This is a genomic window from Streptomyces sp. NPDC048734, from assembly GCF_043198675.1.
GTDB lineage: Bacteria > Actinomycetota > Actinomycetes > Streptomycetales > Streptomycetaceae > Streptomyces.
Genome location: NZ_JBICUZ010000015.1, coordinates 14,291 through 129,633, shown reverse-complemented (window position 1 = coordinate 129,633; position 115,343 = coordinate 14,291). Strand labels below are relative to the sequence as shown.

77 protein-coding genes and 5 pseudogenes (1 of these 82 cut by a window edge) are annotated in these 115,343 nt (G+C 73.7%); 40 read left to right on the top strand and 42 right to left on the bottom strand.

What is annotated here, in order from left to right; translation table 11 throughout:
• Positions 1 to 361, bottom strand: the start of a protein-coding gene (locus ACGFQC_RS30225) for an AMP-binding protein (RefSeq protein ID WP_363091549.1). It extends 1,310 nt beyond the left edge of the window; 361 of the gene's 1,671 nt are visible here — the first part of the coding sequence; its start codon is at positions 359 to 361; its stop codon lies off the left edge, out of view.
• A 156-nt stretch (positions 362 to 517) separates the two neighbouring features.
• On the opposite strand from ACGFQC_RS30225, the gene ACGFQC_RS30220 reads away from it, so the two are divergent.
• The 3 genes from ACGFQC_RS30220 to ACGFQC_RS30210 all read left to right on the top strand — a co-directional run bounded on the left by ACGFQC_RS30220 (position 518) and on the right by ACGFQC_RS30210 (position 5,389).
• Positions 518 to 1,315, top strand: a complete 798-nt coding sequence (locus ACGFQC_RS30220; protein ID WP_363091562.1) for a helix-turn-helix transcriptional regulator — start codon at positions 518 to 520, stop codon at positions 1,313 to 1,315.
• 187 nt (positions 1,316 to 1,502) lie between these two features.
• Positions 1,503 to 4,319, top strand: coding sequence for an AAA family ATPase (locus tag ACGFQC_RS30215; protein WP_363091548.1), 2,817 nt, complete (start codon positions 1,503 to 1,505; stop codon positions 4,317 to 4,319).
• A gap of 278 nt (positions 4,320 to 4,597) precedes the next feature.
• Positions 4,598 to 5,389, top strand: a complete 792-nt coding sequence (locus ACGFQC_RS30210) for a serine protease (protein ID WP_363091547.1) — start codon at positions 4,598 to 4,600, stop codon at positions 5,387 to 5,389.
• A 132-nt stretch (positions 5,390 to 5,521) separates the two neighbouring features.
• Here the strand turns inward: ACGFQC_RS30210 and ACGFQC_RS30205 are convergent, their stop codons facing one another.
• The 4 genes and pseudogenes from ACGFQC_RS30205 to ACGFQC_RS30190 all read right to left on the bottom strand — a co-directional run bounded on the left by ACGFQC_RS30205 (position 5,522) and on the right by ACGFQC_RS30190 (position 17,816).
• Entirely contained in the window at positions 5,522 to 6,199 is a 678-nt protein-coding gene (locus ACGFQC_RS30205; protein ID WP_363091546.1) for a DNA glycosylase AlkZ-like family protein, read from the bottom strand.
• Positions 6,184 to 6,987: an enoyl-CoA-hydratase DpgD gene (gene dpgD / locus ACGFQC_RS30200; protein WP_363091545.1), complete on the bottom strand. Its 804-nt coding sequence runs from the start codon at positions 6,985 to 6,987 to the stop codon at positions 6,184 to 6,186. The genes ACGFQC_RS30205 and dpgD overlap by 16 nt, the downstream gene beginning before the upstream one ends.
• Positions 6,988 to 7,150: 163 nt before the next feature.
• A pseudogene (locus ACGFQC_RS30195) lies at positions 7,151 to 11,065 on the bottom strand (type I polyketide synthase); the annotation flags it as partial.
• 13 nt (positions 11,066 to 11,078) lie between these two features.
• Complete coding sequence (locus ACGFQC_RS30190; protein ID WP_363091543.1) at positions 11,079 to 17,816, bottom strand: beta-ketoacyl synthase N-terminal-like domain-containing protein; 6,738 nt, start codon at positions 17,814 to 17,816, stop codon at positions 11,079 to 11,081.
• A 268-nt stretch (positions 17,817 to 18,084) separates the two neighbouring features.
• On the opposite strand from ACGFQC_RS30190, the gene ACGFQC_RS30185 reads away from it, so the two are divergent.
• The 11 genes from ACGFQC_RS30185 (at position 18,085) to ACGFQC_RS30135 (ending at position 34,040) form a co-directional block, all read left to right on the top strand.
• Positions 18,085 to 19,362: a tryptophan 7-halogenase gene (locus ACGFQC_RS30185; RefSeq protein ID WP_363091542.1), complete on the top strand. Its 1,278-nt coding sequence runs from the start codon at positions 18,085 to 18,087 to the stop codon at positions 19,360 to 19,362.
• Positions 19,363 to 19,397: 35 nt separating this feature from the next.
• A complete protein-coding gene (locus ACGFQC_RS30180; protein WP_363091541.1) occupies positions 19,398 to 21,077 on the top strand; it encodes a tryptophan 7-halogenase in 1,680 nt (559 codons plus the stop codon).
• A 174-nt stretch (positions 21,078 to 21,251) separates the two neighbouring features.
• Complete coding sequence (locus ACGFQC_RS30175) at positions 21,252 to 21,779, top strand: flavin reductase family protein (protein WP_363091540.1); 528 nt, start codon at positions 21,252 to 21,254, stop codon at positions 21,777 to 21,779.
• 27 nt (positions 21,780 to 21,806) lie between these two features.
• Complete coding sequence (locus ACGFQC_RS30170; protein WP_363091539.1) at positions 21,807 to 22,466, top strand: isochorismatase family protein; 660 nt, start codon at positions 21,807 to 21,809, stop codon at positions 22,464 to 22,466.
• Between the two features lie 146 nt (positions 22,467 to 22,612).
• Positions 22,613 to 24,064 carry an MFS transporter gene (locus ACGFQC_RS30165; protein ID WP_363091538.1) on the top strand — a complete coding sequence of 484 codons (1,452 nt, stop codon included), beginning with the start codon at positions 22,613 to 22,615 and terminating at the stop codon, positions 24,062 to 24,064.
• 479 nt (positions 24,065 to 24,543) lie between these two features.
• Positions 24,544 to 27,336 carry an AAA family ATPase gene (locus tag ACGFQC_RS30160; protein WP_363091537.1) on the top strand — a complete coding sequence of 931 codons (2,793 nt, stop codon included), beginning with the start codon at positions 24,544 to 24,546 and terminating at the stop codon, positions 27,334 to 27,336.
• Positions 27,337 to 27,465: 129 nt separating this feature from the next.
• Positions 27,466 to 28,551, top strand: a complete 1,086-nt coding sequence (dpgA, locus tag ACGFQC_RS30155; RefSeq protein ID WP_363091536.1) for a 3,5-dihydroxyphenylacetyl-CoA synthase DpgA — start codon at positions 27,466 to 27,468, stop codon at positions 28,549 to 28,551.
• A 155-nt stretch (positions 28,552 to 28,706) separates the two neighbouring features.
• Positions 28,707 to 29,411 carry an enoyl-CoA-hydratase DpgB gene (dpgB, locus tag ACGFQC_RS30150; protein WP_363091535.1) on the top strand — a complete coding sequence of 235 codons (705 nt, stop codon included), beginning with the start codon at positions 28,707 to 28,709 and terminating at the stop codon, positions 29,409 to 29,411.
• 26 nt (positions 29,412 to 29,437) lie between these two features.
• Positions 29,438 to 30,805, top strand: coding sequence for a (3,5-dihydroxyphenyl)acetyl-CoA 1,2-dioxygenase DpgC (gene dpgC / locus ACGFQC_RS30145; protein ID WP_363091533.1), 1,368 nt, complete (start codon positions 29,438 to 29,440; stop codon positions 30,803 to 30,805).
• Complete coding sequence (locus ACGFQC_RS30140; protein WP_363091532.1) at positions 30,802 to 32,535, top strand: thiamine pyrophosphate-binding protein; 1,734 nt, start codon at positions 30,802 to 30,804, stop codon at positions 32,533 to 32,535. Before dpgC ends, ACGFQC_RS30140 begins: the two co-directional genes overlap by 4 nt.
• Before the next feature lie 50 nt (positions 32,536 to 32,585).
• A complete protein-coding gene (locus ACGFQC_RS30135; protein WP_363091531.1) occupies positions 32,586 to 34,040 on the top strand; it encodes a benzaldehyde dehydrogenase in 1,455 nt (484 codons plus the stop codon).
• A 56-nt stretch (positions 34,041 to 34,096) separates the two neighbouring features.
• Here the strand turns inward: ACGFQC_RS30135 and ACGFQC_RS30130 are convergent, their stop codons facing one another.
• From ACGFQC_RS30130 to ACGFQC_RS30115, 4 genes are all read right to left on the bottom strand, one after another.
• The gene (locus ACGFQC_RS30130) at positions 34,097 to 35,413 is read right to left on the bottom strand and encodes an AMP-binding protein (protein ID WP_363091530.1); all 1,317 of its coding nucleotides are present in this window, start codon (positions 35,411 to 35,413) and stop codon (positions 34,097 to 34,099) included.
• 35 nt (positions 35,414 to 35,448) lie between these two features.
• The gene (locus ACGFQC_RS30125; RefSeq protein WP_363091529.1) at positions 35,449 to 36,711 is read right to left on the bottom strand and encodes a cation:proton antiporter; all 1,263 of its coding nucleotides are present in this window, start codon (positions 36,709 to 36,711) and stop codon (positions 35,449 to 35,451) included.
• 310 nt (positions 36,712 to 37,021) lie between these two features.
• Complete coding sequence (locus ACGFQC_RS30120; protein WP_363091528.1) at positions 37,022 to 38,953, bottom strand: BTAD domain-containing putative transcriptional regulator; 1,932 nt, start codon at positions 38,951 to 38,953, stop codon at positions 37,022 to 37,024.
• 78 nt (positions 38,954 to 39,031) lie between these two features.
• On the bottom strand, positions 39,032 to 40,399 hold the full coding sequence (locus tag ACGFQC_RS30115; protein ID WP_363091527.1) for a salicylate synthase: 1,368 nt from the start codon (positions 40,397 to 40,399) through the stop codon (positions 39,032 to 39,034).
• An 800-nt stretch (positions 40,400 to 41,199) separates the two neighbouring features.
• On the opposite strand from ACGFQC_RS30115, the gene ACGFQC_RS30110 reads away from it, so the two are divergent.
• The 3 genes from ACGFQC_RS30110 to ACGFQC_RS30100 all read left to right on the top strand — a co-directional run bounded on the left by ACGFQC_RS30110 (position 41,200) and on the right by ACGFQC_RS30100 (position 43,854).
• Positions 41,200 to 41,889 carry a TetR/AcrR family transcriptional regulator C-terminal domain-containing protein gene (locus ACGFQC_RS30110; protein WP_363091526.1) on the top strand — a complete coding sequence of 230 codons (690 nt, stop codon included), beginning with the start codon at positions 41,200 to 41,202 and terminating at the stop codon, positions 41,887 to 41,889.
• Positions 41,886 to 43,052, top strand: a complete 1,167-nt coding sequence (locus ACGFQC_RS30105; RefSeq protein ID WP_363091525.1) for a saccharopine dehydrogenase NADP-binding domain-containing protein — start codon at positions 41,886 to 41,888, stop codon at positions 43,050 to 43,052. The genes ACGFQC_RS30110 and ACGFQC_RS30105 overlap by 4 nt, the downstream gene beginning before the upstream one ends.
• A gap of 115 nt (positions 43,053 to 43,167) precedes the next feature.
• Positions 43,168 to 43,854, top strand: a complete 687-nt coding sequence (locus ACGFQC_RS30100; RefSeq protein ID WP_363091524.1) for a TetR/AcrR family transcriptional regulator — start codon at positions 43,168 to 43,170, stop codon at positions 43,852 to 43,854.
• Positions 43,855 to 43,921: 67 nt separating this feature from the next.
• Here the strand turns inward: ACGFQC_RS30100 and ACGFQC_RS30095 are convergent, their stop codons facing one another.
• From ACGFQC_RS30095 to ACGFQC_RS30075, 5 genes are all read right to left on the bottom strand, one after another.
• Positions 43,922 to 45,520, bottom strand: a complete 1,599-nt coding sequence (locus tag ACGFQC_RS30095; RefSeq protein ID WP_363091523.1) for an AMP-binding protein — start codon at positions 45,518 to 45,520, stop codon at positions 43,922 to 43,924.
• Between the two features lie 74 nt (positions 45,521 to 45,594).
• Positions 45,595 to 46,395, bottom strand: a complete 801-nt coding sequence (locus ACGFQC_RS30090; protein ID WP_363091521.1) for an alpha/beta fold hydrolase — start codon at positions 46,393 to 46,395, stop codon at positions 45,595 to 45,597.
• Positions 46,392 to 50,906 carry an amino acid adenylation domain-containing protein gene (locus ACGFQC_RS30085; protein ID WP_363091520.1) on the bottom strand — a complete coding sequence of 1,505 codons (4,515 nt, stop codon included), beginning with the start codon at positions 50,904 to 50,906 and terminating at the stop codon, positions 46,392 to 46,394. The genes ACGFQC_RS30090 and ACGFQC_RS30085 overlap by 4 nt, the downstream gene beginning before the upstream one ends.
• Before the next feature lie 56 nt (positions 50,907 to 50,962).
• Positions 50,963 to 52,672 (bottom strand): ABC transporter ATP-binding protein, encoded by a 1,710-nt coding sequence (locus tag ACGFQC_RS30080; RefSeq protein ID WP_363091519.1) that lies wholly within the window; start codon positions 52,670 to 52,672, stop codon positions 50,963 to 50,965.
• Positions 52,669 to 54,510: an ABC transporter ATP-binding protein gene (locus tag ACGFQC_RS30075; RefSeq protein WP_363091518.1), complete on the bottom strand. Its 1,842-nt coding sequence runs from the start codon at positions 54,508 to 54,510 to the stop codon at positions 52,669 to 52,671. Before ACGFQC_RS30075 ends, ACGFQC_RS30080 begins: the two co-directional genes overlap by 4 nt.
• 391 nt (positions 54,511 to 54,901) lie before the next feature.
• On the opposite strand from ACGFQC_RS30075, the gene ACGFQC_RS30070 reads away from it, so the two are divergent.
• Positions 54,902 to 56,404, top strand: a complete 1,503-nt coding sequence (locus tag ACGFQC_RS30070; RefSeq protein ID WP_363091517.1) for a radical SAM protein — start codon at positions 54,902 to 54,904, stop codon at positions 56,402 to 56,404.
• Positions 56,405 to 56,474: 70 nt separating this feature from the next.
• Here the strand turns inward: ACGFQC_RS30070 and ACGFQC_RS30065 are convergent, their stop codons facing one another.
• From ACGFQC_RS30065 to ACGFQC_RS30045, 5 genes are all read right to left on the bottom strand, one after another.
• Positions 56,475 to 57,662 carry a saccharopine dehydrogenase NADP-binding domain-containing protein gene (locus ACGFQC_RS30065; RefSeq protein WP_363091516.1) on the bottom strand — a complete coding sequence of 396 codons (1,188 nt, stop codon included), beginning with the start codon at positions 57,660 to 57,662 and terminating at the stop codon, positions 56,475 to 56,477.
• Complete coding sequence (locus ACGFQC_RS30060; protein WP_363091515.1) at positions 57,659 to 63,160, bottom strand: amino acid adenylation domain-containing protein; 5,502 nt, start codon at positions 63,158 to 63,160, stop codon at positions 57,659 to 57,661. The genes ACGFQC_RS30065 and ACGFQC_RS30060 overlap by 4 nt, the downstream gene beginning before the upstream one ends.
• A gap of 318 nt (positions 63,161 to 63,478) precedes the next feature.
• A complete protein-coding gene (locus ACGFQC_RS30055) occupies positions 63,479 to 64,564 on the bottom strand; it encodes a GNAT family N-acetyltransferase (protein ID WP_363091514.1) in 1,086 nt (361 codons plus the stop codon).
• A gap of 332 nt (positions 64,565 to 64,896) precedes the next feature.
• Positions 64,897 to 65,076, bottom strand: coding sequence for a hypothetical protein (locus ACGFQC_RS30050; RefSeq protein ID WP_363091513.1), 180 nt, complete (start codon positions 65,074 to 65,076; stop codon positions 64,897 to 64,899).
• Positions 65,077 to 65,297: 221 nt separating this feature from the next.
• Positions 65,298 to 65,576, bottom strand: coding sequence for a hypothetical protein (locus tag ACGFQC_RS30045; RefSeq protein WP_363091512.1), 279 nt, complete (start codon positions 65,574 to 65,576; stop codon positions 65,298 to 65,300).
• A 106-nt stretch (positions 65,577 to 65,682) separates the two neighbouring features.
• Between ACGFQC_RS30045 and ACGFQC_RS30040 the strand changes: the two genes are divergently transcribed.
• The 5 genes from ACGFQC_RS30040 to ACGFQC_RS30020 all read left to right on the top strand — a co-directional run bounded on the left by ACGFQC_RS30040 (position 65,683) and on the right by ACGFQC_RS30020 (position 69,336).
• A complete protein-coding gene (locus tag ACGFQC_RS30040; RefSeq protein ID WP_363091511.1) occupies positions 65,683 to 67,146 on the top strand; it encodes a family 43 glycosylhydrolase in 1,464 nt (487 codons plus the stop codon).
• Between the two features lie 162 nt (positions 67,147 to 67,308).
• A complete protein-coding gene (locus ACGFQC_RS30035) occupies positions 67,309 to 68,076 on the top strand; it encodes a polysaccharide deacetylase family protein (protein ID WP_363091561.1) in 768 nt (255 codons plus the stop codon).
• 122 nt (positions 68,077 to 68,198) lie between these two features.
• Positions 68,199 to 68,639, top strand: coding sequence for an SRPBCC family protein (locus ACGFQC_RS30030; RefSeq protein ID WP_363091510.1), 441 nt, complete (start codon positions 68,199 to 68,201; stop codon positions 68,637 to 68,639).
• Between the two features lie 235 nt (positions 68,640 to 68,874).
• Positions 68,875 to 69,093: a hypothetical protein gene (locus ACGFQC_RS30025; protein ID WP_363091509.1), complete on the top strand. Its 219-nt coding sequence runs from the start codon at positions 68,875 to 68,877 to the stop codon at positions 69,091 to 69,093.
• Positions 69,094 to 69,105: 12 nt separating this feature from the next.
• Positions 69,106 to 69,336 (top strand): hypothetical protein, encoded by a 231-nt coding sequence (locus ACGFQC_RS30020; protein WP_363091508.1) that lies wholly within the window; start codon positions 69,106 to 69,108, stop codon positions 69,334 to 69,336.
• A gap of 103 nt (positions 69,337 to 69,439) precedes the next feature.
• On the opposite strand, the gene ACGFQC_RS30015 is transcribed toward ACGFQC_RS30020, so the two are convergent.
• The 4 genes from ACGFQC_RS30015 to ACGFQC_RS30000 form a co-directional block, all read right to left on the bottom strand.
• Positions 69,440 to 70,591: an XdhC/CoxI family protein gene (locus tag ACGFQC_RS30015; RefSeq protein WP_363091507.1), complete on the bottom strand. Its 1,152-nt coding sequence runs from the start codon at positions 70,589 to 70,591 to the stop codon at positions 69,440 to 69,442.
• Positions 70,592 to 70,780: 189 nt separating this feature from the next.
• On the bottom strand, positions 70,781 to 73,255 hold the full coding sequence (locus ACGFQC_RS30010) for a molybdopterin cofactor-binding domain-containing protein (protein ID WP_363091506.1): 2,475 nt from the start codon (positions 73,253 to 73,255) through the stop codon (positions 70,781 to 70,783).
• Positions 73,256 to 73,257: 2 nt separating this feature from the next.
• On the bottom strand, positions 73,258 to 73,833 hold the full coding sequence (locus tag ACGFQC_RS30005) for a (2Fe-2S)-binding protein (protein WP_363091505.1): 576 nt from the start codon (positions 73,831 to 73,833) through the stop codon (positions 73,258 to 73,260).
• On the bottom strand, positions 73,833 to 74,732 hold the full coding sequence (locus tag ACGFQC_RS30000; RefSeq protein ID WP_363091504.1) for an FAD binding domain-containing protein: 900 nt from the start codon (positions 74,730 to 74,732) through the stop codon (positions 73,833 to 73,835). The genes ACGFQC_RS30005 and ACGFQC_RS30000 overlap by 1 nt, the downstream gene beginning before the upstream one ends.
• Before the next feature lie 428 nt (positions 74,733 to 75,160).
• Here ACGFQC_RS30000 and ACGFQC_RS29995 point away from each other — a divergent pair, with 428 nt between their 5' ends.
• Entirely contained in the window at positions 75,161 to 76,843 is a 1,683-nt protein-coding gene (locus tag ACGFQC_RS29995) for a PucR family transcriptional regulator ligand-binding domain-containing protein (protein WP_363091503.1), read from the top strand.
• Positions 76,844 to 77,168: 325 nt separating this feature from the next.
• On the top strand, positions 77,169 to 77,927 hold the full coding sequence (locus ACGFQC_RS29990) for a hypothetical protein (RefSeq protein WP_363091560.1): 759 nt from the start codon (positions 77,169 to 77,171) through the stop codon (positions 77,925 to 77,927).
• Between the two features lie 53 nt (positions 77,928 to 77,980).
• Here the strand turns inward: ACGFQC_RS29990 and ACGFQC_RS29985 are convergent, their stop codons facing one another.
• The gene (locus ACGFQC_RS29985; RefSeq protein ID WP_363091502.1) at positions 77,981 to 78,844 is read right to left on the bottom strand and encodes a GntR family transcriptional regulator; all 864 of its coding nucleotides are present in this window, start codon (positions 78,842 to 78,844) and stop codon (positions 77,981 to 77,983) included.
• Between the two features lie 158 nt (positions 78,845 to 79,002).
• Between ACGFQC_RS29985 and ACGFQC_RS29980 the strand changes: the two genes are divergently transcribed.
• Together ACGFQC_RS29980 and ACGFQC_RS29975 are read left to right on the top strand one after the other, a co-directional pair.
• Positions 79,003 to 79,851, top strand: coding sequence for a (2Fe-2S)-binding protein (locus ACGFQC_RS29980; RefSeq protein ID WP_363091501.1), 849 nt, complete (start codon positions 79,003 to 79,005; stop codon positions 79,849 to 79,851).
• Positions 79,852 to 80,153: 302 nt separating this feature from the next.
• A complete protein-coding gene (locus ACGFQC_RS29975; protein ID WP_363091500.1) occupies positions 80,154 to 81,200 on the top strand; it encodes a DUF2637 domain-containing protein in 1,047 nt (348 codons plus the stop codon).
• A gap of 155 nt (positions 81,201 to 81,355) precedes the next feature.
• Here the strand turns inward: ACGFQC_RS29975 and ACGFQC_RS29970 are convergent, their stop codons facing one another.
• The 3 genes from ACGFQC_RS29970 to ACGFQC_RS29960 all read right to left on the bottom strand — a co-directional run bounded on the left by ACGFQC_RS29970 (position 81,356) and on the right by ACGFQC_RS29960 (position 85,636).
• On the bottom strand, positions 81,356 to 81,844 hold the full coding sequence (locus ACGFQC_RS29970; RefSeq protein ID WP_363091499.1) for an ATP-binding protein: 489 nt from the start codon (positions 81,842 to 81,844) through the stop codon (positions 81,356 to 81,358).
• A gap of 276 nt (positions 81,845 to 82,120) precedes the next feature.
• A complete protein-coding gene (locus ACGFQC_RS29965) occupies positions 82,121 to 83,863 on the bottom strand; it encodes a pyruvate dehydrogenase (RefSeq protein ID WP_363091498.1) in 1,743 nt (580 codons plus the stop codon).
• A 75-nt stretch (positions 83,864 to 83,938) separates the two neighbouring features.
• Entirely contained in the window at positions 83,939 to 85,636 is a 1,698-nt protein-coding gene (locus tag ACGFQC_RS29960) for a protein phosphatase 2C domain-containing protein (RefSeq protein ID WP_363091497.1), read from the bottom strand.
• Between the two features lie 142 nt (positions 85,637 to 85,778).
• Between ACGFQC_RS29960 and ACGFQC_RS29955 the strand changes: the two genes are divergently transcribed.
• Complete coding sequence (locus tag ACGFQC_RS29955; RefSeq protein WP_363091496.1) at positions 85,779 to 86,261, top strand: DUF456 domain-containing protein; 483 nt, start codon at positions 85,779 to 85,781, stop codon at positions 86,259 to 86,261.
• Here ACGFQC_RS29955 and ACGFQC_RS29950 read toward each other — a convergent pair.
• The 3 genes from ACGFQC_RS29950 to rsgA form a co-directional block, all read right to left on the bottom strand.
• Positions 86,224 to 86,814, bottom strand: coding sequence for a methylated-DNA--[protein]-cysteine S-methyltransferase (locus ACGFQC_RS29950; RefSeq protein ID WP_363091495.1), 591 nt, complete (start codon positions 86,812 to 86,814; stop codon positions 86,224 to 86,226). The genes ACGFQC_RS29955 and ACGFQC_RS29950 overlap by 38 nt on opposite strands.
• On the bottom strand, positions 86,783 to 88,168 hold the full coding sequence (locus ACGFQC_RS29945; RefSeq protein ID WP_363091559.1) for an AlkA N-terminal domain-containing protein: 1,386 nt from the start codon (positions 88,166 to 88,168) through the stop codon (positions 86,783 to 86,785). Before ACGFQC_RS29945 ends, ACGFQC_RS29950 begins: the two co-directional genes overlap by 32 nt.
• A gap of 311 nt (positions 88,169 to 88,479) precedes the next feature.
• A complete protein-coding gene (rsgA, locus tag ACGFQC_RS29940) occupies positions 88,480 to 89,580 on the bottom strand; it encodes a ribosome small subunit-dependent GTPase A (protein WP_363091494.1) in 1,101 nt (366 codons plus the stop codon).
• A gap of 431 nt (positions 89,581 to 90,011) precedes the next feature.
• On the opposite strand from rsgA, the gene ACGFQC_RS29935 reads away from it, so the two are divergent.
• The 4 genes from ACGFQC_RS29935 (at position 90,012) to ACGFQC_RS29920 (ending at position 93,595) form a co-directional block, all read left to right on the top strand.
• Positions 90,012 to 90,224: a DUF4287 domain-containing protein gene (locus tag ACGFQC_RS29935; protein WP_363091493.1), complete on the top strand. Its 213-nt coding sequence runs from the start codon at positions 90,012 to 90,014 to the stop codon at positions 90,222 to 90,224.
• Between the two features lie 195 nt (positions 90,225 to 90,419).
• Positions 90,420 to 90,773: an STAS domain-containing protein gene (locus ACGFQC_RS29930; protein ID WP_363091492.1), complete on the top strand. Its 354-nt coding sequence runs from the start codon at positions 90,420 to 90,422 to the stop codon at positions 90,771 to 90,773.
• Entirely contained in the window at positions 90,770 to 91,696 is a 927-nt protein-coding gene (locus ACGFQC_RS29925) for an anti-sigma factor RsbA family regulatory protein (protein ID WP_363091491.1), read from the top strand. The genes ACGFQC_RS29930 and ACGFQC_RS29925 overlap by 4 nt, the downstream gene beginning before the upstream one ends.
• A 219-nt stretch (positions 91,697 to 91,915) precedes the next feature.
• A complete protein-coding gene (locus ACGFQC_RS29920) occupies positions 91,916 to 93,595 on the top strand; it encodes an alkaline phosphatase D family protein (protein ID WP_363091490.1) in 1,680 nt (559 codons plus the stop codon).
• Positions 93,596 to 93,620: 25 nt separating this feature from the next.
• Here ACGFQC_RS29920 and ACGFQC_RS29915 read toward each other — a convergent pair whose 3' ends face one another.
• Positions 93,621 to 95,099: a cellulose-binding domain-containing protein gene (locus tag ACGFQC_RS29915; RefSeq protein ID WP_363091489.1), complete on the bottom strand. Its 1,479-nt coding sequence runs from the start codon at positions 95,097 to 95,099 to the stop codon at positions 93,621 to 93,623.
• A 304-nt stretch (positions 95,100 to 95,403) separates the two neighbouring features.
• The gene (locus ACGFQC_RS29910; protein WP_363091488.1) at positions 95,404 to 96,744 is read right to left on the bottom strand and encodes a radical SAM protein; all 1,341 of its coding nucleotides are present in this window, start codon (positions 96,742 to 96,744) and stop codon (positions 95,404 to 95,406) included.
• Positions 96,745 to 96,889: 145 nt separating this feature from the next.
• Between ACGFQC_RS29910 and ACGFQC_RS29905 the strand changes: the two genes are divergently transcribed.
• The 3 genes from ACGFQC_RS29905 (at position 96,890) to ACGFQC_RS29895 (ending at position 100,379) form a co-directional block, all read left to right on the top strand.
• Positions 96,890 to 98,134 carry an FAD-binding protein gene (locus ACGFQC_RS29905; RefSeq protein WP_363091487.1) on the top strand — a complete coding sequence of 415 codons (1,245 nt, stop codon included), beginning with the start codon at positions 96,890 to 96,892 and terminating at the stop codon, positions 98,132 to 98,134.
• 222 nt (positions 98,135 to 98,356) lie between these two features.
• Complete coding sequence (locus tag ACGFQC_RS29900) at positions 98,357 to 99,631, top strand: ROK family protein (RefSeq protein ID WP_363091486.1); 1,275 nt, start codon at positions 98,357 to 98,359, stop codon at positions 99,629 to 99,631.
• A gap of 256 nt (positions 99,632 to 99,887) precedes the next feature.
• A complete protein-coding gene (locus tag ACGFQC_RS29895) occupies positions 99,888 to 100,379 on the top strand; it encodes a hypothetical protein (protein ID WP_363091485.1) in 492 nt (163 codons plus the stop codon).
• Positions 100,380 to 100,381: 2 nt separating this feature from the next.
• Here ACGFQC_RS29895 and ACGFQC_RS29890 read toward each other — a convergent pair whose 3' ends face one another.
• Together ACGFQC_RS29890 and ACGFQC_RS29885 are read right to left on the bottom strand one after the other, a co-directional pair.
• Positions 100,382 to 100,924, bottom strand: a complete 543-nt coding sequence (locus ACGFQC_RS29890) for a hypothetical protein (RefSeq protein WP_363091484.1) — start codon at positions 100,922 to 100,924, stop codon at positions 100,382 to 100,384.
• Positions 100,921 to 102,651, bottom strand: coding sequence for a PHP domain-containing protein (locus ACGFQC_RS29885; RefSeq protein ID WP_363091483.1), 1,731 nt, complete (start codon positions 102,649 to 102,651; stop codon positions 100,921 to 100,923). The genes ACGFQC_RS29890 and ACGFQC_RS29885 overlap by 4 nt, the downstream gene beginning before the upstream one ends.
• A gap of 256 nt (positions 102,652 to 102,907) precedes the next feature.
• On the opposite strand from ACGFQC_RS29885, the pseudogene ACGFQC_RS29880 reads away from it, so the two are divergent.
• Positions 102,908 to 104,259: pseudogene (locus ACGFQC_RS29880) on the top strand (jacalin-like lectin).
• 156 nt (positions 104,260 to 104,415) lie between these two features.
• Here the strand turns inward: ACGFQC_RS29880 and ACGFQC_RS29875 are convergent.
• Positions 104,416 to 105,546, bottom strand: a complete 1,131-nt coding sequence (locus tag ACGFQC_RS29875) for a hypothetical protein (protein WP_393288928.1) — start codon at positions 105,544 to 105,546, stop codon at positions 104,416 to 104,418.
• A 193-nt stretch (positions 105,547 to 105,739) separates the two neighbouring features.
• On the opposite strand from ACGFQC_RS29875, the gene ACGFQC_RS29870 reads away from it, so the two are divergent.
• Positions 105,740 to 106,312, top strand: coding sequence for a WHG domain-containing protein (locus ACGFQC_RS29870; protein WP_363091482.1), 573 nt, complete (start codon positions 105,740 to 105,742; stop codon positions 106,310 to 106,312).
• Positions 106,313 to 106,458: 146 nt separating this feature from the next.
• On the opposite strand, the gene ACGFQC_RS29865 is transcribed toward ACGFQC_RS29870, so the two are convergent.
• The 4 genes and pseudogenes from ACGFQC_RS29865 to ACGFQC_RS29850 all read right to left on the bottom strand — a co-directional run bounded on the left by ACGFQC_RS29865 (position 106,459) and on the right by ACGFQC_RS29850 (position 108,678).
• Positions 106,459 to 106,827: a VOC family protein gene (locus ACGFQC_RS29865; RefSeq protein ID WP_363091481.1), complete on the bottom strand. Its 369-nt coding sequence runs from the start codon at positions 106,825 to 106,827 to the stop codon at positions 106,459 to 106,461.
• 152 nt (positions 106,828 to 106,979) lie between these two features.
• Complete coding sequence (locus ACGFQC_RS29860; RefSeq protein WP_363091480.1) at positions 106,980 to 107,309, bottom strand: hypothetical protein; 330 nt, start codon at positions 107,307 to 107,309, stop codon at positions 106,980 to 106,982.
• A pseudogene (locus ACGFQC_RS29855) lies at positions 107,251 to 107,451 on the bottom strand (hypothetical protein); the annotation flags it as partial. The pseudogene ACGFQC_RS29855 and the gene ACGFQC_RS29860, both read right to left, overlap by 59 nt.
• Positions 107,452 to 107,628: 177 nt before the next feature.
• Complete coding sequence (locus tag ACGFQC_RS29850; protein ID WP_363091479.1) at positions 107,629 to 108,678, bottom strand: rhamnogalacturonan acetylesterase; 1,050 nt, start codon at positions 108,676 to 108,678, stop codon at positions 107,629 to 107,631.
• A 191-nt stretch (positions 108,679 to 108,869) separates the two neighbouring features.
• Here ACGFQC_RS29850 and ACGFQC_RS29845 point away from each other — a divergent pair, with 191 nt between their 5' ends.
• A complete protein-coding gene (locus tag ACGFQC_RS29845) occupies positions 108,870 to 110,552 on the top strand; it encodes a rhamnogalacturonan lyase B N-terminal domain-containing protein (protein ID WP_363091478.1) in 1,683 nt (560 codons plus the stop codon).
• Positions 110,553 to 110,567: 15 nt separating this feature from the next.
• Here ACGFQC_RS29845 and ACGFQC_RS29840 read toward each other — a convergent pair.
• The 3 genes and pseudogenes from ACGFQC_RS29840 to ACGFQC_RS29830 all read right to left on the bottom strand — a co-directional run.
• Positions 110,568 to 110,945: pseudogene (locus ACGFQC_RS29840) on the bottom strand (RICIN domain-containing protein); the annotation flags it as partial.
• Between the two features lie 10 nt (positions 110,946 to 110,955).
• Entirely contained in the window at positions 110,956 to 112,095 is a 1,140-nt protein-coding gene (locus tag ACGFQC_RS29835) for an aminoglycoside phosphotransferase (RefSeq protein ID WP_363091477.1), read from the bottom strand.
• A 39-nt stretch (positions 112,096 to 112,134) separates the two neighbouring features.
• A complete protein-coding gene (locus ACGFQC_RS29830) occupies positions 112,135 to 113,562 on the bottom strand; it encodes an amino acid permease (protein ID WP_363091476.1) in 1,428 nt (475 codons plus the stop codon).
• Positions 113,563 to 113,691: 129 nt separating this feature from the next.
• Between ACGFQC_RS29830 and mmuM the strand changes: the two genes are divergently transcribed.
• Both mmuM and ACGFQC_RS29820 read left to right on the top strand, forming a co-directional pair.
• Positions 113,692 to 114,690 carry a homocysteine S-methyltransferase gene (mmuM, locus tag ACGFQC_RS29825; protein WP_363091475.1) on the top strand — a complete coding sequence of 333 codons (999 nt, stop codon included), beginning with the start codon at positions 113,692 to 113,694 and terminating at the stop codon, positions 114,688 to 114,690.
• Positions 114,691 to 114,932: 242 nt separating this feature from the next.
• Positions 114,933 to 115,193, top strand: a pseudogene (locus tag ACGFQC_RS29820) (winged helix-turn-helix transcriptional regulator); the annotation flags it as partial.
• Between the last annotated feature and the right edge of the window lie 150 nt (positions 115,194 to 115,343).

Below are 115,343 nucleotides of genomic sequence, written 5' to 3'. Positions count from 1 at the left end.
GGACGACCACCGCGCGCAGCTTCATCGCGGCGAGCGCCGTCTCCCACAGTTCGGCCTGGTTGCCGAGCATGACGAGGATCCGGTCCTCGGCGCCGACCCCGCGCTCGCGCAGCAGGTTGGCGACGCGGTCGGACCGCTCGGACAGCTCGGCGAAGGAGAGGCGGACCTCGGAGCCGTCCTCCTCGACGATGTGCAGCGCGGTGCGGTCGTTGCCGTCCGCGATGACGTCGAACCAGTCCAGGGCCCAGTTGAAGTGCTCGGGCCGGGGCCAGTCGAAGCCCTCGTACGCGGTCTCGTAGTCCTCTCGGTGTTCCAGCAGGAAGTCCCGTGCCCCGCGGAACTGCTCCGTCGCCGTCGTCATCTGTCCTCCTGGTTGCCGGACCATTGCCGGGCGGCTCTCTGCCATCGTGTAATCCGTGATACAGGTCTCACCACCCCCGAACGGGGGGCACCGCGGCGAACCGCCGCGGAGAAGGGCGGGCAGGTGACAGCGGCGGACACGGCCGGAGCGGTGGAGATGCGCGGCGCGCTGGCGCGACTGCGGCGGGCGACGGGGCTGCCGGTCGCCTTCGGCGGGCTCGTCGATCCGGGGCGCCCGCGGATGCGCATCAGCGAGCTGAGCGGGGCGGCCACCCCGGCACTGCGCGGGCTCGCGGTGACCTCGGGCAACGGGCTCGGCGGAAAGGCGGTCGCCCTGGGCCGTCCGTGCGCCGTGACCGACTACTCCCTCTCCCGGCAGATCAGCCACGAGTACGACACGGCGGTCGCCGAGGAGGGCCTGCGCTCGGTCCTCGCGGTCCCGGTGGTCGTACGCCGCCGGGTGCGCGGTGTCCTGTACGGCGCGCTGCGCACGGCCCAGCCGCTGGGCGACCGCACGCTGGACGCGGCCGTCGACGTGGCGCGGGACGTCGAGCAGACCCTGGCGGTCGGGGACGAGGTCCGGGATCTGCTGGCGGCGGCCCGCCCGGAGCCGCGGGCCGGGTCGGCGGCGGGCTGGGAGCAGGTGCGGGAGGCGCACGCCTGCCTGCGCGCCCTCGCCCCGCGCATCGCCGACCCGGTGCTGCGCGCGGAGCTCCTGGAGGCCTGCGGGCTGCTCACCCGGGGCGTGCCGTCGCCGACGGTGGCCCTGGCGCCCCGCGAGCTGGACGTGCTGGCGTGCGTGGCGGCGGGCGTGACCAACCGGGTGGCCGCCGAGCGGCTGGGCCTGCGCCCGGAGACGGTCAAGGGCTACCTCGGATCCGCGATGCGGAAGCTGGGCGCCCACACCCGCGGGGAGGCGGTGGTCGCGGCACGGAGGGCGGGGTTGCTGCCGTAGCGGGGCGGGGCCGTGCGGGAGCGTAGGGATCAAGCCAGGGAGGGGCCGGGACGATGAGTGTTCATTCAAACGTCACCTCGATGAATTTCCGTATGCTCCCGTTGTTATCTCCCTCACGACGCCGTCCTTCCGGATTTCAAAGAGACGTTGCCTAGAATTCGGTCGGACACGACACTCGGAGGGAGCGGTGACCGTGCGACGGGACTTCAAGGAGCCTGCCAGATGCCGCCCCGACCTGGTCATCGGCAGGGACGAGCTGTTCACCTCCGCCCACGAGCAGCTGGCCCGCGGCGGCAGTGTGCTGCTGCACGGCCCGGCCGGAATAGGAAAGTCGACCGTGCTGCGGGCATTGGCCGCGGATTACGGCGACGCGGCCCGCACCGTCCTGCGCTGCTCGGCCACCGAGTCCGAAAGCCACCTCCCCTTCCTGGCGCTGGCCGACCTGTTCGGCCTGGTCCTGGACGAGGTGGCCGACAAGCTGCCCTCCGCCCAGCGCACCGCCCTGGAATCGGCGCTGACCGGCCGGGGCGAGTCGACGCTGCAACGCGACGGCCTCGCCCTGCGCCTGGCCGTGCTCTCGGCGCTGCGCGCCCTCGCCGCCGCCGGGCCCGTGCTGCTCGTCGCCGACGACATGCAGTGGCTCGACTCCGCGAGCTCCGAACTCCTCGGCTTCGCCGCCCGCCGACTCGGCGACACCCCCGTCCAGCTGCTCTGCGCGGTCCGGACCGAGGGACAGGAGTACGACCGCCATCTACGCGCGTCTCCGCCCGACACCCTCGCCGTCCGCCTGAACCCCCTCTCGCGTGCCCAGGTCTCCGCGCTGCTCGACCACCGCGGCTACACCGACCTGCCCCGTTCGACGGTCCGCGAGATCCACCGCACCAGCGGCGGCAACCCCCTGTTCGCCCTGGAGCTGGGCCGCGCCCTCGGCGAGAACCCGACCCCGCCGCGCCCCGGCGAGCCGCTGCCCGTGCCGACCTCGCTGCGCGCCCTGGTGCTCAGCCGGCTCGACATGCTCTCCGACGAGGCGCGCCGCACCCTGCTGGTGGCCAGCGCGGGCGCCCGTCCCACACTGGCGCTGCTGCACGCGGCCGGCCGCGAGAACGCCGAGGCGGAGACCGCGCAGGCCGCCGCGCTCGGCCTGCTGGCGACGGATCCGGAGGGGCCGGCCGTACGCTTCGCGCATCCGCTGATCTCGGCGGCGCTGTACGCGGAGGCGCCCGTGCGGGAGCGGCGGGCCGCGCACACCGCGCTGTCCACGGCCGCCTCCGACCCGATCGAGCGGGCCCGGCACCTGGCGCTGTCGGCCACCGGCACCGATCCCGAGGTGGCCGCCCGGCTCTCGGAGGCCGCCGCGCTGGCCCGGGACCGGGGGGCGCCCTCGGTGGCGGCCTCGCTCGGGCTGCTCGCGGCCCGGCACACCCCCGCGGACGGCGGGCCGGCCCCGGACGAGCGGCGGCTGGAGGCCGCCGAGGACGCGATCATCGCCGGCGAGGTGGACCTCGCCCGGGACATCGCCCGCGAGGTGCTGACGCGGGCGACGGCGCCCGCCGAGCGGGTACGGGCCTGGATGGTGGTGATCGAGGCGGCCGGGCAGGCCCTCGGTGACGTCGACGCCGTCTATCCGCAGGTGCTCGCCGACGCGGGCGACGACCCCGTGCTCCTCGCGCAGGTCCACTACCAGCTGGCCTGGCGCGGGCTGGTGGTGCAGGGGGACTTCGCGGAGGCCCGGGAGCAGGCGGCGCACGCCGCGGAGCTGGCCGCGCGCGGCGCCGACCGGCGCAGCGAGCTGATGGCGCTGGCCCTCCAGGCGTCGACGGAGACGCTCATGGGGCATCCGGACGCGCCCGTGACGATCAAGCGGACGCTGAAGGAGCCTCAGGACCCGTACGTGGCGTGCCATCACAACGGGCCGGGCGCGGCCAGGTTCCGCTGGCTGCTGATGAGCGATCAGCTGTCCGAGGCCCGCTCGACGATCACGGCGTTGCTGCGCGAGGTGCGCCGGCGCGGCATGGTCGAGAGCGAGGTGCACTTCCAGCGTTTCCTCGCGGAGACCGAACTGCGTTCCGGGCACTGCGGGCGCGCCCTGGACCTGGCCCGCGAGAGCCTGCGGCTGGCCCGCGACTCGGGGATCGGCCTGGGCGCCTCCGCGATGCTGGCCTCCCTCGCCGAGGCGTCCGGCGGTGAGGTGAGCCGTGCGCTGGAGCTGGCCCGGGAGGCCGCGGGCCGCGCCGAGGAGGACGGCGACCAGATGTACCTGTCGCGGGCCCTGGCCGCCCTGGGACACGCCCAGTTGGTCGCCGGGGACGCCGCGGGCGCGGTGGCCTCGCTGCGCCGGGTGCGGGAGCTGGAGGTGGGCCTCGGCATCAACGATCCGGCCCGCGGCCGCTGGCAGGGCGACCTCGCCGAGGCGCTGGTGCGGGTGGGTGAGCCGGGTGAGGCGCAGGAAGTCGTCGACGTCACGCGCGAGGACGCGCTGCGGCTGGGCCGCGAGAGCATCCTGGCGACGCTGGACCGGGCGGAGGCGCTGGTGCGGGCCGCGCGGGGCGACCAGGAGGGCGCCCTGGCCCGTCTGACGTCCGTTCAGGACCGGTTCGCCAAGCTCGGGTACGGGCTGGAGGAGGCACGGGCGGCGTTCGCCGTGGCCCGGCTGCGCACCCGGCGGCCGGGTCCGACGTCGTACGACGAGGCGGCGCGGCTGTTCCGGCGGTGCCGGGCGCTGCCATGGCTGCGGCAGGTGGAGGCGGCGGCCTCCGAGGAGCCGGCCGGACCGGCCGTCGTACCGGCGCCGGTGCCCGCGTCCGACGCGCTGGAGGGGCTCGCGTCGATGGAGCGTCAGGTGGCGGCGCTGGTGATGGAGGGCGCCACCAACCGGGAGATAGCCGCGCGGCTGTTCATCAGCGTCAAGACGGTGGAGGCGACGCTGACCCGGGTCTACCGCAAGCTGGGGATCCGCTCGCGGGTGGACATCGTCCGGCTGGCGGCGGGGCACCACGCGAAGTGAGGGCCGGGCGGATTCACCGACTGCGCGGGTCCGGTGTGCCCGGGTTCGCGGAGCGCGGGTTCCCGGTCCCGGGACCTGAGCGCGGGTTCCCGGTGCGACCGAGGGTTTTCCCTCCCCAACTCCCTTAGGGCGTTCCCTCATTGGGTCCGGGACGCACCCGGTCCTAGCGTAGGGGACGTGCCGCTCGCCGGGCACACGGGGGTCGGTCCCGAGACCTCCGTGCAGTCCCCCCACACCCGCGCGACCCCCCACCGGCAACTCCCCCAGCAAGGAGATCGATGTTCGGGCTCACCCGTGCCAAGAAGGCCGCGGCCCTCGCGACGGCCTCGGCCGCCGCGGTCGCGACCGCCCTGCTCAGCGCCCCCACCGCTGTCGCAGCCCCCCAGCCGATCGTCGGCGGCACCACGACCACGACGACCGCGTACCCGTTCATGATGCAGATCACGGACGCCTCGCAGAACCAGTTCTGCGGCGGCACCCTCGTGTCGGCGACCAAGGTGGTCACCGCGGCCCACTGCATGGTCGGTGAGACGACCAGCAGCGTGCGGGTGGTCGGCGGCCGCACCTACCTCAGCGGCACGAACGGCACGGTCAGCCGGGTCAGCAAGATCTGGATCAACCCGGACTACACCGACGCCACCAACGGCGACGACGTGGCCGTCCTGACCCTGTCGACGGCGATGCCGTACACCACGGCGTCGTACGTCACCTCCTCCCAGACCGGCGTGTACGCGGCCGGCACCACGGCCCGCGTCCTGGGCTGGGGCACGACCTCGGCGAACGGCAGCTCCTCCAACCAGCTGCGCACCGCCACCGTGCCGATCGTGTCCGACTCCAGCTGCGCGAGCAGCTACGGCTCCGACTTCGTCGCGAGCGACATGGTGTGCGCCGGATACACCTCCGGCGGCGTAGACACCTGCCAGGGCGACAGCGGCGGTCCCCTGCTCATCGGGGGCGTCCTGGCAGGCATCACTTCATGGGGCGAGGGTTGCGCGCAGGCCGGTTACCCGGGTGTCTACACCCGGCTGACCACCTTCTCCAACCTCGTGACCGCGCAGGTGAACTCGTAAGTCACCGCGCGGCCCGGAAGGACCCCTGAGCATCCCTCAGGTGAATGACCGGGGGGCGCTGCGAGCCTCCACGAGCGGCCCGCAGCGCCCCCTCTCCACGCGCCGGATTCCGGCGGAAGGTGTGCCCGGCCCCTACTGGATCACCGTGCCGAACCGGATGCCGCGGGACGACTCCCCGTACCTCACCCGCAGCAGCCGCTCCCCCTCGGCCGTCACCTCCCGCCGCCGCTCCTCGCCGAGCCGGCCGAACGGCTCGACGACGAGGGCGTCCGGCTCCAGCTTCCGCACCCCGGCGAGGAAACCGTCGACGAGGAGGGTGGCAAAGGCCTGGCTGCCCCGCCAGGAACGGCCCCGGTGCTCGGGCGGGACGACCCGGCGACGGTCGGCTTGGGACAGCAGCAGGTTGTCGAACTCGGGCAGGAAACGCGGCGGGGCCGGGGTGTCCGGGTCCGGGTCCGGTCGCGGGGCGTCGGGGAGGTCGAAGAGGTCGACGCCGTCGCCGTCGCGGAAGGTGACGAGCCGCGGGCGGAGCCGTTCGAAGGCCTCGCGCAGCCGGGTCAGCCCGGCCCAGGTCTGCATGTCCTTGACGGAGGCCAACCCGGCAGGGAGTCGAGGGACATGGGAGGGGACCTTTCGTCGGGCGACACGGACGCGCCGCCGATCGCGTCGCTCGGCTCGGTCCCGGCGCGGCTCGGTCTCGGCGCGGCTCGGTCTCGGCTCAACTCGGCTCGGTCTCGGCTCAACTCGGTCTCGGTCCCGGCTCAACTCGGTCCCGGTCCCGGTCCCGGTCCCGGTCAGGTTCCGGTCCACTTCGGGGGGCGCTTCTCGACGAAGGCACGTGGGCCTTCCAGCGCGTCCCTGCTGAGGGCCCGCCGTTCCTCCCACGGGTACCGAGTGGCGAACGCCCGGTCCAGCGGCAGGGTGGCCGAGACCGTCGCGGCTTCCTTGGCGGCGCGGAGGGACAGCGGTGCACAGCTCAGGACGTCCTCCAGCCAGCCCTCCACACAGGCGTCCAGACCACCGCCCGGCACCACCTCGTTGACCAGGCCCAGTTCGTACGCGCGGGCGGCGGTCATGCGGCGGCCGGTCAGCAGGTGCCCCATCGCGACACGGAAGGGCGCCTGCCGGGTGAGCCGGAACACCCCTCCGGCACCCGCGACGAGACCGAGCCTCGCCTCGGTCAGCGCGAACTCGGCGTGCTCCGCGGCGATCACGATGTCGCAGGCCAGGGCCAGCTCGAAGCCACCGCCCAGGGCGTACCCGTTCACTCGGGCGATGAGCGGTTTGGACATCGAGAACCGCTCGGTCAGCCGGGGCCAGCCCGGTTGACCGCGACTGCCGAACGTCGAGGGGGCGGTGCCCTCGTCGATCCGGCGGACCAGTTCCCCGAGGTCCTGTCCGACGGAGAAGGACCGCTCTCCGGCACCGGAGAGGACACCCACCCGGATGTCGTCGTCGGACTCGAAGTCGTCCCAGACCTCGGCCAGTTCGGCGTGCATCCGCAGATTCATGGCGTTCAGCACCCGCGGACGGTCCAGGGTGATGCGGGCGACGTGGCCGCGCTTGTCGTAGCGGACGCATTCCAGGCTGTCGAGCATCCTTCGTCTCCCGTTCGTCGAGTGGATCCCGCTCGTCGGTGCGGGCCGGCCGGCGTGACCGGGGGGGGGACCACCGGGTTCGCCCCGCCGCGCGAGCGGCGCGGGCGGCGCGGGCGGCGCGGGCGGCGGCGTTCACGGGGGGCCGGGCGCCAAGAGGCCCGTCTCACGAGCCGTCGCCGTGTCGGGACAGGGTCCGCAACCACCTCTCCACCGCTTCCGCGGTCGTCACGGAGTGCTCCTCCAGCATCGTGAAGTGATCCCCGCGCACCTCGGCGGCGTCATGGGGCAGGTGCCAGGAGGCGATCCGTGTTCCGTCGGCCCCGTACGGTGTGGCCGCGTGCACCAGCAGGGTGGGGGCGGCGATCGGTTCGGGCTTCCAGTCCCTGAAGAGCCGCGTGTACGCCCCCATCGCGGTCAGCCGGTGGTCGTCGATCGAGACGAGCCGGCTGTCGCGCTCCAGCATTCCGCCGACCATCAGCGCGTACCCGCGCGGGTCGCCCCCGCTCGCCGGGGTGTCGAGCAGCACGACGCCGTCGGGAGTCCTGCCCCCGCGCTCCAGAGCGGCCGCCACCTCGTGGGCCAGCCAGCCGCCGGCCGAGCGGCCGACGAGCAGCAGGGGGACCTCCCCCACCGCCTCGGTGATGGTCCTGGCGTGCGTCTCCGCCAGGACCTCCACCGAGTCCGGCAGCGGTTCGCCCGGGAGGAAGCCCGGGTGGACGAGGGCCGCCGCCCTCCAGGCGTCGCTGAAGCCGTCCGCGAAACGGACGTACACGTGCGTGCCGGCGATCGCGCTGAAGGAGGGCAGGCACACGACGGTCGGGCGGGCCGGTCCGCTGCCGAACCAGACCGGGGCGCGCCGGACGGCCGGGTCCGCGGGATCGGTGAAGGTCCTGCGCATCCGTGCGGCGGTTTCGGCGAGGGCGACGGCATCGTCGACGCGCCCCGCCGCGGCCGCCTCCCGGAACAGCTCCGTGAGCAGGCCGGCGTCACCGTGCTCACCGGACCGCCCCTCCCCCGTGGGCCGCCCGCGGGAGGCGTCCTCCAGGCGGGCGTCGACGAAGGCCGCGACCGAGGCCAGGTCCTCGCAGTCGAGGACGAGCGTGGCGGGCAGGCGAAGACCGAGCGCGCGGCTGAGCCGGTTGCGCAGCTCGATCGCGGTCAGCGAGTCGAAGCCCAGCTCCCGACGGGTGCGGTTCGCGGTGAGCGGCGTACCGGTGTGACCGAGGGTCCGCGAGGCCTCGGTCCGTACCAGCTCCGTCACGGCGGCCAGCCGCCCGGCCCCGGTCAGACCGGCGAACGGCCCGCCCGCCGGACCCGATCCGTCCGCTCCGCTCACGGCGGCCTCGCCGTCCCCGCGGTCGGGGGAGGGGACGGCCGGTGCCGGCGGCGTGGCGGGCGTGGTCGTGGGAAGGGGCTGGTCCTCGATCCAGTACGGCCGGTGCTGGAAGGGGTACGTGGGCAGGTCCACCAGCCTGCCGTGGGCGTCCGGCAGTCGGCTCCAGTCGACCGTGCCTCCGTCGACGTGCACGTGGGCCAGGGCCACGAGGAGCGATTCGGTCTCCGGGCGGTCGGCGCGCAGCGCGGCGGCGAAGACCTGGTCCTCGGCGTCGGGCACGATCCGCTGCGCGAGCGCGGTCAGGACGCCGCCCGGACCCACCTCCAGCCAGCGTACGGCGCCGGCTTCGCGGGCCCGTGCCACGGCGTCGGCGAAGCGCACCGGGCGGCGCACGTGCCGTACCCAGTACTCGGGGTCCACGACCTCGGGGGGCAGCCCGGCCACCGTGGGGGCGCGGAGTTCCAGCCCGGCCACGACGTCACGGAACTCCTCCAGCATCGGGTCCATCAGCGGCGAGTGAAAGGCGTGACTGACCGTCAGCCAGCTTGTCCGCAGGCCCTGTTCGCGCCACCCCTCCACCAGCTTGCGGACCGCGCTCTCCTCGCCGGAGAGCACGACGGACGTCGGACCGTTGACAGCGGCCAGGGCCACCCGGTCCTCCAGGCCGGCCAGGGACGCCGTGGCCTCGGCCTCGGAGACCTCCACGGCCGCCATGGCGCCACCGGGCGGCAACGCCTGCATCAGACGGCCCCGCGCCTCCACCAGGCGGCAGGCGTCCTCCAGGGACATCACGCCCGCCGCGTGGGCCGCGGCCACCTCGCCCACCGAGTGCCCGACCACGGCCCCGACGTCGACGCCCAGACCGCGGACCAGCCGGTACAGGGACACCTCCACCGCGAACAGGGCGACCTGCGCGTAGCGCGTCCGGTCCAGGAGCCCGTCCCGTGCCCCGCCGAGGACCACCTCCTTCAGGGGCAGTCCGGTGTGCTCCGCGACGGCGTCGAACGACTCCGCGAAAACGGGGTGGGCCTCGTACAGTTCCCGCCCCATGCCGGGGCGCTGGCTGCCCTGGCCGGAGAACAGCAGCGCGGTGCCGCCCGGCCGTGCCGCGCCGCTGATCTCGCGGGTGCCGGTGCCGTCCCGCAGGAGGACCGCCCGGTGCCGGAAGACCGAGCGCCGGGCGAGGGTGAAGCCCACGTCCACGGGGTCGGCCTTCGACCCCTCGACGTAGGTCCGCAGCCGCGCGATCTGGTCCCGCAGCGCGTCGGCGTCCCGCCCGGAGAGCGGCCAGGGCACCAAGGACGGTACGGCGTCCCGCGAAACGTCGCCGGTGGGGCCGGTGGGGCCGGTGGGGGTCCGCCGCCCGGGCTCCTCGGGCGGGGCCTCCAGGATCACATGGGCGTTCGTGCCGCTGATCCCGAACGAGGAAACCGCCGCCCGGCGCGGCCGGCCCGTCTCGGGCCAGCCGCGCCGGCTCGTCAGCAGCTCCACCGCTCCCGCCGACCAGTCGACGTGGGGTGTCGCCTCGTCCGCGTGCAGGGTCCGGGGCAGGACGCCGTGCCGCATCGCCTCGATCATCTTGATCACGCCGCCGACGCCGGCCGCGGCCTGCGTATGGCCCATGTTCGACTTCATCGACCCCAGGTGGAGAGGGTGGCCGGCGTCGCGTTCCCGGCCGTACGTGGCGAGGAGCGCCTGCGCCTCGATGGGGTCGCCGAGCTTCGTGCCGGTGCCGTGTCCCTCGACGACGTCGACGTCCCGCGCCGTGAGGCCCGCGTGGGCCAGGGCCTTGCGGATCACCCGCTGCTGGGACGGGCCGTTGGGGGCCGAGAGTCCGTTGGAGGCACCGTCCTGGTTCACCGCCGACCCGCGGAGGACCGCGAGCACCGGGTGACCGTTGCGCCGGGCGTCCGACAGCCGCTCGACGAGCAGCATTCCCGCGCCCTCGGCCCAGCCGGTGCCGTCGGCCCCGGCGCCGAACGCCCGGCACCGCCCGTCGGGTGAGAGGCCCCGCTGCCGGCTGAAGGACAGGAAGGCGCGCGGTGTCGCCATGACCGTCACTCCGCCGGCCAGCGCGAGGCCGCACTCGCCGGAGCGCAGCGCGTGCGCCGCCTGGTGCAGGGCGACCAGCGACGACGAGCACGCCGTGTCCACCGTCACCGCCGGCCCTTCGAAACCGAACGTGTACGAGATGCGGCCCGAGGCCACGCCTCCGGAGAGGCCGGTGACGAGGTAGGGCTCCAGGGCGTCCGGCACCGGCCCGGTCGCGTAGTCGTGGTGGACGACACCGGTGAACACGCCCGTGTCGCTGCCGCGCAGCGAGGCCGGGTCGATCCCGGCACGCTCGCAGGCCTCCCAGGCGGTCTCCAGGAGCAACCGCTGCTGCGGGTCCATCGCCCGCGCCTCACGGGGGGAGATCCCGAAGAACTCCGCGTCGAACAGGGCGGCGTCGTGCAGGAAGCCTCCCTCGCGGGCGTTGCATCTGCCGGGCCGGTCGGGATCGGGGTCGTAGATGCCGTCGATGTCCCAGCCCCGGTTCGTGGGGAATCCGGAGATGACGTCCCGCTCCTCCAGGACCAGCCGCCACAGGTCCTCGGGCGAACGCACGCCGCCGGGGTAGCGGCACGCCATGCCCACGACGGCGATCGGCTCACGGCTCGCCGCCGTGGCGCCCCTCAGCTGCCGACGGGTCTCGTGCAGCTCGGCGGTGACCTTCTTGAGGTAGGCGACCAGCTTCTCCTCGGTGCCCGTCACGTCAGGGTCCCTTCAGTTCGTCGTCGATGAGGTCGAAGAGCTGGTCGACCGTCGTGACCTCGGCGATCCGGTCGCCGAGCGAGGTCTCCTCCGCGCTCTCGGGTCGCCCCGGCGAGCCGTCGGTGAGCCGCGCGGCCAGGGCGTGCAGCCGTTCGACGAGCCGGTGGCGCGCGGTGGCGTCGGGGCGGTCCCGTTCGACGGAGGCCTCCAGCCTGGCCAGTTCGCCGAAGACCGTTCCCTCCGGTGCGCGGTCCGCGCCGCCTTCCCGGTCCAGGCCGAAGGCGGGGAGCAGGGTGAGCAGGTGGCGTGCGATGGCCGTCGACGTCGGGTGGTCGAAGGCCAGGGAGGCGGGCAGGTCGAGTCCGGTCCGTGCGCCCAGGCGGGTGCTCAGGTCCACGGCGGAGACGGAGTCGAGTCCGAGGTCGGTCATGCTGCGACGGGCCTCGATCTCGTGCGGGCCGTCGAAGCCGGCGACGGCGGCGACCTCCGCTCGCACCAGCTCGGTCAGCGCCCGTTCCCGCGGCTCCTCGGAAAGGCTCCCCAGATCGGCGCGGAGCCGTTCCGCGGCCGAGGGCTCGTCCGGCGGGACCACGGGGGCCGGCACCGGTGCCCGAGCGGGGAGGCCGGCGTCAGCCGGTCCGGAGGCGAGCCAGTACCGCCGGTGTTCGAAGGGGTAGACGGGCACGTCGACCAGGTGCGCGGGACGTCCGGCGAAGAAGCGCGGCCAGTCGACGGGGACACCGTGCACATGGGCCAGGGCCACCGCTTCGAGGAGCGAACGCACTTCGGACCGTCCGCGGCGCAGGCCTCCGCACAGCGCCAGTGCGGAGCCGGGCACGCAGTCGCCTGCCATGGTGGTGAGCGCGCGGTCGGGGCCGAGTTCGAGGAAGGCGGTGATCCCCTCACCGGGCAGGGCGCGTACGGCGTCCGCGAAACGGACGGTCTCCCGGACGTGGCCGACCCAGTAGTCGGGCGAGCAGAGCCGGGCCGTCTCGGCGGGCCGGCCGGTGAGGTCGGAGATCACGGGGATGGCGGGCGGCCGGTAGGTGACTCCCCGCGCCGCCGCCCCGAACTCCTCCAGCACGGGATCCATGAGCGGCGAGTGGAAGGCGTGGCTGACCCGCAGCGCGCTCACCCGGCGCCGCCGTGCCCGGAACGCCTCGCCGACGGCCCGTACCGCCCGCTCGTCGCCGGACACCACGACCGAGCGCGGGCCGTTCACCGCGGCGACGGCCGCGGTGGCGGGCGTGGCGGCGGGCGTGGTCGCGAGCACGGTGCGGACCTCGTCCTCGGTCGCCTCGATCGCGGTCATGGCGCCACCGGGCGGTAACGCGGCCATCAGCCGGCCGCGGGCCGCGACGAGCGAGGCGGCGTCCTGGAGGGACAGCACTCCGGCCGCGTGCACGGCGGCCAGCGCGCCGACGGAGTGCCCCGTGACGAGGTCGGGGACGACGCCCCAGGACTCGACGAGCCGGAAGAGGGCGCTCTCCAGGGCGAACAGTGCGGCCTGCGTGAAGTCGGTACGGTCGAGGAGCGCGGCCCCCGGTGTGCCCCCGGGAGCCCACATGACGTCGCGCAACGGCCGGTCGAGGTAGGGGTCGAGGGCGGCGCAGGCGGCGTCGAGCGCCTCGGCGAAGACGGGGTAGGCGGCGTACAGCTCCTTTCCCGTCCCCGGGCGTTGGCTGCCCTGGCCGGTGAACCCGATGGCCAGGGACGCTTCCGCGGACGGGCCGTTCGGCTCGACGCCGGTGTGCCGGCCGGCGGCGACGGCCGCGAGTCGGTGCTCCAGTTCCGCGGCGCCGTCCACGACGAACGCGGTGCGTCGGGGGAAGGCCGTGCGGGTGGTGGCCAGGGCGGCCGCGAGGTCGGGGACGTCGAGCTCCGGGTCGGCGCGGACCAGGTCCAGCAGGTGCTCGGCCCGGCGGCGCAGTGCGGGTCCGCTGCGGGCCGACAGCACGACCGGCACGGTGCCGGGGAGTGCGGGCGGGGCGGTGGCGGGCAGGGGATCGGGGGCCTGTTCCAGGATGAGGTGGGCGTTCGTGCCGCTGACGCCGAAGGAGGACACGGCGGCGCGGCGGCGGTCCGCGGTCCGGGGCCACGCGGTCCGTTCCTGCAGCAGGCGGACCGCGCCGGAGTCCCAGTCAACGGCCGGGGTCGGCTTGTCGACGTGCAGCGTGCGGGGCAGTTCGCCGTGCCGGAGGGCCTCCACCATCTTGATGACGGCGCCGACACCGGCGGCGGACTGGGCGTGGCCGATGTTGGACTTGAGCGAGCCGAGCAGCAGCGGGCGTTCCGGGTCCCGTTCCTGTCCGTAGGTGGCGAGGAGCGCGTTGGCCTCGATGGGGTCGCCGAGCACAGTCCCGGTGCCGTGTGCCTCGACGGCGTCCACGTCGGCGGGCGTGAGGCCGGCGTCGGCCAGGGCCCGGCGGATGACCTGCTGCTGGGCCGGTCCGCTGGGCGCGGTCAGGCCGTTGCTGGCGCCGTCCTGGTTGACCGCGCTGCCCCGGATCACGGCGAGCACGGGCCGGCCGGCGCGGCGTGCGTCGGACAGGCGTTCCAGGACGACCACGCCGACGCCTTCGGACCAGCCGGTGCCGTCGGCGTCCGCGGAGAAGGCCTTGCACCGGCCGTCGGGGGCGAGGCCGTGCTGGCGGCTGAACTCCACGAAGGTGCTCGGGGTGGCCATGACGGCGACGCCGCCGGCCAGGGCGAGCGAGCACTCACCGCGGCGCAGGGCCTGCGCGGCCAGGTGGATGGCGACGAGCGAGGAGGAGCAGGCGGTGTCGACCGTGAGGGCCGGGCCGTTGAGGCCCAGTGTGTAGGCGAGGCGCCCGGAGGCGACACTGCCCGCGGTGCCGGTGCCGAGAAGCCGTTCCAGGTCCTCGGGCAGGGGGCCGGGGTTCTCCGCGTAGTCGTGGAACATCAGTCCGACGTACACGCCGGTGTCCGTCTGCCGCAGGGCGGTCGGGTCGATGCCGGCGCGTTCGACCGCCTCCCAGCCGACCTCCAGAAGCAGTCGCTGCTGCGGGTCCATGGCGAGGGCCTCGCGTGGGCTGATGCCGAAGAACGCGGCGTCGAAGTCACCGGGCGCGTCGAGGAATCCGCCGGATCCGGTGACCGAGGTGCCGGGCTCCGTGCCGTCGCCGCGCAGCAGCCGCTCCAGGTCCCAGCCGCGGTCGGTGGGGAACGCGCCGACCGCGTCGCGGCCTTCGGCGACGAGCCGCCACAGGTCCTCGGGGGATGCGACGCCGCCGGGGTAGCGGCAGCTCATGCCGACGACGACCACGGGGTCGTGGTCGTCGTCGCGACGCGGGGGGCGCCGCCCGGTGGCCGCCTCCGGCCGGCGGCCGGACAGCTCGTGGTCCAGGGCGGCGGCCAGCGCGGCGGGGGTCGGGTGGTCGAAGGCGATCGTCACGGGCAGGCGCAGGCCGGTCCGCGCGGCCAGCCGGTCGCGCAGGGCGACGGCGGTGAGCGAGGTGAGCCCGAGGTGGGTGAAGGCGCGGCCGGTCTCGATCCGCCCCGGTTCGTCGAGTCCCAGTACCCGCGCCGCCTCCTCCCGTACAAGTTCGGTCATGGCCCGCTCCCGGCCCCTGGGGGACAGCCCGTCGAGCCGCTCCCGCATCCCGCTGTCGGCGGCCTGTCCGGCGCCGTCGGCGGGCGCGCGGAGCAGTCGGCGGAGCCGGGCGGCCCCGGCGGACCGCATCGTCCACGGGTCGGTGCGCATGACGAGGGCCCGGTGGCCGCCCGCCGTCGCCCGTCCGGCGTCGAAGGCGTCGGCCGCCTCCCTGGCGGTGAGCGGCGCGAGACCCGGCGGTGTGGGGTCGGGGGCGTCGCCGTCGGCGGTGACCGGGCCGAAGGCCAGGAAGGTGGCGTGGGGGGCGTCGTGGGCGAGCGCGGCGGCGTGGGCGGCGGCCGCCGCCACGGCCGGGGCGACGGGGTGGGTGCCGGGGTGGACGAGCGTGCCGCAGAGGATCAGGGCCGGGTGGCCGGTGCCGCGGGTCAGGGTGAGCAGCCGCTCCGCGGCCGCCGCGTCCGCCGGGGTCACCACCGGGTGGACGACCGTGTCGAGGGGGCGGGCCGGGCCGAGGGAGGTGAGCAGGGCGGCGGCCCCCTCCGGGGTGTCCGGCGTCTCGGCGCGTACCGTCACGGTGGCACCGAGCCGCGTCAGTTCGGCGGCCAGGGACTCGGCCGCCGCCGGGTCGGCGTCGGTGAGGGCGAGGTGGCGGAACCCGTGGTTCACCACGAGGTGGGCCGCGAGGACGTGTGCGAGGCGGGTGCCCGCACCCGTCACGAGGGCGGCGCCGCCCGGCCGCGGCGGGACCGCGGCGACCTCGGCCGACGCCCGTACACGCGTCAGCCGCGGCACGAGGACCTCGCCACCGCGGACGGCGAACTCCGTCTCCCCCGCGGGTGCTTCCAGGACGGTGCGCCAGGCGGCGGCGTACGCGTCCTCGGTCCGCTCCCCCGGTTCCAGGTCGACGAGGGTCGTCCGTCCGGCGCCACGGGCGAGCAGCCCGGCACGCGCGGCCGCGGCGGCCGGTTCCACCCGCTCGCCGGGGCGGCCGGCCACGGCGCCCCGGGTGAGGACGACGATCCGGGGCACGGCCTGCCCGCCCGGCTCCGGGGCGGGCAGCGCGGCGCGCACGTCGGCCTGCCCGCCCGCGTCCCGCGACGCCGCGGTCTCCTCGGCCGCGTCGGCCGCGTCGGCCGCGTCGGCCGCGTCGGCCGCGGCAGGCATCTCACCCCGTGCATCCGCTGCATCCGCGCCCGGCACCGCGAGCACCCCGGCCTCGTCCGGCACAGCAGGCACCTCACCCCGCACACCCCCGCCCGGCGCCGCGAGCGCCTCGACCGACGCGACCGCGTCCGCGTCCGGCGCGTCGGACACCACCAGGTAGCCGTCGAACGGTCCGGCGGCGCGGGCCGTCGCCGCGTCGGGGAAGGACTCGGTGACGCCGCCCGCCCGGCGCACGGCCTCCGCGAACACCGGTTCCGCCCCGGCGATGACGGCCCAGCGCGACGCCGGGCCGGCCGCCGTCTCCGGTGCCGCTGTCCCTCCTGCCGCCGTCGAGCCGCCGGGTTCTGCCGGTGCCGCCGTCGAGCCGCCGGATCCGGCCGGTGCCGGCTCGGGCTCCCACCGGGCCCATCGCGTGTGCCACAGGTGGTCGTGGTGGCTGGTGCCGACGCACCGCAGCCGCGCGGGAAGGTGCGGCAGTCCGCGGCGGCTGACCTTGCCGGAGGCGGTGAGCGGCAGGGCGGCGATCTCGTAGAGCTCCGCCGGAACCTTGAAGTAGCTGAGCCGCTCCCGGCAGGCCGCCAGTGCCTCGGTGGGTGACCACCCCTCCGCGGCGGGCACCACGTAACCGACGGGGACTTCGCCCAGTGCCTCGTCGGGGCGGCCCGTCACGGCCGCGTCCACGATGCCGGGGACCCCGCGCAGGACGTCCTCGATCTCGCCGGGCTGGATGTTCTCGCCGGCCCGGATGATCAGCTCCTTCACGCGGCCGGTGACGGCCAGGTGCCCTTCGGCGTCGCGCCGGGCCAGGTCGCCGGTGCGGTACCAGCCGTCGCGCAGCGCGGCCGAGGTCTCCTCCGGCCGGCCGTGGTACCCCAGCAGCAGGCTCGGACTCCGGACGAGAACCTCGCCCTCGTCACCGGCCCGTACGTCGAGGCCGGTGCGCGGGTCGACCAGGCGCAGCTCGCCGCCGGGCACCACCGTGCCGCAGGTGCCGGGCGGCCGCGGGGAGCCGGGGCGGCTGATGGTGATTGCACCGCAGGTCTCGGTGGAGCCGTAGGTGTTGACGAGCGGCGCCGCGAGCACCCGCTCGACGGCCGCGGCGAGCGCCGCGCCGGTCGCCGCCCCGGTGACCACGCAGACCCGCGGCTTCGGGACCGTCCGCCCGGTCTCCTCCGCCGCCTCCACCGCCTCGACCAGTTGGACGTACATGGACGGGACGCCGAGCAGCATGGTGAACGACTCGGCGCGCAGGGCGTCCAGCACGTCCCGGGCGCCGAAGCCGGGGAGGATGCGCGCGGTGGCGCCGGTGACGGTCACGCCCAGGACGCACAGGACGTGCGCGAGGCTGTGGAACAGCGGCAGCGGCCACAGCAGCCGGTCGTCGGGGCCGAGGCCGAGGACGCCGCGGTAGGAGGAGTGGACGGACCACAGGCAGGCCCGTTGGTGGGAGACCACCCCCTTGGCCGCACCGGTGGTGCCGGAGGTGTACAGGATCCAGGCCGGGTCGTCGAGGCCGAGGTCGTCCCGGGGTCCCCGGGCCGGCTCGCTCCCGGCGAGCCGCTCGAAGGCCAGGATGCCGGCACCGCGGGCGTCGCCGTGCGCGAGGACGACGAGCATCCCCTCGCGTGTCGCCCTCATGCGCTCGACCTGCTCCAGGTGGGTGCCGTCGGTGATGACGAGGCGGGCCCCGCTGTCGTCGAGCTGATGGGCCAGTTCGGCGTCCGAGGACTGGGGGTTGACCGGTACGCCCACGGCTGCGGCGCGGGTGATCGCGAGGTAACTCTCCACGGTCGTGACGCTGTTGCCGAGCAGGATCGCGACCCGGTCGCCGCGCTCCACCCCGGAGCCGGCCAGGTGGCCGGCGAGCCGCCCCGTACGCTCGGCGAGCTGCGCGTAGGTGACCTCGCGTTCCTCGTCGGCGAACGCGACCTTGTCCGGGCGGTCGAGCGCGTGGCCGCGCAGAACTTCGGAAAGTGGCCGGATGTCTTCGACTTGCGTCACTCGTACGCTCCTGCCTGCTTGAACTTGCTCATACCTCCGCCGTGGCCGGCGAGCACACCTTGCGTAACGCTAGGAAGTTCGGGACAGAAAATACAACCCCTATTTCGCCCCCTGATTCAGCATGCTTTCCGCATTCCACAAGGATTCGTCCAGAGGCTGTGCAGAAGGCATTCAGCCCGCTTCCCCGAACCTGGCTGGGTCCAGCCAACGCAGTGCTGCGGATGCCCGCTCGGCGGGATGTGGCACGTCCGAATCGGGAAGGTCGAGCATGCCGTCCACTCTCACTGGCATACCCACTGAATTCGATGTCGTCGTTATCGGAGGTGGGCCGGCCGGCGCCACCACAGGCGGACTTCTCGCGAAGCGCGGACACAAGGTACTGATTCTCGACCGAGAGCGTTTTCCGCGTTACCACGTCGGCGAATCGCTTATTCCGGTCGTGATGGCCCCCATGGAGGAAATGGGGCTGACCGAGCGGCTGGAGCAGCGCGGGTTCGAGCGCAAGAACGGCGGAACGTTCGTCTGGGGAAGCGAGCAGGCGGCCTGGGACTTCTCCTTCGTCGACGGCGGCGACTACACGTTCGCGTACCACACCCGGCGCGCCGACCTGGACTCGGTGATCCTGGACGGGGCGCGGGAACTGGGGGCGTACGTCGTCGAGGACGCCACGGTGAAGGAGCCCGTCGAGGAGGACGGCCGGGTCACGGGCGTCCGCTTCACCGTGCGCGGCGGCAAGGAGACCTACGAGGTCCGGTCCGCCATGGTGGTGGACGCCTCGGGGCAGGCGCGGGTCCTCACCCGCAAGTACTCGGAGATCCACTGGCACGACAAGCTCCGCAACGTCGCCGTGTGGACGTACTTCGACAACTGCGAGCGGCTGCCCGGCGACCAGTACACCAACATCCTGATCGAGGGCATCGAGAACGGCTGGTTCTGGGGGATCCCGCTCGACAAGGGGACGGTCAGCGTCGGTTTCGTGACGCCGAGCACGGTCGCCGGCGAGAGCGACCAGGGCCTCGAACAGCTCTTCCGCGACGAGGTCGAGAAGACGACGAAGCTCAGGCACATGCTGCGGGACGCGCGCCAGTCCGCCGGTTTCCGCAGTGCCCGGGACTGGTCGTACACGAACCAGACCGTCTACGGGAAGGGCTGGGCCGCCGTCGGTGACTCGGCCGCGTTCGTCGACCCGCTGATCTCCACCGGTGTCGCGCTGGCGACGACCGCCGGCAGCATCCTGTCCCGGGTCGTCGACAAGGTCCTGCAGTACCCGGAGATCGAGGATGTGGCGCTCAAGCGCTACGCCACCGCCTACCTGAGCTTCTTCAACGAGGTCCGGTCCTTCGTGGAGCGCTTCTACGACCGGTCGCTGAAGAAGGAGGACTACCACAAGCTGGCCCAGTCGATCATCGACCCGGAGGGGAGGAACACCCCGGCGAACGACTTCGTCACCCTCCTGGCCGGCCTGCGCGGCAAGCACCTCGCACTGGACATCACCGTCGACGACCTCGTCCCGGAGACCCGGTCCCCCGTCACCGCCGAGAAGTGAACCGACCGGCCGAACGCCGAAGAAGGGAAGAACTGGTGCACGGCAAGAACTCCGCCTCCGCGGCGACAGACCGGTACGACGTGGTGATCCTCGGCAGTGGCATGGCCGGGGGCATGCTGGGCGCGGTGCTCGCCCGCAACGGGGTGAAGACCCTCCTCCTCGACGCGGGCACCCACCCGCGCTTCGCGGTGGGCGAGTCGACCATCCCGTACACCTCGGGCATGGCGCGGCTCATCGCGAAGCGGTACGACGTGCCCGAGCTGAAGGCCCTGTCGAACTACAAGGGGACCATCGAGGAGATCTCCCCCAACTGCGGCCAGAAGCAGAACTTCGGCTTCGTCTACCACCGCGAGGGCCGGCGGCAGGATCCGCAGGAGATCAACCAGTTGGTGGTCCCGATCGACCTGCGCACCGAGACCCACCTGTTCCGCCAGGACGTCGACGCGCACCTGTTCCACGTCGCGCTCACCTACGGCGCCGACGCGCGACTGGCGACCCGGGTCACCGAGATCGACATCGACCCGGACGAGGGCGCGGTCCTGCGCACCGAGCACGGCGAGGAGTTCCGCGCCTCGTACGTGGTCGACGGCAGCGGGTTCCGCTCGCCCCTCGCGGAGAAGTTCGACCTGCGCGAGACGCCCACGCGGGCCCGGACCCACTCGCGCTGTCTCTTCACGCACATGATCGGGGTGAAACCGTTCGACGACTCGCCCACCGCGCAGCAGCACGACCAGCCGAGCCCGTGGCACCACGGCACGCTGCACCACGTCTTCGACGGCGGCTGGCTCTGGGTGATCCCGTTCGACAACCACGACGCGGCCCGCAACCCGCTGTGCAGCGTCGGTCTCACCCTGGACCCGCGGAAGTACCCGAAGGGCGACACCCCGCCGGAGCAGGAGTTCCAGGACTTCCTCGCACGGTTCCCGGAGATCGCCTGGCAGTTCGAGGGGGCGAAGACGGTCCGCCCGTGGGTCTCCACCGGCCGGCTCCAGTACTCGGCCAAGACGGTCGTCGGCGACCGCTACTGCCTGACGTCCCACGCCGCCGGGTTCATCGACGCGCTGTACTCGCGCGGCCTGGCGAACACGCTGGAGCTCGTCAACGCGCTGGGCTGGCGGCTCATCGCCGCCTCCCGCGACGGCGACTGGTCCAAGGAGCGGTTCGCGCACGTGGAGGCCCTCCAGCAGGGACTGTTCGACTTCCACGACGACCTGGTCTACAGCTCGTTCGTCGGCTTCGGTCACTACGAACTGTGGAACGCCGTCAACCGGACCTGGATGCTCGGGACGATGAGCGGCAACATGATGGTCGAGGACGCCTACTACCGGTTCAGCGAGACCGGCGACCCCGACGTCTTCCTGGAGGCCGAACGGTCCGGGAACCCGGGGTCCCCCCTTCCGATCAGCGAGACCTACGTCCGCATGGGCGAGCTGACCCGTGAACTGTGCGAGGCGGTCGAGGCCGGGACCGTCGAGCCGGGCGTCGCCGCCGCGCGCATCCACGAGTACATCCAGAAGGAAGTGGACTTCATCGCGCACGCCGACAGGTTCGGACTGCCGGAGAACCGCTGCTTCAACATGACGCGGGAGCGGATGGAGGCGGCCGAGGAGTGGTCGCGCACCCAGGCACCGCCGGAGATCGGCAGGCGCATGCTCAACGCCGCCCGGGGCATGGCGCTCGCCAAGGACGCGGAGGCGGGGACCGGGCACTACTGATCCCGGCCCGCCGAGGGGGACTTCCGGCCCACCCCGGGCGCCTCCCCCGCCGGACGGTCTCGTGGACCGCCCCCCGCTCCACGAGGCCGTCCGGCGGCCGGATCCGTACGGCGAATCGGTGTGGCCAGGGCCCGCCCTGTCCGCACCCCCGTGAACCGAGGCGAGTGAGGACTCATGTCGCACCAACGGTACGAAGCCGATCCGCGCCGGCTGTTCGCCGGATTCCCCACGGGTGTCTCGGTCGTGACGGCACAGACCCCGGACGGTACTCCCTGGGGGATGACGTGCACGTCATTGTGCAGCGTCGCCCTCGACCCGCCCACCCTGCTCGTCTGCCTGCGGGCCGGCAGTCCCACCCTCGGCGCGGTGCGGGACAGCGGGGCGCTGTCGGTGAACCTGCTGCACCAGCACGCCCGGCCCACCGCCGAGCTGTTCGGCTCGGGGGCCGCGGACCGGTTCGACCGGGTGCCGTGGGTGCCGGCCCGGCAGGGCGGCCCCCATCTGACCGAGGCCGCGCACACGATCGCCGACTGCGCGGTCACCGCCGAACAGGCCGTCGGCGACCACACGGTGGTGATGGCCCGCGTCACGCTGGTCACCTCCCTGCGCCGGCCGCTGCCGCTGCTGTACGGCATGCGCCGGTACGGGTCCTGGGCGGAGGACGTGGAGAACGCCCTCCTGTCCTACGACTTCATCTCCTGACGACCGCGGCGGAGGGAACGGCGGACCATGGACGCCCTCGTGATCGATCCGTATCCGATGCCCGGTCCGGACCACCTCGTCGAGAGCAGGGTCGCCTGGACCGTGGACCCCGAGCGGTCCGTTCTGCTCGTCCTGAACATGCAGGGCTTCTTCCTACGGCCGTACACCCGCGGCACGCAGCCGCTCGACGCCCTGCTGGCCAACTGCTCGGCCCTGCTCCGGGCCTGCCGCAGGCTGCGCGTGCCGGTCGTCCACACCGTCCAGCCCGGCACCCAGGCGCCGGGTGAGCGCGGTCTGCTCACGGACTTCTGGGGCAAGGGCCTCGACGACGTCCTGGAGGACGCGGCCATCGTGGGCGAGCTCGCCCCGGACGCGAGCGGCGCCGTGCTGCCCGCCTGGCGCTACAGCGCCTTCTTCGGCTCGGGCCTGGCACGGCACCTGCGGGAGCTGGGCCGCGACCAGCTCGTGATCTGCGGCGTGTACGCGCACCTGAGCGGTGTCACCACGGCGGTGGACGCGTTCAGCCACAACCTGGAGGTCTTCCTCGCGGCCGACGCGGTCGCAGACTTCAGCGCCCGCCGGCACCGGGCCGCGCTCGACTGGGCGGCGAGCTGCTGCGCGGCCGTGAAGCCCACCGCGCGGCTCACGGCGGAGCTGCTTCACGCCTCCCCCGCGCACGGGGGATGAGGCCCCGTCCCGGCGGCGTCCGCGAAGCAGGTGAGGCCCCTGCGTCCTCGCTCGACAAGGCCATTTCACGGGGCTACTATTTTTACATGTACAAAAACTCGGCACGAGAGGAACGGGCCGTAAGCCCCGGAGGGGTCCTGTGGACCGTGTCCATCGCCCAGCTCATGGTCTCGCTCGACGTCTCGGTGGTGAATGTCGCTCTGCCGTCGATGCGGACGGCACTCGGCTTCGACGAGTCGGGACTGTCCTGGGTGGTCAACGCCTACACCCTCACCTTCGGCGGACTGCTGCTCCTGGGCGGACGGGCCGCTGACAGGTTCGGCCGCAGGCCACTGCTCCTGATCGGTCTCGCGCTCTTCGGCGTCACCTCGCTCCTGGGCGGTCTCGCACAGGGTCCGGGCCAGCTGATCGCCGCGCGTGCCGTGCAGGGCGTGGGAGCGGCGCTGATCGCCCCGGCCGCGCTCGCGGTCCTGACGACGAGCTTCCCGGCCGGGCCGCGGCGCGGCCGGGCCCTCGGCGTGTACAGCGCCGTCACGGCCGGCGGGGCCGCGGTCGGCGTGGTGGTGGGCGGTCTGCTCACGGAGTACATCAACTGGCGCTGGGTCATGCTGGTGAACGTCCCGATGGCGCTCATCGGCATGTGGCTCGCGCGCCGCCACGTGGCGGCGGCCGGTGCGGGCGACACCGCGCGCAAGCTCGACGTGGTCGGCGCGGTCCTGGCCACCCTGGGCACGTCGCTGCTGGTCTTCATCCTGGTCAGGACCGAGACCGAGCCGTGGGGATCGACGAGCACGATCAGCGGTCTGATCGCCTCGGCGGTGCTGCTGACCGGATTCTTCGTCTACGAGGGCACCGCCGCCCGGGAACCGCTGCTGCGGCTGCGCATGCTCACCAACCGCTCGGTGGCGGGCGCGAACCTCTACATGATGATGGTCTCCATCACGATCTTCACGTCCTTCTACTTCGTCTCCCTCTACCTCCAGCAGGTCCTCGGATTCGGCGCGCTGAGCGCCGGCCTGGCGTTCCTGCCGTTCTGCCTCGGGCTCGTGGCGGGGTCGCTGTACGCGGTGAAGCTGCTCGCCCGGTTCTCGGCCCGGCAGCTGCTCATCGTGGGCGGGATCGTCGGCGCCGCCGGGATGTACTGGTTCAGCCTGATCAGGCCCACCGGTACCTTCCCGGTCGACGTCCTCGGGCCGTCCCTGCTGACCAGCTTCGGCATCGGGCCGCTCCTCGTCCCGATCGCCAACGCGGCGACCGCCGGGGTCGCCCCGAACGAGGCCGGCATGGCATCGGGCCTGCTCAACAGCGCGCGCCAGCTCGGCGGCAGCATCGGCCTGGCCGCGATGAGCACGGTCGCGGCCGCCGCCACGTCCCACGCCCCCGCGTCGGACTCCGTCCGGTCGCGGCTCACCGACGGGTACGGCAGGGTGTTCGCGTCCAACAGCGGCCTGCTGATCTTCGCCGTCCTCGTCGCGGTGTTCCTCCTCCCCCGCATGAGCCCGGCCCCCGTGCCGGGTCCGGCGGCCCGCGGGGAAGCCGGACCCGGTCCCCGTCCCGCGCTGCGGAGGGAGGAGGGGACTCCGGCGGAACGGGGCTGATGCCGTCGACCTCCCCCACCACCCCGACCGGCCGCGCACGGGAACTCCCGCGCGGCCGGTCCTTCGTGTACACGGCTCCCCATGTGCACGAGGCCCTCATGTGTACGACGCCCTCATGTGTACGGCTTCTGTACGGCCTCGCCATGTACACGGCCTCGCCCATGCTCCCGCCCCCGCCGATCCCGCGCTCCTGCACACCACCCCTCTCGCACCCCGCCGGTCCCCGCATCGCACGCTCCCGCACACGGCCGGTCCCGCACCCCGCGCCCCACACGCTCCCGCGCCCCGCACACGGCCGGGCCCGCACCCCGCGCGCTCCCGTACACCACCCCTCTCGCACCCTGCCGGTCCCCGCATCGCACGCTCCCGCACACGGCCGGTCCCGCACCCCGCGCCGACCGCGGGGAGAGAACGTCCAGCACTCCTTCAGAGCGCTCCGCGCAGACTGGAGCCGTCACGGCCCGAGGAGGTGCACACGGATGGTGCTGGTCGAACGGGAGCCCCAACTCGCTGAGCTGTCGGCCCTGTTGGAGAACTGCCTGCGCGGAGCCGGCGGTGTCGTCGTCCTCCGGGGGCCGGTGGCCGTCGGCAAGACCGAGCTGCTGCACACCTTCGCGGAGCGGGTGGCGGGTGCCCGGGTGCGCTTCCTCGGCGCCGCCGCCTCGCCGGCGGAACGGCAGCTGCCCTTCGGCCTGCTCAGCCAGCTCCTGCACGGCGCCGACGCCGGAGACGCCCGGCGGGCCGAAGCCGTCATCGGCGGCGGGGCCCGTACGGACGGCACGGTCGGACCCGAGGTCCTGGAGGGCGTCTCCCGGATCTTCCTCGACATGAGCGCCGGGGAGCCCCTGCTCATCGGGGTCGACGACGTCTACCACGCGGACGCCGATTCGCTGCGGTGCCTGCTCTTCCTCGCCCGGCGGCTGCGCCGGGCGCGCATCATGCTGGTCCTCGCCGACCAGGACCGCTCCGGCTCCCGGTACGCGGATCCGCGTACCGAACTGTCGCGTCATCCGTACTGCGCGCAGATCCGGCTCGCCCCGCTCACCTGCGACGGTGTCGCGGCACTGCTCGCGCACGACCTCGACGCGCACGTGGCGCACAGTCTCGCGGCGGGCGCGTTCGCCGTCACGGGCGGCAATCCCCTGCTGGTGAGGGCCCTGGCCGAGGACTGGGAGGCGTCCACCCGGTCGGCGGGCACGGAGCCGCCCGCCGGTCTGGTGGTGGGTGACCGCTTCGCCGAACGGGTGGTGAGCTGCCTCCACCGTCTCGAACCGGACGCGCTCGCCGTGGCCCGGGCCGTCGCCGTGGTCGGTGAGACCCACCGTGCCGAGTTCATCGCCCGGCTCTGCGGAGTCGGCGCGATCGAGGCCCGCGCCCTGGTCGAACTGCTCGACGGGTCGGGCCTGCTGCACCGGGGCCGCTACCGGCACCGGGCCGCCCGGGAAGCCGTCCTCAGGGACTTCGGAGCGCCCGGGCGCATCGCGTGGCACCGGCGCGCCGCCGCGATGCTGCACGCCGAGGGCGGTCGTTCCACCTCGATCGCCCACCAGCTGATCGCCGCCGGGGAGACCCGCGAACCGTGGGCGCCGGCCGTGCTCCGGGAGTCCGCCGCCAGCGCCACCGCCAGCGGCGAGGTCGACTTCGCCCTCGACTGCCTCGAACTGGCCCACTCCCTCGCCGACGACGAGCAGCAGCGCGCCGTGAGCCGTGCGGTGCTCGCCGAGACCGAGTGGCGCATCGAGCCCGCGCGCGTGACCCGCCATCTCGGCCAGCTGGGGGAGGCGGTGAACCGGGGTCTGCTGACGGGGCGCCGGTCCCTGGCCGTGTTCGAGTACCTCCTGTGGCACGGCCGGGTGGACGAGGCGGCCACCGTCCTCGACCGGCTCGCCGCGACGGCGACCGGGCCGCAGGCGGCGGAGCTGGATGCCGTGCGCGCCTGTCTGGAACTCTGCTATCCCGCCCAGCGCCGCCGCGCGGGCACTCGTGCCGGTGTGCCGGCCCCCGCGCCCGTCGAGCCGCGCGTCACCTCCTCCCTCGTCGGCACCGTGCTCACGGCGTTGCGGGGCGATGTGACGGTGCCGGGCGACCACCTCTGGCAGGATCTGCGGACCGACGAACCGCTCTCCCGCCTCTGCCTGGGCCTGCTCGCGCTGGCCGGGCCCGAGCGCCTGGCGACGGTGGCGCCGTGGTGCCTGCCGATGCTCGCGGACGCGGCGGGTCACGACGGCCCGCGATGGCAGGGCCTGGTCACCGCGGCGCGCGCCGACGCGGCGCTGCTGCGGGGTGACCTGCGGGCAGCCGCCGAGTTCGGGGCCGCGGCCCTGGACAGGACCTCCGGGGCGAGTTGGGGTGTGCTGGCCGGCGCACCCCTCGCCTGTCTGGTCACCACCGCGGTGGAGACCGGACGTGACGAGGACGCCGCCGCGTATCTGAACATGCCGGGGCCGGCCGCGATGCTCGAGACGCCGTTCGGCCTGCGGTACCTGCGGGCGCGCGGGCAGTACCACCTGGCGGTCGGCCGGCCCTACGCGGCACTGAGCGACTTCAGGACCTGCGGCCGCCTCCTGCGCGACTGGGAGGCCGACGGCCCCCGGCAGGTGCCGTGGCGGATCGACGCCGCCCAGGCCCTGGTGCGCCTCGACCGCCGGGACGAGGCGCGCACCCTCCTGGAGGAGCAGCTCGACGGCCTTCCCGTCGACGACGGGCGCACCCTCGGCCGGGCGCTGCGGCAGCTGGCCGCGACACTCCCGCCGCACGAGCGGCCACCGCTGCTCAGCGACGCCGCGGAGGCCTCGCGGGCGGTCGGTGACCAGGTGGAGTACGCCCACGCCCTCGCCGACCTCGGCGGCGCCCACGCCGCGACCGGCGACTCACGGCGGGCCAGGCCGACCCTGCGCCGGGCGTGGCGGGCGGCGCGGGAGTGCCACGCGGAGCGCCTCGCCCGGTCCCTGCAGCCGGGTCTCGCGGGGGTGCCGCCGGCCGGGGCCGCTTCCGGGGGCCCCCGCCTCGACGGCGACGGTGCGGCGGAACTCAGCGCGGCCGAACGCCGGGTGGGGGGTCTGGCCGCGCAGGGGTGCAGCAACCGGCAGATAGCGCAGCGGCTGTGCATCACCGTGAGTACCGTCGAGCAGCATCTGACCCAGGTCTACCGAAAACTCCGGGTGCGCAGCCGCACGGATCTTCCGGCTTTCCTGGAGAAATCGGAAAACACCCGGAAGGCCGACCCCTTACTCGCCGAATCCTCTTCGGATTCGTCCCCCTATTCCCCCTAGAGGGTCCGGTGACTGCCTTCACACAAAGAGGGGTGTCCGCAATACCGAACGTTTCGACTAGATTGAACACGCGACTCTTTCACAGGGCATCGAGAGCCTTTCCACCGACATGATCGAGGGGCAGCCAGAATGATACTCAGTGAAAAAACGACGCCTTGGGCGGAGACGCGGACCGGACCGACCGTTCTCGGCGTCGGGACCGCGACCCCGGATTCCTCCTATTCCCAACGGGATCTCCTGGACATGTACGAGATCCGGGACGAACGGATCCGTTCGGTGTTCCTCAACAGCGCGATAGAGCGGCGTTTCCTGAACGTTCCGCCGTACGGTGAGGACGGCCGGCCGCGGAGGGAGACCCAGGGTGAACTGCTCGCCAAGCACAAGGCCCGCGGCACCGAGATGGGCGCCCGTGCGCTCCAGTCCTGCCTCAAGAGCATCGAGGCCGCGGTCAGCGACATCGGTCATCTGGTCTGCGTGACCTCGACGGGTCTGCTGACGCCGGGCTTCAGTGCCCTGCTCATCCGGGAGTTGGGCATCCCCACCGACTGCAGCCGTCTCGACATCGTCGGCATGGGCTGCAATGCCGGCCTCAACGCCCTCAACGCGACCACCGGCTGGGCGTCGGCCAACCCGGGGAGGATCGCCGTGATGGTGTGCGTCGAGGTGTGCTCGGCGGCGTACGTCTTCGACGGCACCATGCGCACCTCCGTCGTCAACAGCCTGTTCGGTGACGGCTCCGCGGCGATCGCCGTCTCGCACGACCCGGGCAGGACCGGCCCGCAGGTCCTGAAGTACGCCAGCCGCATCGTCCCCGACGCCGTCGACGCCATGCGCTACGACTGGGACGAGGAGCAGGGCCGGTTCAGCTTCTACCTGGACCGCGAGGTGCCGTACGTGGTCGGCGCGCACGCCGAGGGCGTCGTCTCGGACCTGCTCAGCGGGACGGGGTTGCGGCGCAGTCAGATCGCGCACTGGCTGGTGCACTCCGGAGGCAAGAAGGTCATCGACTCGGTGTCGGTCAACCTCGGCCTCACCCGGCACGACGTACGGCACACGACGGACGTGCTGCGCGACTACGGAAACCTCTCCAGCGGCTCCTTCCTGTTCTCGTACGAGCAGCAGCTGCGGGAAGGCGTGACGCGCCCCGGCGACTACGGCGTCCTCATGACGATGGGCCCCGGTTCGACCCTCGAGACGGCGCTCGTCCGCTACTGAACGGCTGCCGCGCCGCACCTCTTCCCGTCCCTCCCGCCGCCCTCCCGTCCCTCCCGCCGCTCTTCCCTCCGTTCCCTCCCACCCCTTCCTTCCCCGCCTCTCCCGCCTCTCCCGCCTTCCCTCTTCTTCTCACACCGACGATCGGGACTTCAGACATGTCTTCCTCGGACCTCGCACAGGCCCCGTCCCCCCACACCCTCGACATAGTCGGCACGCGCCCGCTGTGCCCCCTGCTGGTCGCCGACGTCAACGCGTTCTGCGACCGGCTGGAGGACGCGGGCGGTGCGACGAGCGCCGTGATCCGGCTGTCCGGCACGGGCCCGGCGAAGAACTGGCCCGGCGATGTCGGCATCGATGTGGTGAGCCGCTGGGAGAAGGCCCTGCGGCGGCTCGAACAGGGCAGGTTCGCCAAGATCGTGACCGTCGAGGGCGTGTGCAGCGGCCCCGCCCTCGACGTCCTCCTGACCGCCGACCACCGGATCGGCGCGCCGGGGCTGCGCATCGCCGTGCCGGTGAACAACGACGGCGTCTGGGCGGGCATGGCCCTGCACCGCCTCACCAACCAGCTCGGCGGTCTCCACGCCCGCCGGCTCGTCCTGTTCGGGGCCGAGCTGTCCGAGCAGCGGGCCCTGGCCGTGGGACTGATCGACCAGACCGCCAGGAACCCGGCCGCCGTCGCCGCACGGCTGGCGGAGCGCTTCGCCCGGCTGGACCCCGCCGAGCTGGCGATCCGCCGACAGCTCGTCATCGAGGCCGGCGCGACCGCCTTCGAGGAGGCGCTGGGCAAGCATCTCGCCGCCTGCGACCGGACGTTGCGCCGGGCCAGGGACGAGTTCGCGGGCGCCCGCGGCAACGCGTGATGAGCGGCGTGGAAGGAGCGAGGAACATGACGGCACGTCATCTGGCGGACGCGGGGCGGTGGTCCGCGCGGACACCGGTCCTCAGCGGTTCCCTGCTGGCCGACGCCAACGCCCTGATGACGTACACGGCAGAGGCCGAGAAGCTGCTCGCGGAACTCCCGGCCAAGCCGGAGCGGGATCCCGGTCGGCAGCAGCTCGCCGCCGAGGTGATCTCCGAACAGCGGCGCGTGCGCAGCGCGTTCCTGGAACTGCACGCCGAGCGGGTCTACCACGAACTGACCGGGGGTCTACGGGAAGAACGCTCGCTGTCCGAGCTGGTGCTGGCCGCGTCCGAGGCCTTCCCCGGCCTCACCCCGACCGAGGCGCAGATGGCGGCGGAACGCCAGTGCGCGACACAGGCCGACAAGGAAGGCCGGGAGATCGACCAGGGCATCTTCTTCCACTGGGTGCTGCGGTCGCAGCAGGCCGGCCCCCATCTGATGCACGCCCTGCTGCGGCCCACACGGCGCGCCCGGTCGCTGCTGGGCGAGTTCGGCCGGACGGGGAACCTCGAGCTGGGCACCGTCCGGTTGGAGCGGATCGGCCGGGCGGCTCACCTCACCCTGTGCAACGGCCGGTTCCTCAACGCCGAGGACGACCGGCTCGTGGACGACCTGGAGACGGCCGTCGACCTCGCCCTGCTCGACGACCGCGTCGAGGTGGGGGTGTTGCGCGGCGGGAAGATGACCCACCCCCGCTACCAGGGCCGCCGGGTCTTCTGCGCCGGGATCAACCTGGTCGATCTGCACCACGGCCGGATCTCGTTCGTGGACTTCCTGCTCCGCCGCGAACTCGGCCACCTCCACAAGCTGATCCGCGGCGTCCGGGTCGAGGACGCCTGGCCCCGGCCCCTGGTGGAGAAGCCGTGGGTGGCCGCGGTCGACGGCTTCGCGATCGGCGGCGGCATGCAGATGCTGTTCGCCGTCGATCACGTCGTCGCCGCCGCCGACTCCTACTTCAGCCTTCCGGCGGCCCAGGAGGGCATCGTGCCGGGGATGGCCAACCTCCGGCTGACCGCGCTCGCGGGCGGGCGGCTGTCGCGGCAGGTCATCCTGTCCGGCCGCAAGCTCTGGGCGCGCGAGCCCGAGGCGGGGGCCGTCTGCGACGAGGTGGTCGACCCCAAGCTGATGGACGCGAGCGTCGAGGCGGCGGTCGCCCGCCTGGCGAGCCCCGCCGTGGTCCCGAACCGGCACATGATCAATCTCGCCGAGGAGCCGATGGACCGCCTCCGCGCGTACGCCGCCGAGTTCGCACTCGAACAGGCGTTGCGGCTGTACAGCGCCGACGTCATCGACAAGGTGGACCGGTTCAGCGCCGGCGCCTCCGCGGAGCGGCGGACGGGAAACGGCTCGTGAGGCCCGTCGACGCGATGCTGGAGGTGCTGCGCGACGAGGGCGTGACCCGGGTCTTCGGCAACCCGGGCACCACGGAACTCCCCTTCGTCGAGGCGGTCACGGCGGCCTCCGACATCCAGTACGTCCTGGGGGTCCAGGAGGCCTCCGTGGTCGCGATGGCCGACGGGTACGCCCGGGCCACCGGCCGCCCCGCCTTCGTCAGCCTGCACATCGCCGCCGGGCTCGCCAACGGCATGGTGGGACTCCTCAACGCCGGCCGGTCCCGCACCCCGCTGGTGGTGACCGCGGGGCAGCAGGACCGACGCCATCTGGCCCACGACCCCATGCTCTCCGGGGACCTGGTGGGGATCGCCCGCGCGGCGGTCAAGCACACCTTCGACGTCCAGCACGCCCACGATCTCCCGGGCATGCTGCGCCGGGCCTTCGCACTGGCCGTCCAGCCGCCGGCGGGCCCGGTCTTCCTCTCGGTCCCGATGGACCTCCTGGAGGAGGAGACGCCCGTCGACCCGCCCGCGCCGAGGTCGCGGCTCGGCGGCCTCGGCCCGGCCGCCGCATGGCCGGAGGCCGCCGAGCGGCTCGCCGCCGCGAAGCGACCGCTGATCGTCGCCGGTGACGGGGTGGGACGCGACGGCGCCGTGGCCGAGCTGGTGGCGGTCGCCGAGGCGACCGGGGCGGCCGTCTTCCACCAGCCGATGCACGACGGCGTGGACTTCCCCACCGTGCACCCGCTCTACGCGGGCATGCTCGACGCCCGCTACTCGGCGATCCGGGCCGCTCTCGAAGGCCACGACGTGGTGCTCATCGCCGGCACCCGGGCGTTCATGGCGCACCACTACGAACCCGGTTCGCCGATTCCCGCCGGCACCGACGTCATCCAGCTCGACAGCGACCCGGGCGAACCGGGGCGTACCTTCCCCGTGGCGCTCGGTCTGGTCGGCGGGGTCCGGGCCACGCTCGCGGCGCTCGCCTCGCAGCTCGCCGGGAAGGTGCCGGAGGCGCCGTCGCGGATCGGGGCGATCGGTCCCGTGCACGAGGCCGCCCGTGCGCGGGTGCGCGAGCGCGCGCTGGCGGGGTACGGCGCCGCCCCGATGGATCCGCTGGCCGCCGTGCACGCCGTCGTCTCCGGGCTCCCGGCGGACTCCGTCGTGGTGGAGGAGGCGATCACCAGCGGGCTGCTGCTGCGCAGCGTGCTGCCGCTGGAGCGTCCCCGTTCCTATGTCCACACGGTGGGCGGCGGGCTCGGCTCCGGCATCGGCGCCGCGATCGGCTCCCGGATGGGGGATCCCGGCCGCCCGGTGGTCGCCGTGCTCGGTGACGGCTGCACCCTGTTCGGACTCCAGGGGCTGTGGAGCGCCGCCCACTACCGCGTCCCGGTCACCTTCGTGGTCATGAACAACGGCGAGTACCGCACCCTGAAGGAGACGGCCGCCCGGCGGGAACGGGGCCGGGCCGCCCGCCGCGGCACCGGCGGCCCGCAGTTCACGGCGCCGCGGCTCGATCTGACGCCCGCCACGGACTTCCTGGGCCTCGGGGACCGGGCGGGCGGTCCCGCCGGCCTCGATCTCGCACCGCCGGAACTCGACTTCACCCGCGCCGCCCGGTTCTTCGGCATCAGTGCGGTACGGGCCCGCTCGACGGACCACCTCGCCGAGGCCGTGGCGCGGGCCGCCGCGGGAGCGGAGCCCGTCCTCATCGACGTCCCCGTCACGAGCCACGCCGACAGCGCCTGACCGGCGTGCGGACGTGTACGAGGACACCATCAGCACGTCAGGAGGAAGCCATGACAAGCCTGGTCGACACGACCGGAATCGCCGGGACGGTGTTCGGCGACGGCCGGCGGTCCGCGTCCGGCGGTGCCGTCGTCGAGGTGCTCGAACCGGCGACCGGGAAGACGCTCGCCCGGGTCGGCACCGCCGACGCGGCGGACGTCACCCGTGCCGCGGCCGGCGCGGCGCGGGCCCAGCCGGCGTGGAACGCCCTGCCCGCCGCCTCCCGTGCGGCGGTACTGCGGCGCGCGGCGGCCGTGCTGGAGGAGCACCGTGCCGAGGTCGTCCAGTGGCTGGTCCGCGAGGGGGGCGCGGTACGGGCCAAGGCGGAGACGGAGATCGCGGACGCGGTGGAGGAACTCCTCCAGGCGGCGGCGCTGCCCACCCAGCCGCACGGGCAGGTTCTGCCCTGCGTGCCGGGCCGGTCGAGCGTGGCCCGCCGGGTGCCGCTGGGCGTGGTCGCGGTGATCAGCCCGTGGAACGTGCCGCTGCTGCTCGCCCTGCGCTCGGTGGCCCCCGCGCTCGCCCTGGGCAACGCCGTGGTCCTCAAGCCGGACGTCCGTACACCGGTCTCGGGCGGCCTGGTGGTGGCGCGTCTCTTCGAGGAGGCGGGACTGCCGGAGGGGGTCCTGCACGTGCTGCCGGGCGATGCGGTCGCCGGCGGCGCCCTGACGGCCGACCCGACCGTGGCGATGGTGTCGTTCACCGGCTCGACCGCGGTCGGCCGGGAGGTGGGAGCCGTGGCGGGGCGCACCCTCAAGCGGATCTCGCTGGAGCTCGGCGGCAACAACGCGCTGATCGTCCTCGACGACGCCGGCCTCGAAGCGGCCGCCGCGGCGGGGGCCTTCGCGTCGTTCTTCCACCAGGGCCAGATCTGCATGGCGGCGGGGCGGCACATCGTGCAGGAGTCGGTCGCCGAGGAGTACACGCGCCGGCTGGTGGAGGAGGCCCGGCGGCTCACCGTCGGCGATCCGTGGACCGAACGGGTCGACCTGGGGCCGATGATCGACGCCCGTCAGCTGCGGCGCGCCCACGGGATCGTCCGCGACAGCGTCGCGGACGGCGCCGAGCTGCGGTGCGGGGGCGTCCCGGACGGGCCGTTCTACCCGCCGACCGTCCTCACCGGGGTGACCCGGAGGATGCCCGCGTTCACCGAGGAGATCTTCGGTCCGGTGGCGCCGGTCGTCGTCGTCCGGGACGACGACGAGGCGGTGGCCGTCGCCAACGACACCGAGTACGGCCTGGTGGCGGCGGTTCGAACGGGTTCGGTCGAGCGGGGACGGCGTCTGGCCGACCGGCTGCGGACGGGGATGATCCACCTCAACGACCAGACCGTCAACCACCAGGCGGTGGTGCCCTTCGGCGGCTTCGGCGCCTCGGGCAACGGCGCCCGGCACGGGGCGCAGTTCGCCTGGGACTCGTACACCCAGTGGCAGTGGATCACGGCCCGGAGCGACGAGCCGGCGTGACACCGTGCCGGCCTGGCACCGTGGCGGCGGCTCCGGGCGAACCGCTGACCACGGCGTCACACGGCTTCCGGGGCCATGCGCCCGGGAGGGGGCGACGAGGCCGCGGCCTCGTCGTCCCCTCCGCACGTACAGTGCCGGGGGGTGTCCGCGGGGCCCGGGTCCGTGAGCACGACGTCCCCGTCCGGGTTCCGCCGTCCGGCGAAACCGGAACGCAGGAGAGCCCCGCCGCGGCCGGGGACGAAGCCGTCGCCGATGACGTCGAAGGGCAGGGTCCGCCCCTGGGCGCACACTTCCCCCGCCTGCCCGGCGCGGAGGCTCTCCCCCAGGGCGCCGCGCACGCTCAGCCGCACGCCGGGCGCCGCCCCGACCACCGGGCTCGCACCACGGGACACGTCCTGTCCGGCGGGGTACGTGCTCACCGCCCAGGGCAGCACGCTCCCGCCGGGTGCGAACTCGGCGCGCAGGGCGGTGGTGGGCAGGACGCCGGCGTGCCGGGCCGCCAGTTCGGGTGTGCAGGGGTCGCCCACGAGGAGGATCATCCGGGGTCGCGGCGGGCGGGGTTCCCGCGCCAGGGAGTCGAGTACGCGCGCGTACTCCTCCGGTTCGTACACCGCGACGCCACCGTCGGGGCCCGCGACGGGTTCACCCGGCCGCGTGTACAGCGTGCTGCCGGATCCGAAGGCCCACCACATCGCCGACAGGGTGGCCGGTCCGGTGGGATGTTCGGTGACGGTGACCGTCCGGCCGGCGGGTCCGATCTGCGCGGACCTGGCGGCCATCGCCAGATGCCAGGCCCGGTGGTCCACCAGGTGTCCCGAACTCCACACCCCGCCCTCCCCGGCCGTCAGCAGGTAGGCGGGCTCGGCGGGTGCGGAGCGCGGCAGCGCCCGGTCCAGGCGACGCGCATCGAGCCGCTTCCACAGCTCGGGGTCGTCCAGGACGAACGTGCGGCGGTCGTCGCACTCCCACGCCCCCCGGGTCGCGCGGTCGCACAGCACCGTGTCGGCGCCGCTGACGACGGCGATCCGGCGGATCCGTGCGGCGGGGAGGCCGTGGGGCACCGGAACGCACACCCCGCCGGCCTTCATCACGGCCAAGTGGGCCACGAGCGTCCGCCGGTGGTCGTCGCAGTGCACGACGACCGGGTCCCCCAGCTGCACGTCGGCCCTCAGCAGCGCCGTGGCGAGCCGGCCGGAGAGGACGTCGGCCTTGCCGTAGGAGAGGACGTGCGGCCCCTCGCGCACCACGGCGGCGCGCGGGTGGCGCCGGGCGGCCCGGGTGAAGAGTCCGTCGAGTGTCCGGACCGACCCCGCCGGGTGATCCTGACGGCGGGTGCCGGGGCGGACGGGCTCCCGGAGTTCGGCCGAGGGCATGTCTGCGTCTCCTTCTGGTCCTTGTCCTGTTTCCGCTATGCGGCGGGAGTGACGGAGGAGGAGCGGTCCGGTTGCCCGGGGGTGGTCTCCGGCACGGTCACGGGCTTCGCGTACGTCCGGGTCAGTATGGGGCCGGTCATCGCCGTGGTCACCAGTGCCATGACGACCAGGAGGGAGTACAACCCGGCGTCGAGCAGCCCGGCCTGGAGTCCGACGCCGAGGATGATCAGCTCGGTGAGACCGCGGGTGTTCATCAGCGCGGCGAGCGCCGTCGCGGCCCTGGGAGGCAGCCCCGCGCTCCGGGCCCCCAGGTACGTCCCGCCGAACTTGCCGAGCACGGCGACCAGCAGGACGGCGGCCAGTTCGGTGATCTTCGACCAGCCGAACTCCCCGAGGTCGACCTTGAGTCCGGCCACGACGAAGAAGACGGGCAGGAGGACGGAGGTCACGGTGCGGGTGCGCTGCATGAGGTCGGCGCGCAGCCGCTCGGCGCCCTCGCCGGGCATGATCAGGCCGAAGAGGAAGGCACCGAAGATGTAGTGCATGCCCATGGCCTCGGTCGCCGCGCCGCAGAGCAGGGCACCGATCAGCACCAGCGGGTACCACCAGGACGCCGCGGGTCCGCGGCCGTCGCCCCGGCGTGTGCGGCGGCGCAGCCAGGGACGTACGACCAGGACCAGCACCAGGACGAACGGGATCATGAGGACCACCCGCCAGTGGGCGCCCCCGCCTCCGATCGCGGCCTGCATCCCGGCCAGGGCGGTCCAGGCGACCATGTCCACGAGGGCCGCCGAGGCCAGTGCGATGCCGCCGAGCGTGGTGCCGCCCAGGCCCCGGTCGGACAGGATCCTCGCCAGTACGGGGAAGGCCGTCACGGACACGGCCAGGCCGATGAAGAGGATGAAGGCGGCCTTCTGATCGGTCTCGTGGCCGCGCAGCAGGAGGCAGCCGAGTCCGATGCCGAGCACGAACGGCACCGCCGTCGATCCCAGGGTGACGAACGCGGCCATCCGGCCTCGGCCGCGCAGCGCCTGGCGTTCGATCTCCAGACCCACACCGAACATGAACAAAGTGACGCCGACGTCGGCCATCGCGCCCAGCAACGGCCGGATCCCGTGGGGGAACAGGGCGTCGGACACCGCCCCGTCCAGGAGCGTCGGTCCGAGGAGCACGCCGGCCAGGATCTCGCCCACCACGGGCGGCTGCCCGATCCTGATGGCGAGGTACCCCAGCCCCTGGGCCAGCACGAGGATGAACGCGAGGTCGAAGAGGAGTAGTGCCACCTGATTGCTGCTCATGGCGACCACTCTCCTTCAGCCACCTACAGATGCTCTGAACGGTCTCTAACGCCCGCCGCCACCCTGCGGAGCCCCCGGCCCGGCCGCCGGCGCACGGGCGCCCCGTGGCCCGCAGGGGCGTCACGGGGCATCCGGATCCGCAGGCCCCGGAGGGCCGTCCGTGACCGGCGGCGGACCGGCGCGCGGCGCCGGTCGAGGCAGGTCACGGACGCGGGAACGTCCGCACACCGGTGGTGTGCGGACGTTCCGGCCGCGCGGCGGTACCTCCCGGCCCGTGCCGCCCACCCGCCGGAGGGGGACGGGACGGGCCTCAGGCGACCCGGGCGGTCGCCTGGAGCAGACGGGCGACGGCGGCGCTGCGGTGGGTCAGCGGCTCGCGCTCGGCGCACTCGGCCGCGTAGAGCCGCATCAGCTCGTGGAACCGGTACTCGGCCCGGCCGACCTCGACGAGCAGATGGCGGCGCGCCAGCAGGCCCAGCGTGCCGGCCGCCTCCGACTCGGTGGTGCCGGCCAGGTCGGCCGCGGCCGGCACGGTGATCACCCCGTCACCGAAGAGCCCGAGGAGCCGGAACATCCTCGCCGCTTCGTCGGGCAGCGCCTGGTACGACGTCTCGAACAGGGCGTGCAGACTGCTCGAGGCGTCACCTCCCGACGCCAGCCGGTCGAGCCGGCCGTGCTCCTCGGCGAAGTGCTCGACCAGTGACGCCAGGGGTACGTCCTGGTTGGCGGCCAGCGTCTCGGCCATCATGCGCAGGGTCAGGGGCCGTCCGCCGGACAGTCCCGCCAGCCGCCTGGCCACGGCCTCCTGCCGTCGCAGCCGGTCCCCGCTCAGGCAGCGCAGCAGTGCCAGAGCGTCCTGGGTGCCGAGCGGGTCGAGCCGGAGCAGGTGCGCGCCGTCGCGGACGGCGAGGCCGCCCAGCCGCTGTCTGCCGGTGCTGAGCACGCAGGAGGAGCCGCCCGGGATCAGCGGCCGTAACTGATCGGCGCTGAGCACGTCGTCGAGCATCACGAGGACGCGCTTGCCGTGCAGCAGGCTCCGGTAGAGCGTCGCGCGGCTCGCCAGGTCCGCGGGGATGCGGGCGTCGTCGACCCCGAGGCTGCGCAGCACCTGGCGCAGGGCCTCGCAGGCGCTCAGCGAACGGCCCTCCATGCTCGTGCCGCGCAGGTCGACGTAGAGCTGCCCGTCCGGGAAGCGCGTCGACAGCCGGTGGGCCAGTTCGAGCACGAAGGCGGTCTTGCCCACTCCGGCCGGGCCGTCGATGACCACGATGGGGGTGGAGGTTCCTCTCCCGTCGTCGTCGGTGAGCAGCCGCGTCAGTTGTTCCAGTTCCCGGGAACGCCCGACGAACCCCCTGGCCACCGGCGGGAGTTGGGCGGGTCGGGGGGCCTCGGCGAGCCCCCTGCGGGCCGTGGCGGGCTCCGGGTCGGTCGTCCCGGCTCCCGCGGCGGTGAGGGTGGCCGTGCTCGTGCGGCCGGCCGCGTCCGGGGTGACGAGACTGCCGGTCAGGATCTGCTGGTGCAGCGTGCGCAGTTCGGCGCTGGGATCGATGCCGAGTTCGTGCCGCAGCAGCCGCCGGGTCTCGGAGTAGACCTCCAGGGCATGCGCCTGGCGTCCGCAGCGGTACAACGCCGTCATCAGCAGCCAGCGCAGTTTCTCGCGCAGCGGCTCTTCGGCCACCGCCCCGAGCAGCACGGTGACCGCCTCGACCGGGCGGTCCGCGGCCAGCATGTCGGCGGCCCACTCCTCGACGGCCGTGAGCCGGATGTCCTGGAGCCTGGTCCGTTCCATCGCCGCGAACGGGCCGGGAACGCCGGAGTGCGCCTCCCCGTGCCACAACGACAGGGCGGACTCGGCGGTGTCCAGCGCCTCCTGGAGTCTGCCCTCGGCCCGTGCGCGGCGCGCACGGGCGTGGCGGCGGGCGAAGAGCGTGGCGTCGACCGCCTCGGGATCGGTCCGCAGCGTGTATCCGCCGGCGGTGGAGATCAGCAGTTCACCGCTCTCCCGCCTGCTGCGCTCGGGCTCGAGGATCCGTCGGAGCCCGGCCACGTAGGTGTGGACGCCGTTGGCCGCCGTCTGCGGGATGTCTCCGCCCCACACCGCGTCGATGATGTGGTCGACGTTCACGACGTCGTTGGCCCGGCCGGCGAGCAGCGCGAACACGGCCCGCTGCTTGGGCGGACCGAGGACTACTTCCCTTCCGTGCCGCCAGGCACGCACCGGCCCGAGCAGTTGTACTGCCAAGGGCTCCCCCGTCATCGGCATCGCCCTACCACCTCCTGGGATCGTGGTCGCGGTCACCGGACCGCTTCTGCCAGTGATTCAGACGCACAGACGCTTCTCGGGCGTCTCCTCCGGTGCCACCGCCGCGCGTTCGATCGGACGCGCCACGAGACAGCCGGCCACACATCTCAGCTTCTCCCTGGTCTCCTCCAGTTCCCGTTCGGGCAGGGACCGTTCGACGATGCCGGCGCCGGCCTGGAGCCAGGTCTCGCCGTTCCGGCGGAAGACGCTGCGCAGGGCGAGTGCGGCGTCCATGGAGCCGTCCTGCGCCACGGTCATCACGGTGCCCGCGTAGAGGCCGCGAGGCCGCGGTTCGACGGCCGAGATGGCGTCGTACGCGGGGTGCTTGGGCACGCCCGAGGCGGTGACGGCGGGGAAGACGGCGGCGAAGGCGTCCCAGGGGCCGGACTCCGGCGCCATCCGGCCCACGACCCTGGAGGCCAGGTGCTGCACGGAGCCCCGTTCCTTGACCGCCATGTACTCCTGGACGACCACCGTCTCCGGCTCGCAGGGTCCGGCGAGTTCGTCGACCGCGACCTTCACCGAGATGGCGTGCTCGTGGAGTTCCTTCGGGTCCGCGAGGAGGTTCTCGCGCAGCCGCCGGTCCTCGTCGGCGTCGCCGGTCAGGGCCCGGGTGCCGGCCAGCGGCTGGCTGGAGACGGTGCCGTCGGGCCCGACCTCCACGACGGTCTCCGGGCTGAAGCCCAGCGCCTGGAGGCCCCCCATGTTCAGCAGGAAGGAGCGTGCGGGGGTGTTGGCGCGGCGTCCGGCGAGGTAGCTCGCCGGGAGGTCGATGTCGCAGGTGACGGGTACGGTCCGGGAGACCACGGCCTTCTGCAGTCGTCCGGCCCGTATGCGGTCCACGACGGTGGCCACGGAGGCCCGGTAGGCGTCGGCGCCGGCCTCGATGTCCACGGCGACGGGGCGGTGCCCGGTGTCCGCCTCCGGCTCCAGGCCGGCCAGGGTCTTCTCGACGAGGGCCATCTCCTGCGGGTCCAGACCGCGGACGAGGGCGTGGCTCCCGGACAGACGCGTCTCCGTCCTCGGAACGACGAGGTGGAGCAGGACGTCGTCACCGACCGGGCGGCCGGCGACGGCGTAGGCCAGCTCGAAGGCGCTCCAGCCGTACGCCCGCCAGTCGGCCAGCCGTAAGCCGTCGAGGAACTCGCGGACCTGGGCCAGCGGATCGCCCTGCCAGGGGCGTTCGACGGTGGTGCCGTCCTTCGTACATCGCACGGTGTCCGGTTTCAGTACGACCTCGGCCGCGACACCGCCGGCCACCGACCAGCCGTCCACCGCTTCGTAGACGATATAAGTGGAGAACAGACCCGACGCGGCGAGACCCGTTGCCGCGACAAGCGGCTCCACACCCGTCGGAACGGTAATCTCCTGGTACGCGAAAACCACGACCATTCCTCCTTGGGGCTGACGACCGAAATTGACCACTGCAAGGGCGGAAAACACTCGGCCGTTCTCCACAGGAGAGAACCAGGAGAAAATTGAATCCGGGTTACAGGAAGGAATCACGAGACGGCGCGGCTGGTGGCTACCGGCACATCAGCGCAGCCCGAAGGGACACTTGGGCATGCAGAAACCGTGAAACCTTCCTCCGAACAGGATGCCGTTCCCCGGAAATGAGCCATTGCCTCCGGGTGGCTGATATCCCCCTGCGACTCCCCTGAAAACCCAAGGGCAGTCGAACCGGGGGCGACTCTACCTAACGACTTCGACTCAGATCAACAACATTCCGGTGCACCTCCGAGAATTTACCTCGACTTGGCCGACTCTCACCTGGGGAGCGTTCACCGACGCACGATCTGGCCGAATTCAATTCCCCGTCGGCAAACGGCGTGAAGGCGGCCCGGTGCTTTTGCACGGGGGAGGTGACCGGGCCGCCCGGCCCCTGCCCGCGACACCGCGTGACGGTGCGCGGCAGAGCCCGTCTCATCCGGGCGCCGGACCGCCCGTCCGGGCCGGCGCCGCCAGCACGCGCCGGCACCGCTCCCGGTTCCGGCCCAGACTCCGCGCCGACCCTCCCATCGGATCCCCCCCCAGGTTTTTATACTTGTAAGTCTTACGCGTACAATAACTGTAGCCCGGACTTCTGCCGTTGTCACCACCGTCCCGGAGATCCCAGCACAACGCAGCGATCCGGCCCGCGGTCGGAGCGCGCACGGACAGCTCCACGACTCGGTTGGGAGACAGGTATGAAGCCCCGGAACGGGCGTAGAGGCGGTGCACGTCAGTCCGCTCCCCTCTCGCAGGAGACGATCGTCACGGCCGCGCTGCACATCCTCGACAGCGAGGGGCCCCAGCAGCTGTCGATGCGCCGGCTCGCCAGGGAACTGTCCATCACGCCGATGGCCCTCTACCACCATGTGCGCGACCGGCACGAACTGCTGTTGCTGCTGGTCGCCTCCCGGTCCCGGGGCCGCGACCGGCCGGTCCTGCCCGAGGACCCGCGCGAGCGGCTCCTCGCGGCCGCCCAGCTGCTCCACGACGTCCTCGCCCAGTACCCCTTCCTGCACGAGATCCTGGCCTCTCCCGACCTCCTGGCCGTCTCCGCGCTCTGGGTCATGGAGGCCCTCCTCGACGCGGCGGTCGAGTGCGGTCTCCCCCTGGAAGAAGCGGCCCAGGCGCATCAGGCCATCTGGCACTTCACGGTCGGCGTCCTCCTGATCCGCACGACCAGCCACCAGCACCACGCCGAACTGACCCGCCCCACACAGCGCGAGCGGGCCTTCGCCACCCTGTCGCCCGCCGACTTCCCCCACGTGACCTCGCTCGCCGACCGCTGGTCCTCGCTCACCGCGCGGGACACCCACCGGGAGGCCCTGGAGGATATCGTCGAGGGGCTGCTCGGCGGGCGTCCGGCACACCCGGGAGAACACGCATGAGCATCGACACGACACCCATGATCGGAATCCTCGGCGGGTACGGGCGCGTCGGCGCGGCCGCGGCCCGCCTCCTCGTCGGCCAAAGCGGCTACCGGCTGCGGATCGGCGGACGCTCGGCCGACAGGGCCTGGAGGTTCGCCCGGACACTGGGCGACCGCGCGGAAGCCTCGGTGGTCGACGCCCGCGACAGCCAGAGTCTGATGCACTTCACCCGGGGCTGTGCCACCGTGCTCGACTGCTCCGGGACCGCGTTCTCGCTCCGCGGCCGGGTCCGCGCCTCGGTCCTCGCGGCCGGCGCCCACTACGTGGGCATGATGGACGACGGCGGCTCGCGCACCCCGGAGGGAACCTGCTCGGCCGTGCTCTTCACGGGTCTTTCGGGCTCCCTGGCCGGCTGGGTGCCGCGCTGGCTGGCCGACGGTCTGGACTCCGCGACCCGCTTCAGCGGCTGGTGGGGCGGCCTCGGCGCCATCCCGTCCCACGCGGCCGTCTCCTGCCTGCTCGGCAAGCGCCGGGCGGTCGACCTCCCCGGTGACGGGTACCCCCAGGACCGCCACACCGGGGACGCCGAAGGACCGGGGGGTGGAAAGGCGCCTCCCGCGCCACAGCCCTTCATGCCGCCCGCGCCGGCCCACGCCGCCGCCGTCCGCCACGTCCTGCCCGACGAACTGCGGCAGCAGGCCTACCTCCTGCGGCTCCAGGACGCCCGCTGGCACGAGGTGCTCAAGGGTCCCGGTGTGCCAGCCTTCCTGGACCGGTTCGCCCTGCGCCGGCCGACGGCGGGCGACGGCGGGGCGCTCATGGCGGCCGCCAGGGAACTGGCCAAGGTGAGCGTGCGGGACGCGGCAGGAAGTTCCCCGTACCAGGTCATGTACGGCACCCTCGACGGACTGACGGCCGACGGCGTCGCCGTGCGCCGGAGCGCGCTCCTGCACTGCACCGACGTGACCGGACTGGCGGGGGTGTTCGCCTCGATCACCGCGCACGAGGTCACGGGGGACCGGGTCCCGCCCGGTGTGCACGTCATGGCCGCTACGCTGCCCCCCAGGGACACCGCCGACTGGATCGTGCGCCACCTTCCGCGGACGACCGCGCGGACGACGGAGGTTCCGGTCGGCGAGCCGGGCACGAGGACGACGCCGGCCGCCCGGCGTCCCGGATGAGGCCGTCGCCCGGTGGCGTGGCCGGGCGACCGCGTACGCGGGCCGGACCACCACCGCCCCCACCCCGAGCGACGCCCCACTCCGCACCCGGCACGAGCAACAGAAAGACACAGGGATGACGTCTCAGCCCCGACGCACCGGCAGGACCGGTCGCCCGCCCCGCCTGTCCCAGGAGGCCGTGCTCACGGCGGCCCAGCACGTTCTGGACCGGGAAGGGCCGGAGAACCTGTCGATGCGCCGACTGGCGCAGGAGCTGTCGAGCACCGCGATGGCGCTCTACCACTACGTGCGCGACAAGGACGAACTGCTGCTCCTGCTGCTCGAACGTCACGCCCAGCGGTTCCCGCGCCCCGCCCTGCCCGCCGATCCGCGTGAACGGCTGATCTCGGCGAGTCAGGCGCTGCACGACATCCTCGCCGAGTGCCCGTGGATCGTGGAGGTCCTCGCCTCCGACGACCTGATGGCCGTGTCCGCGCTGTGGATCGTGGAGAACATCATCGACGCCGGGATCCAGTGCGGACTCACCCCGGAGGAGGCCGTCTACGCCTACCGCGTCATCTGGTACTACACGGCGGGCGAGCTCACCATCCGGGTGAACCGCGAGCGGCACCACGCGGGGCTCGAGCGGCCGCCGCACCGCGACAAGGCGTTCGCCGCCCTCACGCCGGAGGAGTTCCCCCGGCTCGCCTCGCTCGCCGACCGGTGGGACGAGATCACCACCCGGGACACCCACCGCGAGGGGCTGGTGGCCATCGTGGACGGACTGCTGTCCCGTACGCGTGCGCCACGCAAGGCGACATGAGCGTGGGCCCGGATCACCGCCGCGCCCGCGGCCGGCCGGTGATCCGGGCCCACGGCCCGCGGTGCGCTCAGGATTCCAGGTGCGCGCGCAGGGCCCGTTTGTCGACCTTGCCGACGCCGGTCATCGGCAACCGCTCCAGGACCACCAGCCGGTCGGGCACCTTGTAGGCGGCGACTCCCCGGGCCTTGAACGCGGCCTGCACCTCCCGCAGGGTCGGCGGGTGCGCGCTGTCCTTGGGGACGACACAGGCGCAGGTCCGCTCCCCCATCAGGGGGTCGGGCAGGGCGAGCACGGCGGCTCCGAGGAGCGGGAAGGCGGCGAGCAGATGCTCCTCGACCTCCAGTGTCGGCACCTTCTCGCCGCCCCGGTTGACGACGTCGTTGATCCTGCCGACGACCTCGATGTCGCCCTCCGCGGTCAGGCGGACCAGGTCGCCCGTGCGGTAGAAGCCGTCCTCGGTGAACCGGGTGAGGTTGCGTTCCTGCGCGCGGTAGTAGCCGCGCAGGGTGTACGGCCCGCGGGTGAGCAGCTCGCCCGTCTCCCCGGGGCCGGCCCTGGTCCCGTCCTCCCGGACCACCCGCACCTCGTCGGCCGGTGACAGCGGTCGCCCCTGCGTGTGGACGATCACGCGCTCGGGGTCGTCCAGCCGGGTGTAGTTGAGCAACCCCTCCGCCATCCCGTACACCTGCTGGAGGGTACAGCCGAGGGTTTCCGGCACCTGGCGGGCCGTCTCCGGATCGAGCCGGGCGCCGCCCACCTGGACCACCCGCAGGGCGGACAGGTCGTGCTCCGTCCACTCGGCCGCGTCGAGCCACAGCGGGACCAACGGGGGCACCAATGAGGTGATCGTCACCCCGGCCCGCGCGATGAGCGGGAAGCACACGTCAGCGGTGGGCGCCGGGGCGAGGACGGCCGTACCGCCGGCCCGGAGCGTGCCCAGGACGCCGGGGCAGCCGAGGGCGAAGTTGTGTGCCACGGGCAGGGCCGCGAGGTAGACGCTGTCCGGCCCGACTCCGCACAGCCGCGCGCTCTCGCGCAGCTGGTAGGCGTAGTCCGCGTGCGTGCGCGGAATCAGCTTCGGCGGTCCGGAGGTGCCGCCGGACAGGAGGAACAGGGCGACGTCCTCGGGATCCGGCGCGGGCAGGGCGACGGGATCGGCGTCGACCGAGGACAGAGCCGTGTACGGACCCGGTTCGCCGGCCACGAAAACGTGCCGGAGGCTCTCCGTGCGGTCGAGCACCTCGCGGGCGACGAGCCGGAAGTCGCAGTCGGGCACGCGTTCCGGGCAGACGTAGGCCACGGCCCCGGACGTGGCCACGAGGTGGGTGATCTCGGTCGAGCGGTGTGCGGGCAGGGCGTACACCGGCAGGATGCCGGTCCGGAAGAGTGCCAGGCTCAGCACCACGAGGGCCGCCTCGTTGGGAAGCTGCACGACGATCCGTTCGCCGGGGAGCAGGCCCGCGCGCAGCAGGCCGGAGGCCATGCGGTCGGCCGCCCGGTCGAGTTCCTCATGGGTCATGTCGCCGGCCGCCGTCACCAGCGCGGTCCCGGACCGCCGTTCCGGTGTGCTCCCGGTCCAGGTACCGAGGACGTCCGTGTTCCAGTACCCCTGCTCCCTGTACGCGCGGGCCGTCGGTTCCGGCCAGGGCACGCAGCCCTCCAGCATGGGGATCCTCTCTTTCTGTTCTTTCTGTCGATGGGCGGAAAGGGGGTGCGCGGCGGCCGCCGGCCGCCGGGGTGTCACGGTGTGCACGGCCAGGTGCCGCCGGTCGCGGGCAGCGCCTCCCGTACCGCCGCGAAGACGCGCGGGAGCACGGTCGCGCGCCCGGTCTCCAGGTAGAAGTGGCCGCCCGTGAAGACCGCCACCTCGCAGGGCCCGGCGGTGACCTCGCTCCAGGCGGCGGCCTCGTCCGCGGTGACCTCCGGGTCGTCGTCGGCGTACAGCACGGTCACCGGGAGGTCCAGCACCCCGCCGGGCAGCGGCCGGTAGGTCTCGATGACCTGGTAGTCGCTGCGGATGGCGGGCAGCAGGGCCTCCAGGAGCGCGCCGTCGGCCATGACCTCCCGGGTCGTGCCACCGAGCCTTCCCAGGTCCGCGAGGAGCCGGGCGTCGGCGGCGCGGTGGAGGTCGCCGCCCCGGGTCCGCCGCGGGGCCGGCTGGCCGGAGACGAGGAGCGCCGCCGGCGGGCGGCCGGTCACGGCGAGCCTGCGTGCGGCCTCGTAGGCCACGGACGCGCCCATGCTGTGCCCGAAGAACACCGAGGACGCCAACTCGTCACGGGTGAACTCCCCGGTCAGTCCGGGGACGAGGTCGTCGAGAAGGCTTTCCATGTCGGTGGCGGCCCGCTCGTGGAAGCGGTCGCCGCGGCCGGGGTACTGCACCGCGCGCACCTCGACGTCCCAGGGGGCGTCCAGGGACCAGTCGCGATAGCTGCCCGCGGCCCCGCCGGCGTGCGGGAAGCAGACCAGCCGGGAGCGCGCGTGCGTGCGCCGGGAGAAGACCCGCGGCACGGAGGACGCGCGGTGGTCCGCCCGGATCACAGCTCGCCCTCCTCGAACTCCCCGGACGGGCCGCCCGCCTCCGGGTGCCCGCCCCGCCCGGCCCTCAGCTCGCTCACCAGCGCGGCCATGCCGGCCACGGTCGGGGCCCGCAGGACATCGCGCATCGGCAGCTCCACGCCCAGCCGGCCGCGGACGGCGGCCACCAGGCGGGTCGCCGCCAGGCTGTCCCCGCCGAGCGCGAAGAACCCCGCGCCGCGGGCGGTGACGGGCGTGCCGAGAACGCGTGCCCACAGCTGCGCCACGGCTTCCTCGACCGGACCCCGCGGGGGGTCCTCGGCGCCCTCGGCGAGGACCGTGACCTGTCCGAGGACCCGCTCCAGCCGCCGCCGGTCCACCTTGCCGTTGGCGCTCAGCGGCAGTTCGGCGAGGCCCGCGAGGGAACCGGGGATCATGTGGGCGGGGAGCCGGTCGGCGAGCCAGGAACGTATCGCCGCCGGCCCGGCGACGTGGCCGGTCCCGCCCGCGTCCGGACACCGGGCGGTGATCAGCGCCACGCCGTCGGGTTCGCGCCGGGACACCTCACCACGGGTGAAGCCGGCCCGCTCCAGGGCTCGCAGCCATCGGGGCACGTCGGCGGCCGGGGACGGGACGGGCACCGTCGGGACCGCCAGGGGGGACGCCGTCTCCCTCGCGACGAGGAACAGCCGGCCACCTGGTCTGCCCAGCAGGGCCAGCACCCGCGCGGCGGCGTCCGGATCCGGCTCGCGGCCCAGGGTGTCGACCGTCACCAGGACGTCGAAGGCCGCGAGCCTCGCCTCGGGTACGGCGAAGGTGTCCTGCCGGGCGGTCCGCACCCGGTGCCCCGAACCGGCGAGCCGGGCACCGGCGGCGGCGAGCCGGGCCTCCCGCTCGTCGAGCAGCACGTAGTCGACCGTGCCGGGCTTGAGCCGCTCCAGCAGCGCGGCCGCGCTCCGGCCGCCCCCGCCCGCCCACTCGGCGACGTCGAGCGTCCGGGCGCCGTCGTCGTACACGGCCTGCACGTCCTGTGCCACGGCGTCCAGACAGGCGGTGACACCGGACAGGCGCAGCGCGAGCCCGTCGGGAGACAGGACGGGGTCGTCGGCCAGGGCGTCGGTGTCCGCCGTGCCGGCGAGCACCGCCGTCAGCAGGGGCATCGCCCCGGCCCAGCCGTCCACGACCTGCTGGAGAGGGCCGCCGGCGATCCGAGCGCGCAGGGCGCCGGCCCGTGCCCCGTCGCGGACGGTGGTCCAGCGGGGGCCGCGGGCCACGGTCCCGGCCGAGCGGGTCAGGACCTGTCGTTCCCCGAGGAGGTCCAGCCAGCCCGCGAGGAGCCGGTGGCCCCCCTCCGCCACGGGCAGCGCGCTCACCTCGACGGGCCGCTCGCCGGAGCCGAGCAGGGGGTCCAGCAGCGCGGCGAGAAGCGTCTCGGCCAGCTCCGCCTCCTCCTCGTGCGCCTGCCGCCCCCGGCCGTCGGTGCCGCCCGGAGCAGGGGGCCCGGCCGGGACGGAGGACCCGGCCGGAGCGGGGACGAAGGCGGGCAGGAGGGCGACCGCGATCTCCCGCGTACGGTCTCCGACGACGGCGGCGAGGGCGTGCGAGACCGCGGGATGGGTCTGGAGCACGGACTCGATCTCGCCCAGTTCGACCCGGAAGCCGTTGATCTTGACCTGGTGGTCGATGCGGCCCAGGAACTCGAGCGTGCCGTCCGGCCAGTAGCGTCCCTGGTCGCCGGTGCGGTACCAGCGCCCGTCCGACGCGTGGGGGAAGCGTTCCCTCGTCAGCCCGGGGTCACCCCGGTACCCCCGCGCCACGCCGGTCCCGCCGATCCACAGCTCTCCGGGCACCCAGTCCGGGCAGTCCCGTCCGTGCGGATCGACGACCCGGAACCGCTGGTTGGCCAGCGGCCTGCCGTACGGGACGGAGCGCCAGTGCGCGGGCACGGCGGTCACCTCGTGGGCGTTGGACCAGATGGCGGCCTCGGTGGCGCCGCCGAGGGCGACCAGTCGGCACCGGCCGGCCGTGGCGTCGGCGAGCCGCCCGGGAAGGTCGAGACCGATCCAGTCCCCCGAGAGCAGCGCGAGGCGCAGGGGGGCCGGGAGGGGCGCCCCGTCGGCCGCGGTGACGAGCATGTCCATCAGGGCGGGCACGGAGTTCCACACGGTGACGGCGTGGCGCTCGCAGAGCTCGAGCCACCGGTGGGCGTCGCGCCGGTCGCTCTCGTCGACCAGCACCAGGGCGCCGCCCACGGCGAGCGGGCCGAAGACGTCCCACACCGAGAGGTCGAAGTCCAGGGCGGAGACGGCCAGAACACGGTCCGCGGGTCCCAGTCCGTACCGCTCGTCGATGTCCTCGACGGTGTTGACCGCGGCACGGTGGCTGACCTCGACGCCCTTGGGCGTACCGGTGGAGCCGGAGGTGAAGATGACGTACGCGGTCCGGTCGGCGGGCACCGCCACCGGGGTGTCCAGCGGCGCCGCCCGGAGGGCCTCGGCGAGGGACAGGACGGGGATCCCGGACCCGGCGGGCGCCGTCGCCCCGGTGCCGTCCAGGACGAGCACGCAGTCGCTGAGCGCGTGGATGCGGTTCCGGCGTTCGGCGGGCTGGTCGACGCCGACGGGCACGTAGGTGCCGCCCGCCGCGAGGACGCCGAGCACCGCCGCGATCTGGTCGGGGCCCTTGGGGGCGGTGACGACGACGGGGCTGCCCGGTCCGATCCCCCGTGCGGCGAGCGCACCGGCCACGCGCAGAGCCCGGTCCGCCAGTTCGCCGTGGCCGAGGCGGCCGTCCTCCCCCCACAGCAGGGCGGGGTCCCCGGCCCGGTCGGCCGCCCGCTCGAAGAACGCCTGGTGCAGGAGGCGCCCGCTCTCGCGCCGGGTCACGGAGTTCACCTCGGAGCGGCGTCGGAGCTGGGACCCGGGCAGGGGTATGTACGGCGGGAGGCCCCAGTCGTCGGTCGCCAGCCGTCGCAGCAGGTCGGTGTACGCCGCGAACATCGTGGCGATCACCCCTTCGGGGAAGAGCGCCTCGACGGCGTCCCACGCCAGCAGCAGACCGCCCTCGCGGGTGCCGTACACCTGGTGGTCGAGCCAGACCTGGGGCGTCTGGGAGATCATCCAGGACAGCTCGCCGAAGCGGGCGGCGAAGTCGTCCGGCACCAGCGGGGCGTCGAGGTTGCAGGCGAAGACCACGGGCGCCGCACGCGGGGTTCCGGTGTCGGTGCGGACGAAGTCGCGCAGCACGTCGACCCCGGTGTACGCGGCGTGGCCGACGTCGTCGTGCAGGCGCGACTGGATCGCGCGGGCCCGGTCGGCGAAGCCCGCGTCACCGGACAGGTCGACCTCGAGGAGCAGCAGGCTGGTGAAGTCGGCCACGATGCGCTCGATGTCGGCGCGGAGGCCCTGATCGCGGTCGAACAGCGGGATGTTGAGCAGGAACCGCTGCCGGCCGCTCCATCGCGCGAGGATCTCGGAGAAGGCGGTGACCAGCAACACGGCCGGGGTCAGGCCGTGTTCGGCGGCGCGGCGCCGAAGATCCCGCCACTCCCCGGGGGTCAGGGTGTGACTTCGCCGGAGGAACCGTGGCACGCCGATCTCGCCGGGGTCCACCGCCAGCGGGAGGGCGGGCCCGCCGGGGAGTTCCGGCAGGCGCCGCTGCCAGTACTCCCGCGCCCGCTCGCGCCCGGCCGCCCGCAGGGCGGCGGTGTCGGCGAGGTACTGGGGGAAGGTGCAGCGCGGTTCGGCAACGCTCGCCGGGTCGGTGTAGAGCACCGCCAGGTCGGAGAGCAGGAGTCGGATGCTGTGCACGTCGGCGACCAACAGGTCGACGTTGACGTGGAGGCGCTGCCTGCCGCCGGGGCAGAGACTCAGCCGGACGTCGAACACCTGGCCGCCGGCGACGTCGAGCACCCGGTGGGAGAGACGTTCCCGCAGGCCCAGCAGGGCGTCCTCGGCGGCCCCGGCCGGGAGTTCCGCGAAGTCGTGGACCGTCAGGCCCGGCCAGGTGACGTGCTCGGCGATCCGCTGGGTCCCGTCGTCCGCGAACGAGGCGCGCAGCATGGGATGCCGGTCGACGAGGGCGAGGACGGCCCGCTCTAGGCGGTCCGGCACGACGTCCGCGGTGTCGATCTCCAGATAGGCGTGGCACCCGACGCCGCCGAGGGGCCGGTCGGTGCCGCGGCCGATCCAGTAGGCCTGCTGGACGGCGGTCAGCGGGAAGGGCTCGTGCCGGTCGGCGGGCGCGATCGGGCCGGCCGCGGGCTCCGGGTCCGCCCCGGGCTCCTGTCCACGCGCCGTCCCGCGGGAGGCGAGCAGTCCGTACCAGGCCCCGAGCCGCGGTTCCTGGGCCATCTCGGTGAAGTCGACACCCGCGCCCCACCGGTTCATCCGGTTGACCAGGGACATCAACTGGATCGACTGCAGGCCCAGTTCGAATAAGTTCGCGTCGTCGTCATCAGGGCCCAGTTCGACCCCGAGGAGCGCGGAGACCTCCTCGCGGAGATCCCCCGGCTTCCCTGCCGTACTGCGTGACATCCCTACTACCCCCGTGTGTCGGACGGTGTGGCGGACGAACGGTCGTCATCGTGCCTTCAGGCCGCCGTGTGCGCGGCGATTCGCCAGAACTCGGCGTACCGGCCGCCGCGCCGGACGAGCTCCTCGTGCGTGCCCTGCTCGGCGATCCGGCCGTCCTCCATGAAGACGATCAGATCGGCGCTCTCGACGGTGCTGAGCCGGTGGGCGACCATGATGGTCGTACGGCCCGCCATGAGCCGGTCGAGGCCCTCCTGGACGGCCGCCTCGCTCTCCGGGTCGAGGGCGGACGTGGCCTCGTCGAGCAGCAGCACGGGGGCGTCCTTCAGCAGGGCGCGGGCGATCGATACCCGTTGCCGCTCGCCTCCGGACAGGGCGGCGCCGCCCTCCCCGACCTGGGTGGCCCAACCGTCGGGAAGCCGGTCGACCACCTCGTCCAGGGACGCCGCCACGGCCGCCGCGCGCAGTTCCCCGGGCGTGGCCGCGGGCCGGCCGATCCGGACGTTGTCCTCGATGGTGCCCTCGAAGAGGTAGACGTCCTGGAAGACCACGGCAAGCCGGGACATCAGCTCCTCGCCGTCGATGTCGCGCACGTCCACCCCGCCGAGCCGCACCGTGCCCGAGTCGACGTCGTGGAAACGGGCGACGAGCTGGAGCAGGGTGCTCTTGCCGGCGCCCGAGGCCCCGACGACGGCGACGCGCCGGCCAGGACCGACGTCCAGGGAGAGCCCGTCGAGCACCTGACGGTCACCGCGCCGGAAGCAGACCGACTCCAGCCGGACGCCGTCGTGGGCCGGCACCGACGGCCGCTCGGCGGTCGGCAGCGAGGGCTCGGCCAGGACCGCGTCGATGCGTTCCAGTTCGCCTCGGGAGACCCGCATGACGCCGCCCAGGTCGGCGAGGGACAGCAGGGGTTCGACGCAGCGTGCCGCCAGCACCATGATCGCCAGCAGCTCGGGGGCGCCGAGGCCGCCGTCCAGCGTCAGGTACACGCCCAGCGCGAGGACGGCGGTCAGCACGGCCTGGACGGAGAAGGTGAGACCGAGCAGGCCGGGCACACCGCCGAGAGCCGCGCGCCGGCTGCTGCGCCACTGCTGGTGCAGGGCGTCGTCCAGGAGGCCGAACCGCTCACCGGTCCGGCCGCCGGCGCGCAGCACCGGCTGGGCGCGGACGAACTCGACGACGCGTCCGGCGGCCTCGTCGCTGCTCCGCGCCCGCTCTGCGTCCTGGCGCGCGGTCGCCTTCGACGTCCAGCGCTGCACCCCGGCGATCAGCGGGACGGCGACGAGCCCGGCGAGGGCGAGGCGCCAGTCGAAGAAGAAGAGCACCACGACCACGGACAGCGGGGTCAGGGTCGCGTTGATCAGGGGCCGCAGCCGGTGGGCCGGTACCGACATGACCTCCATGACGCTGCGGCTGGTGAGTCCGGAGACGTCCCCGACCCGGCCGGGGGTGAACCAGCCCAGCGGCAGTCCGGCGAGGTGGTCGCCCAGGCGGTGGTGCAGTCCCCGGGACAGCTCACCGCCGGTGCGGAACCCGGACCTGTCGCTGAGGTAGCCGAGCACGGAGGTGACGAGGACGGCCGCGGCGAAGGCGGCCAGCCACGGCCAGGCGTCCGGGGCGTCGTCGTCGAGCAGGGCCCGCAGCAGCGGGATGAGCAGCGCGTAGGACAGGCCCTCCACGACGGCGCAGACGGACATGAGTACGACGGTGCGGCGCAGGGGGCCCGAGTGCCGCTCGCCCAGGACCCGCAGCAGCAGCCTGATCATCGCTGGATCTCCCTCTTCCGGCCGGTACGCGTGCCCCGGGCACGCCACATGACGGCGAACTTTCCGTTCAGGGCCATCAGTTCGTCATGGGTGCCGCTCTCCACGATCCGCCCCTCCTCCATGACCACGATCCGGTCGGCCCGGGCGACGGTCTCCAGCCGGTGGGCGATCACCAGTTGGGTACGGCCCCGGACGAGGTGGTCGAGGGCGAGGCGGATCTCGGCCTCGGTCTTGGCGTCGGCGAAGGACATCGCCTCGTCGAGGACCAGCACGGGGGCGTCGACGAGCAGGGCGCGGGCGATGGAGAGGCGCTGCGCCTCGCCGCCGGAGAGTCCCACGTCCTCGCCGATCACGGAGTCGTATCCGCGGGGCATCGCCAGGACGCGCTCGTGGATGCCCGCGGCGCGTGCCGCCCGCTCGACGGTGGCGCGGTCCGCCTCGGGGACGGCGAGGGCGATGTTCTCGGCGATGCCGGCGCGCAGCAGCCGGACGTCCTGGAAGACGAACGACACATGGCGGTAGAGCTGTTCGCTCGGGATGTCGCGAACGTCGGCACCGCCGAGGAGCACGGAGCCGGTGGTCGGGTCCGTGAACCGCGGGACCAGCTGGGCCAGGGTGGACTTTCCGGCACCCGAGGGTCCGACGAGTGCGGTGGTGGTGCCCTCCTCGAGGACCAGATCGATCCCCCGGAGCACCGGGCGGCCCACGTCGTAGGCGAAGCCGACGCCGCGGAACTCCACGCGGGAGCCCTGCGGTCGGGCCGGCGTGACCGGCTCGGCCAGGGGGGCGACGTCCAGCATGGCCCGGATCCGCTCGGCGGAGCGTTCGGCGGCGTGCACGTTGTCCAGGCCGTGGCCGAGCGCGGCGATGGGGGCGGTCAGGGCGACGGCGAGCAGCGGGAACGGCAGCAGATCGGCGGAGGGCATGGCGTCGGCCGCGATCAGCGCCGTGCCGCCGCCGAGGACGAGAAGCAGGACGAACGGCGGGGAGAGCACCAGGGCCGCCATCGAGGCGAGCCCCGCGGCGCCCGCCACGTAGGTGAGGAAGAAGTCGGCGAAGTCGTCCGCGGCCTTGCGGTAGCGCCGGTGGGCCCGTCCGCCGGCGCCGAAGGTCTTGACGACCGAGATGCCCTCGACGAACTCCACGGAAGCGGCGCCGATGCGCCCCATGGCCTCACCCATCCTGCGGCCCTCGCGCTGCCGGTCCTCGCTCTGCAGCCGGCGCTGGAGCAGCAGGCCGAGGAGGACCGGGACGAGCGCGACGAGTGTCAGCCGCCAGTCCACCCAGGCGAGATACCCGAGCGAGGCGAGCGGGACGACGACGGCGGAGGTGGCCTCGACGGGTGCGTGGGCGATCAGGTGGTGCAGCTGGTCGACGTCGCCCTGCACCACGCCGTTGATCTCGCCCGAGCTGCGGCGGGAGTACCAGCCGAGGGGCACCCTGCCGAGGTGCTGGGCGAGCAGTCGCCGCAGCGACAGCTGGAGCCGGCCGTCGACGAGGTGCGCGATGCCGCCGGACGCGGCGGCGAGCACGACGCGGACGAGCAGACCGGCGACGCCGATCCAGACGGCGAGCCAGGCGGCACCGTGGTCCACGGGTCCCGGCACGAGCAGTACACGTCCGAGTTCGACCACCGCGATCAGCGGTGCGAGGCCGGCGAGGGAGCTGACGATCTGGAGGACGAAGACGGCGACGAGGCTGGCGCGGTAGGGGCGGAGCAGGCGCAGGAGCACCTGCCGGGAGGTCTCGGCCGAACCTCCCTGGTCGTTCTCCGGACCGTCGTCGTCGGCCGCCTTCCTGTCGTCGGCACGGCTGTGCAGACCCTCTGCCGTGGCCATGGGATTCCCCACCTTTCAGGCGCGACCGCCCGGCCCGGGAGCGGTCGGCGCTGCCACGACCGGACGGCAAGTTCCATGAGGACGGCAATAACTTTACACGTATAAGAACCCGTGCCGCAAGCGCTCCCGGGAGCGCCACCGGGCCTCGCCCGGGGCCCCGGAAGCCCGCTCCCGCGGAAAAATCGCGACGCGGAGTTTCCGTCCAGACGATGCCCAGAAGTGGCTGGAACGATCGCCCCAACCCCTGTCCGGGGCGGCCATGACCCTCACCACAGGAGAGCTGGGACGCGTGCGCTTCCTACTGTTGAGCGGGCTCGGGCCCGCAAACCTCAATTCGCCCTATCTGGAAGGATCGCTTTTCACGGCGGATCCCCCCGAAGCGGCCCGGGAGATGCTCCGCAGGGCCGGCAGCCCGGACCTCGACCTGGGGCGCCTCGCCTTCACCCAGAACGGGCGGGAGTACGCCCTGCTCAGGCCGCGCGCGGCCACCACGCCCCATCTGACGACGGTCACCCTGCTGTCGATCCTGGAGAACAGCGGCCACGATTTCGAGCGCCTGGATCTGGGGGAGGTCTGGGAGGGACGCGCGAAGGCACCGACGGGCGACGTCGACGTGGTTCTCCTGTCGACCACGTACATCTGGAACGGCCCGATCCTGGGCTCGGCCGTGCGGTGGGTGCGGGAGAACCTCCCCGGCACACCGATCGTGACCGGCGGGCAGTTCACGAACCTCAAGTTCATGGCGGCCCTGCGCGACTTCCCCGAGATCCTCGCGGTGGTCCGCGGCGACGGCGAGATCGCCCTGCCCAAGACCCTGGACGCACTGTCGGGACGGGGCGAGCTGCGTGCCGTACCGAATCTCGTGTGGCGCGACGGGGACACCATCCGCATCAATCCGATCGAGTACGTCGACATCGACGAGTTCCCCTCACCGCGGGTCCTCGGCGATCAGTCGATCGTCCCCTACGAGTCCATGCGGGGCTGTCCTTTCGACTGCAAATTCTGTTCCTTTCCCGCGGCTTCACCGAAATGGCGATTCAAGACCGCCGAGAAGATACGCGACGACTGGCTTTCCTATGCCGACCGGAACGGCGCCGACGTCATCTCGGCGATGGATTCGACCTTCACCATTCCGCCGACCCGGCTGCGCCGTCTCCTGGAGATCCTCCCGGGTTCGGGCGTGCCGAGGTGGGAGGGGTTCAGCCGCGCCAACACGCTCAATTCGGCGGAGGTGGTGGCCGGCCTCAGGGCCTCGCACTGCTTCCAGCTGCACATCGGGTTCGAGTCGATGAACGACGGCACGCTGAAGCGGATGAGCAAGCGGGTCTCGGTCAAGCAGAACCGCCGGGCCGTCGAGGTGCTCAGCCGGAGCGGGCTGTCGTACTACGGCCTCTTCATCGTCGGTTACCCGGGCGAGGACCCGGGGATGTTCCAGGACACGCAGGACTACCTCCTCCGGGAGTACTCCGGGCACTACGCGCTCTCCAAGTTCTCCATCACCGACGAGACCATGCCGCTCTGGCAGGACCGGGAGGAACTGCGGATCGTGGCGGACGACCCCACCGATCCCGCCTCGCCCTGGTCGCACATCGGCATGGACAGCGCGCAGGCCGCCCGGCTGCAGAAGGAGACCCTCGACAAGGTACGGCTCACCAACGACAAGACCGTGCTCAGTCTCTGGCAGCACGACTACCAGCACTGGCTGATGCCCCGTCACGACCATGCCGCCAACATCGCCGTGGAGAAGTGCCTGGAGCGGCTGGCCATGGCCCCCCTCGACTACAGCGACCTGGACGAGGGGGCCGCGGTCGTCCGGGACAACCTCCACCGGCTGGAGGACTTCGGGGTCGGAATCGCCTCACCGGGGCGGCACCTGTCCTGCGACCCGGTCTGACACCGGCACCCGGGTCACGGCGCGCGGCGGGCCGGGAGCCCGCCGCGCGTCGTGGCCCTCCCGGGGCGTGTCACAGCACGCCTTCCTCCATGACCGGGTCCGCGCCGACCGCTCCCCCGGCGAGTACGTCACCGCCGGAGGAGACCGAGGAGCCCGACAGGTCGGAGGAGCCCGACAGGTCGGAGAAGGTGACGACCGTGCCGGGCAGATGCCGCCGCAGGGCGTCCAGGACGTCCCGGACCGGCAGCACCCGCGCGGCCCGGTGCGCGCCGCCCGGGACGCGCCCCCGGGCCACCTCCCGGGCCGCGACCGCGCCCACCACGCCGGTCATCGCCGAACCGTCCTCGCCCCGGATCACCACTCGGCGCACCGGGGTGCCGGCACGGCCGGGCACTTCCAGGACGCCGGACAGCACGTGGTACGGAGAGCGGCCCAGGGCGTCGAGCGTGCTGGCCCGGACCACGCCGGCCGCCCGTGCCTCCAGCGGGTCCGCCCGGTCGTCGCCGGCGCGGTAGCGGTTCAGCGCGTCGAGCAGGTGGTGGCCGTCGAAGCCGTTGTACCAGCGGGCCTCGGCAAGCCCCAGGGCGCGGGCCTGGTCCACCAGTTCCCGGGTGAGGTAGGGGTACACGGTGACCGGGTGCGGCACGCCCGCCACCGCGCGCTCCTCCGCGCCGCGCAGCGCGCCGGACACCACGTGTCCGTCGCGCCACTGGGCGCGCGGCGTGCCGTAACCGCGTTCCATGCTCAGCAGGTAGTCCACGGCGCCGGTCCGGGTGAACGCGCCGCGCGAGACGTGGTACCCGGTGAACCGGGCGGCTCCCGGCGCGGGCCGCCCGTCCGTCAGAATCCGGGGCAGCAGCCCGGACAGACCCGGCGACAGACCGGCCGACAGGACCGCCGTACGCTCGTCCGCCGGGGCGGGGCCGGGGCCACAGCCGTCCATCACATCCACGTAGTGGGCCCCCGCGACGGCGGCCGCCCGGCGCGGACGGTCGGTCAGTTCGTAGGCGGGGCCCGCGCAGTGCAGCACCACGTCACAGCCCCGGGCGAACCGTTCGAGACTCGCGTCGGACCGGGCGTCGGCCTCCTCCGCCTCGGCGGGCCCGCCGAGGGCGGCCGCGCAGCGCGCCGCCGCCTCGGCGTTCCGGCCGCCGATCCTCAGCCGGAACTCTCCCTCCGCCGCGAGCACCCGGGCGGCGGCAGCGCCGACCGCCCCGTATCCGCCGAGAATGCCGATCAGGGGCGCTCCCCCGTTCACCGGCCGTCCTCCTGCGCGAGCAACACGCGCGCCACGGCTGCGGCGTTGGGCGGCTGGACGCAGGTGAAGTGGTCACCGGGTACGTCCACGACGCGCAGCCCCTCGCCGCACACCCGCTGCCAGTGGTCCGTCATGTCGCGGTGCATGCCGGGGAAGATCTCCGCCTCGCCCGTCTGACGGACGAACGTCGCGGGCAGCTCACAGGGCGTCGCCTCGTGCGAGGCGACGGAGACGAGGCTGTGCCTGACGATGCGGTACAGCCTCGACAGCCTTTCCACGGAACGGAGTTCGGCGTCCTCCACCGGCATCGACGCGCCCACGGCGCGCAGCCGCTCCTCCTGGGACCGCCCGGCGAGTGCCCGGAAGGCCCGCAGCGCCTCCCGCCCGGGCCCGCTCAGGGCCGACTCCGGCCGGTCGACGAGGCCGCCCTGCGGGACCGTGTTCGCGAAGTGCCCGGTGGCCGCCCGCACGAGGTCGCGCGTCCCCGACTCGTCGCGGGGGTAACCGAGCGCGGCCGGGTCCGCCCGCATCAGCCGGGCGAAGATGTACTCGGCCAGCAGGTCGTCCTCCACGAGGTACGGCACCCGGTAGCTGCTGATGACGGTGAGGCCGGTCACCTCGGCGCCGGCCGCGGTCAGCCGGCGGGCGAGTTCGGGCACCAGCAGACCGCCCATGCAGTAGCCGACGAGGTGGATCCGGCCCAGCCCTTCGGCGAGCAGGGCTGCGGCGTGCCGGTCCGCCAGCTCCGCCACCTGGGTGCGCGGATCCGCCTTCAGGAACGCCTCGATGTCGTCGACGACGAGACCGGCGAGGGGGAGCCGGTCCCCCAGTTCGCGGATCACGGCCCGGTAGGGGATGAGGGTGCCCGTCCCGTCGTGCACCAGGACCCGGGTGGCGGTGTCCGCCCTGCCGGCGGCGCCGTCGCCGATCCGGACCAGCGGGGAGGTGGCGGCCGCCCCGGCGAGGCCCGGGGCACCGCCGCGGGTGGCACCGAGGTGCTCGGCCAGCGCCGCCACGGTCGGCCGGTTCATCACCAGGCGCAGCAGGTCGTCCCACTCCAGGTCGGCGGCCTCGGGAAGCCGTTCGCGCATCCTGGTGACGAGCCGGGCCACGAGGAGCGAGTCGCCGCCGAGGTCGAAGAAGCCGTCCTCACGGCCGACGAAGGTGACCGGCAGCACGTCCGTCCAGAGCCCGGCCAGGGTCTGCTCCATGCCGGCGCGCGGCGCGTCGCCGCCCTCGTCGGTCCGTCCCCGGGCCGCGGAGGCGGTCCACGCCTCGAGGCGGGCGCGGTCGACCTTGCCGTTGCCGGTGAGGGGAACGCGGTCCACGACCTGGATCTCGGCCGGAATCATGTACGCGGGAAGCCGGTCGGCCAGATGGGCGGCGAGTACCTCGGGCCGGAGCCGGGTCCGGTCGGCCTTGAAGCGGGACGCGAAGACGTGTTGGCCTATGCGGGACAGCGGGCTGTCCTCCTCGGGCAGGCAGAAGGCGACCTCGGCACCGGCCTCGCGGAGCATCCGCAGCCACTGCTCGCGTCCGAAGAAGGTCTGCCCGGTCTCCCGGCGCTCGTCCTCGAAGCCGTGGAGGCCCGCGTTGAACTCCATGGAGGTCATGACGTGGTACGCGTCGCGGGTGGCCTCGATGAACACCAGCCAGCCGCCGGGCGCGAGGAGTTCCCGCAGCCGGGCGAGGACGTGCTCGGCGTGCACGGAGTTGTGCAGGACGTTGGCCAGCAGGATCACGTCGAACGAGTTCGGCGCGAAGCCCTGGGCCCGGTGGTCACCGTTGAGGTCGAACAGCCCGTAGCGGACCCAGGAACGGTCCTGGAACTTCTCCTGGGCCGCGGTGAGGAAGAAGTGGGACAGGTCGGTGAACAGGTAGTCGACGTGCAGACCGTCGAGTTCGGGCACCAGGACCGTGCTCGTGCCACCCACCCCGGCGCCGATCTCCAGGAGGCGGAGCGGTTCGGGGCCGTCGTGCCGCCGGGCGATCTCCCGCATCGCGGACACCACGACCGCGTTGTTGTGCCGGCTGATCAGGTTGTCGCGGTACGCCGCCTCGGCGGTCTCCAGACGGCCCTCCGGGAAGAGAAGGCTCTTGAGGTCGATCTCGTTGCGCACGAGCGGGGCGAGGTTCTGCTCGGAGACCCGGTGGTAGCGCAGGAGTTCGGCGCCCCAGCGGGTCCGGGACTCGAGCGCGTCGATCCGGGCCAGGACGGCCTCGTGCTCTCCGGGCGCGTCCTGGCGCAGTTCGCGGTAGCGGCCGGTCTCCGTGTCCTGGCGCACCCGGCCCTCCGTCTCCAGGGCGGTCAGCCAGCGCCGTACGAGGTAGTGGTTCTCGGGGGCCGCGCCGACGGCCTCGATGACCTCCTCCGCGGTGTGCGCGGCGGTGGGGTCGGGGAAGAGCCCGCAGGACCGGAAGAGGGCCGCCATCGACTGGAGGGCGGAGAGGTCGAGCAGTGCGACCATCTCGGCCACGTCGTCCGCCTCGACACCGTGGACGGCTTCCGTGACGCTCGTGGCGGCCCGGTCCCGGATCCCGGTGGGGAAGGCGGGGGCGGCGGTCCGCTCGGGTTCGGCGAAGGCGACGAGCCGGCGGGCGGTGCCCTCGCCCTGGACGATGGCCGCGGCGGTCTGGACGGCGGGACAGGTCTGGAGCACCGCCTCGACCTCGGCCGGCTCGACACGGTGGCCGTTCAGCTTCACCTGGCGGTCGACGCGGCCGAGGAACTCGATCGCGCCGTCGTCCAGGCGCCGGCCCATGTCGCCGGTGCGGTAGAGCCGTTCGCCGGTGACGGGATGCGTCACGAACCGTTCGGCGGTGCGCTCCGCGTCCCCGAGGTAGCCGAGGGCCAGGCCGGCTCCGGCGATGTACAGCTCTCCGGTGACATGGGCGGGGCACTCGCGCAGGAACGTGTCGAGGACGTGGAAGCGCTGGTTGGCCAGGGGTTTCCCGTACGGGATGCTGCGCGCGCCGGGGTCGACCGTGGTGACCGGATGGCAGATCGACCAGATGGCCGCCTCGGTGGCGCCGCCGAGGCTCACCACGTTCAGCCCGGGAACACGGCGCCTGACGGCGTCGGGGAGGGTGACGGGTATCCAGTCGCCCGACAGCATCGCCAGGCGCAGCCGGGAGACGTCCGCGCCGGGGTCGGTACGGAGGTACTCCTCCAGCATCTGCATCTGTGCGGGCACGGAGTTCCACACGGTGACGGCGTGGTCCTCGATCAGCCGCGCCCAGTGTCCGGGATCGCCGCGGCGCGCGGGGTCCGGCAGGACGAGCGCGCCACCGGTCGAGAGGGGGCCGAAGATGTCGTAGACCGACAGGTCGAAGCCGAGCTGGGCCAGGCCGAGCACGCGGTCGTCGGCGGTCACCGAGAAGCGGGTGTTGATGTCGTCGACGGTGTTGAGAGCGGCGGCGTGACTGATCATCACGCCCTTGGGGGTGCCGGTGGAACCGGAGGTGTAGATGACGTACGCGAGGTCGTCGGGCGCCACCCGCCGCCCGTCGTCCGCCCGGTCCCCCGGGCCGACGGGGTCAAGGGTGTCGACGGCGACCGCGCGCGTCCCCGCGGGGAGGTCGAGGGAGGGCAGCAGCGCGGACCGGGTGAGCACGAGGTGCGCGTCGGCGTCGGCCAGTACGGCGTTCCGGCGCAGTGCCGGCTGTGTGGTGTCCACGGGCAGGTAGGCGCGGTCGGCGAGCAGTACGCCGAGGACGGCGACGACCTGTTCCCAGCCCTTGTCCATCACGATGCCCACGCGTTGTCCCGGCCGGCCGCCGGCGTCGAGGACGGCGTCGGCCACGGCCCGTGCCCGGCCCAGGAGTTCGGCATAACTGAGGGTCCGTGAGGAGGTCACCACCGCGGTCTCCCCGGGGGTCCGTTCCGCCTGGTCGACGACGGCGGTGTGCAGGAGCTGGTGGCGGCGCTCGGCGGCGGTGTCGTTGGCGTCGGCCACGCGCTGCTTCTGCCGGGCGGGCAGGGCCAGCGGGTCGGTGTCCTCCCAGACGGCGGAGGTGTCGAGGAGCCGCGTCACGAGATCGGAGAAGGCGGCGAACATGTCGTCGACCATGCCCTCGGGGAAGACGCCCTCGCGGACGTCCCAGTGGACGAGGAGGCCGCCGCCGTCGTTCATGACCTGGCAGTCGATCCAAACCTGGGGGGTCTGGGTGATGCCGTGGACCAGGCGGCCCCCGGGCATCAGCGAGGTCCCGGACCCGGACCCCTCGGTCCCCGCGGAGCCGCTGAGCGTACTGGTGAAGGTGACCGGCAGCAGGGCTTCGGCACGCCCGCGGCGGCGGGCCAGCTCCCGCAGCACCTCGACGCCCGAGCAGAGCCCGTGGTCCATGTCCTCCCAGAGGCGGGCCTGCACGGCCCGCATGCGGTCGACCAGCGTCGTGCCGTCGGTGAGGTCCACGCGGAGCAGGCTCGTGGAGCTGAAGTCGCCGACGACGCGGTCGACGTCGGGGCGCAGCGGGAGCCGGTTCTGCACGGTGAGGCTGAGGGTGAAACGGGGATGGCGGCTCCAGCGGCCGACCGTCTCGGCGAAGGCCTGCAGGAGGACGCCGGAGGCGGTCACGCCGGCCTCGGTGGAGCGTCGGTCCAGGGTCTCCCACTGCGCGGGCGTCAGCCGCAGCCCGTGCCGGGTGAAGCGCGGCGGGGCGCTGAGGGAGTCGGTGCGCAGCGGCAGTTCGGGGGCGGCGGGCAGCTCGTCGATCCGGGACCACCAGTAGTCGCGGTCGCGCCGGTAGCGGGTTCCCTCGGGCACCGCGCCCGCGGCGAGCACGTAGTCGCGGAAGGTGGTGCCCGGCGGTTCGGGGCGCCGGGCACCCGTACACAGGTCTCCCAGCTCGGCGAGCAGCAGCCGGATGCTGCTGTAGTCGCAGATGAGCAGATCGACGGCCACGTGCAGGACCAGCGCCTCGTCGGTCTCGGTGGTCCGCAGTTCGAACAGGGGCCACTGCTCGGTCGGCCGCACCTGGTGCGACATCTCGCCGCGGGTCGCCTCCAGCGCACGCTCCCGGGCCTCGTCGGCGGCGCCGCGCAGGTCCTCGCGACGGACCTGGTAGCGCGGGACCTCCGGCAGCACCCGCTGGTAGCCCTCGGCGGAGACCACCGCGCGCAGCATGGGGTGACGCAGGACCAGCTCGTTCCAGGCGTCCTCGATCCGCTCGACCCCCCAGTGCGGGAGGGCGATCTCCAGATAGCCGTGGCAGGCCACGCCACCGTAGTCGAACGCCCCGCTCCGCCCGAGCAGGTAGGCGCCCTGGACGTCCGTGAGGGGGAAGGGTTCGTGCGCCGCCGCGGGATCGGTGGCGACGGCGGGCCCGTATTCCTCGGCGTTCAACAGGGCGAGGACGGCGTCGCGGTGGGTACGGAGCGCATCCAGACGCTCCGCTGTCATCACCCCTTGCGGCGCGCGGTAGCGAAGCTTCCCCCCCTCCTCGTGCATCACCACTCCGGCCGCTTTCAGTTCGGCCACGAACTCCCCGACATCCATGATCCGTTGCCCTTCCTCGCCCTGGTGTGCGCACCCTGCCGAAACAGCCACGTGAGGATGCCAGCCTCGTGCATCCTCACTGGCGAAGTTCTGGATGTCCGTCCGGCCAGGAGTGAAGGCCGAGAAGGTGCGTCCGCATCGGGCCGGGCCGCACCCGGGGGCGCGGCCCGGCCGGCTCCGGTGGTCGGGCTCCCGCTTGTCGGGCTCCGCCCCGGCCGGCTCCGGTGGTCGGGCTCCGCCCCGGCGGGCTCCGGTGGTCGGGCTCCGGTGGTCGGGCTCCGACCACCCGCCGTCCGGCGTCGTGGTCGTGTCGGGGGGTCAGCGTCCGCGTGCCGCGCCGACGGCGCCCAGCGTGCGCAGCGCCGCCCGTTTCAGGGCGGGGTGGTCGCGCACCAGGCGGTGTGCGGCGCGTACGGGTTCGCGGCGGATCCAGTGCAGGGCGGCTCCCGGGCCGGTCGTGCGCAGCGCCCCTTCGTGGACCAGGAGGTCGCCCGTCTTGAAGGAGTCCTTGTACGCCGCCTCTCCCCGGCCGAAGTCGAAGAGGTGGATGCCGGAGGAGGCTGCTGCCTCGATCATGCGGAGGTAGAGGACCCGGCCTGGCGAGTAGGTGGCGAGGGTGCGGTCGTAGGAGGGGAACCAGCAGGAGAAGACGGTGCGCGAGCGCAGGCCGAAATGGGCGGCGACGGGCCGGTCGGCGGCGTAGAGCACCGAGAGGACGCCGGAGCAGTGCGGTGAGGCGGTGCCGGCGAGGAGGCCGACGAGCCGGGTGATCCACGGCTGGGCGAACGGGTCGCGGCGGCCGGTGCGCCGGTAGTGGGCGGACTTCCAGTCGATGAGGGTGCGCAGGGCCGCGGGGTCGCGTTCGTCGTGGACGAAGCGCAGCGGGCCCAGGTCGCGGACCATGCGGCGCTCCTGGGCCCTGGCCGTCTTGAGGAACTTGCGCGCGTGCTCGCGCAGGTGCCGTTCGTAGTGCTCGAAGCCGGGGGCGAGGTCGACGACGGGCGAGGCGAACTGCCCGGTGGCGTAGGGCAGGAACAGGTCCTGGCCGCTTTCGAGGTGGTTGAACTCCCAGGCGTTGAGCGAGCAGGCGCGCATCAGGTGCTGCGCCTCCAGGTGGACGTCCGGCTCGAGTACGGCGCCCTGGCAGTCGGAGACGCCCAGCCCGACCGCGCGGCCGTAGCCCCAGGGGCCGCGCTGGTGGGGGAAGTAGCCGACGGGCCGTCCCGCGCGGCGCAGGACGGCCACCCGGGTGTCGGACCGGACCCGGCCGACGGCCTGGGTGAACTCGGCGCTCATGAAGGGGTTCGCGACGGTGGCGGTGGTGAGGCGCAGGTCGTTCCACGACGCGAGGTCCGCGGGGGCCAGGTCCCCGGGGTGGACGAGGACGATGCGCGGTGTGGTCATGCGGACTCCTGGTGTCGCGGGGAGCGGGCGGCACGGCCGACGAACACCCTTGCCGGCCCGTTCCTTTCGGCCCGTCCATGATCCGTGAGAAGGGCGACCGCCGTTTCCCGAACGGGAGGATTGCCCGATGTGAACGTTCAGCCGAAGACTCGCGGATACGGGTGAACCGCCTCGGGGCGGCGCACGGGGGCGGCGCACGAAGGCGGCGTATGGGGGCGGCGCACGAAAGCGGCTGCCCGCCGCGCCCGCCGGACGGCGGGAGCGCGGTGGACAGCCGCCGGCAGGGTCCCACGCGGATCGGTCCGGTGCCGCGGCACCGGGGAGCCGTCGGCTCAGAAGGCGCCCATGCGGACGAGCCATTCGTCGTCGTTGTAGTCGTTCCTCACCGGGTCGACGACGCTCGCCGGCTTCTCCTCGACCATCTCGGCCGGGGTGACCCGCTGCGGCAGCGCGCCGAACCGGGCGCGGCGGGCCGCCTCCGCGGCGTCCTGGGTGTTCTCTTCGTGCGCCATCTGATCCTCCGAGGTCCGGCCGTGCACTGCGGATCGGTCACCCACTCGCGTACCGAGGGTACCCGGCACGAACCCATTCATCACCTGCCGGAACAGTGACGCACGCCATGGGCGCACCGTGCGCCTCAGCGCACTCCCCCGGCGTCCAGGAGCGTGGTCACCACCGGCAGGATCAGCCCGGCGAGGTCGCCGGCCCGGGCGCCGCCCCCCGAAGAGGAGCGTCAACCGGCGGGCCGGCAGGGCGGGACCGGTGGCGCCGCCCCTTCGGCCTCGGTCCGGCAGAACGACGCCGGCTCCCCCTCGACCCGCCGGGCGGCCTCGCTCGCGGGATGGTCCACGTCCTTCAGCTCGATCCGGACGGCCGGGCAGGGACACCCGTGGCAGCCGGGCGGAGCCGCCTGCTCCGCCACCCGCCCGAAGGCGTGCAGGATGCGCTCGCGCGCCGTCCGCCCGTCCCCGGCGGCGGGGAACAGCAGGTCTTCTGCATCAGGGCGCCCCACCTCCCACGGACCTCCGCCGACACCATTGACGAGTGCATGTCCAACCCCTATCTTCTGGCCGAAGTTACGAACTGTGTTCGAAATAACGAACAAGGGACGGTCCTGTATGCCTCGGATGTTCCGTCGGCGCACCCGCGCACTGCTCACGGCCGGGACGGTGGCCCTTGCCGCCACCTGCTTCACCGGTCCCGCCGGCACCGCCCGGGCCGCCGTGCCCGCCTCGCCCGGCGTGACCTACACGAACCCGCTCGCGGAGAAGCGCGCGGACCCGCACATCTTCAAGCACACGGACGGCTACTACTACTTCACCGCAACGGTCCCCGAGTACGACCGCATCGTGCTGCGCCGGGCGACGACCATCCAGGGTCTGTCGACGGCCCCCGAGACCACCATCTGGACCAGGCACACCAGCGGGGTCATGGGCGCCCACATCTGGGCGCCGGAGATCCACTTCATCGACGGCAAGTGGTACGTCCACTTCGCGGCCGGCGCCACGGACGACGTGTGGGCGATCCGCATGTACGTCCTGGAGGGCACCGGCGGCAACCCGCTCACCGCGGCCTGGACCGAGAAGGGCCGGATCAGGACCACGTGGGAGAGCTTCTCGCTGGACGCCACCACGTTCGTCGCGAACGGCGTGCGCTACCTCGCCTGGGCGCAGCGCAACCCGGCCGAGGAGAACAACACCAGCCTCTTCGTCGCGAAGATGGCGAACCCCTGGACGATCACCGGGACTCCGGCGGAGATCTCGCAGCCCACCCTGGCCTGGGAGACCGTCGGCTACAAGGTCAACGAGGGGCCGGCCGTGGTCCAGCACGGCGGCAAGGTCTTCATGAGCTACTCGGCGAGCGCGACCGACGCCAACTACTGCCTCGGCCTGCTGACCGCCTCCGCGACCGCCGACCTCACCAACCCCTCGTCCTGGACGAAGAGTTCGCAACCGGTGTTCAAGAGCAGCGCCGCGACCTCGCAGTACGGGCCCGGCCACAACTCCTTCACCGTCTCCGAGGACGGAAAGTCCGACATCCTCGTCTACCACGACCGCAGCTACAAGGACATCACCGGCGACCCGCTGAACGACCCCAACCGCCGCACCCGCGTGCAGAAGCTGTACTGGAAGACCGACGGCACCCCCGACTTCGGCATCCCGGTCGCCGACGGGGTCACCCCGCAGCGCTTCTCCTCGGACAACCTCCCGGACCGCTTCGTCCGGCACTGGGAGTACCGCGCCCGCGTCGAGGCGGACGTGAGCCCTCTGGCGGACTCGCAGTTCCGGGTCGTGCCTGGACTCGCCGGCAGCGGCACGGTCTCGCTGGAGTCGGCCAACTTCCCCGGCCACTACCTGCGGCACAAGAACTTCGAGGCGTGGGTGGAGAAGAACGACGGCACCGCGCGGTTCGCGGCCGACGCCACGTTCCACCGGCGGGCGGGCCTGTCCGACGCGGCGGGGGTGTCGTACGAGTCGTACAACTACGCGGGCCGCTACCTGCGGCACTACGACCACCTGCTGTACGTGCAGGCGCCGAGCACGGCGACGGACCGCGCGGACGCGACGTTCCACGCCCAGTGAGGCACCCCGTCCGTCCCCTGCCCGGGTCCCGGCGTCCGCCGCGAGAGCTTCGCGGCGGACGTCGCGGGACAGGCGACAGGGGCGGACGAACCAGGGAATAACCCCAGGTCACCCGCTATACGTCCTGTGTATAGTCCCGGCATGCCTTCTCCGACCAAGAAGATGAAGAAAACGGGGATCCCGTTCCGTTCGGCCGGGGCCGGTCTCGTCGCCGCCTGCCTGGCCCTGGCCCTGACGGGCTGCGCCGGGCTCGACACCACCGCACCCGGCACCGTGCGCGCCGAGCCCGCGTCCACCGCGCAGGCGGCCCGCTTCGGCAGCGTCGACTGCCGTGCGGCGAAGTGCGTCGCGCTCACCTTCGACGCGGGCCCGAGCGAGAACTCCGCCCGCCTGCTGGACATCCTGAAGGAGGAACGGGTCCCGGCGACCTTCTTCCTCCTCGGCAGGCGGCACATCGAGAAGTACCCGCAGCTCGTCACGCGCATGGCCGACGAGGGCCACGAGGTGGCCAGTCACACCTGGGACCACAAGATCCTGACGGAGCTGACACCGCGGGAGATACGCGAGGAACTGGAGCGCCCCAACAGGGAGATAGAGCGCCTCACCGGCCGCCGGCCCACCCTGATGCGCCCGCCCCAGGGCCGCACCGACGACACCGTGCACGAGGTCTGCCGTGAGCTGGGCCTCGCGGAGGTGCTGTGGAGCGTGACCGCCAAGGACTACACGACGGAGGACTCCGCGCTGATCCGGCGCCGGGTCCTCGACCAGACCGAGCGGGACGGCATCATCCTGCTGCACGACATCTACGCCGGGACGGTGCCCGCGGTGCCCGGGATCATCGACGCGCTGAAGGAACGCGGCTACGTCTTCGTCACCGTGCCCCAACTCCTCGCTCCGGGGCGGGCGGAGGCAGGAAAGGTCTACCGCTGACCGGGCCGGTGGGTGCGCTGCCGCGCGTCCCGCACGCCCGCGCACCTGTCCCGGACTGGGCCAACCGTGTGAGCCGCCGGCGAACGCGCCACCGCGCCCGAGGGACTCCTTACGATCGCTGTGTGGCGACCTTCCAGTTCGAACGCACGGCACCGCTCCCCCTCGACGAGGCCTGGCGGCGGCTCACCGAGTGGACCCGGCACGGTGATGTGGTCCCGCTGACCCGCGTCACCGTGCTCACCCCCGGGCCGACCCGGGAGGGCACCGTGTTCGTGGCCCGGTCCGGGATCGGACCGCTCGGCTTCGACGACCGCATGGAGGTCACCGTCTGGTGCCCGCCGGACGACGGCGGACCGGGCCTGTGCCGGCTGGAGAAGCTCGGCCGCGCGGTCCGGGGCTGGGCGGAGATCGAGGTCCGCCCCGGCCCCGGCGGCCGGACCCGGGTCGTCTGGCGCGAGGAGATCCGCTCGTGGCTCGCACCGCCGCTCCTCGACCCCCTCGTGAGTCCCGTCGCCCGCGCCGTGTTCGGCCGGGCGGCCAACCGCCTGCTGCGTCAGGCCTGACACCGCGCCGCCCCGCCGTCCCGTCGTCCCGCCGTCCCGCCGTCCCGGCGCCCCGTCATCCCGCCGTCCCGCCGTCCCGCCGTTCCGCCACCGCACCACTCCACCGCGCCGCTCCGCCGCCCCGCCTCGTGCGCTCCACTGGGGAGCGCGCGGGGCGCGAACGGCCGTTCCGGGCCGCCGCACGCGCCCGACGCTCCCCTGGGCGGCCCCCTGACCCCGTGTGAAAGGTGGCCCGATGACGGGAGTTGGCGTACGGGTGGACGAGGCCGAGGAGCCGGCGGCGGACGGGCGGCGATGGCTGCTCGGGGACGCCCAGGTATTCCGGCTCCTGCGGGACGTCCTGGCCGAGCCCGCCTGGCAGGAGCTCGCCGACCGCTGCCGGCACACCGTCACGCACTCGGGGCTGCCGAGCCGGCCGCGCCCGGGCCTCTGGGCCGACAACGGCCGCTGCTGAGGCACGGCGGGCGTGCCGGCACCGGCCTGCGACCGGGTCGCGGAGCAGGACGACCCGCCCGGGTCCGCGCGGGTCCTCGTCGCCGACCTCGTGACCCGGGCGACCCGCGACGCCGACGGCGCCCGCTGGTCCGACATCGAGCACCGGGCCGACCCGGATGTCCTCGAACCGCGCACCGGCTGGAGCGCGGGCGGCGCGGGCATCGTGCGTGAGCTGCTGCGCTTCGTCCGCCTGAGCGAGTAGGGCGACCCGCACCACGCGTTCGCCTGGCCGGACCAGCCGGTGGTCCGGCGGACGGCGGACCCGGCGACGGTCCCGGCTGCGACGGTTCCGCCGAGAACCTCGCTCAGGCCACCGAGCCGATCCTCCCGGCCGGCGGCGACGGGGCGTCGTGATGGATCGGGGTGTGCGCCCCGGTCAGCGGGACCCCGCTGCCCCCGCGCCGTTCGGCGACGATCTCCGCGGCGATCGACAACGCGGTCTCCTCGGGCGTACGGGCGCCCAGGTCGAGCCCGACGGGTGACCGCAGCCGGGCCAGCTCCAGCTCGGTGACGCCCACCTCGCGCAGCCGCTCGTTGCGGTCGAGGTGGGTGCGGCGGGAGCCCATGGCGCCGACGTAGGCGACCGGCAGGCGCAGGGCGAGCCGGAGCAGCGGCACGTCGAACTTGGCGTCGTGGGTGAGGACGCACAGGACCGTCCGCGCGTCCACCCGCGTGCGCTCCAGGTACCGGTGCGGCCAGTCGACGACGACCTCGTCGGCCTCGGGGAAGCGGTCCCGGGTGGCGAACACCGGGCGGGCGTCGCACACCGTGACGCGGTAGCCGAGGAACCCGCCGATCCGCACCAGCGCCGAGGCGAAGTCGATCGCGCCGAAGACGATCATCCGCGGCGGCGGCACCGAGGCCTCGACGAGCACGGTGAGCCGGGCGCCGCAGCGGGAGCCCCGGTCGCCGACCTCCAGTGTGCCGGTGCGGCCCGCGTCGAGCAGGGCGCCGGCCTCGGCTGCCACCGTGCGGTCCAGTTCGGGGTGGGCGCCGAAGCCACCGTCGTAGGAGCCGTCGGGGCGCACGAGCAGGGCGCGGCCGAGGAGTTCGGCCGGTCCGCCCACGGCGCGGGCCAGCGCCACCGCCGTGCCGGACGCGGCGGCCCGCAGGCCGGCCGCGACGACCGGGCGGACCGGGTCGCCGGCCCGCACCGGGGTGACGAGGACGTCGATGACGCCGCCGCAGGTCAGGCCGACGGCGAAGGCGTCGTCGTCGCTGTAGCCGAAGCGTTCGAGGACGGACTCCCCGTCGGCGAGGGCCTGCTGGCACAGCGCGTACACCGCGCCCTCCACACAGCCGCCGGAGACGGAGCCGATCGCCGTGCCGTCGGCGTCCACCGCGAGGGCTGCGCCCGGCCGGCGGGGTGCGCTGCCGCCGACGGCCACCACGGTGGCGACGGCGAAGTCACGGCCCTGCTCGGCCCACCGGTTCAGCTCCTCGGCGATGTCCAGCATGTCTCGGTCTCCTTGACTGCGGTGGTGCGGAGGTCGGTTCGGGTGGGCCGGTGGACGCCGGGCCGGTTCTCGACGGGGTGGCGGGCGGAGTACCCCGGGAAGCCCGCCCTCAGGCCCCCGGGGAACGGCCCAGGACGGGCGGTCGGGGCCCCGGGGAGTGAACCGGACGCTCCCCGGGGGCTCACCGGTTCAGTCCGTGGCGGGGGCCGTTCCGGTGAGGTGTTCGGGGCGGACCGGTGTCCGGTTCAGCTCCAGCCCGGTGGCGTCGCGGATCGCCGCGAGCACCGCCGGGGTCGAGGACAGGGTCGGGGCCTCGCCGACGCCGCGCAGGCCGTAGGGGGCGTGGTCGTCGGCGAGTTCGAGGACGTCGACCGGGATGGTCGGGGTGTCGAGGATGGTCGGGATCAGGTAGTCGGTGAAGGAGGGGTTGCGCACCTTCGCGGTCCTCGGGTCGACGACGATCTCCTCCATCACCGCGATCCCCAGGCCCTGGACGGTGCCGCCCTGGATCTGGCCGAGGACGGACAGCGGGTTGAGGGCCTTGCCGACGTCCTGGGCGCAGGCCAGTTCGACGACCTTCACCATGCCCAGCTCGGTGTCGACCTCGACGACCGCGCGGTGGGCGGCGAAGGAGTACTGCACATGGCCGAAACCCTGGCCGGTGCGCAGGTCGAAGGGCTCGGTGGGCCGGTGCCGCCACTCCTCCTCGACCTCCACCGCCTCCTCGCCGAGGACGTCCACGAGGTCGGCGAGCACCTCGCCGCCGTCGGTGACGACCTTGCCGCCCTCCAGCAGGAGTTCGGCGGTGGCCCAGGCGGGGTGGTGGGAGCCGAACTTGCGGCGCCCGATCTCCAGCACCTTCTCGCGGACCCGCTCGCAGGAGTTCTTCACGGCGCCGCCGGTGACGTACGTCTGCCGGGAGGCGGAGGTCGAACCGGCGCTGCCCACTTCGGTGTCGGCCGGATGGATGGTGACCTGGGCGACGCCCAGCTCGGTGCGGGCGATCTGCGCGTGGACGGTGACGCCGCCCTGGCCGACCTCCGCCATCGCGGTGTGCACGGTGGCCACCGGCTCCCCGCCGACCACCTCCATCCGCACCCGGGCGGTGGAGTAGTCGTCGAAGCCCTCGGAGAAACCGACGTTCTTGATGCCGACCGCGTAGCCGATGCCGCGCACGACGCCCTCGCCGTGCGTGGTGTTGGACAGACCGCCGGGCAGCTGCCGTACGTCCGCGCCCTCGCTGGACTCCCACTCGCGCTCCGGCGGCAGCGGCATCGCCTTGACGCGGCGCAGGAGTTCGGCGACCGGGGCCGGGGAGTCGACGATCTGGCCCGTGGGCATGGTCGCGCCCTGTTCCATGGCGTTGAGCTGCCGGAACTCCACCGGGTCCAGGCCCAGTTCCTTCGCCACCTTGTCCATCTGGGCCTCGTAGGCGAAGCAGGCCTGGACCGCGCCGAAGCCGCGCATCGCGCCGCACGGCGGGTTGTTGGTGTAGAGGGCGACGGCCTCGACGTCCACGTCGTCGACGACGTAGGGACCGACGCCGAGCGAGGCGGCGTTGCCGACGACGGCCGGGGAGGCGGAGGCGTACGCGCCGCCGTCGAGGACGATGCGGCACTTGACGTGGGTGAGCCTGCCGTCCCTGGTCGCGCCGTGCTCGTAGTGCAGGCGGGCCGGGTGGCGGTGGACGTGGCCGAAGAAGGACTCGAAGCGGTTGTAGACGATCTTGACGGGTCTGCCGGTGCGCAGGGCCAGCAGGCAGGCGTGGATCTGCATGGACAGGTCCTCGCGGCCGCCGAACGCGCCGCCGACGCCGGCCAGGGTCATGCGGACCTTGTCCTCGGGCAGGCCGAGGACGGGCGCGATCTGGCGCAGGTCGGAGTGGAGCCACTGGGTGGCGATGTAGAGGTGGACGCCGCCGTCCTCCTCGGGGACGGCGAGGCCGGACTCGGGGCCGAGGAAGGCCTGGTCCTGCATGCCGAAGGTGTACTCGCCGCGGACGATCACGTCGGCCCGCGCGGCCGCCGCGGCCGCGTCGCCGCGGACGACGGGCTGGCGGTGGAGGATGTTGGGGTGCGGGACGTGGCCGATGGTGGGGGTCCCCCCGGTCGAACCAGGTTGAGACTGGGGGAGGTCGGTGCGGTTCTCGTGGACGAGGACGGCGTCCGGCGCGGTCGCGGAGGCCTCGTCGGTGATGACGGGCAGCTCGCGGTACTCGACCCGGATCCTCGCGGCGGCGCGGCGGGCGGTCTCCGGGTGGTCGGCGGCGACGATCGCGACCGGCTCGCCGTGGTGGCGGACCTTGCCGTGGGCGAGGACGGGGGTGTCCTGGATCTCCAGGCCGTAGTTCCGGATCTCCGTCGGCAGGTCGTCGTACGTCATGACGGCGTGGACGCCCGGCACGGCGAGGGCCTCGGCGGTGTCGACGGAGACGATCTCGGCGTGCGCGACCGGGGAGCGCAGGATCTGGCCCCAGAGCATGTCCTCGTGCCACATGTCGGACGAGTAGGCGAACTCGCCGGTGACCTTGAGGGTGCCGTCCGGGCGGAGCGTGGACTCGCCGATGCCGCCCCTGGTCCGCGCGCCCTGGGTGATCCTGGTGGGCGTGCCGTTGGGGAAGGACGCCGCGCGGGGGGAGGTGGTGCGGTGGGAGGCTGTGGACATCGTCAGACCGCCTCTGCCTGCCGGGCGGCCGCCAGGCGGACCGCGTCCATGATCTTCTCGTAGCCGGTGCAGCGGCACAGGTTGCCCGAGAGCGCCTCGCGGACGTCCGCGTCGGTCGGGTTCGGGTTGCGCTCCAGCATCTCGTCGGCGGCGACCAGCAGCCCCGGGGTGCAGAAGCCGCACTGGACGGCACCGGCGTCGATGAACGCCTGCTGGATCGGGGCGAGTTCACCGCCCTCGCCGGTGTGCGAGTCCGCGCTCCCGGCCTGCCGGGCCCCGGCCTCGCCGGGCGAGGTGCCGCCGCGGGCGCCGGTTGCGCGGGAGCGCTCCCCGGCGTACTCCGCGAGGCCCTCCACGGTGACGACCTCGCGGCCCTCGACCTGGCCGGCGGCGACCAGGCAGGCGCAGACCGGGACGCCGTCGAGGCGGACGGTGCAGGAGCCGCACTCGCCCTGCTCGCAGGCGTTCTTGGAGCCGGGCAGGCCGAGCCGCTCGCGCAGGACGTACAGCAGGGACTCGCCCTCCCACACGTCGTCGGCCTCCTGCGGACGTCCGTTGACGGTGAAGTTGACGCGCATCAGGCAGCGCCTCCCTTTCGACGGGTGGTGCGGCCGGCGCCGCGGTACGACTCCCAGGCCCAGGTCAGGGTCCGGCGGGCCATGACGCCGACCGCGTGGCGGCGGTAGCTCGCGGTGCCGCGGACGTCGTCGATCGGGTTGCAGGCGGCGGCGCACAGGTCCGCGAACCGCTTGGCGAGCGACGGGGTGATGATCTTTCCGCTGTCCCAGAAGCCGCCCTCGTCGAGCGCGGCGTTCAGGAACTCCTCCGCGGTCCTCGCCCGGACGGGGGTGGGCGCGGCCGAGCCGATCCCGGTGCGGACCGTGCGGGTGTCGGGGTGCAGGGCCAGTCCGAAGGCGCACACGGCGATGACCATGGCGTTGCGGGTGCCGACCTTGGAGTACTGCTGGGGGCCGTCGGCCTTCTTGACGTGCACGGCACGGATCAGCTCGTCGGCGGCGAGCGCGTTGCGCTTCACCCCGGTGTAGAAGTCGTCGATGGGGATGCGGCGGGAGCCGCGCACCGACTCGACCTCGACCTCGGCGCCGGCCGAGAGGAGGGCGGGGTGGGCGTCGCCCGCCGGGGAGGCGGTGCCGAGGTTGCCGCCGACGCCGCCGCGGTTGCGGATCTGCGGGGAGGCCACGGTGTGCGAGGCGAGGGCGAGGCCGGGCAGCTCGGACCGCAGGTTCTCCATGATCCTCGTGTAGGGGACGGAGGCACCCAGCCGCACCGAGTCCTCGCCGGCCTCCCACTCGTACAGGTCGCCGACCCGGCCCAGGTCGAGGAGGTACTCGGGCCGCCGGTGGTCGAAGTTGATCTCGACCATCACGTCGGTGCCACCCGCGATCGGCACGGCGGTGGGGTGCTCGGCCTTCGCGGCGAGCGCCTCCTGCCAGCTGGCGGGGCGAAGGAAGTCCATGACCGGCTCTCTTCTTGGTCTCGTGGGTCTTGGTCTCGCGAGTCTTGGTCTCGTGGGTTTCGGTCTCGTGGGTTTCGGTCTCGTGATTCGTCGGTTCGGGCCGGATCGGGTGCGGCGGTCCCGGCTTTTTCTGGTGATGTTCACGCGGATCCGGGCCAGTACACAGCTCCGTACTCCGCCCGGGTCAGTCACGGAAACCATGAAGGAGTTGGCTGGTCGGGGCGGGCATCTTGTAGATTCGTATGAACGGAGGCCATCGGTAACCTCCCGGTTCTCCCGTGGAAACGTGGGAAACGACCCGGCAGTCCGAGAATGCCGCTCGTGAGGGTGCTCACGGGGGCCGGGAGCCCGGCACCGGGACCCGCTCGGCCCCGCGGACCCCTCACCCTTCATCGTAGATTTCCGGACAAAGAACGGCGGCGACGAGAATGCGGCTGCGCGCACTGCTGGACACCGACGCGCTGGGCCTGCGGCTGCTCGGCGGCCAGGACGAGCTGGACCGCACGGTACGCGGCGTCATGACCACCGACCTGCGGGACCCCAGCCGCTACCTCTCCGGCGGCGAGCTGGTGCTCACCGGGCTGGCCTGGCGCCGGGACGCCGCCGACTCCGAACCGTTCGTACGGCTCCTGGTGCAGGCCCAGGTGGCCGCGCTCGCCGCCGGTGAGGCCGAACTGGGCGACGTGCCCGACGACCTGGTCCTGGCCTGCGCCCGGCACCGGCTGCCGCTGTTCGCGGTGCACGAGTCGGTGGCGTTCGCGACGATCACCGAGCACGTCGTGCGCCAGGTGTCCGGGGAGCGTGCCGGGGACCTCGCGGCGGTCGTCGACCGGCACCGCCGGATGATGACCTCGGGACCGGCGGGTGGCGGTCCCGACGTGGTCCTGGACCTGCTCGGCTCCGACCTGGACCTGCGCGCCTGGGTGCTGTCGCCCACGGGCCGGCTCGTCGCGGGCCCGAAGGCGGCGGGGCCGGGGCTGCCGGCCGAGGTGTGCGCGAAGCTGGCGGCGGAGCACCTGGTGGCCGTCCGCACCGGCCGGCGGGGCCCGCACCGGGTGGTCCTCGCCGGTGCGACGTACTCGCTGTTCCCGGTCCGCGGCGGCGGGCGGGCCCCGCAGGCCGCGGGTGACGTGCGCGGGACGGTGCTGTCGGACTGGCTGCTGGCCGTCGAGGCGGACGCCGGGGACTGGGCGGAGGAGCGGCTGGACCTGCTCCAGGGCGTCACCCAGCTCATCTCGGTCGAGCGGGACCGGCGGGACGCGGCGCGCACGGTGCGCAGACGGCTCGCCCAGGAGGTTCTCGAACTGGTCCAGACGGGCGCGGCGCCCGCCGAGATCGCGGCCCGGCTGCGGGTGGCGGCGCCGGTGCTGCTGCCCGGGCTGGGGGCCGCGCCGCACTGGCAGGTCGTCGTGGCGCGCGTGGAGTGGGACGGCGCGGAGGGGGGTGGGACCGAAGGCGGTCCGGTCGCCCAGTCCCTCCTGGAGGAGATCCTCGTCGACCCGCACGCCACCGGCCCCGAGCCCTCCGACCGCATCGCCGTCGCCCACCTCGGGGACGAGGCCGTCGCCCTCGTCCCCCTCCCGGCGGTCGCCGGCGAGCACGACGGACCGGAGTCCGGGGTCCTCGCCGACACCCTGCTGGCCTCCGTGCGGGAGCCGCTGGCCGCGGGCCTCGACGGCGACGGCCGGGTCACGCTCGGAGTCAGCGCGGCGGTGCACTCGGCGGAGGGGCTGCGGGGCGCCCTGGAGGAGGCCCGGCACGCCCGCCGGGTGGCGGCGGCCCGCCCGGGCCGGGTGTGCGCGGCGGGCCACCAGGAGCTGGCCTCGCACGTCCTGCTGCTGCCCTTCGTCCCCGACGACGTCCGGCGGGCCTTCACCGCCCGCCTCCTGGACCCCCTGCGCGACTACGACCGGCGGCACCGCGCCGAGCTGATCCCGACGCTGGAGGCGTTCCTGGACTGCGACGGCTCCTGGACCCGCTGCGCGTCCCGGCTCCACCTGCACGTCAACACACTGCGCTACCGCGTCGGCCGCATCGAGCAGTTGACGGGCCGGGACCTCTCGCGCCTCGAGGACAAGCTGGACTTCTTCCTGGCCCTGCGGATGAGCTGAAACCCGGGGGGCGCCCGAGTCCCCCGACTTTGTGAAAAGCTTCACCCGCCCCCTTGGCCCGGCCCGTCATTCGTGTTGAGATGCGGCCACCACTCGAAGCTCAACGGTGTGCTGGGCCTGCCCTTCGGATCAGGTCGTCGTGAGGGGCGGTGCCTTGCCGTGCCGGTGAGCGGGACGCGGTGCGTGCAGCTGCACGGCGCGGGAGGAAGCCGACGCGGAGCGTCGAGGACCGACGGCACCGCCGCGGACGCGCGTGCCGGGCCCCGTGACCCCGAGCTGATCCGAAGGACAGAACCCTGGGGAGGGCAACGTGGCGCATTCCGCCATGTCGGGCAATGGAACGACCGCTGGTGACGATCCCCTCCAGACCGCGGTGTGGCGGCTGCGCTCGCGGGCCTGCTGGGCCGACGCCGCGGCGTTACTGCCGTCGGACAGCGCGGCGGGGGCCGTCCAGCGGGCGTCCCTCTTCGTGGAACGGTGCCTCTACACCGAGCAGGGCTGGCAGGAGGCGGAGGACGCGCTGCGGATCGCCGAGGCCCTCGCCCACACCGACGAGGAACGGGGCGCCGCCGCTTGCGAGCGAGGGCACTTGGCGTACGCGGCGACGGTGCACGGGGTCCGCGACCGGGCCGACGAGGCGCGGGCCGCGCTCGGCCGGGCGGCCGCGCTGATCCCTCCGGACGCGGCGGGACGGCCCCTGCTGGACTTCCGGCGCGGACTGCTCGCGGAGAACCTGACCCGCTCCCCGCAGGCCGCGCGCGCCGCCTACCGGCGCGCGCACACGGCCGCCGCGGCCCGCTCCGACGCCCTGCTGCTGTCCTTCACCTGGCGTCACCTGGCGGGCCTCGCCCTGCGCGACGGCGACACCGCCGAGGCCCGTCACGGATTCGCCGAATCCCTGCGCATCCGGGAGGAGTTGGGCTACCTGGTGGGTACGGCCCCGGCCCTGGTCTCGCTGGCGGACGCGGAGACCGAGCCGGAGGCGTCCCGGCTGCGCGAGGAGGCGGGACGCCTCTTCCGGCTCCTGGGCGGCGTCCCGACGTGGCTGGCCCGCCATCTGACACCACCGGCGGCGACGGCGTAGGCAGAGACGAACAGGCGGAGACGAACAGGCGGAGACGGCGGAGCCGACGGCCCTCAGCGCGATCCCGCGAAGTGCTCCCGCACCAGTGCCTGCACCACGTCCGCGTCCCCCGCTCCCAGCGCTTCCAGCAGCGTCAGGTGTTCCGCCGCGTCCGCCACCAGGTCGGCCCGGCCGCGCGAGACGGGGCCGCCCACCAGCGGCCACTGCGCGCGGCGGTGCAGGTCGTCCGCGACGGAGACCAGTTGCCCGTTGCCGCTCAGACCGAGGACCGCGCGGTGGAAGGCGCGGTCGGACTCGGCGTACGTGGCGCGGCAGCCGGAGGCGGCGGCCCGGACGGTCGCCTCGGCGAGGGGGCGCAGTTCCGCCCAGCGTTCGGCGGGGACCGTGCGGGCGAGCCGCAGCATCACGGGGACCTCGATCAGGGCGCGCACCTCGGCCAGTTCGGCCAGTTCCCGCGCGCCGCGCACGACCACCCGGAACCCCCGGTTGGGCACGACCTCGACGGCGCCCTCCAGGGCGAGCTGCTGCATGGCCTCCCGCACCGGTGTCGCGGAGACGCCGAAGCGCTCACCGAGGGCGGGGGCCGAGTACACCTCGCCGGGCGTCAGCTCCCCGGCGACGAGCGCGGTGCGCAGGGCGTCGAGGATCTGACCGCGGACGGAGGACCGCTGGACGAGGGGTCGGACACGCTCGAGGGGGGTCTCGCCGTGCGTGTGCTCGCCGCGTACGGCGCCGGCGTCGCCGCCGGGGCCCGGGCCGCCGCAGAGGCCGCCGCCGGGGCCGGGGCCGGGCGGCGGGCCGTCGCCGCCGGGGCCCGGCGCACCCCGGTCCCGGTCCGTGGCGCGCGGCTGCGCGGGAACCCGCGGTCCCGTGCCGGGGACTCCCGGGCCGGCAAAGCCCTGCGCGCTCCGCTCCACGGGTTCTCCTCCGGATCTGTCGGCACTTGGGGTCATTACGGCCGGTTGTTACTCGTCCGTCAAGCACCTTAGGCGTTACCGGCCGTCAGTTCACATCCCGACCGGATTGGGTAAGGTAAGGCTTACCTCGCCCTCATCGTTGGATCGGTGGTACCGGTATGCCCTCACACCCGTCGGCCGTGACGGACGCGTACGCGCGCCTCACCGAGGCCTGCCCGGGCCTGACCGTCAGGGAACTGGGGCCGGGTGAACCCGCCCCGCGCGGCGGCGGCTGGGTGTCGGCGGCCGAGCTGGCGGAGGGCGGCGCGGAGCTGGACGCCTTCCTGGCCTGGGACGAGAACCAGGTGGTGCGGGACTACGGGCAGCGGGCCCGCCCGGACGTCGTGGCGAGCTTCGGACTGCACCGGTACGCCTGGCCGGCCTGCCTGCTGATCACCGCCCCCTGGTTCCTGCACCGCCGGGTCCCCCGCCTCCCGGTGACCCACGTCTCGTACGACCGCACCGGCGCCGGGATGCGGATGGCCGTCCGCGCACCCGTCTCGTTCGCCTGCCTGCCGGGCGACCCGGCCGCGGCCCTGCCCGGCGCCCGGGTGGTCCCGGACGAGGAGGCCCTGCGCGCCGAGGTGCGGGCCGCCGTCGCCGAGCACCACGAGCCCGTGCTGGCCGGCTTCGGCCCGCGCACCCGGCGGCGCGGGCGCGCCCTGTGGGGCATGGTCACGGACGAGATCGTCGAGGGCCTCTGGTACGTCGCCGGCCTGTTCGGCGAGGCCGAGGGTGAACGGGCCCGCCGCGAACTGGAGCTGCTGCTGCCGGGCGCGACCCGGCCGTACGTCGGTTCGGCGGCCTTCCGGGAGCTGACCGGACCGGACGGGAAGCCGCTGCCCACCCGGGACCGGGCGAGCTGCTGCATGTTCTACACGGTGCGCCCCGAGGACACCTGTGCCACCTGTCCGCGCACCTGCGACGCGGACCGGGTCGGCAAGCTCACGGCACTGGCCGCGAGTTGATCCTCCCCCAGGTCGATCCGGCACCTCGCGTCCCGTAAGATCACCCGAACGAGACCTCCCGGCCTGTTACGGGTGCTTCACAAATTCCTCACTCGACACGGGAACTTTCCGTGGAACCACCCGTACGGGTAGTCTTATTCGAACTCAACTCCCGCCCCTCAAGCGGCAGTTCGAGCAGAACGTCGCCCTGGGCATCCCCTTGCACCTCCTTGGCGGCCTCTTGCCCCGAAACCCCCTGAGGGAAGGCGGGATTGGGCCACTATGGCGGGCGTTACGCCCTATCCCAATGCAAGGGACCCCAGATGAGACTGACCGACATATCGCTGAACTGGCTGCTTCCGGGCGCCGTGCTGCTCCTGGGCATGCTGGCGGCGGTGGCGGTGCTCGCGCGCGGAAAGCGCTCCTCGGGGGAGAACACGAGCGACGACTCGTGGGAGCGCAGCGAAGAGCGCCGCAGGCGCAAGGAGGCCATCTACGGCACCGCCTCCTACGTCCTGCTGTTCTGCTGCGCGGCGGTGGCCGCCGCGCTCTCCTTCCACGGACTGGTCGGCTTCGGCCGGCAGAACCTGAACCTGTCCGGCGGCTGGGAGTACCTCGTGCCGTTCGGCCTGGACGGGGCGGCGATGTTCTGCTCCGTGCTCGCCGTGCGCGAGGCCAGCCACGGTGACGCGGCCCTCGGTTCGCGGATACTCGTATGGACGTTCGCGGGTGCCGCGGCCTGGTTCAACTGGGTGCACGCTCCCCGCGGTTTCGGCCACGACGGCGCACCCCAGTTCTTCTCCGGCATGTCCCTGTCCGCGGCCGTCCTGTTCGACCGGGCGCTGAAGCAGACCCGCCGGGCCGCACTGCGCGAGCAGGGCCTGGTGCCGCGTCCGCTGCCGCAGATCCGTGTCGTGCGCTGGCTGCGGGCCCCCCGTGAGACGTACAAGGCGTGGTCGCTGATGCTCCTCGAGAACGTGCGCAGCCTGGACGAGGCCGTCGACGAGGTGCGCGAGGACAAGCGGCAGAAGGAGGCGGCCCGCCTGCGCCGCCGCGAGCAGAACCGCGTGGAGCGCGCCCAGCTCAAGGCGATCAGCCGCGGACACCGCAGCTTCCCGGGTCGGGGCGGCCGCCAGCTGGAGGCCCAGGCCTCCTTGGAGCGGGTCGGCGAACGTGCTCCCGCGGAGCCTGCCATAGCGGCGAACTCGCCGGAACAGCTGCCCGTGCGTACGCGGCCCTCCCTCCAGCCCGTACGCCAGAGCACTGACCCGATCACCGTCGACCTCACCGCGGAGGACGACACGATGGCCCTGCCGCGCCTGGACTCCCTGGAGCGCAAGCTCAAGGACCTGGAGAAGCAGTTCGGCTGACGTACCGTCATGGGAAGGGGGCGCGACCGGCGAGGTCGCGCCCCCTTCCCGTGTTCCCGTGTTCCCGTGGCCGCGTTACCGTGATCCTGGTCCCGTGATCCTGGTGCCGGCGGCCCGTCGACCGGCGACCCGTCGGGCGGCCGGTGGCGGCCCGCTCAGGCCATTCCGGCGCCCAGTTCGAACCAGACCGCCTTCCCGATGCCGTGCGTCCGCACGCCCCACGCGTCCGCGAGGGACTGCACCAGGACCAGGCCCCGGCCGTGCGTGCCCTCCTCGGCGCCCCGCCCGCGCGGCCGCGGACGACCGGCCGCGAAGTCGCGTACCTCCACTCGCAGACCGCCCGGCCCGACGGTCGCCGTGAGCAGCGCGTCCCGATCGGTGTGGACGAGCGCGTTGGTGACGAGTTCACTGGTGAGCAGTTCGACGGTATCCGACTGTCCGGGCCTCCCCCAGTGCCGCAGCAGTTCGCGCAGCGCCCGGCGCGTCTCGGGCACGGCCCGCAGGTCCGCCCGCCCGAGCCTGTGCCGGAGCTGGGACGTGTGCCCTCGCTCCCCGACGCCGTCCGCCGTGGCCTCCCCTGTCCGCTTCCTCTCCGAGGTGTCCGCGATCACGGTCGAACCGCTGCCTCGTGCCTGCCTCTTCATGACCCCCGCCCGCGTGCCGATGTCGGTTCCCCTCCTGCTCGAACACGTTCACGGGATGCTTGCCCCCCTGGGCGGCGGGCCAGTCATGCCGGATCGGCGACGACCAGGTGTTCGGCCACGTCCCGGTGGGCCCGGTGCCTCCCCCGGCGGGTGGCGGCGGGCCCGCCCCCGGCACCGGCGCGCGAAGTTGGCCGAAATCACCCCTGCTCGGTGTGCCCGATCCGTGGCCCCGGCGCCGCGCCGCACGCTGTCTCCCGGCCCGGCGCCGGGCCGGCGTCAGGGTCGCGGGACGTTGCGGAGGTTGGAGCGGGCCATCTGGACCATGCGCCCGACGCCGCCGTCCAGCACCATCTTCGAGGCGGACAGGGCGAACCCGGTCACCATCTCGGCCTTGATCTTCGGCGGGATGGACAGCGCGTTGGGGTCGGTCACGATGTCGACGAGGGCCGGACCCTTGTGCCGGAAGGCGGTCTTGAGGGCCCCCGCGACGTCCTTGGGCTTCTCCACGCGCACGCCGTGGGCGCCGCAGGCGCGGGCGACGGCGGCGAAGTCCGGGTTCTTGTTCGTGGTGCCGTAGGAGGGCAGTCCGGCGACCAGCATCTCCAACTCCACCATGCCCAGGGAGGAGTTGTTGAAGAGGACGACCTTCACCGGCAGGTCGTACTGGACGAGGGTGAGGAAGTCGCCCATCAGCATGGCGAATCCGCCGTCGCCCGACATCGACACGACCTGCCGTTCCCGGTCGGTGAACTGCGCGCCGATGGCCATGGGGAGCGCGTTGGCCATCGAGCCGTGCGAGAAGGAACCGATCACGCGGCGACGGCCGTTGGGCGTGATGTAACGGGCCGCCCAGACGTTGCACATACCGGTGTCGACGGTGAAGACGGCGTCCTCGTCGGCGAGTTCGTCGAGGACGGACGCCACGTACTCGGGGTGGACGGGAACGTGCTTCTCGACCTTGCGGGTGTACGCCTTCACGACCCCTTCGAGGGCGTCGGCGTGCTTCTTCAGCATCTTGTCGAGGAACCGCCGGCTCTTCTTCTCCCGCACGCGCGGGATCAGACAGCGCAGGGTCTCCCGCACGTCGCCCCACACGGCGAGGTCCAGCTTGGAGCGCCGGCCGAGGTGCTCGGGCCGCACGTCCACCTGTGCGATCTTGACGTCGTCGGGCAGGAAGGCGTTGTACGGGAAATCGGTTCCGAGCAGGATCAGCAGGTCGCACTCGTGGGTGGCCTCGTAGGCGGCGCCGTACCCGAGGAGCCCGCTCATCCCGACGTCGAACCTGTTGTCGTACTGGATCCACTCCTTTCCGCGCAGCGCGTGGCCGATCGGTGACTTGATCTTCTCCGCGAACTCCATCACCTCGGCGTGCGCGCCCGCCGTGCCGCTGCCGCAGAACAGGGTGACCTTGTCGGCCGCGTCGATCAGCCGGACGAGCTCGTCGATCTCGGCGTCCCCCGGGCGGACCGTGGGCCGGGAGGTCACGAGCGCGGTCTCCACCGCCTTCTCGGGCGCGGGCTCGGCGGCGATGTCACCGGGGAGGGAGACGACGCTGACGCCGCTGCGGCCGACGGCGTGCTGGATGGCCGTCTGGAGCAGCCGGGGCATCTGCTTCGGGCTGGAGATCAGTTCGCTGTAGTGGCTGCACTCCTGGAAGAGACGGTCGGGGTGGGTCTCCTGGAAGTAGCCCAGGCCGATCTCGCTGGAGGGGATCTGGGAGGCGAGCGCCAGGACCGGTGCCATCGAGCGGTGGGCGTCGTACAGGCCGTTGATCAGGTGCAGGTTGCCGGGCCCGCAGGACCCGGCGCACGCGGTCAGCTTGCCCGTGATCTGCGCCTCCGCGCCGGCGGCGAACGCGGCGGTCTCCTCGTGGCGCACGTGCACCCAGTCGATGGCGGGGTTGCGGCGAACCGCGTCGACCACGGGGTTGAGGCTGTCGCCGACGACGCCGTAGAGGCGTTCCACTCCGGCGCGGACGAGGATGTCGACGAACTGTTCGGCGACGTTCTGTTTGGCCATGGTGCTCTTCTGCCCCTTCGGTCTCCGTAGATCCTTCGGATCCCTCCGGGTTCCATCAATCCACAGCGGACCGCGTCACGCCTCCCAAACGGCGGCGGCCGTACGGTCGTCCGCGTACCCCTTGACCCTGATCCGGACGTCGGCGAGGAACGCGGCGAGGCCCGGCGGGGTCGGCGCGGACCACCCTCGGGCGAGGTGGGCGGGGAGCCGGGGCTCGCCGCGCAGCGGTTCGGCGAGGCCGTCGGAGCACATCAGGAGGGTGTCACCCGGGCGGGCGAGGGAGGCCCGGAACCGGAAGGGTTCGCGCGGCGGTCCGGGGGCCGGCTCGTAGGGGCCCGGCGGGGTCGGGACGCCGAAGTCCATGGTGAGCCGGTCGCCCTCGGGGGTCTCGGCGGGCGGCGCTCCGAAGCCGACGACCGGCGCGCCGACGGCCTCACCGACCGGTGGCTCGAGGTCCTGCCACGCACCGTCCCGGAGGCGGAACAGTCCGCCGGGGCCGACGCCGAAGAAGACCCGGACCCGGCACGCGGGGTCGGCGGGCAGCAGCAGGCATCGCAGGTCCGCCGCGTACTCGTCGGGCGCCAGGCCCTGTTCCGCGGCGCTGGCCCGCAGCCGTCCCAGGCTGCGGTCGGTGAGCCGGTGCAGCCCCGACTTCACATCCCCCCTCCGGGCGGCCCGCATGTCCTCGGCGAGCCGGGCGTGGCTGCGGCCCACGGCCCGTCCGATCCAGTGACAGATCTCGGCGGCCGCCCGGTGCGCGCCCGGCACGGCGCGGGCGCCGGTGGCCATCGCGACCAGGACCAGTGCCTGGTCGCCGCTGCCGAAACGGGCGGTGAGCAGTGAGTCCCTGCGTGGCTCGCCCCGGAACCGCGCGGAGTCCCCGCGCACGGACGCGGCCCGTAGGGTGCAGGCCCCGTACCGGGCCCCGTCCAGCACGGTGTCCGCGACCAGGCCGTCCAGCCCGTCCGGATCGGCGGCGGGCAGCGCGGTCGGCTCGGGGTCGTAGGTGGGCGGCCCGGACCCGAGGTAGGGCTCGGCCGGCGGGGGCGGCTCGGCGGGGGCCGGTGGGTGCGCGACGTGCCGGGGCCGGGGATGCGCCTGCGCGGCGGGAGGCGGGAGCGGCGGGGTCCCGGGGAGCGGGGGCGCACCGTCGGCGGGCGGGGGTGGCGACGGCGGCCGGGGCGGGGCCGGCGGGGCCGGCGGGGCTGATCCGACCGGCGGGGCCGGTGGGACTTCCGGCGGGGCCGGTGGGACTTCCGGCGGGGCCGGGTCGCGGTCGGTGGCCGTCGTCGGCGCGGAGGGCTCGGAATACGGGGCCGGGGCGGTGTGCGCCGCCTCCGGGGACGTACGGCCGTCCGGGGCGTGCGCCCGGGGTTTCCGTTCGTCGAAGCCGGCGGGCAGGGGGCCGGGCAGGAACGTCGTCGGCCCGGCAGGGTGGCCGGCCGCCCCGGCCGGTGGGGGCGGTCCGCCCGTCGGCTCCCCCGCCCACCAGTCGGCCTGCTCGCCCGGCTCCCGGCGCGGCCCCGGCACCGCACCCGGGGCCCGCGGCTCCGTGTCCCCCGGCACGTCGGCCGGAACGGCGTGACCGGGGTCCGAGTCGCCGGGGGTCACGTCGCCGGGGCCCCGGGTGCGGACCGTCCCCGCCGCCGACGCGAACCTGTCGTCCAGCGAGTCCGGTCCGGTCGTGGGACCGGTGTCCTCGGTGGTGTCGTCGTACAACTGGCCCCACCAGTCGTCCTCGTGACCGGTGGGCCTTCCCCCCTGCTGGCTCATGCCCCTGATTGTCCACCGCGGGGGCCGCGGAGAGACCGGGCATCCGAAAAAATGCGTCAGGGCCGACGCGGTGAACAACCGTGCGAGCGGCAGGACGCCCCCTCGACCTGCCCGTTCTGTCCGCTTCCGGCAGGCTGGGCAGATGGGAGCGTGGGAACTCCTGCTGATCGGTCTGGTGATCCTGCTCGGCCTGTGCGGAGTGCTGGTGCCCGTCCTGCCGGGATCGTGGCTGGTGTGGGCCGCGGTCCTGTGGTGGGCGCTGAAGGACCCCCGGCCGGTCTCCTGGCTGGTGCTGGTGGGCGCGACGGTCGCGCTGTTCCTGTCCCAGGTGGTGCGCTGGGCGCTGCCGCCGCGCCGCCTGAAGACGAGCGGCGCCACCCGCCGGATGGCCGGATACGCCGGAGCGGGGGCTCTCCTCGGCTTCTTCCTGGTGCCGGTGCTCGGTGCGATCCCGGGTTTCCTGGGCGGCATCTACCTCTCCGAGCGGCTCCGCCTGGGCCGCCCGGACGCGGCCCGCGCCTCCCTGCGCACGGTGATGCGGGCGGGCGGATCCAGCATCCTCGCGGAACTCTTCACCTGCCTGCTGGTCATGGGCGCGTGGCTGGGGGCGGTGCTGTGGGGGTAGGCCGCGGCGGCCCGGGAGGACGGCTTCCGGACGTCCGGAGCGCGCCCGCCGGGGCGGCGGCCTCGGCTCCCTCCAGCGTCAGGAGCCGTACCTTGCGCTCCAGGCCGCCCGCGTAGCCGGTCAGCGAGCCGTCGGCGCCGATGACGCGGTGGCAGGGCCGGACGATCAGCAGGGGGTTGGCGCCGATGGCCCCGCCGACGGCCCGTACGGCGGCCCGCGGGGCTCCGGCCCGGGCGGCGATCTCGCCGTACGTCGTGGTGGCGCCGTAGGGCACGGAGTCGAGGGCGGCCCACACGCGCGTCCGGAACGGCGTGCCCTCGGCGCGCAGCTCCAGCCGGAACTCCTCGAGGTCGGCGGCGAAGTAGGCGGCGAGCTGCTCCTCGGCGGCCCGGAAGGGACCCCGGTCGCGCCGCCATCCGTCCTGTACGGTACGGCCGCCCCGCTGCCCGGGGACGGACAGGGAGGTCAGCGCGCCGTCCGGCCCGGCGGTGAGGAGCAGGGGGCCGAGCGGGCTGTCGACGCTAGTGAAGTACACGGGGTTCCTCCGCTGCACGCAGGTGGTGAAGGGCGTACGTCCGCCAGGGACGCCAGCTGTCGGGGACGCCGGCACCGGGCGGCGCGACGTCGGGGTCGCCGAGGGCGCGGGCCCGGATCGCCGCCGCGGTACGTCCGTCCAGGCCGGGCAGGGCGAGCAGCGCCTCCTGGGCGTCGTCCCGGTCGGCGCCGGCGTCGAGCCGTACGGTGCCGTCGGCGAGGGCGGTGGCGAGCACGCCCGGGGGGCCGCCGGTGTCGGCGAGTGCGGCCGGTTCGGGGAAGAGGTGGGTGAGCCCGCCGCAGGGCGCGTCCAGGGTCTTGCCGTGGACGCGGACCAGGTGCCCGGCCTCGGCGCGGCCGACCAGCGCCCGTACCGCGTACTCCTCCGGGTCGGCGGCGCCCGGCGCCCGCAGCCCGGGCCGGGCGGCGACGAGCGGGGCGAGCCGCGGGTGCGCCGCGAGCCGTTCGTCGACGGCGTAGGGGTCGGCGTCCAGGTCGAACAGCCGGCGCAGCCGCTGGACGGCGGTGGTGAGGTCGCGCAGGTCGGTGAGGTGCAGGCGTGCGTCGAGCCAGCCGCCGGGGTGGACGACGGCGCCGGACACCGAGCCCGGCCGTTCCCCGACGGCGACGATGCCCGTGCCGTACGGGAGCCGGAGGGTCCGGCGGTAGGTCCGGCCGCCCGGCGGACCGCTCACCTCCTCGACTCCGGCGACGGCCTCCGCCGCGAGCAGGTCGAACACCGGGCCGGCGCAGTACGGGCCCCGGTGGGCGAGCCGCAGCGGGATCCCCGCTGCGGGTGCGGCCGTACGGTCCTGCCGCGGGGCGGCGGCCCGCAGCTGGGTCGGGGTGGCGGCGTACACGGCCCGGATCGTGTCGTTGAACTGGCGCACGCTGGCGAAGCCGGACGCGAACGCGATCTCGGTGACCGGCAGGCCGGTCGTCCGGAGCAGGACCCGGGCGGTGTGGGCGCGCTGCGCGCGGGCGAGGGCGACGGGCCCCGCGCCGAGTTCGGCGGTCAGCTGGCGCTGCACCTGGCGGGCGCTGTAGCCGAGGCGTGCGGCGAGCCCGGCGACGCCCTCCCGGTCGACGACCCCGTCGCCGATCAGCCGCATGGCGCGGCCCACGACGTCCGCGCGCGCGTTCCACTCGGCGGAACCCGGACTGGCGTCCGGCCGGCACCGCCGGCAGGCCCGGAAACCCGAGCTCTGCGCGGCGGCGGCCGTCGGGAAGAACCGCACGTTGTGCCGTTTCGGCGGCACGGCCGGGCAGCTGGGCCGGCAGTAGATGCCGGTCGTCTCGACGGCGAAGCAGAACGCGCCGTCGAACCGGGCGTCCCGGCTGCGAACCGCCTCGTACCTGCTCTCCTCGTCCATCACGGGTCCCAGTCTTCGCCCGCCCGGAGAACGTCGCTAGCGGAATTCGGACATGACGGTGACGGCCCGGGGCGGCCCCCCGCCACCGCCCCGGACGGGCCGGCCGTGGAGCGGGCCCGGGTGGACGGGGGAGCCGGAGCGGGGGAGCCCCTCCCGCTCGGCGGCGGGGACCCCGTTCGTTCCCGCCCGGCGGCCGGGGACCCCGTTCGTTCCCGCCCGGCGGCCGGGGACCCCGTTCGTTCCCGCCCGGCGGCCGGGGACCCCGTTCGTTCCCGCCCGGCGGCCGGGCGTCGCGGCGAACGCGCGCCCGCTCACCATCGCCCCGTCCGCTTGGCCCGTCCGGCGGCCCGTCCGGCGGCCTGCTTGTGCTTCCAGCTCTGCCGGATGTCGCCGCGGAGCCGGGCGTCGGACTTGGCGACGATCCACTGGTTCTCGCGGACGAGCTTGTGGTAGCTGTCCAGTCGCCGGACCGGCAGCTCGCCGTTCTCCACGGCCGCGAGCACCGCGCAGCCCGGTTCGCGCTCGTGGGCGCAGTCCTGGAAGCGGCAGCCGCGGGCGAACTCCTCGATCTCGGCGAACACCTGGCCGACGCCGTGACCGGCGTCCCACAGCCCGACGCCGCGCAGTCCGGGCGTGTCGATGAGGACGCCTCCGCCGGGCAGCGGCAGCAGGTTGCGGGTGGTCGTGGTGTGCCGTCCCTTGCCGTCCATGTCGCGGGTGGCCCGGACGTCCATGACGTCCTCGCCGGCGAGCGCGTTGGCGAGGGTCGACTTGCCCGCGCCGGACGCCCCGAGCAGCACGGAGGTGCCCCGGCCGAGGAGCGCCGAGAGTTCCCCGACGCCGTGCCCGGCCATGGCGCTGGCGGTGAGCACGGGCACGCCGGGCGCGCTCTTGACGACGTCCTCGACGAGGTACGCGAGCGCGTCCGGGTCGGTGACGAGGTCGGCCTTGGTGAGGACGACGACGGGCTGGGCGCCCGATTCCCAGGCCAGCGCCAGGAACCGTTCGACGCGCCCGAGGTCGAGTTCGACGGCGAGCGACAGGGCGACGACGGCGTGGTCGACGTTGGCCGCGAGGATCTGCCCCTCGGACCGTTTGGACGAGGTGGAGCGCACGAAGGCGGTACGGCGCGGCAGGTACGCCCGTGCGTAGCGCGGGTTGCCGTCGGCGTCGACGGCGACCCAGTCTCCGGTGCACACCACGCGCAGGGGGTCGTGCGGGGTGACGAAGGCGGTGTCCGCGCGGACGACGCCGTCGCCGGTGACGACGTCGCACTGCCCGCGGTCGACGCGGACGACCCGCCCGGGCAGCAGACCCCGCTCGGCGTGTACGGCGAACTCGGCCGCCCATCCCTCGTCCCAGCCGTAGGGGGCGAGCGGGTGGGACGGGGCCGGGGAGGTGGAGAGGTTCAAGACGGACCCTTCACAGGGGCGGTCCCGGCGGCGCGCTCAGCGGCGCGCGGAGGCTCGTGTGGTCAGCCGGGGACCGCGGAGGTGGTGTGGACGAACGTCTGGTGGCTGCGAACAGCACCCGTGTCGGCGACAGTCATCGGTCACACCTCCTGATCCGTGTCGTGTGCGTCATGCGCGTCTGTGGCGCGTGCGGCGTCCGCGCACCGGCGGTGACCGCCGGACGAGGCCCCGTCAGGATAGGCGCGCGCGGGCGCCGGACGCCATTCGTTTTCCGGGACCCGGTTCACGGCCCGCGACAGGGCGACACGCCCGCCCGGTGACGCACGCCACACCCTCCGGCCGATCACTTCGGCGTCCTCCCGCAGTCATGAAGAGTGACTGTCCCACCACCGGACCACCACCGGACCACCACCGGAAAGGACGTGACCGCCGTGAGCGCTCCCGTGAAAGGCCCCGCCGCCTACTTCCCCTCGATCGAGAAGAAGTACGGCCGTCCCGTCACCGAGTGGCAGGAGCTGATCCGCGCCTCGCCGCTGACCCGGCACATGGAGCTGGTCGCCTGGCTGAAGTCCGAGCACGGCCTCGGACACGGGCACGCCAACGCCCTCGTGGCGTACACCCTCGCGGAGACCGCAGGGAGCTGAGCCGTCGCCGGGACACCGGGACGGGACGGGGAGGCATGGCCGCCCCGCTCCCGGGGAATCCGCATGGCACGGGTGGGGCGTCTCCGCCCGCGCCACCGCACGGACGGTAGGCTGCGTGGCCGGGCAGACGCCGTCCTCGCGTCCGTGCCACGCCGGAACGAAGCAGCCGATCGGCGACCGTGGAGGAGACCGAGTGTGGATGGCACGCGCGACCGGGGGAACACCGCTCCCCCGCACGGCAGTTCCGTGCTGGAGGTGAGCCCGTTGTCCGGTCGTGCCGGAATCCGTGTCAGTGGCGAGATCGGCGTGGCCACCCGTGGGTCCTGGGAGGGAGCACTGGCCGACCTGGCCCGGCGGCACGCGGACGTGTCCTACGTGGAGCTCTCCCGCGTGGGCTTCGTCGACGTGGCCGGCGTGTCGGCGCTCGCCGTCACGGCGATGAACCTGCCGGGCGGGCGGGTCGTCGTGGAGTGTCCGCCCCCGCAGCTGTCGCGCGTGCTGGCCCTGTTCTGGCCGGCCCTGCACGGGATCGAGGTGGCGCCGCGATGACAGTCGCAGCAGACGAGAAGTTCCTCCACCCGGCGCTGTTCTACCGCTCGGAGCAGGACTACACCGACCACACGGTGCCCTTCGTCCGGGAGGGCCTGGCCCTCGGCGAACCCGTGGCGGTGGCCGTGCCCGGCCCCCGCCTGGAAATCGTCAGGGCCGGACTGGGGCCGGACGCCGAGGACGTGCTGTTCCTGGACATGACCGACGCCGGCCGCAACCCCGGGCGGATCATCCCGGGTGTGCTGCGCGCGTTCGCCGACGCCCATCCGCACGCGCGGGTGCGGATCATCGGGGAGCCGGTCTGGGCCGGCCGCAGCCCGGTGGAGTACCCGGCGTGCGCGCAGCACGAGGCGCTGATCAACGCGGCCTTCGAGGGCCGGGCGGCGACCATCCTGTGCCCGTACGACGCGGGCGGCCTGGACGCGGACGTGCTCGCCGACGCGCGGATCACCCACCCCACGCTGATCGCCGACGGCCGTGAGCGGGCCAGCGAGGCCTACGACTGGCGGTCCGTGGTGGACCGGTACAACGAGGTGCTCGTGCCCGCGCCGGACGCCGCCGTCTTCCCGTTCGGCTCCGCCGAACTGCCGGACGCGCGCCACTTCGCCGTCGGCCGGGCCGCGCGGCTGGGCCTGGGCGGGCAGCGGCTGCAGGACACGGAACTGGCGGTCGCGGAGCTGACGACCAACAGCGTCGTCCACGGCGGCGGACAGGGCACGCTGCGCATCTGGACCGAGGCGGGTCAGGTCGTGTGCGAGGTCAGCGACGGGGGACGGCTGATCGACCCGCTCGCCGGCCGCAGGCCGCCGGCTCGCGGCCAGATCGGCGGCCGGGGCCTGATGCTGGTGCACTACGTGGCGGACCTGGTGCGCCTGCACACGGCACCGGACGGCACGACCGTGCGGTTCTACGTAAGCCTGTAGCGGCGGGGCCGTGGAGGCCCTCCCGTGCTGACGTACGGTCAGGGCGCCCCGGACACCGACCCGTTGGCGGCCGACCGCCCGAAGGGACCGACGTCCCGAAGAGACGTCACGCCTGCCCGGATCGCGAGGATTGTCCGCTTAGCATCTAGGGGCCCGCGCCGCGGGCTCCGGCCGCCGAGGCCGCAGACGCCCCCCTGATCCTCACGGGAGCCGAGCCCCATGCGTCCGACCGGCCGTCACCGAACCCCGCTCCCCGGCGCCGCCCTCCAGCGGTCCGCGGCCCTTCACGGTCCCGAACCGCACGCCGCCGCACGGCACTTCGGCCGCCGCCGGTTCCTGACCCTGACCGCCGCCGCGGCGGCCCTCGCCTTCGCCACCCACACCCCCGCGCGGGGCGCGGCCGCCGCCCGCCGGCTCGACCCGGCGAGGATCTCCGAGGACCCCTTCACCCTGGGCGTCGCCTCCGGCGACCCGCTGCCCGACTCCGTGGTCCTGTGGACCCGGATCGCTCCGGCGCCGTACGAGCCGGGCGGGGGGCTGGCCGGGCAGAGCGTCGCCGTGGAGTGGGAGGTGGCGCGGGACGAGCGCTTCGGCCTGGTGGTGCGCAGCGGTACCGCCCTCGCGCTGCCCGAGTACCACCACACCCTGCACGTCGACGTCACCGGCCTGGACGCGGGACGGCCGTACTACTACCGGTTCCGGACGGGCGCCTGGACCAGTGAGACCGGCCGCACCCGCACCGCGCCGGCCCCCGGCGCCGCACCGGGTGCGCTCGCCTTCGCGGCCGTGTCCTGCCAGGCGTACCACGACGGGTACTTCACGGCGCACCGGCACCTCGCGCAGGAGGACGTCGACGTGGTCCTCCACCTCGGGGACTACCTGTACGAGTACCCGGTGGACTCCGCCGGCGGCGCGCGCGCCTACCCGGACCGGGTACTGCCCGCGGTGTTCGACCGGGAGACCGTCACCCTGGAGGACTACCGGCTGCGGTACGCCCTGTACAAGAGCGACCCCGACCTGCGTGCCGCCCACGCGGCCCATCCCTTCGTCGTCGCCTGGGACGACCACGAGACCGAGAACGACTACGCCGGCGCCGTCGACGAGCACGGCGGCCCGCCGGCCGGGTTCCTGCTGCGGCGGGCCGCCGCCTACCGGGCCTACTGGGAGCACCAGCCGCTGCGCGCGGGCCGGGCCCCGGTCGGCCCCGACATGCCGCTGTACCGGCGTCTGCACTGGGGCTCGCTCGCGCAGTTCGACGTCCTCGACACCCGCCAGTACCGCTCCGACCAGGCCTACGGCGACGTCCAGCACACACCCGGTCCCGAGTCCGACGATCCTGCGCGCACGATGACCGGCGCGGCCCAGGAGAAGTGGCTGCTGGACGGCTGGCGGGCGTCCGACGCCGTGTGGAACGTGGTGCCGCAGCAGGTCTGCTTCTCGCAGCGCAGACTGTCCACCGACGCGCGGGCGAAGATGTCGATGGACGCCTGGGACGGCTACCGCGCCTCCCGTGACCGCGTCCTCGCCGGAGCGCGGGCGGCCGGGGTGGACAACCTGGTCGTGCTGACCGGCGACGTCCACGTGGGCTACGCCTTCGACATCAAGGCCGACTTCGACGACCCGGCGTCCGAGACCGTCGGGACCGAGATCGTCGCCACGTCCGTCGCCAGTGGCAGGGACGGCACCGAGCGGCCCGCCAACTGGCAGACGTACCTCACTGCCAATCCGCACCTGCGCTTCTACGACGGCCGGCGCGGCTACGTCCGGGTGCGGCTGACCCCGGAAGCGGCCCGCGCCGACTTCCGCACGCTGACGGCCGTGACGACCCCCGGCTCCCCCGTCTCCACGGCGGCGTCCTTCGTCACGGAGGCGGGGAACCCGGGACTGACACCGGTATGACGCGGGCGTGCCGGCGGGCGGCCGGTCAGGACGGGGTGCAGGCGGCGCCGTTGAGGCTGAAGCCGTGCGGTGCGGTGTTCTTGTCGTGCCAGGAGGCGAGGAAGCCGAAGGAGAGGGTGCCGTCCGCCGGGACGTCCTTGTTGTAGTCGGCGGCGGTGGCGGTGACCCGCGAGCCGTCCTGGGCGACGCTCGCGTCCCACATCTGGTCGACCCGCTGACCGTCCCGGAAGGTCCAGGCGACCCGCCAGGAGTCGAGCGGCTCGGCGCTGGTCACGGTGACGGTGGCCTGGAAGCCGTCGGGCCACTGGTTGACGAGGTCGTACGCCACCTCGCAGGCCGCCGTGCCCGCGGTGGGCGACGAGGTGCCCTGGGGTTCCGGATCGGTCCGGCCCGTCGCCGACGGCGTACCGTCCGCGGACGGCTTCGGCGCACCGGAGCCGGCGCCGGTGTCCGCACCGGCCGACGAGGGGGAGGTGCCGGGCACGAGGGACGGCCCGGACGGGTTGCCGGGACCGGCCACCGGTGTGCTGTCGGCGGGGAGGCCGCCCTGGGCGGAGTCGCCGCTCTCGCCGAACGGCATCAGCGAGACGGCGAGGGCCACCGCGGAGACGAGGACGGCGGCGACGAGCAGGCCGCCCCGCAGGGTGCGGGCCTTGTCGGCGGCCGGGTCGTGCCACTCGCCGTCCGGGTCGGGCGCGGCCGGGCCGCCGGCGCTCATCCGTACCTCGGCGGCACGGCGGCGACGCTCCAGGTAGGCGAGTCCACCCCAGCCGATCACGCCCTGGGCCAGCGCCGCCGGCAGCCCGCCGCCGTGCAGCCGCAGACAGGCCGCGGCCTCCGCGCACTCCACGCAGGTGGCGAGGTGCCGGGAGAGGTCCTCCGGCGTCTCGGCGACGGGCGAGCGGGTCACGGCGTCGAGGAGGCGGACGTAGCTGCGGCACTCGGCGTCCATCGGCGTGTCGAGATGGTTGCGGTGGCAGCGGTCCCGGAACAGGCCGCGGACCTGGTTCAGCTCCTCCATCGCGGCGGCCGGGTCCAGCCCCTGCCTGCGGGCGACGGCGCGCGGCGGCAGCGCCTCCACCTCCGCCAGCCACAGCAGCGAGGCGTCCGGCTCCTGCATGTCGCGCAGCCCGCGCAGCGCGACGGGCCGGCGCAGGGGCGGTCCGGTGTAACGGGCGGCTTTGTCGGAGTTCAGCCACAGCCGCAGGTCGGGATCGAGTCGGTGGCCCTGTCCCCGGGCCTCCCAGGCGGCCGCCGTGGTGCGCACGGCGGTCAGCAGCAGGGGGATCCGGGGCAGCCGGGACGCGCGGCGGCCGGCCGCGTGCCGGGTACCGTCCTCGGCCGCACGGGCCTCGCGTATGCCGAGCGCGAACGCCTCGCGGGCCAGGCCGTTGGCCGCGGTCGACCCGGAGGTGCACAGGTCGGCGTACGACAGGACGGCGTCCCAGCACTCCGAGAAGAGAGCGGCCTCGGCGGCGTCCTTGGGGGTCGGCAGGTCGGGCATGAGTCTCCTGCATCCACAAGCGAGGTCAACTCAACATGTCGGCAATGGAGTTGGGGGGAACCTCGCGGCAGAGGCAGAGCTTTTCACGAGTTGCGCACAACTGACAAGCGCGCTGTTCAGATGTCAGTACAGGGCGGCCCGCGCCGCCGACCGGGGCCTCCGGAGCGGACGCGGGCCGCCCCGCGACTCGATGTGGAGGCGCTCCTTCCTCCGCGACGGCCACGGTACCGGCTTCGGCCGTGGCCGGGCCCGTGAACGGCCGGTCACCCGGGGACGGCCCGGTCGTGGCCGGACCCGGGCGCGGTCAGACCGCCGGGGGTTCGTCCTCCGTGGCCGAGGGCTCGTTCGCCTGCAGGCTGTCCATGAAGGAGCTGACGGAGAAGACGGCACGTCCGGGGCCGGGCGGCCCGTAGCCGGGGGGCGAGGACAGGCCGAACTCGTCCATCGTGGCCCGGTACGCCTGGAGCAGGCGGATGTGGTACTCCAGCGGCGCGCCCTGCGGGTTGGCCTTGCCGAGCGGGGTGGTCGGCTCCGGGCACCAGGTGGTGAAGCGGGGCGTGATGCCGTGCGACATGAAGAAGCGCAGGCCCTCGGTGGTGGAGGCGATCGCCTCGTCGACCGTCTTGAAGCCGAAGGGCTCGGCCATCTCCACCCCCGCCACGAAGTTGGGGATGACGTTGCGCGCGCCGAAGATCTCGGCGGAGTCCAGGATGCGCTTGTGCCACTCGTCGCGGCCGACGTAACGCTCCTTGCCGGGGCAGTACATCTTGAACAGGTACTCGTCCCACACCTCGTAGTTGGGGTGGTAGATCTGCACGCCGTGGTCCTTGAAGCGCTGCACGTCGTCGCGCGGGAGGGCCTGGGCGACGACCTTGCCGATCCAGCGGCCCGGGAAGCGCTCCTCGATGGCCTTGGCGTAGTGGCCGTAGAAGTCGGCCTCGTCGCGCCCGGAGACGGTCCTGGTGATCGCGCCGCCGGTGAGCGTGTAGGCGGTGGAGGCCTTCGCGGTGTCGTAGCGGTCGATGATCTCCAGGGCCTCGAGGACCTCCTCGACGTCCTTGACCCCGGTGTACGGCCGGCCGGCCGCCTTGTGCTGGCGCCAGTTGTGGTTGATGTCGCAGTACTGGCACTCCTCCTTGGCGCCGAAGTACTGGCAGACCCGGAAGACGGTCAGGTAGATCAGGTAGCCCCACTGGATGGTGGGGGCGACCTCCATGACGGACTTCCCGTTGGAGAGCTTGTGCCGGTAGTACTCGGGCATGGGCGGGACGCCGACGTCCGAGATCCGCTTCCCGTCGAGGTAGAGACCGAGCATCCCGTCCTCGTCGGCCGCCACCCGGTACGGCGAGGCGGGGTTCACCCGGACCGAGACGACGGTGCGCCGCAGGCCGTAGGGGCCCCCGGTGAGGATGATCTCCTCCGGTGGGCGGCGCAGCGCGGCCTCGCCCAGCTCGGGGAGGGTGCCGTGGTCGAAGGAGAAGATGAAGTACGACTTCGGCTTGACCTCGCCGCCCTCGTTGTCGCTGAGCGCGGAGGGGTCGAAGGCCACGCCTCCGCGCAGCAGGTCCTCCTTGAGGACGGCCTCCCGCGGCACGTGCGGAAACCGCTCCATCAGATCCTCGACCAGCGCGGTACGGCTGCCCATCGTCTCTCCTCCCGGCTCAGGCGTACGACTCCTCACGGTATGCCCCCGCTCGCGCGGGGGTGGGGGCGGGGGGCCTCGTGTTGCGGGCAAGGTAGGTTCCACCTGGGAATTCCTGGTTCTCGATGTCCCCGGGAGGGCGATTCGCATGGCCGAGACCGTGACCAACTGGGCGGGCAACATCACGTACGCCGCCGGGGAGCTGCACCGTCCCGCCTCGCTCGACGCGCTGCGCTCGCTCGTCGCGGCGAGCGGGCGGGTGCGGGTGCTGGGCAGCGGGCACTCCTTCAACGCGATCGCCGAGCCGGGCGCGGACGGGGTGCTGCTGTCGCTGGGCGCGCTGCCCGCCGAGGTCGAGGTGGACCCGTCGGCGCGGACGGTGCGCGTCGGCGGCGGGGTGCGGTACGCCGAGCTGGCCCGGCGGGTGCACGCGCACGGGCTGGCGCTGCCGAACATGGCCTCGCTGCCGCACATCTCGGTGGCCGGCTCGGTGGCGACCGGCACCCACGGTTCGGGAGTGGGCAACGGTCCTCTCGCGGCGCCGGTGCGGGAGGTGGAGATCGTCACGGCGGACGGGTCGACGGTCGTGATCGGGCGGGGGGACGAGCGGTTCGGCGGGGCCGTCACCTCGCTGGGCGCCCTCGGTGTCGTGACCGCGCTCACCCTGGACCTGGAGCCGGCCTTCGAGGTCGAGCAGCATCTGTTCACCGAACTTCCCCTGGACGGGCTGGACTTCGAGACCGTCGCGGCGGCGGCGTACAGCGTGAGCCTGTTCACCGACTGGCGGGCACCCGGGTTCCGGCAGGTGTGGCTCAAGCGGCGCACCGACCAGCCCCCGGCCGACTTCCCGTGGGCGGTTCCGGCCACCGAGGCACTGCATCCGGTACCGGGGATGCCCGCGGTCAACTGCACCGAGCAGTTCGGTGTGCCGGGGCCGTGGCACGAGCGGTTGCCGCACTTCCGCGCGGAATTCACGCCGAGCAGCGGGAACGAGCTGCAGAGCGAGTACCTGCTGCCGCGTGAGCACGCCGCCGACATCCTGCGTGCGGTCGACGGTGTCCGGGAGACGGTCGCCTCCGTGCTGCAGACCTGCGAGGTGCGTACCGTCGCCGCCGACGAGCAGTGGCTGAGCCCGGCCCACGGGCGGGACTCCGTCGCCGTGCACTTCACCTGGGTCGACGACACGGCAGCCGTGCTGCCGGTGGTGCGGGAGCTGGAGGCCGTACTGGAGCCGTTCGAGCCCCGGCCGCACTGGGGCAAGGTGTACGAACTGCCCGCCGCCGCGGTGCGCGGACGGTATCCGCGGATCGACGACTTCCGGGCACTGGTGCGGGAACTGGATCCGGCCGGGACGTTCACCAACGCCTTCGTGCGGGACGTCCTCGGCCCGTGAGCCGCCACCCCTGGCCGCGACTTCGTCGACCCCCTTTCCTAACCCCTTGTCGAACCTTGTCGCACGCCATAGCCTGACGCCGCGCCGGCGCCGTCCCGGCCTCGGCGTCCGACGTGCGGGAACATCGACAGGTCGGCAGGTCGACTGTCGGCAGTCGGAGGTCGGCAGTCGGCAGTCGGACGTCGGACGTCGGACGTCGGCACAGCAGAGAGAGGTTCTCCGGTGAAGCGCACTTCGCGTGACATCCGTACCGCGAACCGCTACGAGGTGCTGCGCCAGATCATCGCCCGGTATCCGACCTCCCGGCAGGAGCTGGCCGCGGCCACCGGCCTCAGCCTGGCCACCGTCGCCACCCTGGTCGGTGAACTGCTCGACCTGCGCATGATCACGGAGGTCGGCTTCGAGGACTCGGCCGGCGGCCGGCCCCGCGGCCTGGTGGCCGTCAACGCCGCCGGGGGTGCGCTGATCGGCGTGGACATCGCGGAGACGTACGTCCACGTCGAGCTGTTCGACCTCGCGCTGAACGTGCTGGCCCGCGCCGAGGAGGACATCCGCCCCGGCGAGAGCCGCCCGGAGCAGGTCGTCGCCCATGTCGCCGCGGCCGTGGACCGGGTCGTCGCGCAGGCGGGCGTCGAGACGGCCCGGGTGCTCGGGGTCGGCGTGAGCGTGCCCGGGCAGGTGGACCGGGACACCGGGATCGCCGAGTACGCGCCCAACTGGGACTGGCACGACGTGCCGCTGCGCGACCTGCTCCGCGCGCATATCGCGTGTCCCCTGCACCTGGACAACCCGCTGCGCGCCTGCGCGGTGGCCGAGCTGTGGTTCGGCGCCGCGCGCGGGCACGGGGACGCCGTCGTCGTCAATCTCGGCACCGGGGTCGGCGCGGGGCTCGTGCTGGGCGGCGCACTGCACCGGGGGGTCAGCAACAGCGCCGGCGAGTGGGGGCACACCACGCTCGTGCTCGACGGCCGGCTGTGCCACTGCGGCAACCACGGCTGCGTGGAGACGTACGTCGGCGCGCCCGGGATCATGCAGAACCTGCGCGAACACAGCCCGCGCAGCCCGCTGCTGCACCCGGAGGACCAGACCGCCACCGTCGACGCGCTGGCCCGCGGAGTCGCCGCGGGCGACCCGGTCGCCGTCAAGGTGGTCCGGGACACCGCCCGTTACCTGGCCGCCGGCATCGCGGACCTGGTGAACCTCCTCAATCCGGAGGTCGTCGTGCTGAGCAGCTGGGTCGCCGCGCGGCTCGGCGACCCCCTCCTCGACGAGGTCCGTGAGGCCGTCGCCCGGCACGCGCTGCGGCGTCCACTGGCCTCGACCAGGATCGTTCTCTCGCCGATCCCCACCGACCCGGTCTGCCTGGGCGCGGCGACGTTCGCGCTCGAGGGGGCGCTGCAGGCGGTGGGGCAACGGAGCACGCAACGCGCGGCTGCCGCCACGGCTCCGGGCTCCGTCTCGGCCGCGAACAGGGGACGTACGGCGCCGTCGGCCTGACCGGCACGGAACCGGATGTCGGGCGCGGTGGCGGGAGTTCGGGGGTGGCCTCGTGCAGTACTTCCGCGCCCACGGTGAGGCGGGGACCGAACAGGCCGTCAACCACCACCTGGTCTTCACGGCCACGGCCACGGCCCTGTCCGTCCTGCCCTGTTGCCGGTGTTCCTCTTCCTCCAGCGCTGGCTGGTGCAGGGGATCGCCCGGACCGGCGTCAAACGACTACCGCCGGGGGCTGTCATGATCCACGATGACCTGCATGAACGGCTCTCACGACAGTCCCCGCTCCGTCCGGCCCGGCGAGTACCCGCTGTGGGAGGAGGCCCTGGCGCTCGTCCACCGGGACCTGGACGCGCTGCTCCCCGGCCGGGGTCCCCTGCGGCTGCTGGCCCTGCCGTCCTGGGACGAGGAGGAGGCCGAGGACGGGTCGGGGCGCGAGCACGTGTACGTCGCCCTGCCCGACGGCCGCCGGCACGGCAACCACCTCTGGCACGGCTCCGCGTCCGATCCCGACACCGCGCTCGCCGAGGTCGCCGAGGCCGCGCAGGAGACCGTGCTGGAGTGCCTGTGGCAGGTCTGGCCGGTCTGCGGCGAGCACGGTCTCGGGATGCACGCGGGCCAGGAGGACGGCCGGGCGGTGTGGTGGTGCGCGGGCGGCCGCGCTCCCGGGGGCCCCGCGCACGTGCGGGCGGTGGTCGGTGAGCTGGACGCGCCGCACCGACCGCGCCGGGCCCGCCGCAAGCCGCGCTGACCTCAGTGGTCCGCGCAGCAGGGCGTCGGTTCGGGCACCTCGAAGGGGACCAGGGTGCCGCCCGCGGCGGGCATCGCGGCGAGCACCAGCTCGCCGTCCTGCCACTGCGGGCGGACGTGATCGTTCGTCACCAGCCTTGCCGACAGCGGTGGTTGATCCGGAGTGCCCAGGACCGTGACCCGGTCGATCGCGGACCCGGACAGCACCTCCCCGACCGTCGTCGTGCCGCGCAGCCGGTCAGCCCCGCGGTACAGCACCGCGCGGCCCACGGAGTCCGGGGCGCCCACGCCCACCTCGTACCCCCGGGCCACCAGCCGTGCGCGCATCTCGTCCAGCTCCGCCGCCGTCTCCGGTGCGAGGGAGACGGCGACGCGCGGCCGCTCGCCCCGCAGGAGGTGGGTGCAGCCGAACACCCCTTCCGCGAGGTCGAGTTCCGCCGCGAGGGTGCGGAGCAGGTGATCGGCGGTGCGCAGGTCACGCGAACCGGCGTCCACCGTCAGGACGTACGGCGTGCGGGTCGACGGCGTGCGGTCGTGCGGTGTCACGACGGCAGGACCCAGACCGGGTTGGTGTAGAACCAGAGGTCGGCCCACGGGTCGGCGTCACCGACGACGTCGATGGCCGGGCCCGCCGGGTCGACGGCCGCGCCCATCGCGCCGACGGCGCTGCGGTTGCCGTCCGAGCCGCGCAGCCGGAGGTACACCGGCCGGTCCACCCGTCCGAGGTCGTAGGTGAGCCGTACCGTCCCGGCCGTCTTGTCGACCTCGTAGGTGCGGACGACCTTCGCGGTCGGCGCGGTGAAGGTGTCCTTGTCGGCGACCGGGCCCGTGACGTCGCCCTGGATGACGTCCACGCGGGCCAGCTCGGGCACGAAGCCCGCCCAGTTGGTGCCGGCGGCGAGCGCCACGTCGACCGTCAGCTTCACCGACGTGCCCTTCTTCACGTGCAGGGCACCGCCGAGAGTGGCCCAGCGGCCGCCGCCGGCCACCCGCACGTCGAGCCCGTCGACGAGCTGCCCGTGGTCGACCCAGACGCGTCCGGCGCGGATGCCGTCCATGACGGCGGCGTAGGAGAAGCCGTCGGAGCCGACGTGGGTACGGCTGTACTGGCCGGGCCAGTAGTCGCCCTGGGTGATGTCGATCCTGCCGCCGTAGACCGGGTCCCGGTAGCGGCCGTCGGTGGCGAAGTCGCCGCCGGGGCCGCGCACGGCGGTGTCGGCGTAGACCTGGTGGGAGTCGGAGTTGGCGGTGATCCACCAGGGCTTGCCCTCGGCGAGGAGGCTGTCCCACAGCCCGCCGACCGTGGCCGTCATCCAGTCGAAGCCGCCCCAGGTGCGGTAGCTCTCCAGCGGGTAGCCGGGGAAGGAGTTGGCGCCGGGGTTGTTGTCGTAGATGCCGCGGGCGCGGCCCATGCCGAGCGGGGCGGGCAGGCCGGCGGCCTGGTGGCCGGGCGCGCCCTCGAAGCCGACGGCGATCTGACGGCTCGCGGGCGTCGCGTCGCGCCAGGCGCGGATCTCGTGCGGGGAGTCGACGCCGCGCCGCGCCGGGTGGTTGGCGAGCATCAGCGCGTCCTTGACCTTGCGGCGGCGGACCTGCTCGCCGAGGAAGGCGAGTCCGGCGACGGCGAGGGCCTCGTTGGCGGGCGTCGAGTCGGAGGCGCCCTTGACGCTGCCGTCGTAGTCGGTCTCGAACTGCTTCAGGACGGAGACCTCGTTGCGCCCCGGGTGGACGAAGACGGTGCCGTGTTCGGCGCCCGGGATGTTCCACTCCAGGCCCTGGAAGACGAGGGTGTCCTCGTGCGCGGCCCGGGCCTGCCTGATGTCCGGGTTGACCTTCTCGACGCCGATCCTGGCGTGCGTGGCGCTGCCGTGGTCGGTGATGACCAGCCAGTCCATGCCGTGCCTGGCGCCCTGCCGGACCTGGTCGACGACGCGGTACTTGCCGTCGCTGCTGTACTGGGTGTGGATGTGGTGGTCGCCGGCCAGCCAGAGGAAGCCCGTGGAGCGGCGGCCGGCGCGGGCCGGGGCCGCCGGGGCGGCGGCGGCCGGAGTCGCGGCGGCCGTCTGACCGAGGACGCTTCCGGCGGCGAGACCGGCGCCGAGCAGACCGGCGCGGCGCAGCAGCGACCGGCGGGACCGCTGCTCGGGGCTGAGTGCCTCGTCGGGAACGGAGGCGTCGAAGGCGGCGGGCAGCGCGGTGGCCGCCTCGTGGTCGTGGTGGTGCTCGTGTCCGTGATGGTGGTGGCCGTGCGCGTGTCCGTGCCCGTGTCCCATGGTGCCCTCCCGGTTGCCGCTGCCTTCCGCGGCTGCCTTCCGCGGCGCGTGCACGCCGCGTGAGGAGAATCAGGGCGAAACATGAATTTTGAACGACCGGGGGGTGAGCGGCGGCCGACCCGGACACGGCGGCTCGCCCCAGCTTCCGCTGTTCCCCCAACTGCCCTTTCCCGTCAGACTGATTGCCACCGAATCTGAGCAGCGTTCGCCTTCCCGGCAGTCCGCCCCCCACCCCCCACCGGGAGACACCCCCACCATGAGACGACGACTCCTCGGCACCCTCACGGCCACCGCACTCGCCCTCACCGGCCTCGCAGCCACGCGCGCGACGCCCGGCGCGGCCGCCGCCCCGCCACGCCCGCCGCCGCGGCGGCCACCACCGGTTCGTTCAACGTGCTCACCTACAACGTGGCGGGTCTGCCCGAGGGCCTGAGTTCGGGCCGTCCGGCGACCAACACCCCCCTGATCTCACCGCGGCTGGGGGCGTACGACATCGTCAACGTCCAGGAGGACTTCAACCACCACGCGGCGCTGTACGCGGGGGACGACCACCCCCACCGGACCGCGACGAGCGGCGGCGTCCCGTTCGGCGACGGCCTCAACACCCTCTCCGACTACGCCTTCGAGGACTTCGAGCGGGTGCGGTGGAACGCCTGCACGGGCACCAACTGCCTCACCCCGAAGGGTTTTTCGCTGGCCCGGGTGCGGCTTGCCGAAGGCGTCTTCCTGGACCTGTACAACGTGCACACCAACGCCGACTCGACGGACGACGCGATGGCCGCCCGGCGCGCCAACATCGAGCAGCTGTCGGACTTCATCCAGGCGAACTCGTCCGGCAACGCGGTGGTCGTGATGGGTGACACCAACACCCGTTACACCCGGGCCGGGGACAACATCCGCACCCTCGTCACCGAGAACGGGCTCACCGACCCCTGGGTGGAGCTGGTCAAGGGCGGTACGCCGCCGGACCGGGGCGCGGACGCGCTGGTCTGCCCGACGACGGCCCCGACGAACGACTGCGAGGTGGTGGACAAGGTCCTCTACCGCGGCAGCAGGCTCCTGTCGCTCGACGCCACCCGGTACCGGAACGCGTGGGCGTCCTTCCTGGACTCCGCGGGCGGCAACCTCTCCGACCACTTCCCCCACACGGTGGACTTCTCCTACACCCTCGGCTCCGGCCTGCAGGCGAGCGACTTCTTCGGCGGCCCCCACGGCACGGCGTTCACCGACGCGGACGACCTGCCGGCCGTCCCGGCCCCCCGCACCCTCACGCTGCGCGGCGGCTCCCGCGTGGACGCCGTCTCTCTGACCCACGACGGCGGTACGGTCCTCACCCACGGCGGCACCGGCGGCACGGCCGCCTCGCTGACCCTGGCGACGGGTGAGCACCTCACGTCCGTCAAGCTGACGCAGGGCCAGAAGGACGGCCGTACGCGCGTCTTCTCGGCGTCCTTCACGACCGACAGGGGCCGCACCCTGTCGACCGGCACGGCGACCGCCGACGCGACAACCTTCACCGCCCCGCCCGGCTGGCAGATCGTCGGCTTCACGGGCCGCGCCGGAGCCGAGGTGGACAAGCTGGGGGTGGTGTACGCGCCGGCCGGCTGAGGCCGCCGGCGCGGAACGGGCCCCGCGGGGCGCGGCTGCTCGCGGGGCGGTCGCCACCGGCTTCCGGTACGGGGCCGCTGCCCCGGTACCGGGGCAGCGGTTCCGGCGCCCGGCACGGCCGTGGCCGGACGCCGTCGAGGGCGGCTGCCGCCGATGTCAGACGCGGGTCAGCGTGGCGCAGTCGGAGAGGCCCTCCTCGAAGCCCCTGCTGCGGTCGTACGGGTCTTTGGCCGGCCCGGTGGGAGGAGGCGCCGTCGCCTCCGCGCTCGGGAAACGGGGGTGCAGGAAACCGTCGTTGACGTCGCAGGCGTCGTTGCCGAAGTCGCCGTTGTACTCGACGAGGGTCAGACGGCCGGGGGTGACGTCGTACCGGGCGGGGTCGGGGAGTTCGACGTCGAGGGAGCGGCGGACGATCGTGCGCGTCACCTCGGTGCTGCCGTCGGCCCGGGAGACCGGATAGACGAAGGTGTAGTCGGCGTGGACGGCGACCCCGGCGTACTTTCCCTTCCCGACCGTCATGCGCCCGCGGGTCTTGACCACGCCGCCGACGAGCCGCACCTCGTCGGGGTCGAAACGGCTGAACAGGCCGAGGGGGTCGTGGTCCTCGTCCGGGGAGCGCAGGGAGCCGTTCAGATCGTCGAGCAGGTGCGGTTGCGTCGGGTCGAGGAGGGCCAGCGCGGCCTCGGGCCGCTCACCGCGCAGGGTCCCCGGGTCGAGATTCGCGGCGATCAGCAGCTTCTGGGTCAACCGCAGGGCCTCCGCGACGCGTTCCTCCTGGACCGAGCCGACCGCCTTCGCGGGCGGCGGGACGATACCGGCCTCGCCGTCGGCCCAGCCGAGCGCGGGCGAGCCGGCGAACGGCCGGTCGAGCGTGGGGACCTCCTCCGGCGCCGGGGCGGGCGCGGCGGTGGGAGCGGCGGTCTCCGCCGGAAGCGGCGTCACCGTCACGGCCTCGGGCCCTCCCGCTCCGAAGGGGTCGCCGGGCAGCAGCGACGGCTTCAGCGACACCGCGAGCGCGCACAGGGCCAGGGCGACACCGAGGAAGGGCCACACCTGCCGCCGTCGACGGCGGGCACCCGGGTCCGGGCCGCCTCGCCACGGCTGGGGCGCCTCACCGCGGGCGTCCTGTCGGCGCAGCCGCTCGGTGACCATGCGGGCACGGGCGGAAGGCTCCTTCGGGGCGGAGTCGGGCGCGCCCCGCTCGCTCTCCCGGAGGAACGCCCGCAGGTCCTCGTCGGATATGGACGAGTCGCCGTTCCCGGACTCTTCGGAGGATCTGCCGACCACCTGTGCACGCCTTCCCGCTGTTCACGAATGGGGACGTTCTAAACGATCCCTCAGCGCTTCCACAAGCGGCTCACACGCTTCCACCGGGGGCAGTGACCATGATCACGCCGCATTCGCCGCGAAGGCACCCCACCGAGACAGCCCTTAGGATCCTCCCGACCCACCAAGGCCCCCGAAGAACAAGGCGTCCCCCATGCCCCGAGCCGGCCTCACCGCGGACCTCCTGGTCACGGCCGCCGCCGACCTCGCAGACGAGGCCGGGTTCGACAACGTCACCCTCTCCGCGCTGGCCCGCCGCTTCGGCGTCAAGGACGCGAGCCTGTACTCGCACGTCCGGAACATCCAGGACCTGCGGACCCGCCTCGCGCTGTACGCGGGTGCCGAGCTGATCGACCGGATCGCCCCGGCCGTCGCGGGCCGCTCCGGCAAGGAGGCCCTCGCGGCCTTCGCCGGCGCCTACCGCGAGTACGCGCTGGAGCATCCGGGACGGTACGCCGCCACCCAGATCCCCATGGACCAGACCCTGGTCGCCGAAGCCCCGGCGTTCCGCCGCACCGCCGAGATCACCTACGGCATGCTCCGCGCGTACGGCCTCGAGGAACCCGACCTCACCGACGCCGTACGTCTGCTGCGGAGCACCTTCCACGGCTACTGCACCCTGGAGGCGGGCGGCGGCTTCGGCGCGCCCCGCGACGTCCAGCGCTCGTGGGACAAGGCGGTCGAAGCCCTGCACACGGCCCTGACGCACTGGCCCACCGGCGAGTGACCGGCGCCCTCGGGCGGCGGCGAGGATCCGTCGCGTCGAGAATCGAGATCGGGGACCGGGAATCGGGGACCGGGGACCGGGAATCGGGGACCGGGGACCGGGGAACGGCTTTTCGCGCGCGGTGACCGCCGCCGGGCCGGCGGGCCTCAGCCCGCCCGCTCCGCCGCGCTCCGCTCCACGCAGAACTCGTTGCCCTCCGGGTCCGCGAGGAGCGCCCACCCGCTGCCGTCCGGCCGGCGGTGGTCGGCGACCAGGGTGGCGCCGAGGGCGAGCAGGCGGTCGACCTCCTCGTCGCGGGTGCGGTCCTGCGGCTGGAGGTCGAGGTGCACGCGGTTCTTGACGGTCTTGCGCTCGGGGACCGTCACGAAGAGCAGGCCGGCGCCCTCGATGAGCGCCTCCTCGTCGCCGGGACGGTCGTCCTCGTGGAGGGGCTCACCGAGGGCCGCGGACCAGAACGTCGCCAGGCCGTGGGCGTCCGCGCTGTCGATCGTCACGTGGCGGATTTTGGAAGTCATGCCGGGATTCTCGTGCAACCGCCTCCGCGGGGCAACGCGCGCACCGGCACGTTGCCCGACGGCAGCACGTTCCCGGGCACCGACGCCTTCCCGGGCACCGGCCCGTGCCACGTCCGGTGGCCCGCCCCGGGCGCGGGCGGCCGCCGCCCGCCTCAAGTCCCGGAAGCCGGCGGCCCGTCCGTCCCCGCCGCACCGGTGACCCGTACGCCGTCCGGCGAGACGGTCACCCGGACCTCGGGCCCTTCGCCGAAGCGGACGTGGACGATCCCTTCCGCCGCGTCCGTCGTCCGCACCGGCACGGACTCCTCCAGCGGAACCGGGTCCGGCTCGCCGGTCAGGCGGGCGAGGGCGACGAACAGCGAGCCGGCGTCACCGACGTCCCCGGTGACGCCGGTGACGCCGGTGACGCCGGTGACGCCGGTGAGCGAGTCGTCCAGGCCTGGACCAGCTCTCGCGGGCGCCGGGGAGGGGGTAGAGGGCACGATCCTCGGTGGCGTAGGGCTCCACGGCGGCCAGCAGGGCGTCGGCGGCCGCCTCCCAGTGGGCGCGGGTGAAACCGGTGCGGGGGCTGCTTCCTTCCGAACCGGCCGGGGCGGACGGACGGGCGGACGGGGCCTGCGGCACCGGCCTCCTGTCTTCGCTGCCGGCCGGTGGCGGTGGCGGTCACGCCCTTCCTCCCGTACCGGCGGGCCGGTGGCGGCGGGCCGGAGCCGGTGGCGGCGCGGAGCCTGGGGGCGTCCCGGTTCCGGTCGGAACGGAGCCTGGGGGCGTCCCGGTTCCGGTCGGGGCGCCCCCAGGTGTCTATCCCACCCGTACGAGGCCCTCCGGCACCAGGCGCAGGGCGACGAGTTCGTCACGGACCAGGCCCGCGTAGACGGTGGCGCCGTGTGCCGAGGTGTGCGTGTTGTCCCGTTTCTCGTTGTAGAGGTACAGGGCCTTGGACCCTTCCACGCCCAGGGACTCCACCAGGGCCTTGGTCTTCGCCGTGAGGTCGATCAGCGGGACGTCGTGCGCCGCGGCGACCGAGCGGACGACGGCGGGGTGGTCGACGCCGAGGCCGTTGACCAGCAGGGCCGTTCCGTTGTTCAGCGTGCCGTCGGCGTTGAACCAGCGGCGCACGATCGGGGTGACGAGGACCGGCTCGCCGCCCTTCGCGCGGACGCCGGCGACCAGGGTTTCCAGGTTCGCCCGGTAGGTCGCCCCGTCGGTCGTCTTGTCGTTGTGGGCGAGCTGGATCAGCACCAGGTCGCCGCGGTGGATCCGCGGCTGGACGGTGGCCCACAGCCGCGGGTTCCCCAGATAGGTGACCGTGCTCTCACCGGAGTCCGCGTGGTTGGCGACGGAGACGCCTTTGCGCAGGTACTGCGGGAGTTGCTGACCCCAGCCGGAGTACGGGTCGCCCGGCTGGTCGCAGACCGTGGAGTCGCCGACGAGGAAGATCTGGCGGGGGTGCCGGGCGGGGGTGACGCGGATGCCGGCGAGGGCGGGGGCCGAGCCACCGAGGACGAGGTCCAGGCCGGGGGTTCCGTCGGCACCGGTCGGTTCGCCCTCGGGTGTGCGGACGTTCACGGTGAAGCTGCGCGCGACGCGCTCGCCCGCCGCGACGGCGGTCTCGGGGAGCAGGGCACGCCGGGTCTCGCCGCCGACGGCGGTGCTCGACGCGGCCTCGCCGCCGAGGAGGACCTTCACGTCGTAGGTGCCGGGCGGCACGTCGAAGTGGCAGGCGGTGGCGGTGCAGTCGGCGATGCCGAACGGCGGGCCCGCGCCGTCGTCGGCCCGGGCGGCGGGTACGGCCGTCAGGGCGGTGGCCAGGGCCAGCGCCGCCGGCACGGCGGGGGTGAAACGTCTCACTTGCGGCTCCTCGGTCGCGGCAACAGGACCTGGCGGAGGACCGTACCGCCTCCGGCAAGCGCTTTCTAGACCTCAGGCCCATTTCGCGGGATTGCCAACTCCCTTCCAACGAAAGCCCTTTCGCGAAATCGATTCAACTGCCACGCTGACCAGTCACCCGCACCCCCACACCTCCCGAAGGAGGCACCCCCATGTCCGGATCCGACAGCCACCGGCCGGTCCGACGCCGCACCTTCGTCCTCGGCGCCGCGGCCGCCGCCGGCACCGCCGCGCTCGCCGGTCCCCTCGCCGCCCCCGCGTCCGCCGCGGCCTTCGGCTGGACCGACGACGGCTCGCACTACGTCGTCGACACCGGCGCGAGCCTCGTCTTCAAGGTCAGCAAGACCAACGGCGACCTGACCTCGCTCGTCCACCGCGGCGTGGAGTACCAGGGCTACGGCGGCATGAACTCGCACGTCGAGTCCGGCCTCGGCGCCTCCGCCGTGTCGGTGAAGCAGTCCGGTTCGACGATCCTGATCTCCGTCGCGTACGGCACGCTGAAGCACTACTACGCGGCCCGCAGCGGTGAGAACAACGTCTACCTGTGGACCTACAAGGCCGACACGTCCGTCCCGGCGACCCGTTACATCCTGCGCGTGAGGAAGGGCCTGTTCCTCAACGACGAACCGGACTCCTACACGTACACCACCAGCACCATCGAGGCCTCGGACGTGTTCGCGAAGTCCGACGGCCAGACCCGCTCCAAGCACTACGCGAGGCGTCGGGTCATGGACTACGACCACGTCGGCTGGAGCGCCGGCGGCGTGGGCCTGTGGATCGTGCGCAGCAACCACGAGAAGGCCTCCGGCGGCCCCTTCTACCGGTCCCTCCTGCGCCACCAGAGCGCGGACGGCGGCGGCCTGTACGAGATCCTCCACTACGGCCAGAACCAGACCGAGGACCAGCGCTTCGGCCTCCAGGGGCCGTACGTCATCGCGTTCACGGACGGCGGCGCCCCCTCACCGGCGCTGTCCCCGGGCACACTGACCACGCCGTGGGCGGACTCGCTGGGCATCGCCGGGTACGTCGGGGCGAGCGGCCGGGGCCGGGTCGCGTGCGTCGGCATCACGGGGCGGAACACGGCGTACCCGTACACGGTGGGACTGGCCAACGCGGCCGCCCAGTACTGGGGTTCGGCACGGGCGTCGGACGGCTACCACTCCATCGGCGGAGTGCTGCCGGGGACGTACACGCTGACCGTGTACAAGAGCGAGCTGGCGGTGTACAGCACACAGGTGACCGTGTCCGCCGGGTCGACGACCACCCTCAACTCGATCGCGATCCCGGCCACGAACGACCCGGGCAACGCGAGCGCCGTCTGGCGGATCAACGAGTGGACCGGCTCGCCCGCCGGCTTCAAGAACGCCGACCTGATGACGTACGCGCACCCCTCCGACGTCCGGGCCGCCCCCTGGACGGGCAACGTGGTCGTCGGCAGCGGCAGCGAGACCTCCGCCTTCCCCTGCTACATCTGGAAGGACGTCAACAGCGGTCTGCTGGTGTACTTCCGGCTCACCGCGGCCCAGGCCGCCGCCGCGCACACCCTGCGGATCGGCGTGACGACGGCCTACGCCAACGGCCGCCCGCAGGTCGTCGTCAACGACACCTGGACCTCGGCCGTCCCCTCCCCGCCGACCCAGCCGAACACGCGGTCACTGACCAACGGTTCCTACCGGGGCAACAACCACACCTTCACCTACAACGTCCCGGCGAGCGCCTGGCGGACGGACACCGGTCAGTACAACGTGCTGAGGATCAACGTGGTGAGCGGTTCGGGGACGACCGGCTTCCTCAGCGCGGGGACCGCTTTCGACGCGATCGACCTCCTGGCCTGACGAACTGAAGAAACGTCAGGTTCCACGAGTCCACTGCTGGTTCGTGCCTCCGTTGCAGGTGTACGTGATGACGGCGGCGGAGTTGGCGGTGGACGCGCCGTTCACGTCCAGGCACTCGCCGCCGGCGCGGGACCTGACGCTGACCCAGCTGCCCGACGTGGTGAGCGACCACTGCTGGGCGGCGGCCGTGGCGTCACAGTTCTCCTGGGTGACGGTGTTCGCGTTCTCCCGCACGCAGAGGGAACTGTTCCTGACGACCAACTGGTGGTAGCCGCTTCCGACCGGCTTGAACCAGTACTTCTGGTTGCCGCCGCCGTTGCAGTCGTACTGCTCGAGCTGCGCGCCCGGCCAGAGGGACTGACCGGTGACGTCGGCGCACCTGACGGAGTGCCGGGTGCGCCCGTCACCGTCCGCTCGGCGCCTGCGGGAATCCGACCTGTGGCGCCAGTCGGCGCGCCTCCGCCGCCCACCGTGCCAGGAAGGCCAGCGTCGTCCCGCGTTCCCGGTAACGGAGTTCGGCCTGCACCGTCCGTGTGCCGCCGTAGTCCCGTTGCTCCTCCCCCGCCCGCGCCAGCATCAGGGCGGTGATCCAGTCGTACTTCACCGCCGACGCGCACACCCCCAGCCGTACGAGCCGCTCGTCGCCCCGCCATCCGCCCTGCCGCAGCCCGTGGAGATAGGCCTCGTACGCCGTCGCCGCGTAGGCGGGCAGGCGCGCGGCGGGCAGGAACAGGTCGAGAACGGTGTCGGGGAGGTAGTTGCCGAGGTCCTCGCCGAGCGCGCCGTCGCCCGCGAAGGCCCAGTCGAGGACGACGGAGCCCGGCGGACGCGCTTCGTCCGCGCGGGCGTTCGCGGGCCACAGGTCGAGATGGCTGAAGGCGCGCGGCAGCTTCTCCATGACCTGGAGGAACCACTCCCGGTCGTGATGCAGGCGGACCATGGCGCCGCGCAGACCGGGCGGGAAGTGGTCGCGCACCAAAGGCTGCCGCCACGCCTCGTCGTCGTCGAGGAGTTCGAGTCCGAGGGTGTTGCTCTCGACGTACTGGCGCAGGAACCGTCGGGTCAGCCAGGGCCGGTCGGTCGCCTCGGGACCTCCCTGCGCTGCCTGCGCTCCTTGGGCCGCGCCGAGCCTGCGGGCCTGCTCGACGTGTCGCTCGACCGTCCAGGAGGTGGCGGGCTCGCCCGGGACGTCCTCGAGCCACAACGCCACGTCCCCGTCCGGCCGTTCGACGCACGCCAGCAGGCCGGGCGCACGGATGCCGTACGGCTGCCACGTCTGCGCCAGGCCGGACGCGTAGACGTGGGCCTCGCGCCGCCAGTGGTTCCAGTGCCGCGGGTCGTCCGAGGCGGCCCAGCGGCCCTCGGCCGCCTTCCTGCGGGTCAGCACCTTCAGCACCGCCGACCGGTCGCCGGCACGGACCCGCCACACACCGGCGGTGACCCCGTTCTTCGGGTTGTGCGCGAGGGGTTCGGCGGACGCCCGGCCGGCGCCGGGGCCGAGGACCTCGCGGGCCTCGGCCTCCGGGGCGGCGATGTCGGTCACGCGCCCAAGATACTCACGCCGGTCGGCACGGTCACCCGGTCACCCGGTCGGCGCGCTCGGCTCCGGCGTCTCCCGGCGGCCGCGCAGCCACACGTACACCGGGATGCCCGCGAAGAGGAACAGCACGCCCTGGTAGACGGCGGCGTAACCGGCTCCCGCGATCAGCCAGAAGGAGAAGGCGAAGGAGAGGGCGGCCACGACGAGGTCACGGGCCAGACCCGCGGGACGGACGCGTTCGCGGGTGCCGCGGGCCAGCCAGTACAGCTGGGCCGCGGCCGACAGCAGGTACGGGACGCAGCCGGTGAACGTGGTGATGAGGACCAGCACGCGGAACGTGGTGTCGGGGCCCGCCGTGTAGTTGAGGCCGATGAGCACCGTGCCGAGGACGGCCACGGCCCACACTCCGAAGCCGGGCACCCCGCCCTTGCCGACACGGGCGAACGGCCGCGGGAACAGTCCGTCGCGGGCGGCGGCGTACGGCATCTGCGCGGCCAGCAGGATCCAGCCGTTGAGGCAGCCGACGATGGAGGCGACGGCGACCAGGGAGATGACGGTGCCGCCCCAACTGCCGCCCGTGATCGCGTTCACGGCGTCGGCGAAGGGCGCTCCGGAGTCGACGAGCCGCTCGTGCGGGACCAGGCCGAACACGGCGACCGTGCCCAGCAGGTAGACGAGCGCGGATCCCAGCGTGCCGAGGACGCCCGCCCGGCCGACGGTGCGTTCGGGGTCGTCGACCTCGCCCGCGCTGACGGCCGCCGACTCCACGCCGAGGAAGCTGTAGAGCAGGAGGGCGGCGGAGGCGGCGAGCGCGCCCGGAACGCTGTCCCCGGAAGCGTTGAACGGCCCGAAGTTGTCGGTGTCGACGAAGAACAGACCGACCGTGGCGACCACCAGCAGCGGGACGAACTTCAGGACGGTCGACACGATCTGCACCGTGCCCACCCAGCGGGTGCCGGCGAAGTTGGCGGCGGCCGGCAGCCACAGCGCGGCCAGCGCGACGGCCGCTTCGAGGGCGTGACTGCCGTGCAGCGGTATCAGCACGTCGACGTAGCCGACGACGGCGACGGCCAGCGCGGCGATGCTGACCCAGCACATCGTCCAGTACGACCAGGCGGACAGGAAGCCGGCGAAGGGGCCGAACGCGTCGCGCGGGTACACGTACAGGCCGCCGGTGACAGGGCTGCGGCGGGCCAGCCTGCCGAAGAGGAGGGCGAGGAGGAGCGCGGCCACGGAGAGGACGACGAAGGCGAGCAGGCTGACCGTGCCGTACGGGGCGACCGCCGCGGGCAGCGCGAAGATGCCGCCGCCGATGATGTTGCCCATGACGAGGGCGGTGGCGGCGGCGAGGCCGAAGCGGCGTCGGCGGGGAGCGGGTGCGGGAAGGGGTTCGGGTGCGGGTGCGGGGCTGAGGCCGGGGCCGGTGGCCGGGCCGGGGCCGGTGGCCTCGGTGGTGTCGGGGGAAGTCATGGCGGGTCCGTACGGGTGCGGTGGGGCGGGGAGTGCGTGATCGTAGCCCCGCGTCCCACATCGTGGGCGATCCGTTCACCTGGTGGACACCCTCGGTTCGTCCGTTCCGGGTTCGGTTAGCGTCGGGGCATGACCAGCGACACCCCTTCCCCACCCGGTCCCTCCGTGCACGGCAGCTCGGCCCACGGCCCTTCGGGACCGGCTTCCGGCCCGCGCCGGCCCGCCCTCGCCGCGGCGCTCGCCGCCGGGACGGTGGTCCTCGACGGCGGCATGTCCAACCAGCTGGAGTCCGCCGGACACGATCTGAGCGACGAGTTGTGGTCGGCGCGACTGCTCGCGGAGCGGCCCGAGGCCGTCACCGAGGCGCACCTCGCCTACTTCGACGCAGGCGCGGACGTGGCCATCACCTCCAGCTACCAGGCGACTTTCGAGGGCTTCGCGAAGCGCGGGATCGACCGTGGGGAGGCGGCCCGCCTGCTCGCGCTGAGCGTGGAGCTGGCTCAGGAGGCGGCCCGGCAGGCCCGGGACAGGGGCGTTCGCCGGCCGTTGTGGGTGGCGGCGTCGGTGGGGCCGTACGGGGCGATGCTCGCGGACGGGTCCGAGTACCGGGGCCGTTACGGGCTGACGGTGGACGAGCTGGAGCGGTTTCACCGGCCCCGGCTCGAGGTGCTGGCGGCCGCCGGGCCGGACGTGCTGGCACTGGAGACCGTCCCGGACGCGGAGGAGGCCGAGGCGCTGCTGCGGGCGGTGCGCGGACTGGGCGTGCCGGCCTGGCTGTCGTACAGCGTCGCGGGTGACCGCACCCGCGCCGGGCAGCCGCTGGAGGAGGCGTTCGCCCTGGCCGCGGAGGCGGACGAGGTGATCGCGGTCGGTGTGAACTGCTGTGCCCCCGAGGACGTCGAGGATGCCGTGACGACGGCGGCGCGGGTGACCGGCAAGCCGGTCGTCGTCTACCCCAACAGCGGCGAGGCCTGGGACGCCGGGGCCCGCGCCTGGAACGGCCGCTCGACGTTCGCCCCCGAACAGGTCCTCGCCTGGCGGGACTCGGGCGCACGGCTGATCGGCGGCTGCTGCCGGGTCGGTCCGGACGCGGTGGCGTCGATCGCGCGGACGCTGACCGTGACGTGACCGGACCGGAGCCGTGACCCCGGCGCGGGCGGACCGGAGCCGTGACCCCAGCGCGGGCGGACCGGAGCCGTGACCCCAGCGCGGGCGGTTCGGACGGTGAGCCGGCGGTCCCGGCCGGGGCCCCACCGCGAGCCGGCCCGCCACCCCCGCACGGACCGACCGCGGACCACCGGCGGACCGACCGCGGACCACCGGCGGCGCGGCACGGGACCAGGTCCTCGCCACGAAAGCCGTTCAGTCGAGGCGACCGCACGCTGCGGTTCAGCGCGCTGCGGGACGAGATCGAGGGCATCAGCCACAAGATGCTCACCCAGAACCTGCGCATGCTGGAGCGCGACGGCCTGGTGGAGCGGACCGTCCACCCCACGGTGCCGCCACGGGTCGAGCACGCCCTGACCGAGCCGGGTCACGCCCTGCGCGTGACGATCGACGGACTGTGCGACTGGACGCACCGGTACCTCGGCCACATCGAGACCTCGCGCCGGCGCTTCGAGGAGGCCTGAGCGGGAGTCTCCCCCTCGCGGGGGGGGGGGGGGGGGGGGGGGGGCGGGGGGCGCGCGCCCCCCCGCGCCCCCCCCCCCCCCCCCCCCCCGCCCGCCCCCCCCCCCCCCCCCCCCCCCCCCCCCCCCCCCCCCCCCCCCCCCCCCCCCCAC

Coding starts and splice junctions, on each gene's coding strand:
- ACGFQC_RS30220 (WP_363091562.1), top strand. CDS start 518: ATGCGCGGCGCGCTGGCGCGACTGCGGCGGGCGACGGGGCTGCCGGTC.
- ACGFQC_RS30210 (WP_363091547.1), top strand. CDS start 4,598: ATGTTCGGGCTCACCCGTGCCAAGAAGGCCGCGGCCCTCGCGACGGCC.
- dpgD (WP_363091545.1), bottom strand. CDS start 6,987: ATGCTCGACAGCCTGGAATGCGTCCGCTACGACAAGCGCGGCCACGTC.
- ACGFQC_RS30185 (WP_363091542.1), top strand. CDS start 18,085: ATGCCGTCCACTCTCACTGGCATACCCACTGAATTCGATGTCGTCGTT.
- ACGFQC_RS30175 (WP_363091540.1), top strand. CDS start 21,252: ATGTCGCACCAACGGTACGAAGCCGATCCGCGCCGGCTGTTCGCCGGA.
- ACGFQC_RS30170 (WP_363091539.1), top strand. CDS start 21,807: ATGGACGCCCTCGTGATCGATCCGTATCCGATGCCCGGTCCGGACCAC.
- ACGFQC_RS30160 (WP_363091537.1), top strand. CDS start 24,544: ATGGTGCTGGTCGAACGGGAGCCCCAACTCGCTGAGCTGTCGGCCCTG.
- dpgA (WP_363091536.1), top strand. CDS start 27,466: ATGATACTCAGTGAAAAAACGACGCCTTGGGCGGAGACGCGGACCGGA.
- dpgB (WP_363091535.1), top strand. CDS start 28,707: ATGTCTTCCTCGGACCTCGCACAGGCCCCGTCCCCCCACACCCTCGAC.
- dpgC (WP_363091533.1), top strand. CDS start 29,438: ATGACGGCACGTCATCTGGCGGACGCGGGGCGGTGGTCCGCGCGGACA.
- ACGFQC_RS30135 (WP_363091531.1), top strand. CDS start 32,586: ATGACAAGCCTGGTCGACACGACCGGAATCGCCGGGACGGTGTTCGGC.
- ACGFQC_RS30130 (WP_363091530.1), bottom strand. CDS start 35,413: ATGCCCTCGGCCGAACTCCGGGAGCCCGTCCGCCCCGGCACCCGCCGT.
- ACGFQC_RS30125 (WP_363091529.1), bottom strand. CDS start 36,711: ATGAGCAGCAATCAGGTGGCACTACTCCTCTTCGACCTCGCGTTCATC.
- ACGFQC_RS30110 (WP_363091526.1), top strand. CDS start 41,200: ATGAAGCCCCGGAACGGGCGTAGAGGCGGTGCACGTCAGTCCGCTCCC.
- ACGFQC_RS30105 (WP_363091525.1), top strand. CDS start 41,886: ATGAGCATCGACACGACACCCATGATCGGAATCCTCGGCGGGTACGGG.
- ACGFQC_RS30100 (WP_363091524.1), top strand. CDS start 43,168: ATGACGTCTCAGCCCCGACGCACCGGCAGGACCGGTCGCCCGCCCCGC.
- ACGFQC_RS30095 (WP_363091523.1), bottom strand. CDS start 45,520: ATGCTGGAGGGCTGCGTGCCCTGGCCGGAACCGACGGCCCGCGCGTAC.
- ACGFQC_RS30085 (WP_363091520.1), bottom strand. CDS start 50,906: ATGTCACGCAGTACGGCAGGGAAGCCGGGGGATCTCCGCGAGGAGGTC.
- ACGFQC_RS30080 (WP_363091519.1), bottom strand. CDS start 52,672: ATGATCAGGCTGCTGCTGCGGGTCCTGGGCGAGCGGCACTCGGGCCCC.
- ACGFQC_RS30075 (WP_363091518.1), bottom strand. CDS start 54,510: ATGGCCACGGCAGAGGGTCTGCACAGCCGTGCCGACGACAGGAAGGCG.
- ACGFQC_RS30070 (WP_363091517.1), top strand. CDS start 54,902: ATGCTCCGCAGGGCCGGCAGCCCGGACCTCGACCTGGGGCGCCTCGCC.
- ACGFQC_RS30060 (WP_363091515.1), bottom strand. CDS start 63,160: ATGGATGTCGGGGAGTTCGTGGCCGAACTGAAAGCGGCCGGAGTGGTG.
- ACGFQC_RS30055 (WP_363091514.1), bottom strand. CDS start 64,564: ATGACCACACCGCGCATCGTCCTCGTCCACCCCGGGGACCTGGCCCCC.
- ACGFQC_RS30050 (WP_363091513.1), bottom strand. CDS start 65,076: ATGGCGCACGAAGAGAACACCCAGGACGCCGCGGAGGCGGCCCGCCGC.
- ACGFQC_RS30040 (WP_363091511.1), top strand. CDS start 65,683: ATGCCTCGGATGTTCCGTCGGCGCACCCGCGCACTGCTCACGGCCGGG.
- ACGFQC_RS30035 (WP_363091561.1), top strand. CDS start 67,309: ATGAAGAAAACGGGGATCCCGTTCCGTTCGGCCGGGGCCGGTCTCGTC.
- ACGFQC_RS30025 (WP_363091509.1), top strand. CDS start 68,875: ATGACGGGAGTTGGCGTACGGGTGGACGAGGCCGAGGAGCCGGCGGCG.
- ACGFQC_RS30015 (WP_363091507.1), bottom strand. CDS start 70,591: ATGCTGGACATCGCCGAGGAGCTGAACCGGTGGGCCGAGCAGGGCCGT.
- ACGFQC_RS30010 (WP_363091506.1), bottom strand. CDS start 73,255: ATGTCCACAGCCTCCCACCGCACCACCTCCCCCCGCGCGGCGTCCTTC.
- ACGFQC_RS30005 (WP_363091505.1), bottom strand. CDS start 73,833: ATGCGCGTCAACTTCACCGTCAACGGACGTCCGCAGGAGGCCGACGAC.
- ACGFQC_RS30000 (WP_363091504.1), bottom strand. CDS start 74,732: ATGGACTTCCTTCGCCCCGCCAGCTGGCAGGAGGCGCTCGCCGCGAAG.
- ACGFQC_RS29995 (WP_363091503.1), top strand. CDS start 75,161: ATGCGGCTGCGCGCACTGCTGGACACCGACGCGCTGGGCCTGCGGCTG.
- ACGFQC_RS29990 (WP_363091560.1), top strand. CDS start 77,169: ATGTCGGGCAATGGAACGACCGCTGGTGACGATCCCCTCCAGACCGCG.
- ACGFQC_RS29980 (WP_363091501.1), top strand. CDS start 79,003: ATGCCCTCACACCCGTCGGCCGTGACGGACGCGTACGCGCGCCTCACC.
- ACGFQC_RS29975 (WP_363091500.1), top strand. CDS start 80,154: ATGAGACTGACCGACATATCGCTGAACTGGCTGCTTCCGGGCGCCGTG.
- ACGFQC_RS29970 (WP_363091499.1), bottom strand. CDS start 81,844: ATGAAGAGGCAGGCACGAGGCAGCGGTTCGACCGTGATCGCGGACACC.
- ACGFQC_RS29965 (WP_363091498.1), bottom strand. CDS start 83,863: ATGGCCAAACAGAACGTCGCCGAACAGTTCGTCGACATCCTCGTCCGC.
- ACGFQC_RS29960 (WP_363091497.1), bottom strand. CDS start 85,636: ATGAGCCAGCAGGGGGGAAGGCCCACCGGTCACGAGGACGACTGGTGG.
- ACGFQC_RS29955 (WP_363091496.1), top strand. CDS start 85,779: ATGGGAGCGTGGGAACTCCTGCTGATCGGTCTGGTGATCCTGCTCGGC.
- ACGFQC_RS29945 (WP_363091559.1), bottom strand. CDS start 88,168: ATGGACGAGGAGAGCAGGTACGAGGCGGTTCGCAGCCGGGACGCCCGG.
- ACGFQC_RS29925 (WP_363091491.1), top strand. CDS start 90,770: ATGACAGTCGCAGCAGACGAGAAGTTCCTCCACCCGGCGCTGTTCTAC.
- ACGFQC_RS29920 (WP_363091490.1), top strand. CDS start 91,916: ATGCGTCCGACCGGCCGTCACCGAACCCCGCTCCCCGGCGCCGCCCTC.
- ACGFQC_RS29915 (WP_363091489.1), bottom strand. CDS start 95,099: ATGCCCGACCTGCCGACCCCCAAGGACGCCGCCGAGGCCGCTCTCTTC.
- ACGFQC_RS29910 (WP_363091488.1), bottom strand. CDS start 96,744: ATGGGCAGCCGTACCGCGCTGGTCGAGGATCTGATGGAGCGGTTTCCG.
- ACGFQC_RS29905 (WP_363091487.1), top strand. CDS start 96,890: ATGGCCGAGACCGTGACCAACTGGGCGGGCAACATCACGTACGCCGCC.
- ACGFQC_RS29895 (WP_363091485.1), top strand. CDS start 99,888: ATGAACGGCTCTCACGACAGTCCCCGCTCCGTCCGGCCCGGCGAGTAC.
- ACGFQC_RS29885 (WP_363091483.1), bottom strand. CDS start 102,651: ATGGGACACGGGCACGGACACGCGCACGGCCACCACCATCACGGACAC.
- ACGFQC_RS29870 (WP_363091482.1), top strand. CDS start 105,740: ATGCCCCGAGCCGGCCTCACCGCGGACCTCCTGGTCACGGCCGCCGCC.
- ACGFQC_RS29865 (WP_363091481.1), bottom strand. CDS start 106,827: ATGACTTCCAAAATCCGCCACGTGACGATCGACAGCGCGGACGCCCAC.
- ACGFQC_RS29845 (WP_363091478.1), top strand. CDS start 108,870: ATGTCCGGATCCGACAGCCACCGGCCGGTCCGACGCCGCACCTTCGTC.
- ACGFQC_RS29830 (WP_363091476.1), bottom strand. CDS start 113,562: ATGACTTCCCCCGACACCACCGAGGCCACCGGCCCCGGCCCGGCCACC.
- mmuM (WP_363091475.1), top strand. CDS start 113,692: ATGACCAGCGACACCCCTTCCCCACCCGGTCCCTCCGTGCACGGCAGC.